We start from the raw sequence: 115,343 nt of genomic DNA on the forward strand, positions 1-115,343 counted from the left end.
TATGGGTAGAAGGAGATATGCGATGAGCTGGGTTACTTATAAACCAACATTTGAATTTGATAACTATAACCATTTTATTCGGGCAAATACGGCGTGGATTGGGCATTTAGACTTTGCATATGATTTAGTAAGGTTTGAAAAGCCGGAAGTATTAGTCGAGTTAGGTACACATTTAGGAGCTTCTTTTTTCAGTTTTTGTCAAGGGGTAAAGGATGGGGGATTGGCTACAAAATGTTTTGCTGTAGATACTTGGACGGGAGATGAGCATACAGGTCCATATGGAGAAGGCGTTTATCAAATCGTAGAGAAAGTCGTAAATACGAGTTATCCCAATATAGGTAATTTAATTCGTTCTACTTTCGATGAGGCCGTTGATCAATTTCAAGATGGAACGATAAACTTGTTGCATATTGATGGCTATCATACGTATGAAGCAGTTTCTCATGATTATAAAACATGGTTACCGAAACTTGCGAATAACGGTATTGTGTTATTTCATGATATTGAGGTGAAAGATCGAAACTTCGGCGTGTATAAGTTTTGGGATGAAGTCACAGCAAAGCACCCTCATTTTCAGTTCCAGCATTCATATGGACTCGGCGTATTATTTCCGAAAGGTTGTAGCGATAAGTTTGTGGAAATACTTAAAAATAAAGAAGAAATACAAAATATGTATAAATAAAAGTGGAGCATGCATCATTTGAATGATGCATGCTTTTTTGTGTGGGGAATAATGATATTCCTTTAAACGGTGAGGATAATAGTAAAAAGTTTGATGGTGGCAAATATTAAAAAAGTTACTCTTTGATTGTTAAATATAAAAAATGTAACATTTTTTATATTTTCCATTGCGAAAAGTAGCATCTACTTTTACAATAGAAAAGGTGTCCAATATATTATACTGGAAAAATAAATCGAAATAATATGAAAATTTTGTTTTGTCTTCGCTAATTGTATATTACATACATGTAAGACGACACACGTCATGTTATCGACTTGTAAGGAGAGAAAAAAATGAAAAGTGTAAGATTACCATCGATGCTAGAAATCATAGTTCTTTTATTACTATTTCTTGCTGTTGTCTTTTCCTTCCAAACGATTTTTGATCTCCCAATTCAATTAGCGCTATTTATTTCATGGTTTTTAGTAATTGCGCTTGGATTAAGATTAGGATTTCGTTATCAAGAATTGCAAGATGCAATTACGAAAGGGATTTCTAACGGATTAGAAGCAATACTGATTTTAGTTGCAGTAGGTGCTTTAATTGGAACATGGATTGCTGGTGGCGTTGTACCAACATTAATCTATTATGGATTAGAATTTATTCACCCTAGCATATTCCTATTAGCAACATTAATTATTTGTTCGATCACTTCTATCGCGACAGGAACATCATGGGGAACAGTTGGAACAGCAGGTATTGCTATGATGGCGATTGGTGAAGGGCTTGGTTTACCACTTCCACTTGTTGCTGGTGCAGTTCTTTCAGGAGCTTATTTCGGCGACAAATTATCACCACTTTCTGATAGTACTGTTCTGGCAGCTTCTATGGCGAAAGTAGATGTTATTGCTCACGTTCGAGCTATGCTCGTATTAGATGTTCCGGCTTACATTATTACTAGTATTATGTTTACTGTAGCTGGTTGGATGTATGGCGGAGATAACGTAGATTTAAATCGAGTAGAGTTTTTAAAAGAAGCTTTATTAAAGCAATTTGATATTAAAATATGGATGCTTGTTCCAGCGGTCATTGTTATTGTTCTATTAGCACTAAAGAGACCGTCTATGCCAACAATTGCAATGGGAGCTTTAATTGGTGCAATTTGGGCAACTCTTTTCCAAGGAATGAACTTTGGAGATGCCATTGGAACAGCGTATAATGGATTCTCAATTCAATCTGGTGTTGAATTTGTGGACAAGTTATTAAACCGTGGTGGAATTAACGGTATGCTTGGATCAGTAGCCGTTATTATTTTCGGTTTAGGATTTGGTGGACTACTTGAAAAACTAGGTGTTTTAAAAGTAATCGTATCAAAATTTGAGAAGAAATTAAATTCTGCAGGTAATGTAACATTGTCTACATTAATCGTGGCATTCTTAGCGAATATATTTGGTTGTGCAATGTACGTATCATTAATTTTAACACCGAAAATTATGGAAGAAAGCTATGATAAATTAAAAATAGACCGACGTGTATTAGCACGTAACTCAGAAGTAGGTGGAACGTTAACTTCAGGTATGGTTCCATGGTCTGATAATGGTATTTTTATGGCTGGTATTTTAGGTGTAGCAACGTTCTCATACGTTCCGTTTATGTGGTTAAGCTTCGTATCGTTAATTTTAGCAGTTATTTACGGATATACAGGCAAATTTATTTGGTATGTTGATGATGCTGAAAAAGGAAAAGAAGCATCATAAATAAAAAATCACCTTCTACGTGTTGTAGAAGGTGATTTTTTATTTTGTAATAGGAGTTGAAGAAGTTATCTCAACCTCATATTTAGCAATTTTTTGTCGTATCTTTTTCTGCTAATTGACGAACAAGTTCATATCCAATTCCTTTATTTGCACCTGTTATGAAAGCATATTTTTTCGTATTGAATTCCTCCAGTAGTGTTATAGTAGGTTACAAAGGAAAGGGTACAGCCTAAACTTAAGTTTAGGCCAAGAGGAATTTTTAAAAATAAGTATAGAATATCTACATATATGAGTGAGAATTCTTATCATTTAAGAGAAAGTCTGTTATTATAAGAAATGTAGGTATTTTATTTTCAAGGGGATGAAAAAATGGAGTACAGAATTGAAAGAGATACAATAGGAGAAATTAAAGTTCCAGCTGATAAATTATGGGCAGCACAAACACAACGTAGTAAAGAAAACTTTCCGATTGGCACAGAGCAAATGCCGCTTGAAATTGTAAAAGCATTTGCCATTTTAAAGAAGAGTGCAGCACTTACTAATAAAAAATTAGGAAAGTTATCAGAAGAAAAAGCAGAAGCAATTGTGACAGCAGCTGACGAAGTGATTGTAGGGAAATGGAATGAACATTTTCCACTTGTCGTATGGCAAACAGGTAGTGGTACTCAGTCAAACATGAATGTGAATGAAGTAATTGCAAACCGAGGGAATCAAATTTTGAAAGAGAAGGGATCTGACGTACATATTCATCCGAATGATGATGTGAACATGTCTCAAAGTTCAAATGATACTTTCCCAACTGCGCTTCATGTAGCATGTGTACTCGCAGTAGAAAATCACGTGTTACCAGCAATTACGAAATTAAAAGAAACGTTAGCAGAAAAAGTAACTGCATTTGAACATATTATAAAAATTGGTCGTACACATTTACAAGATGCGACACCGTTAACATTAGGACAAGAAATTAGTGGATGGCACCGTATGCTTGAAAAAACAGAGCGTATGATTGCAGAGAGCAATACATATATGAAAGAGCTTGCGATTGGTGGTACTGCAGTTGGAACAGGTATAAACGCCCATCCTAAATTTGGTGAGATGGTATCTGAGGAAATTAGCCAATTTACAGGTAAGCAATTTATTTCTGCACCAAATAAATTCCATGCATTAACGAGTCATGATGAAGTTGTATATACGCATGGGGCATTAAAAGCATTAGCAGCGGATTTAATGAAGATCGCTAACGATGTGCGCTGGCTGGCAAGTGGTCCACGTAGTGGGCTAGGAGAAATTATTATTCCAGCAAATGAGCCAGGAAGCTCTATTATGCCAGGAAAAGTAAATCCAACGCAAAGTGAAGCGTTAACGATGGTTGTAGCACAAGTGATGGGAAATGACGCAACAATCGGATTTGCAGCGAGCCAAGGCAATTTTGAGTTAAATGTATTTAAACCTGTTATTGCATATAACTTCTTACAATCTGCTCACTTATTAGCAGATGCAATTGTTTCATTTAATGATAATTGTGCAGTTGGTATTGAAGCAGATGAAGAAGTCATTAAAGAGAATGTGAATCGTTCATTAATGCTTGTTACAGCATTAAACCCGCATATCGGATATGAAAATGCAGCGAAAATTGCGAAGCATGCTCATAAAGAAGGGCTAACTTTAAAAGAAGCAGCGCTGCAATCTGGACTACTAACAGAAGAACAATTTGATGAAATTGTCGATCCGAAAAAAATGATTGCTCCGAAAGAGTAATAAAAACGCCAAGATTCTTCGTTTAGAATCTTGGTTTTTTTTATTACTGTAAGTGCCAAAATATATTATTTGTTAGCAGACATATTCAATATTTTCATATGTGGGCAGTTTTCTTTTAAAAGTGCAATGAATTTTTCTTCTTCTTGTGGTACGAAAGTTGTCACAGAGTCGAATAAATTATAATGGATTTCTAATTGCTGTCTAGTCCATTTCTTTGAATGAAGTTTTTTACCAGAGTATTTAATGTGGCGAATATCTTCAAAGGGAATTTCAGTACGTAGTATGAAACCATGTTTTACGAAAAGAGATGATTCCGTTACGTTGTAGTGAGAGAAATAGAATGAAGAAAGATTCACGATATTTAGCAGCATCATGAGGGTGAAAAAAATAGAATTTTCATTTTGGAAGAATAGCGAAATGAAAAAAATCATGATAAATAATGTAATAAAAATGACGTGAAATGGATTTTTTTTCGCTTTAAATTTCAAGTTAGTCACCTCGGTATACGTGTACTTTAACTAAATTAAATCATAACATCGTAATAAAACGTGTGAATATGCATAATTGCATATTCACACGTTTTATTATTCATGTAAAATTTCTTGATGGGATAAATTCAAAAGAAGTTTTGTAATAGTGGAGTGGCATGAAGTGACTTACAAGAATAGAAAGATAGCGTTAGTCATAATTAGTTGTATGACGGTTATGGGTAGTTGTGCAAAGAAATTTGTTGAGGATGGAAATCGAAAACATATATTTGTAGAGGTAAGTAAGGTTTTAGTAGAGACTGTAAATAGAATATATAAAAAGTAAAAGGTGTTTTCTTATATGGAAACACCTTTTTTGTAGTTAAAATTGAATGTATTTTCTCCAAATGACCATATTCACTAATCGCATATGTATTTTTAGCGATTTGCTTAATAGTAAACCAAGAGTCTTGTAGAATATTCATCTTCTATTTCACATCCTATAAAATGAATTTACATAAACATATTCGCTTTTCATTGGTTAAAACCTTTTAGTAGACGTTTTTATAAAAGTTTATAAAATAGGTAAACGAAATATTGAAAAGTTTGTTTTGATTATGTTAAGATGATGAAGTGATAATAAACGTTATTGATATTTGTCTATTTTAAAACAAACATTTTAAAGGAGTGTTTAGTATGAGTGATATTTCAGAGAAGTTTTGGGATGCCTCAGTTGAGGAGTTGAAGAAAGGGTATGTATTTGAAGCGGAAGCAGAGGAATATATTTGTTTAGCGTGTGGAGAAGCGTTTATTAAGGGTGTTATTTATCAAGATAATCAAGTTTTGTATGAAGCAGAGAAGTTTGTACAATTGCATGTGCAAAACGAACATACGTCGATGTTTGATTATTTATTAAATCTAGATAAGAAGTATACAGGTTTAACTGATTTGCAAAAGAAGATGGTTCAGTTTTTCCATATGGGGCTGAATGATAAAGAGATTGTGAAAGAGATGGATGGCGGAAGTACTTCAACCATCCGCAATCATCGGTTTACCCTTCGAGAGAAAATGAAGCAAGCGAAAGTGTTTTTGGCGTTAATGGAACTGTCAGAAGAAAAATCAAAAGTACAAACAAAATTTGTACCCATTCATAGAACAGCAACGATGGTAGATGATCGTTACAATATTACAGAAGAAGAAAATGATGAGGTGTTAAAAACGCATTTTACAGAGGGATTAGATGGACCGCTTTCTAAATTTCCAAAAAAGCAAAAGCGTAAATTAATTATATTACGTCATTTAGTGACGAAGTTTGATAGTAATAAAAAGTACACTGAAAAAGAAGTAAATGCTATTATAGAAAGCGTATATCCGGATTTTGTAACTTTGAGAAGATATTTAATCGAATACGGGTTTTTAGATAGAACAGCTGATGGAAGCCAATATTGGGTGAAGTTATAATAACATAGGAAAGAATATGAATAGAAGCACACCATTACAACAAATATACAAAAAGATGGAAGTTGAAAAACAGATTTTTAATAAAAGGAGAAATGAAATTTGAAACCACCTACAAATAACAATAAAGAAGGTGCGGAGTCACATAAGTTAGAAAGTGAGAGTAAACCGATTTGGAAATCGATGTCCATGTTTTTAGTACCGTTACTATTAAGTAATGTACTACAATCAGTTGGACAATTATTCGGTATGGTAGTAGTAGGAAGATGGCTTGGAGTGAATGATTTAGCGGCCATATCGGCATTCTTCCCATTATTTTTCTTACTTGTTTCATTCGTAATTGGTATTGGTTCAGGGAGTTCCATTTTAATTGGTCAGGCGTTTGGGGCAAAAAACGAAGATCGTTTAAAAGCGATTGTTGGTACGACGCTAACATTTACCTTTATTATTGGAGTTGTGTTAGCGATAGTAGGTAGTATTTTTGCAATGGATATTATGCGCCTTATGGGGACGCCAGAAAATATTATTGAAATAAGTGTACATTATGCACGTATTTTATTTATATCGATGCCAATCTTATTTTTATATTTCGCATACACAACGTTTATGAGAGGTACAGGAGATTCTAAAACGCCATTTTACTTTTTAATTGTAAGTACAGCGCTAAATATGATCTTATTACCAATCCTTATTTTTGGATGGTTAGGTGCTCCAAAATTAGATGTGTATGGAGCAGCCTATGCTTCTGTTATATCTACAGTTATTACGTTTATTGTCATGTTAGTGTATTTAAAGAAGAAAAATCACCCGCTACAATTAGATAGTACGGTAAGGAAATATCTTCGAATGGATTGGGGTTTATTAAAGTTATTACTACGACTCGGTATTCCAGCAAGTGTTAATATGATATTAGTTTCATTATCAGAAATTGCGGTAATCGCGTTTGTAAATCGTTACGGTTCGGATGCAACAGCAGCTTATGGCGTTGTGAACCAAGTTGCAAGTTATGTACAAATGCCAGCCGTTAGTCTTGGTATTACAGTCTCCATTTTTGCTGCACAATCAATTGGTGCGAATCAATTTGATCGATTGCAGAAAGTTGTGAAGGCCGGAATTATTATGAACTACGTCATCGGTGGTGTGCTAATATCACTCATTTACTTGTTCTCAAGAGACATTCTAGCACTATTTTTAACGAGTCAAACTACAATTGAAATTGCTCATAGCCTAGTTATGATCACATTATGGAGTTATTTAATTTTCGGTCATGCGCAAATTATTAGTGCGACAATGCGAGCAAGCGGTACAGTATTATGGCCAACTGTTATTGGCGTCGTATCAATTTGGCTTGTTGAAGTACCTGTAGCGTATTACCTTTCTTACCATACAAGTCTTGGCATAGAAGGGATATGGATTGGATACCCAGCAGCATTTATTGTCAGCTTAATACTACAATATGCATATTATAAGCTTTCATGGCAGAAGAAACGAATTACACGATTAGTGAGCTAAACACTAAAAATGTCCCTAAGTTATTATACTTAGGGACATTTTTTATAAGTGCAGATTTACAAATAGCTTTTTAAAGTAATATCAAAATGTTGTCTAATGAGTTTATTATCACTCATATAAAATTCCCACGCTTTTTCTGGTTCACCGATAATTTCAAAAGATTCTTCTGTAATATATAAGGCGCAATTATCTTCTAGTGCAATGCCTTCTATATTACCTTGATGATTTTGTAAAAAGGAATGGAAGGCGTTCATTCTATTTAATTGATTATAATGTGGACAAAACCTTTTGTTCACAATGCCCCAGCCGTTACTCTCTATATAACCAGAACCTTCATAATTTGAGCGGATACTAGATGTGAACCAACACATAGCACCAGCGCTACACCCTGCAATGAGCGTTCCTTGCTGCAGAGCCAATAGTAATTTTTCATCGAGCTTATGTTCTTTCCATTCTGTAATCATTTGAATATAGTTCCCGCCACCGAGATAAATTAAATCAGCAGACTGAATCATTTCGTCTATTTCATATTTAGAAGGTGTATCGGCTATAATACGTAAAATTTGTACGTCACAGTGTAATTGTTTTTCGAATGTGTCTAAAAATAATTTTATATAGCTTTCATCATCATGACTAGCTGTAGGAATGAATAATACTTTCGGATACTGTTTATTTGTTAATTCTATAAGTCGCTCATTAATAGGCGAGTGATTTGAATCTTGTAAATCACCGCCACCAATGACAGCTAATTTCATAGTAAAGCACCACCTAATCATTTTCGTTATATAAAAATTCGATAGAAGAGAGTTACATTCCTTCTCTTACGTAATGAATAAGTAGAAAATGGGGTTTAAATATATTGGAATAATAAAGGTGATAGTGGCTATATAGGAAAATGAATTAGAAACAGTTTATCCCGCAATAACGGGCAGTAAGAACCGCATCTCAAAATTCAGCGGAAGCAAAGAAGTTAGGCGGGGGATGAACAAAACCCCTACTGATTAAAGTTTCACCTTATTGTTATATAATGCTTCTTACTATTGTTTCAAAATATGGAAACAATATGTTTAAATAGATATAACGAAGCATGAATTCATATTGAATGAGTGCCTATCCTTTAAAAAAGAACTGAAAATAATAGAGATTTTACAAATGAGTTTTTACTTTTAATAGGAAGTTGTATTACAATATGGTAAAATTATTTCAATATATTTATTTAATATAAAAATACAAAGAGGGAGCGTGAAAAAAGTGGATTTTCGATTTGAATTTACAACGAAGGTGAAAGAATACTTGGATGATGAGAAGGATGAAAAAATAATAAAAGATGGACATAGAGATATCATTTTTCAATATTTATATCCACTAGAGAGTGAAATTGGTATTTATAAAAATCCTAACTTTACTTTTTTTGCATCAGGAAGACGCTCGCATATCGTATTAGAAAACATTGAATTTAAAACAGAGGTAAATGTAAAAAGTAACATCATTGAAATTACAAAAATAGTGGATAATGTCGTTATCCCGTTAGATACTATCGTAGCGAAAGATCGGGAATTGTTTGCACTTGGGCGTAATGAGAAGTTTAGTGTACAAATATTAGAGCAGTATCTGTTTGAAACATTTGGAGAAAAGTTAGGTTTACAGTAAATGGAATTTGGGAGTGGATTTTAGTGTATAGCATTCATAATTGACCTTTTATTTCATTTATACTACAATTCGTAGTGTGAAAGGAGCTATACGATGTTTACTCAAAACTATAAGCTAAATGAACAAGGGCTAAATCATTTCTTTGGACCGCTTGAAGCAAAGATTATGGAGATTGTTTGGTCTAGTGAGGGTATTACGATTAAAGAAGTACAGCAGAAATTAAGTGAAGAATCACCTGTAAATTTTAATACTGTAATGACAGTTATGAACAGGTTAGTAGAGAAATTACACTTAGAAAAGCAGACTATGAAAAGAAGTGGAATATATCGTGCTGTACAAACAAAAGATGAATTCTTATCCAATCAAACGAAGAAAATGACACAGGAATTGATGGGGGAATTTGGTGATTTAGTTGTAAATCATATGCTAGATGAATTAGAGCAAGTTGATCCGACTTTAATAAAAAAGTTAGAAGATAAATTGAGTCAGTTAAAAAAAGAGGATTAATGAAATGAAATGGCAAATGCGTAAAATCGTATTGTTAGCAGTCATTGTTAGTTCCCTCTTTTTTAGTATGTTAGTGTATTACGTTACATATCCATTTCTGTTTCAAAATAAGGCGTTCTTTCTTTCGAATTTTTGCTTGTTTCAGTTAGAAAAACATATGAAAGAATTATCATTCATTCGTATTATAATCGCTGGATTTCTACTACTTACTGTGTTTATTGTTTGCAAAAGAATGTGGCGACAATTTTTTGATACTAAAAGATTACAAAAAGTACTTATTCCCTTCGTTCGAAAAGGAAAACAAATATATATATTGCCGACTGCGGAAGTTGCGGCATTTACAATTGGGTTATTTCGTCCGAAAGTTGTCGTGTCAGAAGGGATGCTTCAAACATTTTCAGCTGAAGAAATGGATGCGATTATTTTTCATGAAGAATATCATCAAAACAATCGAGACCCATTAAAATTATTTTGTTTTACGTTATTAGCAGAAGGAATGATATACATCCCGATATTAAAAGGGCTATTGCAGCGCTATCATGTGTATCAAGAGTTAGCTGCAGATAAGTATGCAATGCGGAAAATGAAATCTAAATTCGAGTTAGGAAGCGCATTATTAAAATTAATTAAAATAAAGACAATGGAAAATCGATGTGTTACAGCTTCATTTGCAAAAACAGCAATAAATTTACGAATTGAGCAAGTGTTACATGAAAAAGTTGTTAAGCTCAATATGCCGTTACATACGAATTCGGTATATGTAACAGTAGGTTTATTTTGTATGTCGGTTGTACTGATTGTCGGAGAGTGCATATAGCCTCTTTTTTTTAAGTATTAACACTACTTTATGTAGTGTGTTTAGGAGGAAGAAAAGTGAAGAAACTAATTGTGATTATACTAGCCGGAGCACTAATTTGGGCCGGAGTGAACTTTTATAATACAAAGAAAGAAGAAAAGGAAAGAAAAGAAAAACAAGCGGAGTTACAAAAAACAGAAGTATTACCACAAGTAGGATTTAAAGCACCAAACATAACGTTAAAAGGACTAGACGGGAAGTTGTATTCGTTACATGATGCAAAGGGAAAACCGTATCTTATTAATTTTTGGGCATCATGGTGTGGTCCATGTGAAATGGAGGCACCTGACTTAGTTCGTATGTATGATAAATATAAAAAGGATGTTGAAATCTTTGCGGTAAATGCAACAATCGGAGATCCAGTGCAAGAAGCGAGCGCTTTTGCGGATCGTCACGGATTTAAGTTTCCTGTTTTACTAGATATGGACGGAGTAGCTGGATTAGACTATAAAGTATTTTCTTTACCAACGACGTTTTTTGTTAATAAAGATGGCATTATCGTAGAGCAAGTACGAGGCGTATTACCTCCAGATCAATTAGAAGAGAAATTTAAGAAATTAATTGAGAGTTAAAGAGGGGATTTTGTATTAATGGAGTGGATCGTGAGGTTACAACCCGTATCTCTTATAATTGGAAGTCTATTTGGATTTATGTTGATGAAACGAAAGATGAAGAACGAAAGTGTACCATATGAAAAAATGATGGATGCAGTAACAAATGCTTTTCTTATCATCGTATTTTTATGGAAATTTGCACCGGCAATTTTAAATCCAGTATGGGCTATTAGGTCGCCACTGCAAGCATTATTAGCTATAGGAAGTATGAAACATATTATAGTAGGATGCATAATTGCAAGTGTATACATTGTTTGGAAAAGTAAAAAGGGGCAATTTTCACTTCGCATTTTACTTGATACATTGCCTATTGGACTATGTATGAGTATTGTTTTCTATTTTCTATTCCACCACAAAATAGGAGTACAAACGACACTGCCTTGGGGTGTGAAAGTATATGAATCTAAATTTTTATATCACCCCGTTTTTGTATACGAGATCATCCTTGCCCTGTGTCTATTGGGCTTATTATGGATGAAAAATGAAAGGCTCGGAAATGGAAAGAACATAAGTGTTTTTCTAATAGTTGAGGGTGTTGCTCATATTATTCTTTCGCTTATTAGTGAACAGAATTCGATTTTATTTGGTTTATCGATGCAGCAAATACTCAGTTTTTGTGTTCTGAGTTTAGGGATTTTGTTCGTGCCGAAAAAATAAAAATAGCCATGTACGGAGGAATCCGCACGTGGCTATTTTTATTACATCTATTAAAAAATCGGTGGAGTAACAGAAAATAAAACAATCGCATTTTTCTCAAATTGATTTACCCATTTATGTTTTAAATAAGCGGGTATTTTTACACTATCACCCGTTTCTAATATGTATTCTTCTTCATTTAAATGTAATGTGATTTTCCCTTCTAATACAAATACTAATTCTTCACCCTTATGTTCTAGTACATTTTCTGATGAAGCTGTATTCGGCGGGACAGTCATAATCGCTGTTGCTAAATTTCCTGTGAAATCAGGTGATAGCATTTCATATGATAAATTATCGATAATCATTTTTTTACGTTTATGAGAGCGTACAATTAAATCGTCTGTATTTGTATCTTCAAGTAAAAAGCTAAATGTTGGAACATCAAGCGCTTTAGCGAGAACTTTTAATGTTTGGATAGAAGGGTTAGCAGATCCGCGTTCAATTTGACTTAACATAGATGGTGTAATATCGGCCATCTTTGCTAGTTCTTTACTCGTTAAACCTTTTTCCTTTCTTTGTTTTTCAATTTTTTTACCAATATCTATATTTTCCATAATGAAAATCTCCTTGCTAATTATTAAATTATATTTAAATAAATTAAATTAAAATTAACTAAAGTGAATAATTTATGTTAAACTATATTAAAATTAATTTAATTATAATTTATTAAATTGTAAGCTACAAGGTGATAAGGAGGAAGAGGAATGAAGGAAATAGAGAAATTAAAAGAGGAATATCCACTCTTAAATAAATTAATCGCAACAGAAGAAGTGTTTTGGGTGAATCCGAATATGGAAAAGTATGAAACGGCAATAAAAGATTCGCCACTGAATGAAGAGAATGTAAAAGATGCGGAAGAGAGGTTAAAGCGTTTTGCACCATATATTGCGAAAGTTTTTCCTGAAACGAAAGAGACTAACGGCATAATTGAATCACCTTTAGTGAAAATCCCTTCAATGAAACAAGCTTTAGAGAAAAATTATGAGCAACCTATTTTAGGAGAATTATTATTAAAATGTGATAGTCATCTTCCGATATCAGGGTCAATTAAAGCTAGGGGCGGCATTTATGAAGTGTTGAAGCATGCTGAACAATTAGCGTTGCAGTATGGTATGTTAACAGAAGAAGATGATTATTCCATTTTAGATAGTGATACATGTAGAGAGTTTTTTGCCACGTATTCTATCGCAGTCGGTTCAACAGGAAATTTAGGGCTAAGCATTGGGATTATGAGTGCGAAACTAGGTTTTAACGTAACGGTTCATATGTCAGCAGATGCGAAACAATGGAAAAAAGATTTATTAAGAAGTAAAGGTGTAAATGTTATTGAATATGAAGCTGATTACAGTAAAGCTGTAGAAGAAGGAAGAAGGCAAGCAGATGCAGATCCTAGCTGTTATTTTGTAGATGATGAAAACTCACATGATTTATTTTTAGGATACGCAGTAGCAGCCTCGCGTTTACAAAAACAATTAGAAGAGTTAGAGATTGTAGTGGATGAAGAACATCCTTTATTCGTTTATCTACCATGCGGAGTAGGGGGCGGACCTGGCGGAGTCGCATTTGGTTTAAAGTTATTGTATAAAGACAACGTACACTGTTTCTTTGCCGAGCCTACGCATTCTCCATGCATGTTACTCGGTTTAATGACAGGACTTCATGATAAAATTGCCGTTCAAGATATCGGGATTGATAATGTAACAGACGCGGACGGACTAGCGGTAGGAAGACCGTCTGGATTTGTCGGTAAAACGATAGAACCATTTTTGAGTGGAAATTACACAGTAAGTGATGAAGAGTTATATAGATTATTAAAAGAACTAGCTGATACGGAAAATATTTATTTAGAGCCTTCTGCATTAGCTGGTATGATAGGACCAGTGAAAGTATGTACAGAAGATGAGTATTTACAAAAACAACAGTTAACAGAGAAGATGAAGAAAGGTACTCATATTGTGTGGGGAACGGGAGGTAGTATGGTTCCAGAAGATGTGATGAATGGGTATTATAAGAAAGGTTTAGAATTAATACTGTAAGGAAAATGAGGCTAGTTATAGTCTCATTTTTTCATGTACATAAAAATCTTTGTTATTTTCACATATGTTCTTTATAGTATAGATATAAAGGATTACTAAGATCGAATAAATATAACAAAAAAGCTTTATTTTACATAATAAGAGGATGTGTATACGATGTCATTACAGACTAAATATATAGCGGGTATTTCGCTTGGGGTTATGGGGGTAGGTTTTGCGGCTTCTATTCCTTTTCAAGGGTCGGTAGCTGGTGAGATTATTCAAGGTGGATTTGAAGCTGGGTTAGTTGGTGGACTTGCGGATTGGTTCGCAGTTACAGCTTTATTCCGTCATCCGATGGGAATTCCAATTCCGCATACAGCTTTGTTACCGAAAAACCGTAAACGAGTAACGAAAGGGCTCATCAATACGTTAGAAAATGAGTGGCTAACGAAAGAAAGTATTACGAATAAAGTAAAAGAAATGCAACTAGCACAAATGGTGCTGCAAATTGCAGAGAGAGAAATGCAGTCTAATGCTGTGAAAAAAGGGATTGTAACGATTGCTGAGAAGGCGATTGTTTCAATAGATACGGAAAAATTAGCGGTTATTATTGAAAAAGAATTAAAAACGTATTTGCATACAATGAATACAAGTAACATCTTACAAGTGCTTGTTGATCAATTAGTTGTGCAAGAATATGATGAGAAGACACTGGATTATATTTTAGTAAAAGTAAAAGATTGGACAGCGCAAGATGAAGCACGCTATCAGCTCGGAAGTTTAGGGATGAAGGCGATGGAAAATATAAAAGTAGATGGATTTTTACAGTTTACATTGAAGTCGTTTATGAATATTGTAGATGAAGATAAAATTGGCGGCATTTTGCAGAAATTCATTATTAGCAATATTAACAGCTTACAAGATGCGGATAATAGCACGAGACAGCTTATATTAGCAAAAATTCGTCAAGAAATTATAAATGTAAAAGAAAATGAAGCGTTACTACAAGAATTAGAAAATTGGAAAGAAAAATGGATTTCAAATTGGAATGCTACTGACAAAATTAAAGAGATGTTGGAACAAGCGCAGCAAAAAGCAGTTGCCTTTGTAAACAATGAAGAATTTGCGGATAAGTATGTTATTCCATTTTTGCAAAAACAAATGAATAAAATAAAAGATGACGAAGTGACTGTTCAAAAAATAGAAGATTGGTTACAAAAACAAGTTGTGAAGCTTGTTGAGAATAACCATTCGAAAATCGGAAAGCTAGTGCAAGAAAATCTTGATAAGTTAGATGATAAAACGTTAATTGAAATGATTGAAAATAACGTCGGTAAAGATTTACAATGGATCCGAGTAAACGGAGCTGTTTGCGGATTTATGATTGGCTTAGTGTTAGAGGGAATTAAAGCGATTATATGAGAAAAACCTTCCACAATTGTGGAAGGTTTCTTATTTTTCAATAACACTCATATTTAAATTGTAAGCTTTCTCAATGCTTAATTTGTACGTTCCATTTCCAGTTTTAATCGAATTTTTATACCAATGTTCTTGTTCGTTTAATTCTGGATTTTCTTCTGAAGTATTCTCTTCTTTTTTCGTTAAATCTTCAACTTGTTCCCAAGGTGTGTTTCCTTGGGATTCTTTTTTGTTTGTTATGGCGATTAAAGATACATCGCTTTCTTTCGTTAAATGAACAGATACATTTGAACTTTCCTGTACAAACCAATTATTTTGTAATTGACCTGGATAAAGGGATAGTTCGTTATTTGAAGCACGAACTTCTACATTTTTATTTTGTGGAAGAACGAGTGTCGGTTTGACCTGTGGTGCGGAATTCCATAACGTATGTTGAACTGGTAATGATTTTAAAGTGATATACATCGTTTCCCCGGCTGTTTCAACGGAAAGAAAATCTTCTTGTTTTAAATTAAGTTTTTCATTAGCTTTCGTCGTCATTTCATATGTTCCAAGAAGATGAATTTGATTTGTATCATTTCCCTCTATTGTTAGAGGGTACTGTCCTGCATCCACTACAATTTTTTTGATAGATTCAGGTATATTAAGTTGTCCACTTGGAATATTACTCGTTTGGCGAGTGGTATGAATAGAATGACGAACTTCATCTAGCAATCCAGTTGATAATAAACAGTAAAAAGCAATGCCAACACTTCCTAAAACACCGATAAAGAAAATACTAAAAATATCATATTTAATAAATGATTGTTCCTTCTTAGAAAATAGAAGGTAAAGTAAAATTTCCACGCCAAGTATAATAAGTAAAACAGGCCACCATGCTGTTAAGGAATCTAATACCTCAGTACCTTTTATAACTGAAAATAGTAAGAAGCAACCTAATGCAATAATAGAAAGCCCCATTGAAAATGTTCCAACGCGCCATGTTCTCATTCTTTCGTACCACCTTTATTTTCTTTATTTCCAAGTAACAATTTAAAGCCGCCACCAATTAAGAGGAGTGCAACGATAGATGTTTGGAAATAGCGATAATACAGCTCGCTAAGATGAATGTTAAATATAGTTGCGAAGTAATCATTCAAAATAGGAAGGACTGTTTGATCTAATAAATAATAACCCCCGAGTGTAATTAACCCGATACCGATCCATCTTTGATGATTAATAAAATAATCAATGATAGGTTCGTCATGTACACGTTCTTTTCCATACTTTGCAGTTTGCTGTAAAGCGTCAAAGAAGCTATAGAACCAAATGATTGGTACTAAAAATAAAAACGCTGAAAGTCTTAATAAGTCAAGTAAATAGATGGAAAGTAAAAAGGCTGCCATAAGCTGGAGGCCTCGTCGCTGTAAGCCTAAATACATATGTCCCGCTCCAGGAAACATCGCTAAAATAGAAGCGAATGTTTTACTTTTCTTTCCTTGTTCACGGTGCTCTTCAAAATCTTCAAAAATAGTGCGGTCAACTAATTGCTCACCACGTTCTTTTTTCTGGAGTTGCTGAACAACATCGAAGAAATTATAAATCCATAAAACAGGTAACGTCACGAGAAAGATAAGGAAACTTTCTTGAGATGTTAAAAGGGCAACGAAAATGATCATACTTCCGATTCCTGTACAAGCTACTAAAAATGTAAGTCCACGTTGCATAAGCCCTAATTGAAAATGACCAAGTCCAGGGATGATGGAAAGAAGAATGATATAAAATCGTTCGCTCTCTTTAGAGGACTCTGTTAATTCTCCGGTTGCTTGTTTTTTCGATTGGTTAATAATCGTGATAACTAAATCTAGTAAGTTGACCACCCATAACACGGCTAGTAAAAATAGAGAAAGAAAAGCAATATCACGCGCTCCCAATGCTATTGTACAAAATGCTGCAAAGATAAATAGAAATACAGCCCCTCCGCTATATACAATAAACCGTCCAAATTTCTTTAAATATAAATGTCCAAGCCCAGGAATTAGCCCTAATACAAGTGCTAAAAAGGGGTTTTTATTCATGCTTTGAACCTCCGTTCTTTTTTGATGTGTCTACCGATTTGTTTACAATTTGTTGTGAGATAGAAGACTCGTTATGTTTTGAAGATTTCTCGAAATTTGATGTCGCTGTGAAAATATATTGGAATAAACCACTTACCATAAAAATAATTGTAGCTGCGGTTGCAATTATGTAGTGAATAATCGTTCGCTTTAATGAGTTTGTTTTTATATTTTCATTAGGTTGTAGCGTTTTAAAATTAATTTGCGTCATAACTTCGTTCGTAAATGAATCATCATTTATCATTGGAAGGTTTTCCTGTTGTTCATCAATACTTTCCATATAAAGCGCTAAACAATGATCACATTCATAAAGATGTTCTTCCATAGATTCACGTTCATTACTTTCTATAACATCTAATGTATAATTGCGCCAATCTTCTTTTGAATAATGCATCATAGAAACTCTTCCTCCTTCCAATGTTTTTTAATCCATTTTCTTGCCCGATACAGTTTCATTTCGACTGTTTTCACTTCGATATTTTCCTGCAAAGCAATTTCGTAATAACTTTTTTCTTCTAAGTAATGTGCGAGAACGACATCACGGTAATTATGGGGAAGTTCTCTCAGTTTTTGAGCAATTAGTAATTTTTTTTCTTTCGTCAATAATAAATCCTCAATATTTTGAGAGGATTTTATATTTTCCTCAGTTTCTTTACATAAGGAGAGTTCTTCGTTTTCTCTAGCTTTTTTTCTCTTATAATCAATAGCGTGATTGGTGGCAATACGCGCCATCCACGTTTTTAATCCGCGAAATTGATAATTTGGGAGAGAGGCGTGAATTTTTACGAATACTTCTTGTGTAACATCTTTCGTATCTTCTTCATGTCTTAAAATAGAAAAGATAACTTGGAAAATATAGTGACGATATGTTTGCACAAGGATACGAAAAGCATGTTCGCTTCCTTGCTGTGCTTTTTCAATTAATTGTTTTTCCTCAATGGGTCTCTCCCTCCTTTTTGACGCATTCTATTATATAGACGTAAAGAATGATAAGTCACCCTACACATTTTGTAAAAAAAGAATAATATATTTTTTGCAGGTGAGCTAGATGAAAAAAGGTGTGAAAAAATGGTAAAGAGAAGTATATAATGAGCAAGTAGGAAATGTTACAGGGAGAAAGGATGTGAGTGTTAGTAGGGAAAGGTCCATACTAACAAACATGAAAATTAAAATATTAATAGCAGATGATAATTCTTTTATTAGAGAAGGCATGAAAATTATTTTAAATACATATGAAGAGTTCGAAGTAGTAGATACAGTAAATGATGGGAAAGAAGCAGTGGAATATTGCAAAAAGAACGACGTTGATATCGCCCTTTTAGATGTTCGCATGCCAAATATGAACGGGGTAGAGGCGACAAAATTCATTTGCGAAGAGACGAAAACGAAGCCGCTAATTTTAACGACGTTCGATGATGATGAATATATTTTGGACGCAGTGAAGAACGGGGCAAAAGGTTATTTATTAAAAAATAATGATCCAGAGCGTATTCGTGATGCGATAAAAGGAGTATATAACGGCCAAACAGTTATGCAAGATGTAGTTCTAGATAAAATTAAGTCTAATTTAATGGAAAGTAAAGAGGAAGAATGTAAAATAGATAAAAGTCTTTTTACTGAAAGAGAGCTGAGTATTATCGCATTAATTGCAAAAGGCTTTTCGAATAAAGAAATCTCGAAGCAACTTTTCATATCAGAAGGAACGATTGCAAATTATATTACGTCAGTTTTAGGGAAAACTGGACTGGAACATCGCACACAAATTGCTATTTATTACTTAACAGGGAAAGTTGATTAAAGGTATGGAATTTTGGTTAATTGTAAGTAAATTAATTGTATTTATATATATTGTGTTTAGTTACATTTATTTAAATGTTGCAAACTTACCATGGATTATACTGACTTTGCTTTTATATCTTTCTGTAAACGTGCTAATCTCTATATGTAAAAAAGATACGTACAAAAACATATTAACTTCTGTGTCGATTGGCTTAGTTATGTTATTTACATGGAAGATTCATCCGTTTTTCATTTTGTTTTTACCATTGAACTTATATGAAATTATATTTCGTTATATAGAGAAGAAATGGCAACTCTTTATCATTATGATGATTCCTATTATATTTACAAATGAAAGCATTCGAATGACATATGGATTAATTGTTGCATTTTCTTTCCTCGTATTAACGATGGCAGAACGGTATATATCGCGCGTATTAAAGCTTGAATCACAAAATGATAAGATGCGAAAAAATATGCAGCGGCTGACGAAAAGCTTAAATGAAAATAAAGAGTACATAAGGCAATCAGAGTACACATTTAAGTTAGAAGAGAGAAATCGACTTTCTCAAGAAATTCATGATAAAATTGGCCATTCGATGACAGGTGCACTTATTCAAATGGAAGCAGCAAAGAGATTAATGGCGATAGATAAAGAAAAATCTGCTGAGTTATTACAAAATGCAATTCATATTTCGAAAGATGGAATTGAAAGCATTCGGATTACATTAAAAAATATGAAGCCACCAACTGAGCAAATTGGTATTCATCGTATGAAATTATTCATAGAGGAATTTGCCGGTAAGCATGATGTGAATATTCCTTTCGTTTATAAAGGGAACTTAGATATGATTTCTCCTATACAGTGGAAGATTATCGGTGAAAATGTCACGGAAGCATTAACAAATGCGATGAAATATGCTGATGCGACAGTCATTGCAATCGATATTCATGTACTTAACAAGATGGTAAAGGTACAAGTGAAGGATAATGGAAAAGGTGCAATGCTTGTTAAAAAAGGTCTCGGTATTATGGGGATGGAGGAACGAACGGCGTCTGTAAACGGTAAAATTATAGTAGATGGAACAAGTGGTTTTTCAGTAACAATGTTACTGCCGATATGAGAATGAATCATCTCATATGAAAAAAGTGAATAATCTCATGTGAAAAGAATGAACTTCTGCACTGAGCAGGTTCATTCTTTTTGTTTATACTAAAAGCAGAGAAACCGAAATAGGGGTGAAACGATGAATACTTTAGAAATTAAAAATTTAACGAAAAAATTTGGTGATTTCATCGCAGTTGATAATATGTCTTTATCTATTAAAGAAGGAGAAATATTTGGCTTTTTAGGATCGAATGGTGCTGGTAAAAGTACAACGATAAATATGGTTGCTGGCTTGCTAAGAAGTAATGAAGGTGAAATTAGCATACTAGGAAAAAATATAAAGAAACATAATCGATTTGCGAAGATGAATATCGGTATCGTTCCGCAAGATATTGCGATTTATGAAGAGCTAACTGCCTATGAAAATGTGAAATTCTTTGCTGGATTGTATGGGTTAAGGGGTGCTGAGTTAAAAGCGAGAGTGGAGGAAGCGCTTCAATTTGTAGGGCTTAGCGATAAATATAAAAGTTATCCGAAAAATTTTTCAGGCGGGATGAAACGAAGGCTGAATATTGCTTGTGCGATTGCTCATAGACCGAAGTTAATTATTATGGATGAGCCGACAGTTGGAATTGATCCACAGTCAAGAAACTATATTCTCCAGTCTGTTCGGAAATTAAATGAAATGGGAAGCACGATTATTTACACGAGTCACTACATGGAAGAAGTAGAAGAGATTTGTACGAAAATCGCAATTGTTGATCACGGTAAAGTAATTGCAGAGGGCACGAAAGAACAGTTAAAAGCGATTATTACGGATACGAAAGACATTTGGATTGAAGTGAAGTCAGTAGAAAATTTAGATGTAGAACAGTTAAAAGAAATAAATGGAGTGAAAGCTGTTCAAATTGATGAGAATGTAATTAAAGTAAACTCGGATGCAGGGTTAAACAATTTAAATAAAATTATTCAGAACTTCATTAATCATGACATTGAAATTCGTTCGTTAGAGGAGCAGGCTCCAAACTTAGAAACAGTATTCCTTACGTTGACTGGAAGAAACTTACGAGATAAATAAAAGGTAAATGAAGAAAAGGTAAAGGGAGGTTCATCCATTGAACATCTTCAATATTGCAATTATGCATATGAAAAGAGATTTCAGGGACGTAAGAACTTTAGTTTTTATGTTAGCATTTCCAATTGTGCTTATGCTTGTATTAGGAACAGCATTAACAAACGCATTTAATAGTGATAGTCATTCAATTAAAGATATACAGGTGCTATATAAAGATGGAGCAAGTAGTACGTTTTCTCAAGCATTTGAAGCATTTGCGAAAGAAGTTGATAAATCAGGTATTCATTTTAAAAAAGCTTCTGGCAGTATAGATGGGAAAGAAGAAGTGAAGCAAAATAAATATGCTGCTTATGTAGAATTAAATAAAGATGGCGCAAAATTGTACGGAAGTGACAAAAGTAGTATTGAGGGAAGTATTGTGGAAGGCATGCTTACAACGTTTGTTGATAAGTACAATGTAGCAGCCGAAGTTGCAAAAGTAGATCCTAGTAAGGTGAGCGCAGTTATTTCAAACGGAAATCATAATGATTATATAAAAGAAACATCTTTACAAGCAGCGAAAAAGCCAGGTTCTATGGATTACTATGCAGTTGTAATGACGACGATGATTGCACTATATGCAGCGATGGGAGCCAGTTCTTTAATTCGAGGAGAACGAATACGTAAAACAGGAGATCGTCTCATTGCTGCGCCTATAAGTAAGGCTGAAATATTCATTGGAAAAGTAATTGGGAGCCTAGTAGCAAATGCTCTGTGCATATTGCTTGTCATGTTATTTAGTAAATTTGTTTTTCAAGCGAATTGGGGCGACCATCTTGGAATTATATTTATTATTTTATTAACACAGGTTTTTCTAGCAATTAGCTTCGGTTTAGGGATCGGATATATTACGAAAACAGCTGAAGCATCGAGAGCAATTATTATGGTAGTCGTGCAATTAGCTTCTATTTTTGGTGGTGCATATTTCGTAGTAGAAGAAAATTTCGTTACGAATTTATCACCATTAACGTGGGCAAATACAGCTGTTATGAAAATTATCTACGCGAATGATGTTGGGGCAGCACTGCCGGTAATAGGTTTAAACCTTGGAATTTCGGCACTCTTTTTATTAATTGCAATTATTGCATTACGTAGACGGGAGGGGCTATAGTATGAAAGATATTTTATGGCTCATACAAAAAACGTTATCTGTACTTTTGAAAAATAAAAAAAGTTTATTTATTATTATTAGCTTGCCAATAATAGGAACGCTCATCGCCTTTTCGGAATACGGAAATGTAGGGCAAGGAACGTTAAATATCGGGGTTATAAATAAAGAAAATCAACCTATAGCAAATGATACAGTGAAATTTTTAGAAGGATTAAAGCATGTAAATGTAAGTAAGATTAAAGATTCTGAAGTAGAAGATAAACTCACTTCAAAAAAACTTGATGGTGTTATTACATTAGATTCTGGTTTTTCCGAAAGTGTTCGAGAAGGGAAACCTGATCATATTGAAATCTCATCGATTAAAGGTGATCAAGTAACAGGATTTATAAGGTCCTATTTATATAATTATATTGATAATATAGCAGCGATTAGTAAAGTTGCAGGAACAGATCAAAGTGCATTTGATACTATGTACGCAGGGTATCAAAAAAGTGCATTTAAAATGAAAACTGAAACATTAGAAGATACTTCGAAAAATAAAGATATGACAACCCAAACGATAGGTTACCTTATTATGTTTATGTTGTTTTCAGCAGCGAACTTATCGGGTCATATTTTAAAAGAAAAAGAGAATAGAACATATTTTAGACTCTTATCAACACCGATAGACGGAAAGAAGTTCATATTATCTAATGTTGGGGTAAATATGATGATACTAACAGTACAAATTCTAATTACAACTTTATTCCTAACGAATGTTTTTCATACGAATATCAATATGCCTTTCATAGTGATGTTGGGCGTACTCATGTTATTTGCTTTAATAGCAATTGGAATATCATTAGTCCTTGTCGCTTTTTCGAAAAACTCAGCGTCAGCAAATGCAATGCAAAATATGATTATTGTACCGACATGTTTACTGGCTGGATGCTATTTCCCGTATGACATTATGCCAAAAGCGGTACAAAAAGTAGCTAATTTCCTTCCGCAGCGCTGGTTATTAGACACGATAGCAAAACTACAGCAAGGAATTCCATTCGCTGAGTTGTATTTAAATATTTTCATTTTATTCGCTTTTGCAATTGCATTCTTCTTAATTGCGATTTATAAATTTGGAAGAAATAATGATGCGAGGAACTTTGTTTAACAAAAAAAGGTGTGGCGTAGTGCTACACCTTTTTTGTTTTGTAATTTAGAGTATCTTTTGTAATATAGGAATGCTTTTGTAGAGCACTTCGTTATGTGAAGCATGCACAACGCATTTATTTCCCTCTAGGAGAAAAACGCTATGTAAAATAGCGTTCCCGTCACCATGTTTTGTAAGCATATCACCGACGACTTTGCCGTCTGTCCATTTCAGACTAGAATATGAAGGAACGACTTGTAAATATTGAATGGTTTCCTCTCCATCTCCAGCAATGAGTGTAGTTTCAATATTTCTTTTTTGTATCATAAATCTATTTTTATTTAAATTATCGAGGAAAGGGTTTTTCGTTTTCATTTTACTATAAGGAATAAATGTAATTGAAGATCCAGATTTTATAAATAAATAATTCCCGTAATCTTTACACGGAATAACATCTTGTAATCCTGGAAAGTAAAGATGTATCGCCTCAACTGTATTCATTTTATATAAGGTGCTTAAGTAGTGAATGTATTGTTCCATATAAAAATGAACGATATTTATTTTAGAAGAGGCATGGACAGGGAGACTACCTCCAGTCCAATAACTATAATTTGCCGGAGATCCAGCGCTTGGTGTACAGAGTATGATAAGTTGATTTACATCATTTTTATATTCTTCACTTTGAACGTAAGAACGTCCAAGAAGTCCTCCCATACTATGACAGATTAGATTTAGTTTATCGCGCCCTGTAATTTTTTTAGCATAAGCAATCGTTTGTAATAAATATTTTTGTGTAGAAAAAATAATCCGCTGACGCCAGTCATAAAAACAAATAAATAGGTTTTTATTTCGTTCATAGCCCATACTTTCTAACATCAAAATAAATGGCTCATAAACAAATGCAGATAGTCCGAAGCTCCAATCACCAGTACCCGGAATAATAATATTATTCATTGAACCGAAAAGTCCAGGGACAAAAACAATAGGTGTTTTTCCTTTTCTCATATTCTTCGCTCCTTTACCTGTTTAACATCGATGAAAATGAAGAAATACATTCCGTATGAAAATATATTTAAATGAAACACTACAGAGTAGAATGTAATTTGAGCGGAAGGAAATTAAAATGATTAAAAAAATATTGCGAGTTACTTCTATTATTGTTGCTATTGTTGTTTTTATTTTAATTTGCATGCATATCGATGTTACCTTAGGTAGAAAAATGGAAGCCGGGAAAAACATGCCGACAGAGTATGCACCTCATTATAGTGACTTTCAATTATATGTAGAAGGGAAGTCATTTTATAAACAGTTATTTACTGATATAAGAGAGGCGAAGAGATCTATTTATACGTACTTTTTTATTTTGTCAGATGATAAAAGTAGCCATACTTTTTTAAACTTATTAAAAGAAAGGGCAAAAGAAGGAGTAAATGTCTATTTATCGGTTGATCGCATTAATGATTTATCATTTGAAAGAAAGAAGATAAATGAATTGCGGGAAAGTGGTGTACATTTTACATATAGTAGAAAACCTGAATTACCATTCGGGTTTTATTCACTTCACCATCGTAATCATCGCCGTATTACGACGATTGATGGAGTGATTGGTTATACGGGTGGTTTTAATATAGGGGATGAGTACTTAGGAAAAGATAAGCGATTTGGATATTGGCGTGACTATCATGTGCGACTTAAAGGAGAGGGCGCAAAAGATTTAGAAGAACAATTCGCTTTAGATTGGAAACGAGATACGAAAGAAAAGATAAAAAGAAGTACGAATAAAGCGAGTAAAGGGAATACATTACATACGATGGCTAGTTACAATGGACATCACGTCGCTGAAAAATATATAGAATTAATAAAAGAAGCAAAGCATTCAATTGTCATTACAACACCTTACTTTATAGCCAAAAATAAAGAAGTAATGAATGCTTTAATGGAAGCACAAAAACGTGGAGTTACTGTAAAAATACTTTGGTCATATAAACCAGATATTCCTCTTATTAAAGAGGCGGCGTATCCGTATATTCGCCAAGCTGTTAATAATGGAATTAAAGTATATGGTTATAAAAAAGGGATGTTTCATGGCAAATTAATGCTTATTGATAATGAACTAACTGTTATTGGTACGACAAATTTTACTTCGCGAAGTTTCAATATAAATGATGAAATGAATTTGTATATTTATGGTGGTTCAATTGTAGGACAAGTTAATGAGGCGTTAACGGAGGATTTTCATAATTCAAAAGAAATGACGAAAGAATTTTTTGAGAAGTTATCGTTTTGGGAGCGTTGTAAGGAAAAGTTGGGGGGATTGGCTGATTTTTATTTCTAAAGTTTAAAGAAAGGGAGTCTTTTATAGACACCCCTTTTTTATGATTAATAATTATTTTTCATGCACGAGCAATGAGGCATCATCATTAATCAACGTCCCCACATGTTCACCTAAGCAAATTCTTTTCATTACTCCAGGCTCATCAAAGTTAAAGACGTGTGCTGGTAAATTATAATCACGGGCAAGCAATAAAGCGGCTTGATCCATTACTTGTATGTTTTGCCTAACAATATCGTTATAGTTTAGTTTTTTGTACATTTTTGCTGCTTTATTATGTTTTGGATCACTAGTAAAGACGCCATCTACTCCTTGTTTTGCGACTAATATAGCATCACTATTCATTTCAATAGCCCTTTGAACACTTGGGTAATCTGTCGTAACGAACGGTTGCCCGTTACCACCTCCAAAAATAACGATATACCCGTTATCTAAATGGTGGATTGCACGTAGGCGAATGTATGGTTCAGCTACAGCATTAAACGGGATGGAAGTCATAACGCGCACTTCTGTATTTGTTTTACTTGTTAAAACACCGCGTAGCATTAAGCTGTTAATGATTGTACCTAACGTACCGATATTGTCAGCTTCTACACGATCGATTCCCCATTCTTCCGCTAGATGACCTCTAAAAATGTTCCCGCCTCCAATGACGATAGATACCTCAATATCTAAATCAACGATGGATAAAATTTCGTTTGCGATATGTTCTAATCGTTTGGAGTTAAAGCTATTTCCGGTTTGATCGGCAAGTGCACCGCCGCTTAATTTAATTAAGACACGTTTATATGGCCTCATAACAATTCCCCCTATATAGATCGCAATAAAAAAGGAACAAAGGCGAATGCCTTTGTTCCTTTTTAAGAAAATGAAAAAGAAAAGAAGAAGATAGAACGAATTTTTGCACATAATTTTTCATATCATCCACTCCTTTTCATTTTGATTTGTTGTAAGTATATATCTTTTTGATTATACGAAACAATCTGATTACTTATCAAGTATATTTTATAGTTTTTTAACAAAATGGTGTCAATGAAAAAAAGAAGAAAAATATTTGAATTTTTTGTGACGAACTTGTAGGTTTTTGTATGATTTTGTAGGTTCGCTTATAAGATGTGTGAGTAGTGTTTATAAATTCAAATTGAAAGCGTTCGCATGAAGGGGATGAACATAAATGAAAAAATTCGGATTGGCAACACAAATTTTTGTCGCGCTTGTTTTAGGGATTGTAGTAGGGGCAGTCTTTTATGGCAATAAAACGGCGATTTCTTATATTACACCAATTGGGGATATATTTATTCACTTAATTAAGATGATTGTAGTACCAATTGTTATTTCAGCATTAATTGTTGCAGTAGCTGGTGTAGGCGATATGAAGAAGCTTGGGAAACTAGGCGGGAAGACAATTCTTTATTTCGAAATCATTACGACAATCGCTATTTTAATGGGGTTACTTGCGGCGAATATATTCCAGCCGGGTACTGGCGTTGATATGAATAACTTACAGCAAAGTGATATTTCTTCTTATAAACAAACAGCAGATGCTACAAAGAAGCAAGGATTCGCTGAGACGATTGTTCATATCGTACCGAAAAATGTATTTGAATCGATTGCACAAGGTGACTTATTACCGATTATTTTCTTCTCAGTATTATTCGGCTTAGGAGTCGCAGCAATTGGGGAAAAAGGAAAGCCTGTTTTTAACTTTTTTGAAGGTGTACTCGAAGCGATGTTTTGGGTTACAAATCAAGTTATGAAATTTGCACCATTTGGTGTATTCGCATTAATTGCTGTTACGGTTGCAAAATTTGGTGTAGCAACACTACTTCCTTTAGGAAAACTAGTGCTAGCTGTATACGTAACTGTTATACTATTCGTTGTGATTGTATTAGGTATAAATGCAAGAATGGTTGGCGTAAACATTTTTACGTTAATGAAAATTTTAAAAGAAGAACTTATTCTTTCATTTACGACAGCAAGTTCAGAAGCTGTTTTACCTAATATAATGAGAAAAATGGAAGAGTTCGGTTGTCCAAAGGCAGTTGCCTCTTTCGTAATTCCGACAGGTTATACATTTAACTTGACTGGATCGGCTATTTATCAAGCGTTAGCGGCATTATTTGTTGCACAAATGTACGGTGTGCACATGTCACTGACAGAGCAAATAACGTTATTATTCGTTCTCATGTTAACATCCAAAGGTATGGCGGGAGTTCCAGGTGCATCGTTCGTTGTTGTATTAGCAACGTTAGGTTCAATGGGGTTACCACTAGAAGGTATCGCGTTAATTGCGGGGATTGACCGCATTTTAGATATGATTCGCTCATCTGTCAATGTATTAGGGAATGCATTAGCGGCCATTGTTATGTCGAAGTGGGAAGGCGAATTCGATAATGAGAAAGCAAAACAATATGTAGAAACAGTCAAAGAAACAAAAGCAGCATAAGAAATCGTTAAGGAGTGAATAAGTATGGCAACATTAACTGAAGTTAAAAATGGTGTTCGAATTGAAAAAGATTTTTTAGGTGAAAAAGAAGTACCAAACTATGCATACTACGGTGTACAAACAATGCGTGCAGTTGAAAACTTCCCAATTACAGGATACAAAATTCATGAAGGTTTAATTAGAGCATTCGCAGTTGTAAAAAAAGCTGCAGCGCTTGCGAATACAGATGTAGGAAGATTGGAATTGAACAAGGGCGGCGCAATCGCAGAAGCTGCTCAAGAAATTCTTGACGGGAAATGGCATGATCATTTCATCGTAGACCCAATCCAAGGCGGAGCAGGTACTTCAATGAACATGAATGCAAATGAAGTCATTGCCAATCGTGCTCTTGAATTATTAGGAATGGAAAAGGGAGACTATCATTATATTAGTCCAAATAGTCATGTAAACATGGCGCAATCTACAAACGATGCATTCCCAACGGCGATTCATATCGCTACATTAAACGCATTAGAAGGTTTATTACAAACGATGGGCTATATGCACGATGTATTTGAATTAAAAGCAGAACAGTTCGATCATGTGATTAAAATGGGTCGTACACATTTACAAGACGCTGTGCCAATTCGTCTTGGGCAAGAATTTAAAGCGTATTCTCGTGTGCTTGAACGTGATATGAAACGAATTCAGCAATCACGTCAACACTTATATGAAGTGAACATGGGAGCAACTGCAGTTGGTACAGGCTTAAATGCAGATCCAGAATATATTCAAGCTGTTGTAAAACATTTAGCTGCAATTAGTGAACTACCACTTGTTGGTGCGGAAGACTTAGTAGATGCAACGCAAAATACGGATGCATATACAGAAGTATCAGCAGCACTGAAAGTATGTATGATGAATATGTCTAAAATTGCGAATGACCTTCGCTTAATGGCATCAGGTCCACGTGTTGGTTTAGCAGAAATTATGTTACCGGCTCGTCAACCAGGTTCATCTATTATGCCAGGGAAAGTAAACCCTGTTATGCCAGAGGTAATTAATCAAATTGCGTTCCAAGTAATTGGTAATGACCATACAATTTGTCTTGCTTCAGAAGCAGGTCAATTAGAATTGAACGTTATGGAACCAGTACTAGTTTTCAACTTACTTCAATCAATTAGCATTATGAATAACGGTTTCCGTGCCTTTACAGATAATTGCTTAAAAGGAATTGAAGCGAATGAAGATCGCTTAAAAGAGTATGTTGAGAAGAGTGTAGGAATTATTACAGCCGTGAACCCTCATATCGGTTATGAAGCAGCAGCTCGCGTTGCGAAAGAAGCAATCGCGACAGGGCAATCCGTTCGAGAACTTTGTGTGAAAAATGGTGTACTGTCACAAGAAGACTTAGAATTAATTCTAGATCCATTCGAAATGACGCACCCAGGGATTGCAGGAGCAACTCTTTTAAAGAAAAATTAACAGAAGAGGGGGGACAAGCCCCTCTTTTTTGTTTACAATATAGAAATGCTATATATGAATAGAGGTAGGGATGTTATGAGTAAGTTTACAGTAGCTTCTAATGGTTCATTAGAAACGACATTAAGAGGAGTAGAAGTATTATCAACACCACTTTTAAATAAAGGGGTTGCTTTCACGCAAGAAGAAAGAGAAGAATTAGGTTTAAAAGGGTTATTACCGCCAGCAGTTTTAACATTGGAAGAACAAGCACGCCGAGCATACGAACAATTTTGTTCTCAGCCGGATGATTTATTAAAGAATGTATACTTAACAGCGTTACATGATCGAAATGAAGTATTATTTTATCGTATTTTAACAGATCATTTACGCGAAATGTTACCAATCGTATATACACCAACTGTTGGTGTAGCGATTCAAAGATATAGTCATGAATATCGTAAACCACGTGGTGTGTATTTATCAATTAACGATCCGTCAGGTATTGAAGAAGCGTTCGCCAATATTGGTGCAACAGCAGAAAATATTGATTTAGTCGTTGTAACTGATGGGGAAGGTATACTTGGAATTGGTGACTGGGGCGTTGGTGGTATTAACATCGCCATCGGAAAATTAGCTGTTTATACGGCCGCGGTTGGAATCGATCCTAGTCGTGTATTACCGGTAATTTTAGATGTAGGTACAAATCGTGAGGAACTATTAAACAATCCATTTTATATTGGAAATCGTCACCCTCGTATAACAGGTGAAGCTTACGATGAGTTTATTGATACATTTGTACAAGCGGTAAATAAACAATTCCCGAAAGCACTTTTACATTGGGAAGACTTTAGCTCTCGAAATGCACGAAAAATTTTAGATAAATATCGTCATGATATTTGTACGTTTAATGATGATATTCAAGGTACAGGTGCAGTTTCACTTGCTGCTGTGCTATCGGCAGTGAAAGCTTCGGGTGTACCACTAAGTGAACACCGCGTTGTTGTATTTGGTGCTGGTACGGCTGGAATCGGTATCGCAGATCAAGTTAGAGATGCAATGGTCCGCGTAGGTGTATCAGAAGAAGAATCGTATAAGCGTTTCTGGTGTATTGATCGTAACGGATTAGTTACAGATAATATGAAAGATCTTCTTGATTTCCAAATGCCGTATGCAAGAAAAGAAGCGGAAGTAAGTGAGTGGAAGCAAAATGGTGTAATCGGACTTGCTGAAGTTGTGAAACATGTAAAACCGACAATTTTAATCGGTACATCAACTGTTGCAGGCGCATTTAAAGAAGAGATTGTTAAAGAAATGGCTTCTCACGTAGAAAGACCAATCATTTTACCGATGTCGAATCCGACGCCACTTGCTGAAGCGAAGCCAGCCGATTTAATCAAGTGGACAGAAGGAAGAGCGTTAGTTGCAACAGGAAGTCCATTTGAACCAGTTACATACAACGGTGTAACGTATGTGATTGGACAATCAAATAATGCACTTATTTTCCCGGGACTTGGTCTTGGAACAATTGTCGTACGTGCAAGCGTTATGACGGACGGAATGTTCGCAGCAGCTGCTGAAGCAGTTGCAAGTATGGTGGATACAAGTCAGCCAGGAGCACCTATTTTGCCAGAAGTTGAAGAGTTACGTAATATCTCGGAAATGGTAGCAATTGAAGTAGCGAAAGTTGCTGTTGCAGAAGGTGTAGCTAGAGAGAACTTAAGTGATAACGATATCAAGATTGCAGTGAAAGAAGCAATCTGGGAGCCTGAGTATCGCCAAATAAAAGCGGTAGAAAAGGTTAGAATATAAAAATAAAGCCCGTTTATAAATATAAGCGGGCTTTCACTTTTATTACTGAAAAAAGAATATAGGAAGTGGCACCTTTGAATTGGAATCAATTATGGAAGAAAGACATATCCCTTTTAATTATATTAATGGTTGTTGTTCCGATTGCTGGAGAGCTTAATTTTCATCCTTTTAATGATACGTTTCGCGTTAGCTTTGGGACGCCGTTGTTCTTCTTTTTATTACTATTTTTAAGAAGAATACCAGCAGGAGTTGCAGGTATTGTTGTTGGTATATGTGTAGTCTTATTCCGCGTATGTCTTGACTGGGTCATGCAAGGTTCATTTCATATGACAGAATCATTTTATTTGCGTTATCCTGTGTTCTTCTATTATTTTATTTATGGCAGCCTTTTTTCACTTTGCAGGGTAAATAAGTTCCATCAGAAACCAATTATTATTGGATGTCTTGGAATTTCAATTGAAATTGTTGCAAGTATGTCGGAACTTGCGTTTTATCACATGTTAGTACTAGGTACAACAATAACAATTTCTGAAGTAAATAAACTCATCATTATTGCTATTTTTCGTAGCTTTTTTGCACTTGGCTTTTTAAATATGATGAATTTATATGAAACGAAATTAAAAGAATCACAAGTGCGAAAAGAAAATGAAAAAATGTTAATGCACTTATCCAATTTATATGTAGAATCTGTTCATTTGAAAAAAACGTTACAAAATGCAGAATTAATTACACAAGAAGCGTATCAATTATATCGGAATTTACAAGTAAGCGATCATTCGAATGGTAAAACAGCATTGAAAATAGCAGGAGAAGTGCATGAAATAAAAAAAGATAATCAAAGGATTTTTGCAGGATTATCTAAACTGTTATTAGATAAAAATGTGGCTGAGTACGTAGAAGGTCATGAGCTTACAGAAATGATTGTAAGAATAAATGAAAAGTATGCTGAAATGCTAGGGAAAGATATACGTTTCTCTAAACATATAGAAGGCGAGCATGCTGCATATCACGTGTATACAGTGCTATCAATTTTTAATAATTTAGTTGCGAATGCAGTTGAAGCAATTGAAGATAGAGGACTCATTCGTATTAAGTTATATAAACGAGAGCAACATGTAATCTTTGAAGTAATTGACGATGGCCCTGGTATTGCGCAAAAGTATAAGAAATTAGTATTTAAGCCCGGTTTTACTTCAAAGTATGATCAAACAGGAACACCGTCCACAGGTATTGGACTTTCTTACATATATGAAATGGTAACAGAGCTCGGCGGAGAAGTAAGGTTAGAAGACAATGAAAATGGGAACGGGTGTAAGTTTATCGTTTGTTTACCGGAGTGCAGTTTAAAGCGGGAAGGGGAATAGGTTTGTTTTATTATATTGTAGATGATGATGAAGTTTTCCGTTCGATGCTTTCGCAAATTATTGAGGATGGCGATCTTGGGGAAGTAATTGGAGAATCGGAAGATGGGGCTTTTGTTGAAGCAGAACAGCTAAATTATAAAAAAGTGGATATTTTATTTATTGATTTACTCATGCCGATGAGAGACGGTATTGAAACAGTTCGTCATATAGCGTCTTCATTTACTGGGAAAATTATTATGATTTCTCAAGTTGAATCGAAACAGCTCATTGGTGAGGCATATACACTTGGTGTAGAATATTATATTACCAAACCACTCAACAAAATAGAAGTAGTATCTGTTGTACGAAAAGTGATAGAGCGTATTCGTTTGGAGCGATCTATATATGACATTCAAAAATCATTAAATAATGTATTTCAGTGGGAAAAGCCGCAAATGCGTAGTGAAACAGTGCAAGAAGGGAAAAAGATATCAGATTCAGGACGCTTCTTACTAGCAGAACTCGGTATTGCGGGAGAGAACGGAAGTAAAGATTTACTTAGTATGCTGGAATATTTATATGGACAAGAAAAGGCGCAAACATTTGAATTTGGATTTCCTGCGTTAAAAGATATTTTCCACCAAATTACACTGAAAAAATTAGGGGAAATAGCTTCAGATGCAGATATAGAGAAGGAGAAAAAAGCATCTGAACAACGTGTAAGAAGAGCGATTTATCAATCATTGAATCATTTAGCTTCCCTTGGATTAACAGACTTTTCAAATCCGAAATTTGAAAGTTATGCTCCGAAGTTTTTTGATTTCACTGTAGTTAGAAAACGGATGACAGAAATGACAAAGGATGGGGTAGCGACTTCTGGACATATACGAATTAATACGAAAAAATTTATTCAAGTGTTGTACTTTGAGGCGAAACGACTGATGGAGATAGAGTGAAAAGGTGCTTATAAATAAGCATCTTTTTTTGTTAAATCAACATTTTATATTTTCTCGTGAAGCATGTAAAATGTTAAGTAAGAGAAAATGGTTTTACATTAAGGAAGTGTTAAAACAATGAGTTTTACATTAAATAAATCGATTATTAAAGAAGTATGTGGAGAAACCTCATATAAAAGAGGCGAAGCTTATTATAAATCAAATAAAGTAATCGTTAATTACTATGATGAAACGAAAGAAATTTGTGAGGCGACGGTAAAAGGGAACGAGGATTTTCGTGTTACGGTAGAAAAAGCTAAAAAAGGTGATGTTGTTGCGAGATGTAGTTGTCCTTCATTAGCGTCTTTTCAAACGTACTGTCAACATGTTGCAGCCGTACTAATACAAATAAATTATAACCAACAAACGGGTGGAATGGGCTCTGTTAGTAACAGAAATGATCAATTAACAAACGGGATGTTTCAGTTATTTGCAGACAAACCACTGAGGCCAAAAAGTAAACAACATCGGTTTGATACACGTGAAATATTAGATGTTGCGTTTATATGTTCACCAGTAGCGAAGAAAAGCGGTGGGGCTCTTCTTGGAATTCAGTTAAAACTTGCGAAAACATATTTTATAAATCATATTAGAGAATTTCTTTCTAAAGTGGAGAAGAGAGAGGCTTTTCATTGTTCCAATGAATTTACATATACGCCAGATGTACACAGTTTTAAACAAGAAACAGACGCGATTATACAACAACTTATTAAAATATATCATAACGAAAAAATGTATGAAGATGCACTAGAAGTACATGCGAAACAAGATGAAAGTATGATATTTATACCGCCAGCTTCATGGAATGATATGCTCTCTGCACTTTCTAGAGCCGAGTATGTACAGTTGAAACAAAATGAGCAACTGTTCCAGGGATTACACATTTCAAAAGGGTTATTGCCATTACATTTTGAGTTTACGAAAGGGAATAATGGCGGGTTTACCCTTCATATAGACGGTCTAAATCGTGTTCGAGTTATGGAGATGTATAACAACGCTCTTTACGATGGGAAATTATATCATTTACCTATGGAAGATTGTATGCGACTTATTGAATTGCAAAAGATGATGAGTCGCTCAAATAGCAATCAGTTTTATATTCCTGAAAATAAGATGGAGCATTTCGTAGCGAAAGTTGTGCCTGGATTAATGAAACTTGGAACAGTGCGCATTGATGAAGTCATATCCGATCGTGTTGAAACGCCGTCGTTAAAAGCAAAGCTATATTTAGATCGAGTGAAAAATCGTTTGCTAGCAGGTCTTGAATTTCATTATGGAAACGTTGTGATTAATCCGCTAGAAGAAGACGGGCAACCTTCTGTTTTTAATCGTGATGAGAAAAAGGAAAAAGAGATTTTAGACATTATGAGTGAAAGTGCCTTTGCGAAAACAGAAGGCGGTTACTTTATGCATAATGAAGAAGCTGAGTATAACTTTTTATATCACATTGTTCCAACGTTAAAAGGTTTAGTTGATATTTACGCGACAACAGCAATCAAATTACGCATTCATAAAGGGGATACAGCGCCACTTATTAGAGTGAGAAGGAAAGAAAGAATTGATTGGTTGTCATTTCGTTTTGATATAAAAGGAATACCGGAAGCTGAAATTAAAGGTGTATTAGCGGCTCTTGAAGAAAAACGGAAATATTATCGGCTTGCGAATGGTTCTTTATTATCACTAGAGAGCAAAGAGTTTAATGAAATTAATCAGTTTGTAAAAGAATCAGGTATTCGAAAAGAATTTTTACATGGGGAAGAAGTGAATGTTCCGCTTATTCGGAGTGTAAAATGGATGAATGGACTACATGAAGGTAATGTTTTAAGTTTAGATGAGTCTGTTCAAGATTTAGTTGAAAGCATTCAAAATCCGAAAAAGTTAAAGTTTACAGTACCGCCAACTTTACATGCTGTAATGAGAGAGTATCAAGTATACGGGTTCGAATGGATGAAAACACTCGCCTATTACCGTTTTGGCGGTATTTTAGCAGACGATATGGGACTTGGAAAAACGCTGCAAAGTATTGCTTATATAGATTCTGTTTTGCCTGAAATTCGGGAGAAGAAGCTGCCTATATTAGTCGTTTCACCGTCCTCGCTCGTTTATAATTGGTTTAGTGAATTGAAAAAATTCGCCCCACATATTAGAGCGGTTATTGCAGATGGAAATCAAACAGAACGACGAAAAATCTTAAAAGACGTAGCGGAATTTGATGTCGTCATTACGTCATATCCATTACTGAGAAGAGATGTAAGGTCATATGCGAGGCCATTTCATACACTATTTCTTGATGAAGCACAGGCGTTTAAAAATCCTACAACACAAACTGCAAGAGCAGTGAAAACAATTCAAGCTGAATATCGTTTTGGACTAACGGGAACGCCTGTCGAAAATTCATTAGAAGAGCTATGGTCTATCTTTCATGTCGTATTTCCAGAATTATTACCAGGAAGAAAAGAATTCGGTGATTTAAGGCGTGAAGATATTGCGAAGCGCGTAAAACCGTTCGTATTAAGACGATTAAAAGAAGATGTATTACAAGAGCTTCCAGATAAAATAGAGCACTTACAGTCATCGGAGTTATTACCGGATCAAAAGAGACTATATGCTGCTTACTTAGCGAAATTAAGGGAAGAAACATTAAAGCATTTAGACAAAGATACGTTACGTAAAAATAAAATTAGAATTTTAGCTGGCTTAACGAGATTAAGACAAATATGTAATCATCCTGCTTTATTCGTTGATGATTACAAAGGGAGTTCAGCTAAATTCGAGCAACTGTTAGACATACTAGAGGAATGTAGAAGCACTGGTAAGAGAATTTTAATCTTTTCTCAATTTACGAAGATGCTGTCCATTATTGGTCGTGAATTAAATCGTCAAGCAATTCCATACTTTTATTTAGACGGGAATACACCTTCGCAAGAACGTGTAGAACTATGTAATCGGTTTAACGAAGGAGAAGGAGACCTATTCCTCATTTCTTTAAAAGCTGGTGGTACAGGTCTTAACTTAACAGGCGCTGATACGGTTATATTATACGATTTATGGTGGAATCCAGCTGTTGAACAACAAGCAGCAGATCGGGCATATCGAATGGGGCAAAAAAATACAGTACAAGTTATTAAATTAGTAGCACACGGAACCATTGAGGAAAAAATGCATGAACTACAAGAGAGTAAGAAACATTTAATCGCTGAAGTGATTGAGCCAGGAGAAGAGAAATTATCATCAATCACGGAGGAAGAAATTCGAGATATTTTAATGATCTAATAAAAAAAGCTATGCCTTCAAATGTATGAGGGTATAGCTTTTTTGTTGTAATAATTATATTTTGTTTTGTACAAAGTAAAGAAATCAAATGTTATTTCAATTATTTCTTTGTACCTTTACTTTTGTATGGCTTTGCAGCTTTCTTTTTCTTTGCGCTTGATTGCCAACGGTTCCATCCTTTACTTCCTGTACCTTGTCCTACACCTTTTTTCGGTTTTGCTTTCGTTTTACTCATATAATCACTCCGTTATATAAAAATCTTATTTGATAATAGTCAATGATTTAGAAAATACTCTTTATAAATGACTATGTTTGTTTTAAGTAAAAACAAACTGCTTGAATGCTATAGTATATCATGAATTTGCAAGTAAACTGAAAGGAATTACAAAGAAAATGAAAATAATACGAAATACTGCGGATTCTATATTTCGGACGATTACATTAATTGTTGTATATATGTTAGTTTCTGTTAGTGAGACGTTTTTTGGAATACCCAGACAAAAGAAGTAAAGAAGGTATATTGGAAACAATCAATAAAGCCGTAAAATAAAGAATTGAAAAACATTTTAAAACTTTTTGTTGACTTTCTTTATTTTTTGTATAGAATAATCATTAATAAAATGTTTCAGAGATGTGACAACAAAACGACTATGAAAGGACGAGTAGTAGTAGGACGTAGTCTAAGCGAGTCAGGGGTGGTGTGAGCCTGATACGAAGCCTATTATGAAGAACCTCCTGGAGTTGCTAACCGAAATCCCTTTACAGGAAAGTAGACTTAGCCGGGAACTTCGCCGTTACAAGAAGAACAGTATCGAGATATTTCATCTCCGTATTGTATAAGTGAGCAACCTCTGTTGCTAATTTGGGTGGTACCGCGGAACCAAAGCCTTTCGTCCCAGTTTTTTGGGAAAGAAGGGCTTTTTTTGTTGGCTTCTTTTCACAACATCCAAACATTTTAGGAGGAAACCACCATGTATCAATCATTAATGACAGTAAGAGAGACTCAAATCGCAATTAAGGAAGTTAAAACATTTTTCGAGGATCAATTAGCAAAACGACTTGAACTATTCCGTGTATCTGCACCATTATTCGTAACGAAAAAATCAGGACTAAACGATCATCTAAACGGTGTAGAACGTCCAATTGAATTTGATATGTTACACTCAGGAGAAGAATTAGAAATTGTGCACTCACTAGCAAAGTGGAAACGATTTGCACTGCATGAATATGGATATGAAGCTGGTGAAGGTTTATATACAAACATGAACGCGATCCGTCGTGATGAAGAGCTTGATGCAACACATTCTATTTACGTTGACCAATGGGATTGGGAAAAAATCGTTCAAAAAGAATGGCGTACTGTAGATTACTTACAAAAAACAGTACTAACAATTTATGGAATATTCAAAGATTTAGAAGATCACTTATTTGAAAAATATCCGTTCCTTGGGAAGTATTTACCAGAAGAAATTGTGTTCGTTACTTCTCAAGAACTAGAAGATAAATATCCAGAATTAACACCGAAAGATCGTGAACATGCAATTGCAAAAGAACACGGTGCAGTCTTCATTATCGGAATTGGTGATGCACTTCGTTCAGGTGAAAAGCATGATGGACGAGCAGCTGATTATGATGATTGGAAATTAAACGGTGACATCTTATTCTGGCACCCAGTACTACAATCTTCATTCGAATTATCATCAATGGGAATTCGTGTTGACAGTAAATCACTTGATGAGCAGTTAACGAAAACAGGTGAAGACTTCAAACGTGAGTACGATTTCCATAAAGGTATTTTAGAAGACGTACTACCATTAACAATTGGCGGTGGTATCGGACAATCAAGAATGTGCATGTACTTCTTACGTAAAGCACATATCGGTGAAGTTCAATCTTCTGTATGGCCTGATGATTTACGTGAAGCTTGTAAAAAGGAAAACATTCATCTGTTTTAATAGAAATGGGAGAGGATAGCTCAAAGAGTTATCCTCTCTTTTTTATGGTGTAAAAGAATGGTTTACAGTGGATTTTACTAATGGTTTCTTTCTTTTATATCTCTTTTTATGTAATAATTTGTTAAAGGAGGGGACGTTATGAGCTTAGGAGAGCAGTTGAAAAAGCTAAGAGAGTCAAAGGAATTTTCACAAGAGGATGTTGCTAAAAAGATTGGTGTAACGAGGCAAGCGGTATATAAATGGGAAAATGATAAAAGTTATCCTGATATTAATAATTTAATTTTACTGAGCGAAATGTATAATGTTACGCTCGATGAGTTAATAAAAGGGAATCAAAACATTAAAGAAAAAATACATATTGATGAAGAAGATGAGGATTTTGAGGAAGAGAATGAATTTGGTTTTTATATTGGATTTGGTTTGTTAATTATGAGTGCTTTCGTTGATTATGAAAAAATACAGGTGGTTGTATTAGGAGTTGCGCTATTCATGATGGTTTTTTACTCTGATGTTAAGAAAGTTATTTTGAATGAGTTCAGATCGTTTTTTAAAAGAAAAGATATATATGATAAGAAGTGAGAAGAATCAGTTATATTTCCTAGGAAAGAGTAAAAGAAGCAATTGAATTGCTTCATAATGATTTTAGGATATTGATAGTATGTTAAAAAGTTCAAACAAGCATAACCCCGTTCTCAAGCTAGGACGGGGTTCAAAATCTAAGTTTTTATGAAGCGATAATTTCTTTCAAATATTTTTACTTTAGTAAAGACTTCTTATAAAACATTACTTATTTATTACCGAGTTCTTCCGCTAAACCGATTAAAATTCCTTCCACTCCACGAATGTAGCAGAGACGATACGAGTTCTCGTACTGAACTACTTCGCCAACGAGCTCTGCACCATGCTTAGTGAGTCTCGATACCATTTCGTCAATATCTTGAACGGTGAACATGACGCGTAGATAACCGAGAGCGTTTACAGGAGCATTTCGGTTATCTGCTATAGTAGGAGGGTTGAGAAATCGCGAAAGTTCAATTCGACTGTGGCCATCTGGAGTGACCATCATAGCAATCTCTACGCACTGAGAGCCGAGTCCAGTTACGCGACCAGCCCATTCACCTTCGACAGTGGCTCGTCCTTCGAGGTTCAAGCCAATCTCCTCGAAGAAAGAGATTGCGTTATCAAGAGATTCTACAACGATGCTGACATTGTCCATTCGTAGTAATTTGTTTTTTGCCATAGTCTTATCTCCTTATGTATAAAAGTTTATTATTTAATCATCTTCATAATTATACTACTAAGTAGTTACAAATTCCTTTCAGTCAAAAACACCTTGTCACAGTATAGGAAAATGTGACAAGGTGTTTTTTTATATGTCATATAGCATCTTGTTAACGAACAGCTTTTATTTAATTAGGAAGGAAGTAGATTAATATGATTTTTTTATAAGTGTTACTGAGCATATCAAATTAGCTCATCTGCACTAAAGGCTGAATTTTCGCCATAAATGATTGGTGAAGTGCTTCAACACCTGTTACTAAATGAAGGCGGTCAATAACGACAGACACTTTAATTTCTGATGTACTTACCATTTTAATATGAATATCTTCTTCTTTTAAAGTAGTGAACATATTCGCAGCAACACCTGGATTAGAGACCATACCAGATCCTACAATTGATACTTTTGCTAAATGATTTTCATATTCTACTGATTCATAGTGAAGTGCCTCTTGATTTTGTTCCAATACTTCTAATGTTTCTCTTAAATCATTAGAATGGATGGAGAAGGAGAGATGAACAGTTCCTTCATTTGTAATACTTTGAATGATAATATCTACATTAATATGTGCCGCTGCTAATGTAGAGAAAACAGTTGAAAGTGAGCCTTGTTCCAATCCTTTCAATGTGATGCGTGTAATATTATCTTCAAATGCAATACCTTTAACGATTGATTGTTGTTCCATGTTACATTCTCCTTTTACAATTGTTCCGTTTTCTTGTTCCATACTTGAGCGAACTTCTAACATGACATTATGATTTTTAGCAAACTCAACAGCACGTGGGTGTAATACACCAGCACCGAGGTTTGCAAGTTCTAACATTTCGTCATAAGAAATTTCATCTAATTTATAAGCATCTTTTACAACTCGTGGGTCCGTCGTATATACGCCTGTCACATCTGTGTAAATATCACATTTTTTTGCGTTTAGTGCAGCAGCTAATGCGACAGCAGTTGTATCAGAACCGCCTCGTCCAAGCGTTGTAATTTCAAAATCTTCACTGACTCCTTGGAAACCAGCTACAATAACAATCGTGCCTTTAGTAAGATAAGATTGAATGCGATCTGTATTAATTTCAGTAATCCGTGCACTACTATGTACAGATTCTGTCGTAATACCAGCTTGCCATCCTGTTAATGAAATCGCGTTATACCCTTTTGCTTGTAGTGCCATCGTTAATAATGAAATAGTTACTTGCTCTCCTGTCGATAGAAGCATATCCATTTCACGTTTACTTGGATTTTCTGTAATTGCGTTAGCAAGTGCTACAAGTTCATCTGTACTTTTTCCCATTGCTGAAACGACAGAGACGATACTATGTCCTCGTTCATATTCTTCAATAATTAAATTTGCTACATGTTGAATACGCTCAACACTTCCGACAGAAGTGCCACCAAATTTTTGTACAATCGTTTCCATTGCGAATTCCTTCTTTCATCCATTTTTAAGAATAGATTAGGACATATATAAATCCCAATATTCCTGTAGTTACCAGAGAAAAACAAAAAACACCATCTCAAATAAGTGAGGATGGTGCTGTTACAGGAAAAGGGAAACAGAAAACGGAGCTAATAAAAAAACCGCCAAAAAAGGAATACCATGAAAATGATATCTCTTTTTTGTAGATAGCTCTTCATACATACGCGTCTGTACATATGACAGTTCTGTTTCTATTCGAAAACAGCCCCAATCGATACATACAGAGAAATATATCGATTTCGGCAATACTTCCTTTCATCTAATTTCATAGACCTCTCTGTGTCTCCATTAGAATACTCATAAGTATCGCAACCTCTATCTCACGTTTTAGGCGAGAGTGTTTGATTTATGAAGTTGTTGGTAACATTTGTTTTATAATAATTTAAATTTTTTGGGGAATCAAGTGTTTTGTATAAATTTTAAAAATTCTATTTTTTACGAGGAAGTTTGTGAAAAATGTAGCAAAATAAATTTATTACATGTACATTAAAATTATAGTTCATTGGAGGTGGAAGAATGAAAGGGAAAAAGCCTATTTATGTTTCAGCAGAAATGAACACAACGATGGAGAAATTATGGGAATATACGCAAGAACCACATATACATACAGAATGGGATGCTCGCTTTACTGAAATTTCATATTTAGAGAAAAAAGAAGGAGAACCACAGAAATTTCTATATAAAACAAAAATCGGATTTGGACTTGAAATAGCTGGGGAAGGGGAATCGATAGGTGAAATAAGAAAAGAAACAGGTGAACGGATTTCTTCTTTAAAATTTTGGACAGACAATCAATTATCACTTATTCAAATAGGGCGTGGTTATTGGAAGTATGCACCGTGTAAAGAACACATTCATTTTGAGACACAATATGATTATGATACGAGGTTTGGTCGTATAGGGAATGTAATAGATTTCTATATGTTTCGGCCATTATTAGGCTGGGCGACTGCTTGGAGTTTTGATGCTTTAAAATTATGGTTAGAAAAGGGACTTCATCCTAGATTGCTCATTAGAAGAACAGTGACGTATTGGCTCATATGTTTTTTATTTGCTTTCGTATGGATGTATCAAGGAATAGTACCGAAACTAGTGTTTACTCATTCAGAAGAAGTAAAAATGCTATCGGTGATGGTTGGTTCAACTGAACATAGTATTTTTGTACTTAAAATAATTGGATTACTAGAAATTATTTTTGGTGTCCTATGGCTGTTACCATTTCCAAAACGAAAAGTATTTGTCGTACATATTTTTATGTTAATAGCCTTAACGATAGCAGCAGGATTTACGAATATCGCAAGCTTTACAGAGCCGTTTAATCCAATTACGTTAAATCTACTTCTAATTGGATTATCGATTGTCGGTTATATAAATAGTACGAATTTGCCAAGTGCAAAAAATTGCAAGAGGAAGAGAAAGGGATAATGTATGGCTAATATGTATGAAAGACTATTAGGGGATTCTTATAAAAACCTTCATCCGAAATTACAGAAACGTTATGAGATTACAGAAGAAAATAGCTTTATTGGAGAAGGGAAGATGGATGAAATTTACGGTGGTTCTTTTTTCGTAAAATTCATATTAAAAATTGCATCGAAGTTTCGAATGTTTTTCTCTGAGAGAGGTAAGGGAGTGCCATTTACAATACATAATACCGCTGAGCGTGATGAACATGGACATGAACTTGTGCGGTGGAATCGTACTTTTTATTTTCATAATAAGAAAAGATATTTTAATGTGGTAATGAAACTTGATGAAAATGAAATTGTAGATTATTTTGGTGAACCACATTTACTCGTCTCTACATTGAATTTTTATATTGATGAGTTAGGGGCAATGCATATTTCTTCAAAGAAACAATGGTTTTACATGTTTGGAAGGAAAGTCCCGTTACCTAGATTTTTATACGGGGAGGCCAACATTGTAGAAAGTTATGATGAAACACAACAATGCTTTCGAATTCATGTTCAAGTACGCAATCCGTTAATTGGTTCATTATTTTCATATAGGGGAACGTTTGTGGAGAGGAAATAAATAATATGAAAAATATAATAGTTGGACTTGTTTGTTATATTATTTTTCTAATATGTGAGCGGCCAAATATAAATCCAGTGGAAGCAATTATTTTATTAGCTATGTTGTTATTTATACCGATGTCATTTAGCATCATTGATAAGAAAATAAGAAATGGATCATATGTATTCTTTTATAAATTTTTATCGTTTTTATATCCAATCGCAGCAATTAGTGCAATGTTAGCTTTCGTAACAAGTCACTATTTCTTTGCGCTATTTTGGTTTGTATATACAGGAATTGTCGCGTTATTTGGTGTGAGTAGATTACTAGAAAGAGGATGGAAACCGTTAGAAGAAACGGCAATCGATAGTGCGTTTATTTATTTGTTTTTAGGTGGCTTCTGGTTTTTCGCCTCAGTAGCAAAGCTTTCCATTATGCACTTTAGTTCTGACATTGTTTTACTCACAGCTGCACACTTTCATTATTCGGCGTTTCTATTGCCGTTATCGGCTGGTTTAATTGGGAGAAAAAGAGAAAAGAGAAGTAAAGTATATGATGTTATTATGTTTGTCATCGTTATTTCACCTCTGACAGTCGCAGTAGGAATTACGTATTCAAGGGTATTTGAATTTTTTGCAGTGTTCCTATATTTATGCGCTATTTATGGTTATGGAATTTATGTTTGGCGTACGAAATTTAATGCTATCAACGCAAAGATTCTTCTGATCATATCGTCTAGTACACTTATGGTAACAATTATGTTTTCACTTATATACTCGTATGGGAATTTGAAACATGTAATGACGATTACAATTGCTCAAATGGTTTGGATTCACGGTGTTGTGAATGGAATTGGAGTAGTGTTACCGGCATTTGTCGGCTGGATGATTGAAAATAGTGTTCCGAACTATAAATATTACGGGAAACCAATGAGCAGATTAAGAGGAAAGGCGACAGTTGGTGAAGCGTTTTTACATAACAGAAATGTAATAGATAGTAAGGAATACAACGGTTTAGTTGATAAAATGAATGATTTTCATAGTGAGGCATTTGACGTGACGAAGATACCTTTAAGCATTATTCGGTTTTATGAAAATACAAAAGAGTATGAGTTACAATCGCATATTAAATGGACTCGTTCGTTCCGCCTGTTAGCATTTTGTTATGAGAAAATGAGTAAGCGTGTAGGACAAATACATTTAGGAATGGGCGGCAAGTGGGAAACAATGCACGGCTCTATCATAGGGGTAATGGATGAGAAGGATGGAAGGGAGAATGTAAGAGCTTGGTTAAGAAAAAATGAAGCAGGAGCATCTATTTTTGTAGCTCTTTACTCAAAACATACGTATAAGAATGAGACATATATGAATATCGCATTACCTCTACCATATTCGAATATGACGGGGATTTTAAAATTACGTAATGATAATAATAATTTAATTATTACTAGTAAGCTGAGAAGAAATGGTAAGGGAGATGAGGGGATTTATTTACATACTCGTTTCTTTACAGTACGGTTACCGTTAGCAGAGACGTTTATTATTAAAGAGGGCACCAATCAAATGTTAGAAGCTAACCATAAAATGTGGATATTTGGAGTTAAGTTTTTAGAAATTGATTATGAGATTAAGAAAATAGAGGAGAAGTAAGAAAAGCTTGGAGAGATTCCAAGCTTTTTTACGTATGGGTAATTGTCATAGCGACTTGTTTATCTAAGTCTTTGTCCCAAACACGTTGAATTTCAAACGTACCTTTTTCAAAAAATAATGGAAATCTTTCTTTAAACCAATCTTGCATAGGAAGATTTAGTGCTGTATCGATTGGTACCCATAATAAATTGCCTTCAGGAGGATTCGAAAGGAGTTCACCTTCAAATGAATTTGTCCAATAGTTAAATACCATATATCGAACATTTTCTTTCGGATTTACGTATTCATCTAATCCTTTAAAAGTTAAATTTGAAACAAGTAATCCAGTTTCTTCTTTTACTTCCCGTTTAGCAGCTTGAACGATACTTTCTGGAAAATCTACTTTTCCGCCGGGAGCGATGTAACCAGGGAAGCCAAGGTGATTGGGGCGCTGTATTAACAATACTTTGTTATTCCGCTGAATCATACACATTGTATACATACGGTGCTCTATATCTTTCCAATTGTTGCTCATATGAATCTCTCCTCTTAATAAAATCTTATAGTTTTTAACTATAGTTATGTATGACAAAAAATACAATAATAATACAATATTATACAATTTTCAATTGACTATTACTAATTTTCAGAACTATAATGAGTCTGTTACATAAATACATCGTACTTGAGAGGGGAATATATTCTATGAAAAATAGAATAATCGCAGCAGGAGTAATTGCAGCTAGTATATTATCTTATTCATCTAGTAGTTTCGCGCAAACGAAAAAATTTCCAGATGTCCCAGCTAAACATTGGGCAGAAGACTCTATTTACTATTTAGTAGAGAAAGGTGCAGTTACAGGTAACGAAAAAGGAATGTTTGAGCCAGAAAAAGAAATCACTCGTGCAGAAGCAGCTACAATGATGGCTAAAGTCTTAAACTTACCAATCGATAAAAATGCTAAACCATCTTTCGGTGATTCTCAAAACCAATGGTATACCCCATTCATCGCAGCTGTAGAAAAAGCTGGCGTTGTAAAAGGGAAAGGAGCGGGCGTATTCGATCCAACTGGGAAAATTGACCGAGTTTCAATGGCCTCTCTTATTGTAGAAGCTTACAAATTAGATTCTAAAGTAAATGGTACTCCAGCAACTAAATTCAGTGATCTAGAAAAAAGTTGGGGTAAAGCAAAAGCTAACATTCTAGTTGAATTAGGGATTTCTATTGGAACTGGTGAAAAATGGGAGCCTGAAAAAATTCTAACTAAAGCAGAGGCAGCTCAATTTATTAAAAAGGCAGATTCTCTTAAAATAGGTAACCCTTTAGTAGAACAGGTAATTATTATTGATCCGGGCCATGGAGGAACAGACCCTGGGAAGGCAACGCAAGGATTACATGAAAGTGATATTGTATTAGATACATCTAAAAGATTACAAAGTTTAATAGAGAAACAAACTCCATTCCGCGTGATGTTAACACGTGAAACAGATATTCGCCTTGATGAAAAACAAGGAGAAGACCTTAAAAAGCGTGTGGATTTCGCAAAGGAACATAATGGAGATATTTTTGTAAGTATCCATGCAAATGCTTCTCAAAAACATGATGGATATGGAACAGAAACTTTTTATTATAAAGGATCTGAAAAGAAAGAATTAACCGAACGTGAAAAAGATAGTTATATGTTAGCTAATAAAATACAAAAGAGATTAGTTAAAGCTCTAGATACAAGAGATCGTGGTGTAAAATCAGAAGATTTTTATGTACTAAGAGAAAATGAAATGCCAGCAGTACTAACGGAGCTAGCATTTTTAGATAATAGTACGGATTATGAGAAGTTAGCTTCAGAATCTGGAAGACAAATAGCTGCTGAGGCAATTTATGAGGGGATTTTAGATTATTATGAGTGGAAAGGCTTTGATGTTTCTAAATCCCGTTTAACAAAATAATAATGTTGATTACTAAGCCCATCGCCTTTATATAGATGGGCTTTTTATGTGATTTTATGTAATTTTGTATCGAAATAAAAAGATATATCGTATTATGTTAATTATAAATAAAATAATGGTAGATTAGTTGATTTTTATCACGTATACTTTTACTGTTGACTATTTAAGAGTTTGTTAGTTTAATAGGGAAAATTACACGATAAAGGGAGGCAAGTTAACACGGGAACAAGCATATAAAAAACGTGTTAAAAAATTTATGAAAAAAGTTATTTCTAATGTGTTAGCAGTGACAGTCGTGCTTCAAGTAGTGATGGCTCCAGCAACTTCGTTTGCATCTACAAAAGAATTTCCAGACGTTCCAAAAAATCATTGGGCACTTGAAGCAATTACTGATTTAACGTCAAAAGGGATTATTGCAGGTTACGATAATGGTAAATTCGGCTTCGGAGATGTTGTAACTCGTGAGCAAGTAGCAGCATTAATGTATCGCGCATTAAAACCAGAAGCAAAAAGTGATTATAAAAATCCATACTCTGATATTAGTGCAGGAACGACAATGTTCCCAAAGGAAATTTTAGCATTAACAGATATGGGGATTTTCGTAGGTGATGATAAAGGAACGTTTAGACCGAAAGAATCATTAACTCGTGCTGAAATGTCTGTTATTTTGCAAAGAGCATTTAAATTAGAAGTAAAAGCACCACATACATTCAATGATATAGATGCATCATATTGGTGGGCAAAAGAAGCAATTAGTGCATTGCAATCTAATGGTGTATCAATAGGGAATGGACTTGGAGGATTTGATCCATCAGGTGTATTAACACGTGAAAGCTATGCACAATTGTTATATAGAGCGATGCAAATTAAAAAGGATGTTCCTGCTGAACAGCCTTCATATATTAATCTAGATGTGACATTACCATCTAACGTAACAGCGCAAGAGATTGATAATTATATTCAAAGATTCCATCCAGATAGCCCGTTAGTTGGAATTGGACAAGACTTTATTAAAGCGCAAAATGAGTATGGTGTGAATGCACTATACTTAGCTGCACATGCAATCTTAGAATCTGGTTACGGTAAATCAGAAATTGCATATCGTAAACATAATTTATTTGGTTTAAGAGCATATGATCGTGATCCATTTGCATATGCAAAATATTTACCGTCATACGGACTAAGTATTTCATATAACGCTGATTATGTAAAAAAGAACTACTTAGAAGAGGGTGCAAGATATTTCAAAGGTTACACATTGCCAGCAATGAATGTTATGTATTCAACAGATACAGCATGGGCTGGAAAAATCGCTAATATCATGGAACGCATTAAGCCTTTTAATAAAGCAGATTACCAAAATGCAAAACGACTACCGAAAAACCCTAATACATTAAATGTAGAAGTATTAAGTGAAGCGATTCCTTATACAGATTATGCAAAAGATGCAAAAGCTACTGTCCAATCGGTAGGATCTTACTATCAAGTTCCATTCCCGTTTAACAATCCAATTAAGAGTGTACCAAATGTGACACAAAATGAAGTTGGAAAATTAGAAAATGGTACAAAAGTAAATGTATATCGTGAAGATCCAAATGGCTGGGTAGAATTTTCATTTGAAAATGCGCAAGAAAAATATTGGACATTGAAGAAGAACTTAAAATTATAAATAAAAAAGGTGTTTTCATTTATGAAAACACCTTTTTTATTTATATTTAACATGTAATATTTTTAGATTCAGTATGAGTTTCTTTTTTATGTTTTTACCAATAATTAAACCGTTTCATATATAATTAAAAGTGTTGAAGATTGAATTTTCTGTTTTTGTTTTATTGTTAACTTAATTTGAAAAGAGGAGAGGTATATGCAAGAAGAAATACCAACAGAGAAAAGTTTAAGTTATATCGGTAAATTGTTATTGCCGGTTAAAGCGTCACCACATTTTAAATTTTTATGGATCGGGCAATTGCTTTCGACTTTAGGTAGTTCGATAACGATGGTTATTTTGCCAGTCGTTGTATATTCATTGACTGGATCAACAGTTGTAATGGGAATGACTATGGCAATGTACATGCTTCCTAATATTCTTGCGTTACCGTTTGCTGGATTAGTCGTAGATCGAATGGATCGGGTGAAAGTAATGTTATTTACAGATATCATTCGCTGTATATTAATGCTATTACTTGCAACACTTATATTTATGGATGTATTAACAGTTCCATTTCTATATGTCCTCATAGCATTATATGGGCTTATGGAAGGCATATTTCAGCCAGCGTATGCGTCCGTAAGAGCGAAAGTATTTGTACCGGACATTCGAAATGCAGCCAATGCATTAACTCAAATGAGTAATCAAGGTATACGACTAATTGGACCGGCTCTTGGAGGATTGATCGTTTCAGTTGCTTCTGCCGGAATAGGATTTGGACTGGATGCAGTAACGTATTTGCTATCATTTTTATGTTTATTATTTTTAAGAGAAATAAAGTTTAAAAAAGTAAAAACGATTGAAAAAAGAAAGATCGATTACAAACAAGAGTTTATGGAAGGTGTTTTCGTTTTAAAAAGTCATCCGTGGCTATGGATTACAATTTTAGTCTTTTCTTTCATCAATATTTGTTATGCAGGAATTATCGTCGTATTAATTCCATGGTTATTTAATGTTCATCATCATTTTGAAGCATATGTGTATGGATTAGGAATGGCATCCTCTGGTGTTGGAGCTGTAGTTGCTGCGCTAATATTCGGCGGGAGAGAACGGTGGTATAAGCGGGGAATACTTGCCTATGGTGGTGTTTTAATAAGTGGTTGTGCGCTTTTAATAATGCCGTTCATTACTTGGGCACCTGTTTTAATTGTATTAATGGCAATTGAAGGGTTCGGTATGATGATATTTGGACTCATTTGGGAAACGAGTTTACAAGAGCTCGTGCCAGAAGAAGCATTTGGAAGAGTGGCAAGCCTTGATATGTTAGGTTCATTTGCTTTATTGCCACTAGGTTATGTAGTTGTAGGATGGTTAGCTACTGTCATAGGTGGCGAGATAACGATTATAACATTAGCTATTTTAGTACTTGTAACAATTGGAGTAGCATTATGTGTGCCGAGTATTCGAAGATTTGATTGATGATATAAGGGAAGGTGGGAACGACTTATATGCTTATAAAAAATTTGAACGATATAGTCGCAAAGGAATGGGACAACCAATATACTTTGCAGGAAAAGATCTTTGAAGCAAAAAATTTCACAGTCTATATTGCTATCCATAGAGAAAATAAGTTAGCATATAATCAACTAGTATTAATAAAACATTTTTGTAACGAAAAGCCTTCCGTGCATATTTGGCATAAGAAAATTAGCACCGATGCAACAAAACTGGACATCACAAAAGAAGTGACAGAAGCCATTCAAACTGGTTTTGTAAATGAAGAGTAAGCCCTAATTAAATTAGGGCTTACTCTTCATTAAATACAAATGTTTGTTTCAGTTTTTTACTTTCATTTACTGGATGGCCGTTGTAAGAAAAGTTCTTTTCTTCCCAAGTAATCACAACTTTAAAATTATGGCTATTAAAGTCTAATGGGAATACCATGTAGTCAAAGCTTGTATGACTTTTAGAAATATTTTCATTAGATGTAGTAGGTTTAAAGGTAGCTTTAGAGGTAGGATTGTTATCAAGTATTTTCACGGATACGTTTGATACATCATGACCGATGTTTTTTACGAGTAAACTATATGTATCAAATACACCTTGTTTTGGCTGGATTGCTTGCTTGTTTACGTTATGAGATTTATCAATTTCGATATACCATTGTTTAGACTTTGATGCAATTGGTAGTGATTGAAATGTGTATGCACTAGCTTGTATTGGTAGTACTAAACAGATTAGTGAAAAGAGAGAAAATATTTTTCGTTTCATTTTTAGAGAGCTCCCATTCTGTAACGGATTTATTTTTTATTATCTTCTCTTTATGTTAAGTTATACCATATAATGTAAGGGATTCGTTTTATGAATATTGGGTTAGGAGTTATTATATTATTTGCTATGCTTGTACTTAGTTTTATTACATCTTTTTCTAAACAAGAAAGCCGATCCGCCTTTAGGCATGGAATGAAATGAAAGGGAAGTTGGATCCGGAATACTACTAAAAACCGTAAGGATCGTGGTACTTTAAGTATCCGAAGTTTAGATAGTGTCTTCAGATTTTTTATTTTAATTTTTCAGAAATAAATGATAATAGAAGAATGTTTTAAGGTGTTGGTTGAAGGGATATGTAACGAGTTTGATATGGCAATGGTATGTGATACTAACAGCGTTCATTTGTTTTTAATTAAACGGACGGTCATCCCCTTAACCCTACAAATAAAATGATTAATATCAAAATGTTTAAGAGAAGAATTCTCTCATCATAAGGTTAAATAGTAATAGTATGTTTAAGGGATTAAAGAAGGAAGCTGTGTAAAGGTCATACTACACAGCTTTTTTGTACATCTAATTTTAGAATAATCAATTAAGTGTATTTAATTGTTACGTATACGTAGTTCTGTCTCACTATCAAAAAAATGTGCTTTTGTTAAACTAAAGGCTACTGAAAGTTTATCGCCAGCTTTCAGTTCTGATCGAGCATTAATTCGTGCGACAAAACTTTGATTTTCAAGTTTTCCATGTATCATAGTCTCAGCACCTAATAGTTCAGCAACTTCAACATTAATTTCGACAGTTGAATCGGGAGAAGATTGAAGGACAATTGGTTCATCGTGAATGTCTTCTGGACGAATACCGAGTATAAGTGTTTTTTTATTGTATCCCTTTTTCTGCAATTTTTTTAATTGCCCTTCTGGTACTTTAAAACGAATGTTTTCTATATGAAAATAGTTATCTTTTAATGTTCCAGTAAAAAAATTCATAGCTGGAGAACCAATGAATCCGCCAACAAAAACATTTTCAGGAGTATCATAAACTTCTTTTGGTGTACCAACTTGTTGTATGATACCATCTTTCATCACAACAAGGCGTGATGCCATTGTCATTGCTTCCGTTTGGTCATGTGTTACATATATAGTAGTTGTGTTTAAGCGGCGATGAAGCTTAGAAATTTCTGAACGCATACTTACACGTAATTTAGCATCTAAATTGGATAGAGGCTCGTCCATTAAGAATACTTTTGCATCACGAACGATAGCTCTTCCTAATGCCACACGCTGGCGCTGTCCACCCGATAATGCTTTTGGTTTTCGCTTTAAATAATCTTCAAGACCTAATATTTTTGCTGCCTCAGTTACACGACGATTAATTTCATCTTTTGGTAGTTTTCGTAATTTTAAACCAAACGCCATATTATCGTAAACAGACATATGTGGGTATAGTGCGTAATTTTGAAATACCATTGCAATGTCACGATCTTTTGGAGCGACGTCATTCATAAGTTTACCATCAATATAAAATGAGCCGTCAGAAATGTCTTCTAAACCTGCAATCATCCGTAGAGTAGTTGATTTTCCACAACCAGAAGGGCCAACAAATACAATAAACTCTTTATCTTGAATATGTAAATTGAAGTCAGAAACAGCAGTTGTTTTATTATCGTATAATTTGAAAATATGATTTAATACGAGTTCGGCCATTATACATCACCCCTATTTTTATAATTAACTGAATTATAAGTTTTATTTAATGTAAGGTGAATTGGTAAGTTGCACAAAAAAAGTTAATTTTTTTATGCAAAATTACGAGATGTTCAAAGAAAGAAAAGCCAAATAAACAGCCACAGCACCTTCAAATGTTTTTATATTCAATCCTGTTTTTTCAATAAATTTGTCAATTCGATACTGTAAAGTATTTCGGTGTAAATATAATTGTTTAGCCGCAAGTGATACATTTAAATTACATTGGAAGAATACTTTAATACTCTCTATTAGTTCTTTGTCATTGGAAATATTTTCCAATAAACAATTTGTATATTTTTCTCTTTTTTCTTTTGGTAATAAGGTCATTAATTGATAAGGGAGAAGTTGTTCAATGTATGTAATTTTCTTTGATAAATAGGGAGAAAGATAAGAAAATAAATTTCGTTCCCATTGATACAAGTGAGAAACTTGATTGGTTTGGGTGTAGTGTCTGCCGACAAAAAAGGATAAGGATATAAAAAAATCTGTTTCTAGCGTATCAAGGGCTGTTTGCAATCTATATTCAGATATATTTTCTGTTAAGATGAGGACTCCAGTTTGTGAAGTTTCCCATATTGTAGGAGTATCAAAACCAAATATTGAATGTAAAGCATTATGAAATTCTTCTCGTTCCGTTATAGGATGCGTTGTGAAGAAATGTAAAAAGCGTACAGATGTTATTTGAATATCTTTACTCTGATATAACGCTTCGTACCAATACTTTTCTATTTTTGTTTCGTAGCATGTGTCAGTATGGATGGGAGTTAAGAGGGATGAAAGCAATTGACACTCCCGTTTATGTAAGCGAGATTTACGAATTCCTACTCTATTCCCGTCAATCAAAAACCAACTGTAATCTTCAGAAAGTATGGCTTCATTAATTTTTATATCTTTAGCGTAATATTTTTTTAATTGTTGAATCATATCAACACTCCTTATCTTTATATTATTTATTAATAACAAATTATATAGGGATAATGGATTAATACAGTTCGTGATGAAAATTTAAAAAATTCAGAAAATATATTGCGGAGGAAAAAGTGATAGTGTTATACTTCATAACAACTGGTAATGACAACATCATGTCGTGATCAAATTGGTATATGTATAAATAATATATCAATGATAGTTTATTCCTTCAACTGGTAATGACATAAGTCTACTAAAATTGATAGGGAAGGGAGAGAAGAGCATTGTTTTTATAAATGAATAAAATTCGTTTGTAAACGCTTTATTTACAAGGTGCTCAAAATCTTTTGTAAAGTTGATTATATTAGTTTAATTTGTCGTCAGTGAATTACAAGAAACATAAGTAAAGATTATGTTATATAGATGATTGTTTCTAGAGGAGGAAAAGGGATGAAAAAGTGGTTTATTTTCTTTTTGTCAACATTGCTATTGGCAATAGTAGGATGTTCTAACAGTGGCGAAAAAGTTAACACGTCATCTAAAGATGAAAAAATAGAATTACGGTATGCACTTTGGGATAAGAAACAACTACCAGCAGTGGAAAAAGTGGTTCAACAGTTTAATGAAAAACATCCGAATATTAAGGTGAAAATAGAATTAACAGCGTATGGGCAGTATTTTCAGAAGCTTGAAACGGCAGCAACAGGAAATGCATTGCCGGATGTATTTTGGATGAATGGACCAAATGTTGTGAAATACGCTTCGGGGAAAGTATTGATGCCTTTGGATGATAAAGCGAAAAAGGATAAGTATAAATTGGAAAATTATCCGAAATCTTTAGTTGATTTATATACAGTAGATAATAAAACTTACGGTATTCCAAAAGATTTTGATACAACGGCACTTTGGTATAATAAAAAATTATTTGATGAAGCTGGAGTAGCATATCCAGATGATTCATGGGATTGGGAGAAAATGAAAGAAGCTGCAAAAAAATTGACGAAAAAGGAAAAAGATGTTTGGGGATTTGCAGCAGCAATGGGAAATCAAGGTGGCTATTATGATCTCATTTACCAAAATAAAGGGTATGTTCTTTCTAAAGATAAAAAAACAGTAGGATTTAATAAACCACAAGCAATTGAAGCGTTTAATTATAACATTAGTTTTATTAAAGAAGGATTATCACCAACATTTGCTCAAATGACAGAGACAACAGCATCTGATTTGTTTTTATCAGGTAAAGTAGCGATGATTTTTGATGGGCCTTGGATGGTACCAGAATATAAGAAAAATCCTGATTTAAATATTGCTGTTATGCCAAAAGGGAAAGAAAGAGCTGTTATGATTCATGGTCTAGCAAATGTCATCTCAGCGAAAACAAAATATCCGGATGCAGCTTGGGAATTTGTGAAATATTTAGGTTCTAAAGAGGCAGCAGATGTGTTTGCAGAAACTGGAACAGTTATTCCTGCTTTTAATGGAACACAAGAAGCATGGGTTAAATCCGTTCCAAACTTGAATTTACAAGCGTATATCACTGGTCTTGAATATTCTTACCCATTACCGAGTGTGAAAAATACAGGAGCTTTATGGGAGCAAGAAACGAAAGTATTAAAAAGGGTATGGGGAGGAGAATTGAATGTTGAAGATGCAACAAAGGAATTAACAGAGAAGGCAAATGAAGTTCTTTCTAAAAAATAAGGAGAGGGATCCTCTCCTTACTTTAAATCAAAAATTATGGGAGGAGTGAAGAGATGGAGGATCTATCAATAAAGGTAGTGGAGCAAAAAAACACACATATACAAAAAAATATAAAAAGAAAAAGAAATTAGATTATATATGGGCATATGTCATGATTGCCCCAACTATGCTAGGGTTATTCATTTTTTATATGTGGCCAATTTTGCAAAATATTTATTTTAGTTTTACAGCGTGGGATGCGTTTGGTAGCTATGAATGGATTGGATTAGAAAACTATAAAAAGATGTTTACTGATCAAGATTTAGGAAAGGCTTTTCAAAATACATTTATTTATATCGTGCTTACTGTTCCAATCAGTATATTTTTATCCATCATATTAGCGGTGCTATTAAATCAAAACATTAAAGGGAAATCCCTGTATAGAACATTATATTTTTTACCTGTTATTACAATGCCTGCTGCAATCGCGATGGTATGGAAATGGATCTATAATTCTGACTATGGGTTACTCAATTACATGTTATCATGCTTTGGAATTGATGGTCCTAATTGGCTTACCAACCCTAACATTGCATTATATTCAATTATTATAGTTGCGATTTGGGGTGGGATAGGATATAACATGGTTATTTTTCTATCTGGTCTCCAAAACATCCCTAAAACATACTATGAAGCAGCAATTATGGATGGAGCCCGGCCAATTACAATTTTCTTTAAGATTACATTGCCACTTTTATCGCCAGTTATTTTCTTTGTAACGATTATGTCTTTAATTGGGGCATTTCAAGTATTCGATCTCATCTTTATGATGATTGGTAGAACAAGTAATGTAATTGAAAATACACAATCTATTGTTTATTTATTTTATCAAAATGCCTTTATTTTGAATGAAAAAGGATATTCGGCAGCCATAGCAGTTATATTATTAATTATTATATTAATCATTACAGCGATTCAAATGATATTACAGAAAAAGTGGGTGCATTATGATGAATAAAAGAGTAGGTGCAGTCAATAAAAATAAAATTATGATTCATACAATACTTATCATAGGTGCCTTATTAACCATTGGTCCTTTTATTTGGATGATATTAACGTCTCTAAAGACTTATGCAGAATCTGTTCAAGTTTCACCAGTTATTATCCCATCTCAATTTATGTGGAGTAACTATACGGAAATATTCAACTTATTACCATTTTTAAAATTTATGATGAATACTGTAATTGTTACAATAGCTAGAACGATTGGGCAGTTGTTTTTATGCTCATTAGCAGCTTATGCTTTTGCTAGAATACAATTTCCAGGTAGAAATGTACTGTTTTTACTAACTCTTTCCGTCCTAATGGTTCCAGCTCAAGTGTTTTTGCTTCCACAATATTTAATTATGGTAAAACTGGATTGGTTGAATACATTACAAGCGGTAATTGTACCTGGGTTATTTAGTGCATTTGGTACCTTTTTATTGCGTCAGTTTTTTATGGGCGTTCCAAAGGAACTAGAAGAAGCGGCGAGATTAGATGGTTGCAATCACTTCCAAATTTATTGGTATGTTATGCTGCCTCTTGCGAAACCAGGTTTAATTGCACTTGGTATATTTACAACACTCTGGTCTTGGAATGAATTGATGTGGCCGATGATTGTAAATAATTCACCAGATATGATGACATTATCAGTTGGTTTATCTTCACTACAAGGGCAATATGCAACAAACTATCCTGTACTAATGGCGGGATCATTTTTAGCGATTTTACCAATGTTGTTATTGTTTATTTTTTTACAAAAACAATTTATTGAAGGAATTACAATTACAGGTGGAAAATAAGAATAATAGAATAGGAGAGGATATGTATGATTACGGCGGCATTAATTGGGGCAGGAAGTCGTGGAATGTACGCTTATGCTTCTTACGCGTTAGAACATCCAACAGAGATAACTTTTGTTGCGGTTGCAGAATTGGATAATGCAAAAAGACAGAAATTCTCTGAAATGCATAACGTTTCGGAAGATATGCAATTTGAAACATGGGAAGAGTTATTAGCGAAAGAAAAGCTTTGTGATGTATTGCTTATTTGTTCGCCCGACCGGTTTCATTATAAACCTGTAATGCAAGCGATTGAGAAGGGATACAAAATTTTATTAGAAAAACCAATGTCACCAAGTCCTAAAGAGACATTGGAAATTGCAGAGGCTGCCACGAGATATAACGTGTTATTAACAGTATGTCACGTGTTAAGGTATGCACCATTCTATAGGACTTTAAAAGAAATTGTTGATCAAAAGAAGATAGGGGATATCGTTTCAATTCAATGGAATGAAAATGTCGGTCATTGGCATCAAGCACATAGTTTTGTAAGAGGGAATTGGCGTAATAAGTCTGAATCAAGTTCAATGATTTTGCAAAAATGTTGTCATGATATGGATGTGCTACAATGGCTTGTGGGTGCAGAGTGTGAAAAGATTTCATCTTTTGGAAGTTTGACTCATTTTAAATCCGAACATGCACCTAAGGGTTCGACGTTACGTTGTACAGATGGTTGTGAAGTTGAGGGAAACTGCCAATATTCTGCTTTAAAATGGTATTTACATGAGAGAGATGAATGGCCAGCGAATGTAGTTTCTATTGATACAAGCATTGAAAATAGACTGGAGGCACTAAAAAAGGGACCTTATGGGCGTTGTGTGTACCATTGTGACAATGATGTTGTGGATCATCAAGTAGTAAATTTGCTGTTTGATAATGATGTAACAGTTGCTTTTACAATGTCTGCATTTACAAAAGAGTGTTGCCGTACGTTTAAAATTATGGGAACACATGGTGAAATTCATGGTCATGATGTATTAAATGAATTGAAGGTCAAATATTTTTCAGGTGAAGTTGAAACGATTTACCCAAAAAAAATAGAAGGTGGACATATGGGAGCAGATAATGCAATTATGACTGATTTTATCGAAAAGGTAAAAAGCAATAAAACAGAAAGTTTAACGTCTGCAATGATTTCGGCAAATAGTCATTTGATTGCATTTGCTGCTGAAAGATCAAGAATAACGGGTGAAACAGTAAATCTTAAGCAATATGTGACAGAGTTACAACAATCGATGAATCTAGCAAAGTAAGAAAAGTGCATATAAAGAAACAAATTAAATATACGATTCAAGTAAATTTTAACAGATAGAATAAGCTTATCTTTCTCTGTGAGAAAGTAATGGTAATTCCTATTTTCATTCGATATAATAGCCATAAACTGGTCATAACAACTTTATAGATGAGGGAGTAAAACATGATTGCAAAAGATAATCGAACACCATTATACTACCAACTAATGGATATTATTGTGGAGCAAATTGAAACTGGGAATTTACAAGAACATGATAAGCTTCCATCAGAACGTGAACTATGCGAGATTCATGATGTAAGTAGAACAACAGTAAGGCAGACGATGCAAGAATTAGAAAAAGAAGGATATATTTATAAAAAACATGGTAAAGGGAGTTTTGTCTCACCTCGTGTATTTAATCAAAGTCTTGTCCGTTTTTATAGTTTCACAGAAGAAATGAAAAAATTTGGAAAGGTTCCATCATCAACAGTCGTATCATTTTCCATAATTCATTGCGATAAAAAAATATCGAAAATTATGAATCTTAACAATGGAGAAGAGGTATATCAAATTACGAGATTAAGGTTAGCTGATAAAGAACCCATGCTATTTGAAACATCTTATATTCCTGTAAAGTTCTTTCCATATTTAACGAAGAAAGAATTAGAAGAAACACCAATGTACGAGATTTTCCGTACAAAATACCAAGTTCATATCACACGTGCGGTGGAAAGTTTCAAAGCGATTGCAGCAGAAAAAGAGCATGCAACATGGCTACAAGTTGAAAAGAATGAACCATCTTTATCTCTAGAACGTATTGCATATGCGAAAGAAAATATAATTGAATACACACAGACCATTGCAAGAGGAGATAAATTTACTTACACAGTTGAATTACAATAAGTATAGTTATACTTATTGTAATTCAACTGGTAATGATGACGTGATAAGATGTGGACTAATATTAAGGGGGTTCTGAAATGTTATTACATGCAAATGATGAAATAAGAGAAACATATGGAGCGTGTTTTACAGCGAAAGAAATTGCACAACAGCCAGATCTTTGGGAGCAAGTATATTTGAATTTTCAAAGCAAACATCATGAAATTATAGACTTCTTTTCACGTATTTCAAGAGATCATGAACAAGTGAGGGTTATTTTCACTGGTGCAGGGACATCTGCTTTTGTTGGAGACACAATTGTTCCATATGTAAAAAGGATTACGGATTTAAAGAAAATGCATATTGAAAGCATTCCAACAACAAATATAGTCTCAAGTCCTTATTACTATCTTCAGCCAGACATCCCAACAATTTTAGTGTCTTTTGCTCGCTCAGGCAATAGTCCAGAAAGTGTAGCGGCAGCGCAATTAGGAGAACAAATTATTCATTCAGTTTATCATATTATTTTAACATGTAATGAAGAAGGAAATTTAGCGAAGCAATTTCAGCATAAAGAGAACGCTTTTGTTATGTATATGCCACAGGAGGCAAACGATCAAGGGTTTGCAATGACAGGAAGTTTTACCTCTATGATGTTAACTGCACTTATGTTATGTAACTATAATCAGACCCATCTTTTAGAACCTAGCATTATGGATATTGTAAGATTAGGAAAAGATGTAATCAAAAAACAAGAACAGGAAATTCAACGAATTGCAGAAAAAGAATTTCGTAAAATTGTATTTTTAGGATCAGGCGTATTCGAGGGACTTTCTCGAGAGGCTGCTTTAAAATTTTTAGAGTTAACTGCTGGTCGTATCCCAGTTACGTTTGACACAACACTTGGGTTTAGGCATGGACCGAAATCAATTTTAGATAAGGATACAGTTGTTGTATTATTTTTATCTAATGATGAGTATACGAAAAAATATGATCTTGATTTATTAAAAGAGCTTTTTCAAGAGAAAGAAAGAAGCGAGATTATTGTTATAGCACATCAAGATAATCAGGAAGCAAGGCGAAATTCAAATACGTTTTTATGCAATGACGGACGCAATCTGAAAGATGACATGTATATTACGTTTATTTATATATTATACGGACAAATTTTAGCGTTATATAAATCTATTGCATTAGGGATTACTCCAGATAACCCTTGTCCAAGTGGAAGTGTAAATCGTATCGTTCGAGGGGTAACAGTACATCCTTATAAAGGAAAGGAATAGCAATTTATGAACTACTATGTCAAAGCATCTATGTATCTACTAGAAGATGGTGTTCGTGAGGGTGGATATTTACATATTGTAAATGGCTACTTTCTAAAACATGTTGAAGAAATAGTAGACGGAGCGTTAGTAATGGATTTTGAAGGAAGTATTATTTCTCCAGGATTTGTGGATACACATATTCACGGTGTAGCGGGACATGATGTAATGGATAGCACACATGAATCGTTAAACAATATTTCTATTATGTTATTGGAAAATGGTGTTACGAGTTTTTTACCTACAACATTAACTGATTCTTCGGAAAATATAATGAAAGCTTTAAAAAATATAGCTCATGCAAAAAAAAGAGGAGTGGATGGGGCCAATATTATTGGAGCTTTTCTGGAGGGACCTTGTTTTACGGAGGTCTATAAAGGTGCACAAAACTCTAAATATTTTATTGATCCAACCATTGAAATGTTAGAGGAGTGGATTGTTGCATCAGAAGGGACAATTAAAAAAATTGCCATGGCACCAGAGAGGAAAGGTGCTATTGCGTGTATACATCATGCTGTGAAAAAGAATATTCATGTAGCAATTGGGCATACGAATGCAAACTATGAGATATGCCAGAATGCGATTCAAGCAGGAGCGACGATTTTTGTGCATACGTTTAATGGAATGAAAGGATTACATCACCGTGAACCTGGCGTTGTTGGAGCGGTACTCTCAACTGAGCATGTGTATGGTGAAATCATTGTAGATGGACATCATGTACATCCAAGCGTAGTGAATATTTTATATAAATGTAAAGGATACGACAAAACTTGTTTAGTTAGTGACTGTATGCGAGCGGGCTTATTAGGGGATGGCACATATAATTTAGGAGAATTTGTTGTCCAAGTGCAAGACGGCATTGCCCGAACAGAGGCGGGTTCTTTAGCAGGAAGTACACTTCGATTTATTGATGGTGTGAAGAATATAGAGAAATGGACAAATGCATCGTTATGGGAATGTGTTCATATGGGATCGTTAATTCCTGCTAAAAGTATTGGAGTTGATAATGAAATTGGAAGTATAGCACCAGGGAAAAGAGCTGATTTTCTTATATTAACAGAGGATTTAGATCTTATAGGAACAGTTGTAGGGGGAGAAATGAAATATAAAAAGAATAAAGAGAGGATTTGAGAGTATGCTTGTTTCAACTCAATTTATACTGAGAAATGCACAAGAACAGGGTTATGCGGTTCCGGCTTTTAATATTCATAATTTAGAAACTTTAAAAGCAGTAATTGAATCCGCAGTAGAGCTTAGGTCACCTGTTATTATAGCTGCTACACCAGGCACAATAAAATATATGGGAAAAGAATATCTTTTGCATATGATTGAAGCAGCGAGAAAGCAATATGAAATACCAATTAGCCTACATTTAGATCATCATGAGGATATAAGTGATATTAAAAATTGTATTGATTCAGGAGTTCGCTCTGTTATGATTGATGCATCGCATCATCCATTTGAAGAGAATATTCAGATTGTTCGGGAAGTTTCGTTGTATGCAAAACAATATGGAGTAACAGTAGAGGCTGAATTAGGGCAATTATCAGGAATAGAAGAAGATATAAAAGTAGAAAACTCAATTTATACAGATCCTTACCAAGCGAAAGAATTTGTAGAACGCACGAATATTGACTCATTGGCAGTTGCAATTGGAACGGCACATGGACTATATAAAGGGGAACCAAAATTAGATTTACAAAGATTAATAAATATCAGAAAGCAAGTCAATATTCCTCTTGTACTACATGGGGCATCTGGATTATCAGACAGTTTAGTGCAAGAAACGATTCGTTTAGGAATTTGTAAAGTAAATATTGCAACAGAGCTAAAAATTGCATTCGGAACAGCATTACGCCATTATCTACATTCTCATCCAGAAGAAAATGATCCGCGTAAATATTTTTCAGATGCAATTATGGCGATGAAACGGGTTGTTGCAGATAAAATAAAGATGTGCAAAAGTTTAAATCGTGTGTAAGGAGATATTCTTATGATTGCGACAATTACATTGAATCCATCTGTTGATATGCGATATGAATTAGGAGAATTAAAACTAAACAAAATACATCGTACGAAAGACTATGAAAAAACTGCGGGTGGAAAAGGCATTAATGTATCGAGAGTACTTCGTTTGCTTGGAGAAGAAGTAACAGGAGCTGGGTTACTTGGTGGTAGTAATGGTGAGTTCATAAGAAAAAGATTGAAAGATTTATCAATTATTGATGAGTTTGTTTCCGTTAAAGAAGAAACTCGCAATTGTATAGCGTTAATCACAAAAAAATCTGCGTCAGCTACTGAAGTATTAGAAGCAGGACCAGCTATTTCAGAGGATGAAATAGCTCTTTTTATAAAAAAATATGAAAGGATAGTAAAAGATTTTGAGTTTATTGTTGCATCGGGAAGTTTACCTAAGGGTATTCCAAATTCATTTTATCAACAGTTGGCACAAAAGGCGGCTGAAAACGGTAAAAAATTCATATTAGATACAAGTGGAGAACCATTATTGCATGGCATACAAGGAAAACCATTTTTAATTAAACCAAACAGGCAAGAAATTTGTCAGTTGCTTCAAAAAAAACGTGTGTCACAGGAAGAAATGATTGCGGAAGCAACTAAAATCTGCGAGGGGGGCGTGCAGTATGTTTTGTTATCACTTGGAAGAGAAGGAGCGATACTTATTACGAAAGATGAAAGCATAAGGGCAATTATTTCAGAAATAAAAACAATCAATGCCGTTGGCTCAGGTGACGCAATGGTTGCAGGAATAACGTTAGCACTCGCAAAGGGGTATGGGATAAAGGATGCACTTCGTTTTTCGGTGGCGTGTGGAATGGCTAACGCAGCTGAGGAAATAACAGGTTACATACAGCTTAAAAATGTAGAGAATTTCTATAATGAAATTACAATTGTCTAAAAGTAGGAAGGGGAGAAATATGGGGAAGTACGTTGCTTGTTTTGATATTGGAGGAACTTTTATAAAATATGCAATGATTGATGAACAAGGAATGGTACATGAACAAGGGAAAATAACAACACCAGTACAAAATCAAAAGAAAGAAATTTTGTATCGCATTTGTGAAGTAATATATGAGTTTGAAAAGAGCTATAAAATTCATTCTGTAGGTGTATCATCGTGTGGGATTATTGATAATATCAAGGGGGAAGTTCTGTATTCTGCCAATATTTCGGGATATAGCGGTACAAAAATAGCAGATTACATTTATAGTGAGACAGGGTATGTGGCGAGTATTGAAAATGATGTTCGTTCAGCTTGTCTCGGTGAAATGTGGAAAGGAGTAGGGCAGGGGAAAGAACATATTGTTTTAATCACACTTGGAACCGGAATTGGTAGTGGAATCATTATAAATGGCAAAATGCTTCAGGGAGTGAAAGGATTAGCAGGAGAGCTTGGTCATATGATAATTGTTCATAATGGAGAAAAATGTAGTTGTGGCGGAGAGGGATGTTATGAGAGATATGCATCGACTTCGGCATTGATTCGTCAGTATAAAGAAGCATCAAAAATTCAAGGGCTAGAGATAGGTACAATCACAGGTGAAGAAATTATAGAACGTATGTACAGAGGAGAACGATTGGCAAAGGATGTATATGAACAGTTTCTACAGTATGTTGTTGCTGGTTTAGTAAATATTACTTATATATTTAACCCCGAATTAATTATTATTGGGGGAGGTATTACAGAGCAAGGTGAACCATTTTTGAAACAAATTCAAGAAAGGTTCCATGACAAAATAATGGATATCTATCAAAATAAGGTGGAAATCGCTTTAGCATCATTACATAATGATGCTGGTGTATATGGAGCTTGTTATGTAGCGTTGAATCAATGTGAGGAAAAGTCAATGAAGATATAATTTTAGAAGATATTTATCGAGAATAATTAACACGTAGAGCTTTTTATTTTCAAACAACCATTATCTTGTTTATATATCAGCTGATGGTTGTTTTTGTTTGAAATATTAATAGGAATATACATTTGTTGATGATGTGCTATAAAGTATGTACGGATGTGATTTATCATTTTGGTTCTCGATTTGAAGTATAAGTCAAAGGGAATAGAATTATGAAGAAATTACCAAAAGTATGGTAAGATAACATTGTCATACAACAAGGGGGATTTGTTTTATGGAAAATGGAGTTCTTGCTAAAGTAGATGTAACGAAAAGAATTGAATCGAAATCTAAGTACAATAAGAAACTTGAAAAATATCAAAGGCGCTTATTAGCGTTGCAGCAAATTGTAAAAGAAGAAAAAATTGCAGTTATGCTCGTTATGGAAGGCTGGGATGCGGCTGGAAAAGGTGGGGCGATTAAACGAGTGACGGAACACCTTGATCCGCGTGGGTTTCAAGTAAATCCAATTGGAGCACCAGCACCTCATGAAAAACGATACCATTACTTGCAACGTTTCTGGCGTAAACTTCCTCAGTACGGGCAAATTACTATTTTTGATCGCTCATGGTACGGCCGTGTGTTAGTTGAGCGGGTTGAAGGTTTTGCTACAAAGGAAGAGTGGACGAGAGCGTATGACGAGATCAACGATTTTGAAAAACTATTAACAGATGATCATTATATAATCGGGAAGTTCTTCTATCATATTAGTAAAGATGAACAGTTAAAAAGGTTTAAAGATAGAGAGAACAACCCTTTGAAAAGATGGAAAATTACAGATGAAGATTGGCGTAACCGTGAAAAATGGGACGAGTATGTTGAAGCAATGGAAGAAATGTTTGAAAAAACAAATAAGCCAAATGCGAAGTGGCAAATTATTGCGAGTAACGATAAATTATACGCTAGATTGAAAACGTTGAAAGTAATTATTTCGTTAATTGAGGATTACCTGTTAGAACATAATATAGAATTACCTTCGTATTATTATGAGATGAAAGAAGGTAAGACAGAAGATTTTAAAATGAATTAAGATGTAGTTGTAAAATAGTACAAAGTTTGTTTATGAAATATAAAGTAGAAATACCCTGTAATTTTGAACAATAAAATTACAGGGTGTTTTTTATTTAGAAACATTTTACAAATAACAGAATAAAGTATATAATCAATAATCATATTAACATTGTTAATATGATTATTGATTATATACTATGTGGGGGTCTTATTTTGAAAGGAAGAGATGTTGTTTTAGGTTTATTAATGGGAAAAGAATTGTCTGGTTATGATATTAAAATTGTGTTTGAAGATGTATTTACTCATTTCTTTGATGGAAGTTTTGGGATGATCTATCCAACGTTACGTCAGTTGGAAAAAGAGGGGAAAATAAAAAAAGAAGTTGTTATGCAAGAAGGGAAACCGAATAAGAAAATGTACTTTATTACAGATGCAGGGCGTGAAGAGTTTTATCAATACATGCAAACGGATGTAGAGAAAGATGTTTTACGTTCAGATTTTTTAATGAGGATGTATTTCGGTAATTACAGCGATGGTCAGGCGATAAAAAAATGGATTAAGGACGAAATTGAAAGGAAAGAAGCATACATTGCGGATCTACGTCTGAAATATGAAAAGTGGAGAGAAGGTATTACTTTTGTTGAGGAAATTTCACTTGATGTAGGAATCGCATCGTATAGTGCTCAAGTAGAGACTTTGAAAAGAAAACTAGAGCAACTAGAAGCAAAAGAACACAATAAAATGGAAGAGTGAAAAAACGTTCATAATAAATAAAGGGGTAGAAGAACATGGAACAATCAAAGGGTATTAAGATTGTCTTTTTAATGTGCTTAGGTATATTTCTTTGTATGATTGATACAACAATCATGAATATAGCTTTACCAGCGATACAAACGAGTGTAAATACTTCATTAGAAAAGATGTCTTGGGTATTAAATGTTTATACAATGACAATAGCTGTACTCGCTATTCCGCTAGGACGGATAGCTGATATTTTTGGGAAAGCAAAGATGTATATTGTTGGTTTGATAATTTTTGGTGGTGGATCAGTACTTTGTGCTTTTGCTAATACGGGCGATTTTCTTATCTTTTCTCGCTTTATACAAAGTGTAGGTGCAGCGATTTTATTTCCAACTAGTATGGTAATTGGCGTATCAGCTATGCCATTAGCAAAGAGGCATGTTGCACTTGCGATTTTGGGAGTAACACAGGGACTATCAGCTGCGATGGGTCCAGTAATAGGTGGAATTATTACACAAAATTTCGGTTGGAGATGGGTGTTCTTCGTAAATGTTCCAATTTGTATTCTTGGAATCATTTTATGCTGCATTATGTTACAAATAAAAAATGAAGAACGTATTATCTCAAAAATAGATTGGGTAGGACTACTATTAAGTAGCTTAGCAATTTTTTCTTTTACTCTCATATTAGTAAAAGGAAATACATGGGGATGGCAAAGTAATATAGCCTTGTCTTGTTATGCAATTAGCACTATTTCTCTTATTCTATTTGTTCTAGTGGAACGAAAGGTTCATAATCCAATGGTGAATTTAAATTTATTTCAAGATCGAATGTTTGTTGGAGCATCTATCGTTGTTATATTAAGTAATGTATTTTTAATTGGAGTTACTGTATTGCTTCCGACGTTCTTGACGAAAATACAAGGTCGAACGGAAATTGAAGCAGCTTTTTTAGTGACACCTATTTCAGCAATGATATTTTTTGTCTCACCAGCTGCAGCAACTTTAATTAAAAAACTCGGAAAAGTAACTATTATTTTATCAGGCTTTCTTGTGATGGGCTTATCTTATTATTGGTTGAAAATGATTGATGTTAATTCAACAAATATAGAAATTATTATTCCATGTATGATATTGGGTGTTGGGTATGGTTTAGTAGTAGGTCCAATTACAGTTTTAAGTGCTTCTTCGTTTGAAGGGGAATTATTAACTGCTTCTCAAAGTGTCGTGTCAATGTTGCGGCAAGTAGGTATTGTTTTAGCGGTCGCAATATTTGTATCTAACTTAACTCACAACTTAACTGTAAATAAAGAGAATGTATATCGTTATGCAGAAGAAAAGGTGCGTAATATTCATGTAGGTAATGCTCAGCAAGCGGAGATATTACAAATGACAAAAGAAAAAATAGAGAATCAAAGTATAGAAACGAATGTAGAAAAGCATCAAAATGAAAAATTTGTAGGGTTACATAAAGAGAAAAAAGACGAATTAATTCACCAAAAAGTAGATGAAGTGTTAAATGCTGTTCCAGTAGAATATAGAGATATAAAAAGAGAAGAAGTTATGAATCAAGTGACAAATGAAGTTGAAAAACAAGAGGAAAGTATAAAGAAAGAAGTACTCGCATTTTCGAATGATGTAAACCATTATGCTAAGAGTCAGATGGCGATGAGTTTTACAGATTTATATAAAGCGAGTGTGCCAATTATTTTAATTTGTGCTTTAGTAAGTTTGTTATTTTCGGAAAGAAAGGTTTTGAGTAAAAAGAAAAGTGGAAGAGTAGTAGAGGAAGTGTAAAGAAAACAGGCTAATAGCAGCCTGTTTTTTGTTTTTTGATTACATATTGTGAATGGTAGAATTTTTAATATAGCATGAGAGAAGTCGAGTTTGGTTAGAAAGTTTTTTAGAATGAAAGAGAAGAATGGAAAATGGCATTGAATATGTAACGTTAAACATAGTACATTAACAAGAGGGTTTAATTTTAAAGGGAGGATGAAGAATTGTTACATAAGGCGGGGGCTTTAATAAGTAATCGTATGTATACAGAAGAGGGACAACGAAAATTATACAAAAGAACGTTAATAATCGTAAGTATTTCACAAATGTTCGGCGGAGCTGGGTTAGCTGCTGGGATTACAGTAGGTGCACTTCTTGCGCAGCAAATGCTTGGGACAGATGCATTTGCAGGTTTACCGGCTGCTATGTTTACGATGGGATCTGCGATAGCGGCTTTCTTTGTTGGGAAGTTATCGCAAAAGTATGGTCGCCGCGTAGGGCTTGCAGCGGGTTTTATAGTAGGTGGACTAGGGGCTATTGGAGTTGTATTGGCAGCTTTAATAAATAGTATTATTCTTTTACTAGTTTCTTTACTCATATATGGCGCGGGCACAGCTACAAATTTACAAGCGCGTTATGCTGGAACGGATTTAGCGAATAAGAAGCAAAGAGCAACTGCCATTAGTATTACGATGGTAATGACGACTTTTGGTGCAGTCGCAGGTCCAAATTTAATAGGTGTAATGGGAAGGTTTGCTCATTCAATTGGAATTCCTGAACTTGCTGGCCCATTCATATTATCAGCGGTGGCGTTTATACTGGCGGGTCTTGTCCTTTTTGTTATGCTACGTCCAGATCCGTTACTTATTGCTAATATGATAGAAACATATAAACAAGAGCATACATATAAAGGGCAACCAGTAACAGAAGAAGCGAAAGAAAATAAAAGAGGCATTACGGTTGGAGCTATCGTAATGATACTTACACAAATCGTGATGGTTGCAATTATGACAATGACGCCAGTTCATATGGGGCACCATGGTCATGCTTTAAGTGCAGTAGGTCTTGTAATTGGTTTTCATGTAGGTGCAATGTATCTTCCATCTCTCGTTACAGGAATATTAATTGATAAAATTGGCAGAACTACGATGAGTATAGCTGGTGGAGTAATCTTATTAGCAGCAGGTGTCATAGCTGCGATAGCGCCGAGTGATTCTTTAATACTAATAATCGTTGCTTTGTCTTTACTTGGATTAGGGTGGAACCTCGGTTTAATCAGTGGTACTGCTCAAATTGTTGATGCAACTATACCTTCCACACGTGCAAAAACACAAGGGAAGATAGATGTGTTTATTGCGTTAGCTGGAGCTTCTGGTGGAGCGATGTCAGGAATGGTAGTAGCGAATTCAAGTTATGCGGCATTGTCATTAGCTGGAGGAGTGTTAGCTTTCATGCTGATTTCTGTTGTGATATGGTCTCGAAAAGGAGAAAGAAATTAAAGAAGAGGTTCTAGTTATTGACTAGAATCTCTTTTTCATGCACTTAACTTAAATCCCACTCCACAATAAGACCTAAATGTGTAAGACCACCACCAAATCCGTACAGTAAAAGTGTGTCTCCGTTATTTAATTTCCCTTCTTTTCTAGCTAAATCTAGAGCGAGTGGAATAGAGACAGAAGATGTATTCCCCATATATTCCACGCTCGTTAATGTTTTTTGTATTGGAATTTGAGATTTTTCACAAATAGATTCAATCATGCGTAAGTTAGCGCTATGAGGAATGAGCCAGTCTATATCATCTTTTTGCATATTTGCAGTATGTAATAGTTCTTTTATACCTGCTGGCACCGTACGTGTTGCCCATTTATATACTTCTCTTCCATTTTGAACGATTTTTTCATTTGTTTGCAGTGGGGTGTCATTCATAGTAGTAGATAAGTTTGTTCTATATAGATGAATACCGCCGTGCCCATTTGTGCCCATATGATACGCGATAAAGCTTGGTTTGTTTTCATCTCTTTCTAATAAAATAGCTCCAGCACCATCGCCAAATAAAATGCAGGTCGTTCTATCGGTGTAATCAGTAACTTTTGATAATGTCTCTGTCGCTACGACAAGTACTTTTTTATGTGATCCAGAAGTAATCAAGCTATTACTGACGTGCAAGCCATATGTGAAACCAGCGCAAGTGGCATTTAAATCAAATGCCATTGTATGAGGTATGTTGAAGTATTGTTGTATTTGGCAAGCAACACTAGGGAAAACGTAATCAGCAGTAGTAGTAGCGACAATGATACAGTCGACATCTTCTAAGTTTTTCTTATATGTTGTACATAAATTTTCAACTGCTTTAATGGCTAAGTTTGAGGCGTATTCATCTTCGCTAGCGATTCTTCTTTCCTTCATTCCTGTTCTTTGTACAATCCATTCATCATTCGTATCGATCATTTTTTCTAAATCATGATTTGATAATATTTGTTCTGGAACATGAGTACCAATTGCAGTAATACGGGATTTAGAATTCATAGGAACAGCTCCTAACTTTATTTTATAACCTGATACTAATATCAGGTTATAAAAATGTCAATATAGATTTTTAGTGTATTGAACGACTTAGCTTACTATGGAGGAATTTAGCGAGTGTTGTAAAAATAATATACGAGAAGTTTCTAAAATTGATAATGAAGGGAGTTGGGCTCCTTGAAAAGAATTTTACGTATGTTGCCTTTTGTCATTATTTGTAGCTTTATTTTTATTATTTTTCCAGAGAAATCTTATGCTTGTGATTGTATTAACGTATCAGCAGAAGAGGCTTTTCAAAAAAACGATGTAGTGTTTGAGGGACAAGTAATTGAGGTTGGAAGGAAAGAAGGAGGTGGAATTGAAGTATTATTTGAAGTGAAGAAAATTTGGAAAGGGACAAATTCTTCGCAAATTATTGTATATACAAATGGTGGTGATTGTGTGTTTCATTTTGTGGAAGGAGGAGAGTACTTAATATATTCTTCTCAAAGAGGATCTGAAAAACAATTACACACAAATAGTTGTAGTGGAACGAAGAGATTAGATGAGGCAGGGGCGGACAAAGTGGCTTTACGTCAAATTGCAAAAGAGTCTGTTCCAACGAAGAAAGTGGATTTAAAAGGGGAGATGGTGAGCGGTTTCAGTTGGTGGCAAGTTGCTATCATTTCCATTTGTCTATTATTAATCATTGTTTTTGTTGTGAGAAGAACTCGCAAAAAATGACGATTAAAGTAAATATATAAAGATTTTCTTTCTGTTTCTATAGGTGGTTTAATCTTGTGAAAGCGAATTACTTATGCTACACTTTATGTAACTTAAAATGAACGGAGGGGCTTCCTTTGATCTTAATCAGATTACGTCTCAATACTTTGTGCCAATAATTGAATAGCGCTCAAAGGCTCTGTCTGTGTGCAGAGTGAACGGGATTGGTCTGCCTATTTTAAAGGAACCCTTTATTAAGCTTATATGTGAAAAAGAGGGAGGGACGAATACGCCCTCTTTTTGTTTTGCCTTTATAAATAGAATGGGATTGTATAGGTGAACACTTATTGTGGATACGCATACGATCTTGGGACTTTTTAACTATGAGATAGGATGAAAGCACAACTTTCTTCTATTTCTTTGGTGAACCCTTATCCGTTTACGAAAACACAGGCAGCGACCTGTGTTTTTTATTTTACGTAATCGAAATGGAGGAATAAATATATGGAAGAATTATTACAAAGAGCAGTTTTAGTTGGAGTAAATTTAGGTAATGAGGATGATTTTGCATATTCGATGGAAGAGCTAACGAATCTTGCAGAAGCTTGTGATGTAGAGGTAATTGGACAAGTGACGCAAAATTTACAACGTGTAAATCCATCCCATTATATTGGAAAAGGAAAGATTGAAGAAGTAGCAGCCTATGTAAATGAAGTAGGTGCGAATATGGTCATCTTTAATGACGAATTATCGCCTTCTCAAATTCGAAATTTAGAAGCAGATTTAGATTGTAAAGTAATTGACCGTACCATATTAATTTTAGACATTTTTGCGCAACGTGCGAAAACGAAAGAAGCGCAGTTGCAAGTAGAAGTGGCCCACCTTCAGTATATGATGCCTCGTTTAATTGGTCTTCGTGAGTCGTTAGGAAGACAGAGCGGCGGTGTTGGTACGAAAAATAAAGGTGTCGGTGAGAAGAAATTAGAGTTGGATCGTCGTAAAATTGAAGAACAAATTTCAGTTTTAAATAAAGATTTAGAAGCTCTTGTTGCGCAGCGTCAAACGCAGCGAAAGCAACGTAAGAAAAATGAAATTCCTGTTGTAGCATTAGTAGGTTATACGAACGCAGGAAAATCAACAACGATGAATGCGATGCTTGAAATTTATAATGGGACAGAAGAAAAACAAGTATTTGAAAAAGATATGTTATTCGCGACGTTAGAAACATCGGTGCGAAATATTGATTTACCAGATAATAAATCATTCTTATTAACAGATACAGTTGGATTTGTAAGTAAATTACCGCATCATCTTGTGAAAGCATTCCGGTCAACATTAGAAGAGGTAGCGGAAGCAGACTTACTTATTCACGTTGTAGATTATGCAAATCCAAATTATGAACAGTTAATTGATATTACAAATGAAACGTTAAAGAAAATTGGAGTAGAAAATATTCCAACAATCTATGCTTATAACAAATCAGATATGGTAGATGTTGAAATTCCGAAAGTACAAGAAGACCGTGTTTATTTATCGGCGAAGAAACATGTTGGAATAAAAGAGCTTGTCGAAATGATTCGCTCACACATTTATAAAGAGTATACGAAGTGTGAAATGTTAATTCCGTATGATCAAGGACAGGTAGTTTCTTATTTCAATACTCATGCGCACGTTCTATCTACGAGTTATGAAAACGAAGGTACGAAACTAGAAGTGGAATGTAAGACGAGCGATTACGAAAAATATAAGCGTTTTGCAATTTAAGAAAGAAGGCGATCCTAATATGTTTTAGGATCGCCTTTTTCTTATTCCGTAATAGAGGCCCACTTATAAGAATAAATTCCTGCAAATGGACGAACAACAACACCTTTTACTGTTGGACGTTCTAAATATACAAGTCCTGATTGGAAGATTGGAGCGATAGCTGCATCATCTTCAAGTAAGATTTTCTCTGCATCTTGGAACGCTTTCCAACGTGCTGGTAAGTCAGTTACTAAAGTAGAGCTCGTTTTTTCAATTAATTCGTCGTATTGTTTGTTTGAGTAACTCATCTTATTAAACGGTCCGTCTGTGACGAACATATTTAAAAATGTTGTAGGATCAGGATAATCTGGTCCCCATGTAGAAAGTGAAATTTCAAAATCACCATTTCCTTCACGATCTAAAAATGCTTTTACTGGAAGTGGTTGTAATGTGATTTTTAATCCAGGTAAGTTTTTCTCCAGTTCACCTTTTAAAAACTCACTAATTTTTTTATCGTTAGATTCATCAGTTGTTATGATTGAAAGAGAAGCGTTTTGTAAATTTGTTTCTTTTTTCGCAGTTTCCCATAGTGTTTTAGCTTCTTTCACATTTGTTTCTACTTTTACATTACTTGTACTGCGAAAATCTTTATTGTCAGGTCCTTTTACGAATCCTTTTGGAACGAATGCATTCGCAGGTATAGAACCATTGTTTAAAATCGTTGTTGCGATTCCTTGTTTATCAAAAGCAAGCGAAATAGCTTTACGAGCATTTTTGTTTGCTAATAAAGGGTTCTTTTGACTAAATCGGAAAAATGTCACAGAAGGACGTTCCATTTTCTTTAAGCTCGGATCTTTTTGATATTTATCAACAAACTCTGAATTGATCGTAATACGGTCTACTTGTTTACTTTCAAATAAATTAACAGCTGTTGAAGTATCTTTTACGATATTTACATTAATTTCATTTAATTTCACATTTTTATTATCCCAGTAGTTCCGGTTTTTTGTCATTTTGTAACTTGTATCATGTTTCCATTCACTTAATTGGAAAGGTCCGTTATAAACTACATTTGCAGCTTCAAGTCCGTAATTTTTCCCTTGTGCTTCTACAACCTTTTTGTTTTGAGGATAAAATGTTGCAAATCCCATTAAACCTAAAAAGTATGGGACAGGGTGTTCTAGCTGTACTTCTAATGTTTTATCGTCAATTGCTTTTACACCAAATGAGTCAATTGGCAATTCTTTTTTATTTATTTTTTCTGCGTTTTTAATATCGAACATAATATGTGCGTATTCAGAAGCAGTTTCTGGATTTACGGCACGTTTCCATGCATATTCAAAATCATGAGCAGTTACTGGATCGCCATTTGACCATTTTGAATCGTGTAATGTAAATGTATATGTTTTTCCGTCTTCGCTCAGTTTGTATGATTCAGCTGCTGCAGGAACAGGTTTATTATCAGGCCCAGGCATATATAATCCTTCCATTACGTTGTTTAATGCAGCGTAAGAAAATCCATCGGTTGCGATAGATGAATCAAGTGTAGAAATTTCCCCAGCTTCTACAATGTTTAATACTTGTTTTGAAGATTCTTTTTTCTTTTCTCCAGTAGTTGTTGCCTCTTGTTTTTGACCACATGCTGTTAAAAACATAGATAATGTGATTGAGAGTGCAACGATTCCCTTTGTTTTTTTCTTCATAGTTGTCATCCTTTCCTTCATCTCTGCCTTAGTATAAGAGAAAATATAGAAAATTTCTATAAATAAATCCGATAAAACGTATAGAAAAAATATATTATGTAAGAAGTGATATTTCTGGAAAAAGAAATGAAACCAGTATAGAATAGAAATGTTTCAAAAGTCAGAATTTATTACACCTACTGTAATAAATATATATATTTTACAGAAAGGAGAGATTCACATATGCAGGCAGTTTCGCAAAAAAACAGAGTAGAAACACCGACAATATATCGAATATTATTTGCGATTAGTTTCGGTCATTTTTTAAATGATTCGATGCAAGCAGTTGTGCCCGCGTTGTTTCCTATTTTGGAAAAAACGATGAATTTATCCTATATGCAAGTAGGGTGGATTGCGTTTGCGTTAAATATGACATCATCGATTATGCAACCGGTTTTTGGTATGTATTCGGATAAGAAACCGTCACCATTTTTATTACCGCTCGGAATGTTTTCGAGTATGCTTGGGATGATTGGACTCGCGTTTGCACCGAACTTTATTATTGTTATTATTTCTGTTTTATTTATCGGATTGGGTTCCGCAGTCTTTCATCCAGAAGGGGCTCGAGTTGCTTATATGGCAGCTGGTGCAAAGCGAGGTTTAGCGCAAGCAATTTATCAAGTGGGAGGAAATACAGGGAATTCTCTAGCTCCTATTTTTACAGCATTAATTTTCGTTCCACTCGGTCAAATTGGTTCTTTAGGTTTTACTGCCTTTGCGGCGGTAGGAATTGTATTATTAATTTTCGTATCAAATTGGTATAGGAATGAATTAGCAACTGGTGCTGTGAGAAGAAAAAAGAGGGCTGCGCTTGAGGCGGAAAATGCGATTGTCAGTACACATATTAAATTTGTTATTTTACTTCTTGTGTTTCTTACTTTTGTACGATCTTGGTACGGTGCTGGTATCGGGAATTTTTATCAATTTTACTTAATTGAGCATTACGGTTTATCTATAAAAAATGCCCAGTATTTCGTATTCGCATTTATGATTGCCGGTGTGCTAGGAACTTTCTTCGGTGGACCGTTAGCAGATCGATTTGGAAAGAAAACAATTATTGTATTTTCAATGCTAGGTTCAGCGCCACTTGCACTTTTATTACCTCACGTTTCGCTCGTGTGGGTCGTACCGCTATTTTTATGTATCGGTTTTATTAGTTCAAGTAGTTTTAGTGTAATTGTTGTTTATGCACAAGAGCTTGTTCCTGGAAAAGTAGGAATGGTATCTGGATTAATTGTAGGGCTTGCGTTTGGACTCGGCGCTTTAGGATCTGTAGTCCTTGGGAAATTGGCTGATATATATAGTCTACAATTCATTATGTTACTATGTAGTTGTCTACCATTAATTGGACTCACTTCTTGGTTATTACCAAGTGATAAGAAAACGATAGAATAGGGGATGCGCTATGAAATTATGTGAAAACGTAACAGAATTAATAGGAGATACACCTGTCGTCCAATTATCTAAATTTATTCCAGAAGACGCAGCGGAGGTGTATGTAAAACTAGAAATGTTTAATCCGTCGCGCAGTGTGAAAGACCGCGCTGCTTATAATTTACTGCACGTTGCAAAAGAAAATGGTCTCATCAAACCAGGAGATACAATTATTGAACCGACAAGTGGAAATACAGGAATAGGCTTAGCAATGAATGCAGCCGCAAAAGGATATAAAGCGATTTTAATTATGCCAGATAATATGTCAAAAGAGCGTATAAATTTATTGAAAGCATACGGAGCAGAAGTAGTTTTAACACCAGCAGAACAAAGAATGCCAGGAGCAATTGCGAAGGCGTTAGAATTGCAAAAGCAAATTCCAAATAGTTTTATTCCGCAGCAATTTGAAAATCCAGCAAACCCGAATATTCACCGTTATACGACTGCACTTGAAATTTATGAACAAATGGATGGAGAGCTTGATGCTTTTGTAGCAACTGCTGGAACGGGTGGAACTATTACAGGGACTGGAGAAACGTTAAAAGAGAAACTACCAAACTTATATATCGCAGTAGTAGAACCGAAAGGATCTCCCGTACTATCGGGAGGTGTTCCAGGTCCTCATAAACTAGTAGGAACAAGTCCGGGATTTATCCCGAAAAACTTAAATACAGAAGTGTATAACGAAATTATTCAAATTGCAGACGAAGAGGCTTTAACGACAATGAGAAACTTAGCTAGACAAGAGGGATTGTTAGTTGGGCCGTCTTCAGGCGCTTCTGTTTACGCAGCGATTATGATCGCAAAACGCTTAGGCGCTGGTAAAAAAGTTTTATGTATTGCACCTGATACAGGGGAGCGGTATTTGAGTATGGGATTATTTGAATGAAAATGATAAAAACACCTTACTCGTGAAATTGTTACGAGTAAGGTGTTTGTTTTAGGTTGTAAAGAGGGGGAGAATAAAAATGAAACTATTAAAACCAACACATGAATATAGTGGAGAAATTATGGAATATAAACATGCGTTTTTACAATCAGGAGAACAACCACATGGCAGTAGTTCTTTACAAAATTTTGATTCTCTCGATGAATGGTTTGAAAAAGTGAATATACAAGAACTTGAGGAAAACTTAAAAGCTAATCGAGTACCATCTAGTCAATTTTTAAGTTTTGAAAAAGGGGAACTTATAGGTTTTGTGAATATTAGACATCGATTAAACGAAGAATTATTGCGGGAAAGTGGTCATATTGGATATAGTGTACATCCAAATAAACGTCGTCAAGGTTACGCGACAAAACAATTGAAACTCGCATTATATGAAGCGCAAAAGTTAGGGTTGCAGAAAGTGTTAATAACTTGCGATAAAGCTAATATTGCTTCGGCTAAAACGATTCAAAAGGTTGGCGGTGTGCTAGAAAATGAAGTAGTTTCTTCTCATACTGGGGAAATTGTTCAGCGTTATTGGGTAGAAATATGATTTAGTGGAACATTGAAAAGGGAGTGCAATGCATAATATCGAAATAGATAAATGAAAAGTTAAATGTGTACTGCAATTATAGGGGGAAATGAAGTGGAATTAAAAGAGAAAGCAATAGAAATGTCGGAGGTTTATAGGCAAAATCCGAAAGTGGAGGCTATTATTTTAGCTGGTTCAGTAGCTAGAAAGCTAGAAGATGAACATTCAGATATAGAACTACATATTTTATGGTCAATGCCACCAAAGGATGAGGATCGTAAAGGGCCTATTAACTATATTGGTGGAACAATTTTGTCATACCATCCTTACGAGGAAGAAGAATGGTCAGAAACATATTTGACGAAAGAAGGAATTAAATTAGAGATTAGTAACTTTTTAACAGAAACAGTAGAGAAAGTTATTGAGGATGTGGTGGTTCAATATGATATAAGTTATGAAAAACAATGTATCGTATCATCCATTCATGATGGTGCTAGTTTGTATGGAGAAGAGAAAGTACATGAATTAAAAGATAGGGTGTTGGCATATCCAGAAGACCTAGCGAAACGGATGATTTCAGAAAATCTTTGGTTAAGCAATCGCTGGCATAATCGAGAGGCTCTTTTAAAGCGAAAAGATTGGCTTATGCTATATGATGTTATTTGTGAAGCGCAAAGAAATATATTTGGGGTCTTATTTGGTTTGAATAAAATGTATGTACATCACCCAGCGTTTAAATGGATGCCATATAATGTGGAACGAATGATTATTAAGCCTGAAAACTTATATGAGCGTATGACGAATACGTTAATAGGGAAACCGGAGTATAGTATACAGGAGTTAGGAGTGTTAATCGAGGAGCTATTACAGTTAGTAGAACACCATGCTCCGGAATTACATATTGCTGAACAGCAAAAGCGTATTCAATATGCGAAATAAAAAACAAAGAGATGTAACCCTTGTTACATCTCTTTGTTTTTTATTTTACTAATTTCCCCAGTATAGGTAAGCGTTGAATTCTATCACCGAGAATATGTGAAGCAAGTCCACTAGTTAATACGAATAAAAGGTAAACAAGTCCTCCTACAGCGCCGCATATAACAACAATGAGAAGTGATTCGATATAAGATTGTCCAGGAATTAACCATGTTAAAATTGATTTTAATGCCATCACAACAGCAGACATTGCTGCGGAGTAAATTGTAATAAGAAATACTGTTTTTGCTGTCTCACCAATTTTAAATTTCGCAAACTTAACGATGCAGTACAACATAATACTATTGGAAACGAGGTATCCAAGAATGGTTCCAAGTACAGCACCGTGTCCGCCAAATAAATGTAAGAGCGGTGTATTTACTACAACTTTAACGAGAATCCCGGCTGAGAATGCAATCATTGTTTTTCTTTGATAATCGATTCCTTGTAAAATAGCTGCTGAAACTGTGAAAATCGCACTTAATATAGCAGACGGTGCGAATGAAATTAAATATTGTGATCCACCAAGTGCGATTTCAGGATTTACATAAACCATGCGGAATGCATCGTAAGCGATGCTAGCAAGACCAAATGCAGCCGGGATCGTGAAGAATAACAAGACTTGAAATATCTTTGAAATTTGTTCTTGTAATTCTTCTAATTTCCCGCTTGTATAAGATTTCGTTATAGCCGGAATGATCGTTAAGGAGAATCCAGTTGCAAGTGAAGCTGGAATCATAATTAACTTTTGGGCATAGTTCGTTATATAAGCGAAAACTGCATTTGCTGTTTCTAACGGCTCTCCCATCGCTCTAAGGACATCAGCTACAGTATATTGATCTACTAACGTGTAAAGTGGAATTGCGATGCCGACAAATACAATTGGGATTGCATAGCGAAGTAATTCTATATAAATATTTTTTAATGGGATATTCGATGCTCTTGATTTTAATTCACCTTCGGGAGGTTTTAACCCATTATATTTTTTCCAGTACATCATTAAAATAGAGACACTTGCAAGTGCTCCGATAACAGCTCCAAACGTAGCAACTGCAACCGAAGAAGCTACTGAACCCCCTAATAATTTTGAGACGATGAAGCTACCAACTAAAATGAAAACAACACGTGCAATTTGTTCCACGACTTGAGAAACAGCACTTGGTTTCATATGTTGAAATCCTTGGAAATAACCACGTGTAACACTCATAGCTGGTACGATAATAAGTGCAAAACTTAATGCTCGCATCGTAAGTGTTACGTCAGCGATAAATTGTGGATCTGGCGTTTTCGAGCGAATAATAAATTGTGATATGTACGGTGCTCCAATAAATAAAATTAAAAATCCTAAAAAGCCCATAAACAACATTAATTTTACACTAGAGTTGTATAATTTTTTGCTTGTACTATAATCACCAAGCGCATTATGCTTTGCAACGAATTTGGAAACGGCAATAGGAATACCCGCTGTTGAAAAGCTTAATAAAATACCGTACCAAGAGTATGCATATCCATATAAAGCAACCCCTTGCGTTCCAACTAGTAATTGAAAAGGGAAGAAGTATATAAAACCTAATATACGTGAAATCATTGTGGCCCCGCTTAATAAAGCAGTTCCTTTTAAAACTTTTGACGTAGACAAAATTCTTTCCTCCTACTCTTGCTGTCTTGCATTCATCGTATACTACTATAAACCTGCTAGGGAAGTTAATACAGTATAAACCATAAATGTTCTAATACTATTCATTTAAAAGTCATATTTTGAATTTTTAAATAGAATGTAATACATAAAAATTCAAAATATAAGTTGACACTATTTTTAATGTATGATAAAAATGATAGTAATCAATTCGGAAAATAATATTTGGGCAATGAAAGGGTATAGTAGTGAATATCTCCCTATTTCAGAGAGCTGATGGTTGGTGTGAATCAGTATATAGATTATTCATGAAGTTCGTCCTGGAGCATCTTTCATAAATCTCACATTATGAGGAAATGAAAGACGGTAGTTTATACCGTTATCAAATAAAGTGGTGAAGATTGTTTCACAACTAGGGTGGTACCGCGATATTTATCGTCCCTACGTATTTACGTAGGGACGTTTTTTATTTAGGTCTTACTTTGTTGTGGCTTCATAACTAGGGTGGTACCGCGATATTTTATCGTCCCTACGTATTTGCGTAGGGGCGTTTTTTATTTAGGTCCTAACTTTGTTGTATCTTCATAACTAGGGTGGTACCGCGATATTTTTGTCGTCCCTACGTATTTACGTAGGGGCGTTTTTTATTAGTAGAGAGGAAGTGAACGTATTAGAAAAGAGTGTGGATAGAACAATATAAATACCGAATTGTAAAACAGAAAAAGATAAAGAGAGGAGATTAACAAATGAATTCACAGCAATGGACATCGAAATTAGGTTTCGTATTAGCTGCAGCAGGTTCAGCAATTGGTCTAGGGGCAATTTGGAAGTTCCCGTATATGGCCGGAATTGGAGGGGGCGGCGCGTTCTTCCTTATTTTCATCGGTTTCACATTATTAATTGGTTTACCGCTATTATTAGCTGAATTTGTTATCGGAAGAAGTACACAAAAAGAGGCCGTTGATGCGTATAGAGAAATCGCACCAAAAACACTATGGCCATGGTTAGGGAAATTAGGGATTGTAACATGTTTCATATTACTTTCTTTCTACAGTGTTGTAGGAGGCTGGATTTTATTATACTTATGGAATGCAATTACAGGTAGACTATGGGAAGGAAATGGGGCATACGAAGCTACGTTTGGTGAAATCATTTCCAATCCGTATTTAGCAGTTGGCTCACAGCTATTATTCATCCTTATTACTATTTTCATCGTAAGTAAAGGTGTACAAAATGGTGTTGAAAAAGTAAATAAATATTTCATGCCAGCACTATTCGTTTTATTCTTTGTATTAATCGTTCGTGCACTTACGTTAGATGGTGCGGGAGAAGGAGTTCGTTTCTTCTTACAACCTGATTTCGCAAACGTAACATCAGAAGTCATTTTATATGCAATGGGGCAATCGTTCTTCTCACTATCAGTCGGAGTAGCAGTAATGGTAACGTATAGCTCATACTTGCCGAAAGAAGAAAGCTTACCGCGTTCAGCATTTTCTATCGTAGCTTTAACGCTTGTGATTACATTACTTGCAGGACTTGCAATTTTCCCAGTAGTGTTCGCATTTGGAATGGAACCATCTCAAGGACCAGGGTTATTATTTATCGTACTGCCAGCTATTTTCAGTAAAATGGCATTTGGAAAATTATTCTTCATTGTTTTCTTATTACTATTCTTCTTTGCTACTATTACATCAGCGATTTCGATGTTAGAAATTAGCGTGGCATCTTTAACTGCAAAAGGTAAAGGGAAACGTGAAAAAATGGCTTTAATCGTAGGTTTATTAATCTTCGTTGTAGGAGTACCGTCAGCATTGTCATTTGGTATATTAAGCGATCTGAAGATTTTCGGAAAGACAGTCTTTGATTTAGCGGATTATGCAGTTAGTAACGTACTCATGCCACTGGGTGTTTTATTAGTTTCTATCTTTGTTCCTTTAAAAATGAAGAAAGATGTATTAATGAGAGAGCTTGGTGTAAGTAAAAATAAAGGCTATAAATTGTTTGTATTATGGTTATTCTTACTTCGCTTCATCGCACCAATTGCAATTATTATCGTATTCTTAAATGTACTTGGCATTATTTAAAAAAGGTAGCGTATCGCTCTGGATACGCTACCTTTTTATTTTGCTCTTTTTTGCAATTCATTTACTGTTACGAACTGATAGCCCTTTTTAGTTAAAGAGTCTAAAATACCTTCTATGGTCTGTAAATTTTCATTAGACTCATCATACATAGAGTGCAGTAAAATGATAGAACCTGGTTTTACATTTTTATTAATATATTCAATTTTATCAGTTGCAGATTTATAAAAAGTATCAGGTTCAAGGTCCCAGGTGATTGTTTCGATATTGTTTTTCTTTAAATAATAGGGCAGGCCAATTAGTTTTTTCCCGTTAGGTGGTCTAAAATCAATTGCGCCTGTAAATCCTGTTTGGCGGATTAATGAATTTGTTTTTTCGATTTCTTCTTTAATAAAAGAAGGTGTTTTAAAAACCATTCTGTTATGAGAATATGTATGGTTTCCAATTTGGTGTCCAGATTGTACGATAGCTTCTCCTAACGATAGGTTTTTCTCTAATTCATTTCCGATTAAAAAGAAAGTAGCTTTTGCATTGTATGTATCTAGTAGCGGTAATATTTGTTTTACATTGTTAGTAGGGCCATCATCAAAAGTTAAAGCAATCACTTTTTCATTTGTTTCTACTCGATTTGTTAAATCTCCAAACAATTGAAAGCTTCTTGCATTCATCAATTTGTATGTTCCAAATAATGCTACAGTAATACTGAATAATGTAACGATTGTAATGATTATTTTCTTTTTCATAAAGCAACCTCACTATACTTTTCGATTGGACTAAAAAGTATTATATCAAACTAAGTAGTTTCATGCTTTAAAAAGGATGTGGATGCAAGAGGAAGGAATTTATCATATAATGTAATGAAAAAGGTATATTAGGAGGTGTTTACATGGCGATTACAATTCAATTGCCGGACACTGCAGCGTCTCATGCAAAGCCAAGTATGGAAATGGCGATACTTTGCGTGAGGTAGACAAGTAATATACAATCGCCTAAATGAGCTCGTATCATTTTTTATATTTGGCTTTGCACCTTATTGAAATGAACCATAAAAAATAAGGGGCGAGCAGAAATGAAATACGTTAAAGCAGCGACGGTTTTACCAGAAAGTTTAATTACTGAAATTCAAAAGTATATACAAGGTGAAACAATTTACATTCCAAAACAAGAAACGAAACATTATAAATGGGGCACACGATCTGGAGGAAGAAAACAATTAGATGAAAGAAATAAAGCGATTAAAGAAGCGTTTAAAAGCGGAATTGCTATTCATCAACTTGCAGAAGAGTATTTTCTTTCCGGAGAAACGATTAAAAAAATTGTGTATTCTAAATAAGAGAAAAAGAGTCTGATGCAAATGTTATTTTGCATCAGACTCTTTTTGTTTTATATGTATTGGATATATGGACTGTGACAGGGCATACTAATAGAAAAAATGTGCCGTTTTTTTATTAAAAGTTATACCGAGCACTTGAAAAGTAGAAAGGTGAGCTTCTATGAATCATATTGGACAAATAACGATAGAGCTTTTAGTTGGCTTTTTTGTGCTGTTAATTGCTACGAAAATATTAGGGAAAACACAAATATCACAGCTAACCCCCTTTGATTTTATTTCTGCTATCGTCCTTGGTGAGCTTGTTGGAAATTCAATATATGACCCTAAAATTAAAGTGTGGTCTATTTTATACTCAGTATTTGTATGGGTAATTTTAATTTATTCAATAGAAGTGATAACGCAAAAAATAAGAGGAACAAGAAGTTTTTTTGAAGGGTATCCTTCCATTATTATTCGTAACGGAAAGATTGACCGAGAACAATTAAATTCAAATCATTTGGATATTAATCAATTACAACAAATGCTTAGACAACAAAAAGATATTTTTTCGATTCGAGAAGTTGAATATATGATATTGGAACCTAACGGAAACATAAGTGTTCTGAAAAAGAGCGAATATGAATCTCCTACTATAAATGATTTAAGTTTAAAACATAAGCCTGTATACTTACCAATTTCATTAATTAGTGACGGAAAAGTAGTGAAAGATAATTTGAGAGAAGCTGGTTTTGATGAAGGATGGCTGTATAAGCAAATAAAACAAAAGGGGATTACTAAGTTTGAAGACGTATTATATGCGGAATGGAAAACAGATGATGGCTTCTTTTGTCAGGAAATGCAGCGGTAGAGTACAAGCTATGTATGTAATGTTTGTTTCCAAGTTATCTTTTACATATCAAAAAACGTAATCATTGTATACAATAAAACTAGATCAACAATTTGTATGGAGTGATAAAGATGGAAGCATTTATTAGAAGTGATCAATACAATTTTATAAAATCACAAGCTTATAATTTAGCAAACGGGCATGCAACTGCAAATGATAGAGGTGTTATTCAAGCGTTAAAATCACTTGCGATTGAAAAGATAATACATGTATTTGAGAATTTAACAGATGAACAGAAAGAGTTAATCGATACGGTATTAACAGTTCAAAATAGAGAAGATGCAGAAGCATTCTTAATGAAAATAAATCCGTATGTCATTCCTTTTCAGGAAGTGACAGCACAAACATTAAAAAAATTATTTCCTAAAGCGAAAAAATTAAAACTTCCCGATATGGAAGAAATAGATATGAAAGAAATATCTTATTTAAGTTGGGTTGATAAGGGGTCAAGCAGGAAATTTATTATAGCGAAAAATGATAAAAATAAGTTTGTTGGTCTGCAAGGAACGTTCCAAAGTTTAAATAAAAAAAGCATTTGTTCATTATGTCATGGACATGAAGAAGTTGGGATGTTTTTAGTTGAAATTAAAGGTGATATACCAGGAACTTTCGTTAAAAAGGGAAACTATATTTGCAAAGATGGTGTAGCTTGTAATCAGAATATGAAGTCACTTGATAAATTACATGATTTTATTGAGCGATTAAAGAAATAAAATGGAAGACCTCTAGTGCTTAAACTGGAGGTCTTTTATTTTGGAAGAAGTAATAACAGGTTTCTTTTGTAGCTGTAGATTTATAAAAAAAGTCAGGTCATTTATAATGAAATTTGATGAAAATATCTAATTGGACACGGTTGTTTATATGCAAGGAGGTAAACATGAATTATATTTCACCGAAAGAAGAGGTATTAAAAGTGAAACGGTGGCCTAAAAATACGATAGCAGCAGGTCGTGGTCATACCGTTGCTCTTAAATCGGATGGCACAGTTGTGGCAGTGGGGCGAAATAAAGAAGGAGAATGCAATGTAAGCAGTTGGTGTGATATTGAAGCCGTCGCAGCGGGCAATGTTCATATGGCGACGAACACAGGTAATGCTCATACAATCGCTCTTAAAAGTAATAATACTGTGGAAGCGGTGGGATGGAATAAGCATGGTCAATGTGATGTGAACGACTGGCATAATATTGTAGCGGTAGCGGCTGGGTGGCGTCGTACCATTGGCCTTAAACTGGATGGAACGGTAATGGCAGTAGGGCGAAATAAAGAAGGAGAATGTAATGTAAGCAGCTGGCGAAATATTGTGGCTACGGCGGCGGGTGACTGGCATACAGTCGGTCTTAAAGTGGGCGGCACAGTGATGGGGGTGGGGAATAATCGATATGGACAATGCGATGTGAGCAGCTGGCGAGATATTGTAGCGGTAGCGGCTGGGTATCTTCATACTGTTGGCCTTAAAGTGGACGGCACAGTGATTGCAGTGGGGAATGATAAACATAACCAATGCGACGTAAGTGGCTGGCGAGGTATTGTAGCGATAGCAGCTGGTACGAATCATACAATCGGCCTGAAATCAGACGGTACCGTTGTGGTGGTGGGGTGGAATGAGTATGGTCAATGTAATATAAGTGATTGGCGCGATATTGTAGCGATAGCGGCTGGTTGTGCACATACAGTCGGCCTGAAATCAGACGGCACGGTGGTAGCAGTAGGTGAAAATACATACGGTCAATGTGACGTAAGTAGCTGGCGTAACATCCGGTTGCCTGGAAAATAGTCAATTTACAATAAATCATTAGTAATATTATTCTATTTAGGAGTAATTATGGAATAGGATATGTAGAAAATAATTAAACTTAAATCTGCTGAATAAGAATCCCTTTTGAAAAGGGATTCTTATTGTTTTTCGTAAAATGATTGTCTAAATGGAATTTTTGAACAAACTTTATTGCAAAGTTGACAGTAGAAGAGATAAATAAAGTAAAGGGGAGAAAAAGGAATGTTTAAAAGGTTTTTACTTTCTTTACTGGATGTTTTACTTATATGTATCGTTCTCTACATAACATATACAAATTCTTTTAGTTTTGGAAAGATGTTAGTAATTTCAATTGCAATTGGAATTATTGGTGGTTTTATTATAAGAATATGTAAGGATTTATTTACTTTTATCCAGTGGACAATTGAACAAAAGAAGTCTTGACTATGCTTAATTGTTACTAGGAGGGGATGGAATGAATCAGAAAAAGAGTAGGGTGAAAAACGAGATAGTACTTTGGGCATTAACAGCTGTTGTTTTTATCATTGTATGGTACTTTTATCAAAAATAAAAACGCATCGTACTAAAAAGCACGATGCGTTTTTATTATTTTTTTTGCCAATTTTCTTTTATAAAGTCTTCACGGCCAGATTCTTTTTGCTCAGTAGCATATTTTTCTGGGTTCTTTTTATAGAAATGTTGGTGGTATTCCTCGGCTTCATAAAAAGGTGCAGCCGGGCGAATTTCAGTTACGATTGGCTCTTTAAACATACCGCTTTCTGCAAGAGCTTGTTTTGATTTTTCAGCAAGCTCTTTTTGCGTTTCGGTATGATAAAAAATAGCGGTGCGATAAGATGGACCACGGTCAAAAAATTGTCCGCCATCATCAGTTGGATCGATTTGTGGCCAATATAAATCCAGTAATTTTTCATATGGGAAAATAGAAGGATCAAATGTAATTTGTACAACTTCTAAATGACCAGATGTACCCGCTTTTACTTGTTCATATGTTGGGTTTTCTACATGACCACCTGCATAGCCGGAAAGTACTTTATGAATGCCAGGAAGTTCATCAAATGGCTTTACCATGCACCAAAAGCAACCGCCTGCAAAGGTTGCGAGTTCGTATGTTTTTTCGGACATTGCTGTAATCCTCCTAAATATATATGTTTTATATAGTATTATACAATTTGTTTTATTGCGCAATAAAAAAGATTTGAAAATATATGTTTTTTATAAACAAGATCCTCCGCTCACATCAATTAATTGTCCAGTAACCCAGCGGCTGTCTGGAGAAGCAAGAAATGCGGCAGTATCGGCAATGTCTTCTACTTCACCTAAGCGATTGAAAGCGGAAATAGTAGTAGCGTACTGCTTCATCATTGGATCGCTCAAGAGTTCTGCATTCATATCTGTTTTAATAAACCCTGGAAGTATTGCATTCACCGTTATTCCTCGTGCTCCAAGCTGTTTTGCTAGTGTAAAAGTCATTGTATTAATAGCGCCTTTCGTCATACTATATGCAACAAAATCAGGTAAAGAAATGCGGGTCGCAGCGGATGAAATATTAATAATTCGGCTATTGTCACGTAAACGTGGAAGTGCTTGTTGAATGATAAAGAATGGTGCTTTTGCATTTACTGAAACCATTCTATCAAAAAATTGTTCAGTCGTTTCTTCAATAAAAGCACCAGGACCAATGCCAGCATTGTTTATTAAAATATCAAATTGTGTTTCACCAGTGCGCTTTTGTAATTCAGTATCTAAAGCGTTATAAAGGTTTTCTACACCGTGTAAGGATTCTAAATTTGCGCCGATAGAAAAAGCTTGACCACCCTCTGATCGAATTTCATGAACAGTTTCTTCAGCGTCATCTTTTCGATTACCGTAATGAACAGCAACCAATGCACCGTCATTTGCTAAACGTTTAGCGATCGCTCGTCCAATTCCTCGGCTTGCTCCTGTAACTAACGCTACTTTCCCTTTTAACATAGTCTCCTCATCTCCTCGTAAACTTTATAAGTTTTTCTTTATGTAGTAATGCAAACATACTTAAGTAATATATGAGTGTATGTAAGTAATGTATTCCAATTTTGATTTTTTTGAAAAAACATGTTGACAATGAAAAGAACAACGTCCTATAATACGTGTAACAAATGAAAGTTAATTAAGAATTTTCTAACTTTATATGTTGTATATGCAAAGAAGAGGAAAGTAGATGGTTATGATCGTTTCAGAGAGCTGCTCCTAGGCTGTGAGAGTGGTAACAATCGAATCATTGAAGATCACCTCGGAGCATCGCTTGCGAAAGGGAAACTGAGTAGAGAGCGACGGCATCGTCTCCGGTAAAAGGACGGGGGTCTAATTGGACCTACAGAGCTTATATTTCGCGAGAAGTATAAGGAAGCTGAGTGGTAACGCGAAACTCTCGCCTCAGCAATCAAAGCTACTAAATTGTAGTAGTTGATTGCTGAGGCGAGAGTTTTTATTTTTAAAAATAAGAGAATGCGTAGAAGAGGAGAGTAAATGATAAAAATTGTTTCAGAGAGCTACCCAGATGCTGTGAGGGTGGCAACAATTTCATCATTGAAGATCACCTCGGAGCACTACTTTTGAAAACTAGTAAAAAGTAGCGGAGTTGTTTCCGATAGAAAAACAAAAGTCTAATTGGACTTGCAGAGCTTATATTTCGTGAGAAGTGTAAGGAAGCTGAGTGGTACCACGATTCCCTCGTCTCAGCAATGGATCGCTACAAGTATGTATGTAATCGATTGTTGAGACGAGTATATTTTTAAGGTTTATATACTGAATATTCTGTTAAAAAACACTCATCTCAGCAATCGATATAGAAATAGATTGCAAAAATAGAGAGAAAAAAAGAGGAGCGATGTGAGATGGGAAATCAGTACATTTATATGAATGGGGAATTTGTAGAAAAAGAAAAGGCAGTTGTTTCAGTATATGATCACGGTTTTTTATACGGAGACGGTGTATTTGAAGGGATTCGTAGTTACGGTGGAAATGTATTTTGTTTAAAAGAACATGTAAAACGATTATATGAATCGGCAAAATCTATTTTACTTACAATCCCGCTGACGGTTGACGAAATGGAAGAAGCGGTTTTACAGACACTTCAAAAAAATGAGTATGCAGATGCTTATATTCGGTTAATTGTTTCAAGAGGAAAAGGGGACTTAGGGCTCGATCCGAGAAGTTGTGTGAAACCGAGCGTTATTATCATTGCAGAACAATTAAAGTTATTCCCACAGGAATTTTACGATAATGGATTAAGCGTTGTATCTGTTGCATCAAGACGTAATACACCAGATGCATTAGACCCACGCATTAAGTCGATGAACTACTTAAATAACGTACTTGTAAAAATTGAAGCGGCACAAGCAGGAGTGCTAGAGGCTCTTATGTTAAATCAACAAGGATATGTTTGTGAAGGATCTGGAGATAATGTTTTCGTTGTGAAAGATGGAAAAGTATTAACCCCGCCATCCTATTTAGGAGCATTAGAAGGTATTACAAGAAATAGTGTTATCGAGCTATGTGAACGACTGAATATTCCGTGTGAGGAAAGACCATTCACTCGCCATGACGTATATGTAGCAGATGAAGTGTTTTTAACAGGAACGGCAGCGGAGTTAATTCCAGTTGTAAAAGTTGATTCAAGAGAAATTGGAGATGGGAAACCAGGAAGTGTAACGAAACAATTGACCGAAGAATTTAAAAAATTAACGAGAGAAAGAGGAGTACGTGTCCCCGGGCTGACGGAAAGCTTAGCATAAATAAAGAGAGGAGTTAATTGAAATGAAGCAGCAGTATACAGCGTATGAGAAGTTACAGTATGAAGAAATGACAGGCGCTGGGCACGTGATTCAATGTTTGAAGAAATTGGGTGTAACGACTGTTTTCGGTTATCCGGGTGGAGCGATTTTGCCAGTATACGATGCGTTATACGGAAGTGGTTTGAAGCACGTTTTAACTCGTCATGAACAAGCTGCCATTCATGCGGCAGAAGGATATGCGAGAGCTTCTGGAAAGGTCGGGGTAGTCTTTGCTACCTCTGGCCCAGGGGCGACGAATTTAGTTACGGGTTTAGCGGATGCTTATATGGATTCGATTCCTTTAGTTGTCATTACAGGGCAAGTTGCAAAGTCTTTAATTGGTAAAGATGGATTTCAAGAAGCGGATGTTGTTGGAATCACAGTACCTGTTACGAAGCATAATTACCAAATTCGTGATGTGAATCATTTATCACGCATCGTACAAGAAGCTTTTTACATCGCCGAAAGCGGGCGGCCGGGGCCGGTATTAATTGATATTCCAAAAGATATTCAAAATGAAAATGTAACAAGTTTTTACAATGAAGTGATTGAGATTCCAGGGTACAAACTAGAGCCTATGCCAGACAGTATGAAACTGAAAGAGGTAGCTAAAGAAATTTCAAAAGCGAAACGCCCACTTCTTTATATTGGAGGAGGTGTCATTCATTCAGGTGGATCTGATGAACTTATCAAATTTGCGAGAGAAAATCGTATTCCAGTCGTGTCAACTTTAATGGGACTAGGTGCATATCCGCCGGGAGATTCATTATTTTTAGGAATGCTCGGTATGCATGGAACGTACGCTGCAAATATGGCAGTAACAGAATGTGACTTATTACTTGCTTTAGGTGTTCGCTTTGATGATCGTGTAACAGGAAAATTAGAACTCTTTTCTCCCTATTCAAAAAAGGTACATATTGATATAGATCCTTCGGAGTTTCATAAAAATGTAACTGTGGAATATCCAGTTGTTGGGGATGTGAAAAAAGCGTTACACATGTTGTTACATATGCCGATTTGTACACAGACGGATGAATGGCTTACGAAAACCGAGGAATGGAAAGCAGAATACCCTCTTTCCTATAATCAAAAAGAAAGTGATTTAAAACCGCAGCATGTTATTAGCTTAGTAAGTGAATTAACGAATGGTGAAGCGATTGTTACGACAGAAGTAGGACAGCATCAAATGTGGGCTGCGCATTTTTATAAAGCGAAAAATCCACGAACTTTTCTAACATCTGGCGGACTAGGAACGATGGGGTTTGGTTTCCCGGCGGCAATTGGTGCTCAGCTTGCGAAAGAAGAAGAACTCGTCATTTGTATTGCAGGCGATGCTTCTTTTCAAATGAATATTCAAGAACTACAAACAATTGCTGAAAATAACATCCCTGTAAAAGTATTTATTATAAACAATAAATTTTTAGGGATGGTAAGGCAATGGCAAGAAATGTTTTATGAAAATCGTTTATCAGAATCAAAAATTAGATCGCCAGATTTTGTGAAAGTGGCAGAAGCTTATGGAGTGAAGGGGTTAAGGGCTACAAATTCAATAGAGGCGAAACAAGTGATGTTAGAAGCAATTGCTCATGAAGGTCCTGTCGTAGTTGATTTTTGTGTAGAAGAAGGTGAAAACGTATTTCCGATGGTTCCGCCAAATAAAGGGAATAACGAAATGATTATGAAGAGGTGGGAAGAATGAGTCATACTTTTTCACTCGTTATTCATAACGAGCCAAGCGTCTTATTACGTATAAGTGGGATTTTTGCTCGGCGTGGCTATTATATTTCTTCTTTACATTTAAACGAAAGAGATACTAGTGGCGTTTCTGAAATGAAACTCACAGCAGTTTGTACTGAAAATGAAGCGACATTACTCGTTAGTCAGTTGAAAAAATTAATTGATGTACTGCAAGTAAATAAATTATAAGGAGTGTATCGAATATGAAAACGTATTATGAGAAAGATGCAAATGTAGAGTTATTACAAGGGAAAACAGTTGCGGTAATTGGTTATGGATCTCAAGGTCATGCGCAGGCACAAAATTTACGTGATTCTGGTGTGGAAGTTGTAGTTGGTGTTCGACCAGGTAAGTCTTTTGAAGTAGCAAAAGCAGATGGATTTGAAGTAATGTCTGTTTCAGAAGCAGTTCGAACCGCGCAAGTTGTACAAATGTTACTGCCAGATGAACAGCAAGCACATGTGTATAAAGCAGGGGTAGAAGAGAATCTCCGTGAAGGGCAAATGTTACTTTTCTCACATGGATTTAATATTCACTTCGGACAAATTAATCCGCCAAGTTACGTAGATGTAGCGATGGTCGCGCCAAAAAGTCCAGGACATCTCGTTCGCCGTGTATTTCAAGAAGGAAATGGTGTTCCGGCGTTAGTCGCAGTACATCAAGATGCAACGGGCACCGCATTACATGTAGCACTTGCGTATGCAAAAGGTGTAGGGTGTACACGTGCAGGTGTAATTGAAACGACATTCCAAGAAGAAACAGAGACGGATTTGTTTGGTGAGCAAGCGGTACTTTGCGGAGGTGTAACTGCACTTGTGAAAGCTGGTTTTGAAACGTTAACAGAAGGCGGATATCGCCCTGAAATTGCATACTTCGAATGTTTACATGAATTAAAGTTAATTGTTGATTTAATGTACGAAGGTGGTTTAACGAACATGCGCCATTCTATTTCCGATACGGCAGAGTTCGGAGATTATGTAACAGGATCGAGAATTGTTACAGATGAAACGAAGAAAGAAATGAAACGAGTACTTACAGAAATTCAGCAAGGTGAATTCGCGAAGAAATGGATTTTAGAAAACCAAGCTGGGCGTCCAACGTATAATGCGATGAAAAAAGCAGAGCAAAATCATCAGTTAGAAAAAGTAGGGGCTGAGCTTCGTGAAATGATGAGCTGGATTGATGCACCGAAAGAATTAGTAAAGAAATAGAGTAATAGATTGCAAGTGAAAAATACGTAAGAGGGGATTTGACAAGATGAGAAGTGACATGATTAAAAAAGGTTTTGATAAAGCGCCGCATCGTAGTTTATTAAAAGCAACTGGTTTGAAAGATGAAGATTTTGATAAACCGTTTATAGCAATCTGTAATTCTTTTATTGAAATTATTCCAGGTCATAAGCACTTAAATGAGTTTGGGAAACTTGTTAAAGAAGCAGTGCGTGCAGCAGGTATGGTTCCATTTGAATTTAATACAATTGGAGTAGATGACGGTATTGCGATGGGGCATATCGGTATGCGTTATTCGCTTCCGAGTCGTGAAATTATTGCAGATTCAGTAGAAACGGTTGTAAATGCCCATTGGTTTGATGGTATGATTTGTATTCCAAACTGTGACAAAATCACACCTGGTATGATGATGGCGGCACTTCGTATTAACATTCCAACTGTTTTTGTTTCAGGTGGTCCGATGGCGGCCGGAAAAACATCTAAAGGAGAAGTTGTCGATTTAAGTTCTGTGTTCGAAGGAGTAGGAGCATATCAATCTGGGAAAATTTCAGAAGAAGAATTAAAGGATATTGAAGATCATGGCTGTCCATCTTGTGGTTCTTGTTCTGGTATGTTTACAGCGAATTCTATGAATTGTTTATGTGAAGTATTAGGTTTAGCTCTTCCTGGTAACGGTAGTATTTTAGCTATTGATCCAAGACGCGAAGAATTAATTAAACAAGCAGCAGAGAAATTAAAGATTTTAATTGAAAGAGATATTAAACCGAGAGACATCGTAACAGAAGAAGCAATTGATGATGCGTTCGCGCTTGATATGGCGATGGGCGGTTCAACAAATACAGTGTTACATACATTAGCACTCGCACATGAGGCAGGACTAGATTATGATATGAGCCGTATTGATGCCGTTTCAAGGCGTGTACCACATTTATGTAAAGTAAGCCCTGCTTCCAATTGGCATATGGAAGATATTGATCGTGCAGGCGGGATTAGTGCAATTTTGAAAGAGATGAGCCGAAAAGAAGGAGTACTTCATTTAGATCGTATTACTGCTACGGGGCAAACATTAAGAGAAAATATTGCTCATGCAGAGATTAAAGATAAGGAAGTTATTCATTCTCTTGAAAACCCTCATAGTGAAGAAGGGGGATTACGTATATTAAAAGGAAACCTCGCGAAAGATGGAGCAGTTATTAAAAGCGGAGCAACTGAAGTAAAACGATTTGAAGGACCATGCGTTATTTTTAATTCACAAGATGAGGCTCTTGCGGGTATTATGCTTGGGAAAGTGAAGAAAGGAGATGTAGTTGTTATTCGTTATGAAGGACCAAGAGGCGGTCCTGGTATGCCGGAAATGTTAGCACCAACGTCAGCAATTGCTGGCATGGGATTAGGTGCAGATGTTGCGCTATTAACGGATGGTCGTTTCTCTGGTGCTTCACGTGGTATTTCGGTAGGGCATATTTCACCAGAAGCAGCTGCGGGCGGGACGATTGCACTTCTTGAACAAGGGGATATCGTTTGTATTGATGTTGAGGAAAGGTTGTTAGAAGTAAGAGTGAGTGACGAAGAATTAGATAAGCGTAAAAAAGAATGGAAACGACCAGAACCGAAAGTGAAAACGGGCTGGCTTGGGCGTTATGCACAAATGGTAACATCGGCGAATACAGGTGCAGTCTTAAAAGTCCCGAATTTTGATTGAGCTAATTAAAAAGAGATAAGGATGATATGAAATGGTGCAAAAGGTAAAGGAGAGAGTGAAAATTGAAGATATCTTAATGGCTCATAATTGCATGAAAGATATCGTTATTAAAACACCGTTACAACGTGATACAGTTTTATCTGAGAAATATGATTGTGACGTTTATGTAAAACGAGAAGATTTACAATTGATTCGCTCTTTCAAAATTCGTGGTGCGTACAATTTAATTCAAAGCTTACCGAAAGAACAATTACAAAACGGTGTTGTTTGCGCAAGCGCTGGTAATCACGCACAAGGGGTAGCTTATACGTGTAATTTATTGAAGATTCCGTCAAAAATCTTTATGCCAACAACGACGCCGAAACAAAAAGTATCGCAAGTACAATTTTTCGGTGGTGATTTCGCAGAGATTGTATTAGTTGGTGATACATTCGATAGCTCTTTTCAAGAAGCACAGCGTTATTGTGAAGAAAATAGAATGACGTTTGTTCATCCATTTGATGATCCGTATGTGGTTGCTGGTCAAGGAACAGTGGCAGTTGAAATTATGCATGATATGGAGAAACCAGTGGATTATATCTTTACAGCAATTGGCGGCGGTGGATTAGCATCAGGTGTTGGTACATATGTGAAAGGTGTTAGTCCTGCTACAAAGGTTATTGGGGTAGAGCCAATGGGAGCAGCATCTATGAAAGAGGCTTTTCTTCAAAACGATAATGTCGCATTGGAGAAAATAGATAGTTTTGTTGATGGAGCAGCAGTTAAAAAGGTAGGAAAGTTAACATTTGAAACGTGTAAAGATGTAATTGATGACATCGTTTTAGTACCAGAAGGAAAGGTTTGTACGACGATTTTAGAACTGTATAAGAAAAATGCGATTGTAGCAGAGCCTGCTGGTGCACTTTCTATTGCAGCACTTGATCTATACAAGGATGAAATTAAAGGTAAAACAGTTGTATGCACATTAAGTGGTGGAAATAACGATATTGATAGAATGCAGGAGATGAAAGAACGTTCTCTCATTTACGAAGGATTAAAACATTATTTCATCATTGAATTCCCGCAGCGTTCAGGTGCGCTAAGAGAATTTCTTGATAAAGGATTAGGACCAGAAGATGATATTACGCGCTTTGAGTATATTAAGAAACATAATAAGGAAAATGGTCCAGCGTTAGTCGGAGTAGAGTTAAAACATAAAGAAGATTACGCGCAGTTAATTACCCGTTTTAAAGAAAATAACATTCAATTTATGGAGCTTAATAAAAATCCTGTTTTGTTTGATTTACTTATTTAATAGAAGGAAAGAGTTAGCATCCAAATAAAAAAGATAGATACAAGCAATGGAAATGCTGCTTGTTCTATCTTTTTTATAGTTAAACTATATACTTCCCATATTCAAGAAGGATAAAGCTAGTTAACCAAAAGAGTATCGCAATGCGAATAATTACATACATAGTAAATTCAAAGGTAGTAAGTTTTCGCTCGCGTTTTATTTTTTTAGAAGTCTAACAGAGAAAAATAAACATAAAAGTAGAACGGCTATAGATATTTTATAAATGTTTTCTAACAAACTTACATTTTCTAATAAATCTTTCAGCATGTTCATCACCTATTCTGCAAAGTATGTTACAGAGAAATAGATCTTGCGTTGTCTAGTTTCGTTTGTTTTTTATGTTCCCTGTATCATCAATGTCTACATCAGTTGAAATTGTTTGTAAGTATTGTAGAGCTTTTCTCTTTTCTTCCTCATTTACAGGGGAAACTTGATTGTTACGGATGATATAAGGATTGAATGACATTTGGACATCCTTTCCTTTAAAAGTTAAAGTTAATACGCCAGTTTCGGCACTTTTTCCGTTCACATAACTTGGGAATAAAAAGTTACCTAATGAATAAGCGATAGGAACTTTATTATAATACTCAAATCCTTGTAACCAATGCGGGTGACTCCCGACAATCGCGTCAGCCCCTGCTTCAACCATTTTAGGTACATATTGTTTTTGGTATTCTACAGGACGATTTGATTTCTCAACGCCCCAATGCATATAGACGATTAAATAGTCTGCGTCTTTCTTTTGTTCTTTAATTGTTTTTGTTACGAGATTTAAATCATACCCATTCGCAACACCAGGTTTATTGTCACCAGCTACCCAATTCGTATCAGGCATAAATCGAACGAAGGAAAGAAATTTGAATTTTTTTCCTTTTACAGTCATTTCTCGTGCTGTATATGCATCTTTTGCATTTTTTCCGGCTCCGATATAAGGGAACTTTAATTTTTCTACATGAGAGATTGTATCTAATAATCCATCTTGCCCATAATCAAGTGTATGGTTATTCCCGATATTTACGATGTCATAACCGGTGTTTTTTATAGCTTGAAGCGTGGATGGATCACTTTTAATCCAAAACAGTTGTCCTGGAGCTTTCTTTTCTCTCGTTGTAAATGCTGACTCTAAATTAACGAAAGAAATATCAGCTTTTGTTATTTCTTCTTTTACATGTTGGAATGGATAATCAGCCCCGTTTTTTTCGATTACCGGACGTAATTGCCAATCGAACATTGTATCACCAGAAAAGGTGAGGGTAATTTCCGGGTTTTCTATTTTCTTCTCGCTCGTTGAAGCAGTTTTGCTAGATTTGTTTTGGAAATCGGGTTTGTCTTTCGCTTTTGAAGTAAAAGAGTGGTTAATTAATACAACAATTGGCGTAATGCAAAAGGCTATTAACAAAAATCGTTTTAGTAAAGTTTTCATAAATACCTTCCCTTTTGAGTTTATCCCGCAATTCAATTAGCAATGAGTCTACAAAAAAGTAATTGGTTTATGTACAGATATAAAAAATGCGGTTTATGCAGTGGAAAACATTTGTTAATATTCTCAATATTAAGTTAACATATAGATAACCTGTAAATCAATGAATAAACCAAAATATAGAAATAAAGAATTTGAAGGGTGAAGAATGAGAAATGGTTATATTAGGAGCAGTTGTAAATGGAATTTGCATTATATGTGGTACTTTACTAGGTAAATTATTTAGTAGAATTCCAGAAAGTATGAAGGGAACAATTATGCATGCAATCGGTTTAGCGGTTACTGTACTTGGACTTCAAATGGCATTGAAAAGTGAAAATTTTCTTGTTGTCATACTAAGTTTAGTAATTGGTACCGTTATCGGGGAATGGTTACAATTAGAGGGAAAGTTAAAACAGTTAGGAGATTGGCTAGAAAATAAAGTTGGATCGAAAGGGAAAGGGAGTATATCAGAAGGTTTTGTAACAGCTACTTTAATATTTGCAATTGGTGCGATGGGTATACTTGGTGCACTCGACAGTGGGATTCGCGGAAATCACGATATTTTATTTACAAAGGCAATTATCGATGGATTTATTTCTATTATATTAACGACAACTCTAGGGATTGGCGTAGTATTTTCAGCGATTCCAGTAATTTTATATGAAGGTGGCATCGCAGTTTTTGCAACACAAATTAATAGTTTGGTCCCGAAAGAATTAATGAATCAATTTATAGTAGAAATGACAGCTACAGGTGGTATTATGATAGCCGCTATCGGATTGAACTTACTTAGTATTATTAAAATTAAAGTGGCAAATTTACTGCCAGGTATATTGATAGTTGGAATCATTGTTTCACTTATTTATGGTTACGGTTTAATAGTAAAGTAGTAGGGGATGAAGGTACATATGGAGGAATTTCAATTTACAAAACGTGTTCATAACATATTGAAGATTGCAGCAGAAGAGGGAGAAAGTAATATCATTCAACCAGTTCATTTATTTATTGGCATGTGTAAAGAAGGTACTGGCGTATGCAGCGAGTTGTATATGTATTTGTTTCGTAACGTGGGGACGGATTTTTTAGAAAAACTTTCATTACGAAAACAAGACGATTTAACGGATCAAGAGTATGAAAAAATAGGGCAATATAAGGTATCTTATAAGGTGCTAGAAATTTTACAAATAGCGAAGAAACGTATGGAACGTTTTCAGCAAGTATTAATGAACGAAGGACATGTTATATATGCACTCTTTCGCGCGGATACGTTTATTGAAAATCCACAAATACAAAAAGAGATATTACGTATTGTAGAAGAGCCAAGAGATTTAGCGGTTGATTTAAAATGTTTTGTTCCTGCTTATACTCATTTAACTTGTCATGTTAGAAAGGCTAACTCTTCTGATTTTGGGAAATTAGTAAGTTTTGTTAGTGAGGAATTTGGTGAACGTTGGTTACATTCGATAGAGTACGGATTTCGTACATATAAAGAAAATGTACCTATTTATATAGCAGAACAAAAAGAAGTGATAGTAGGTTTCGCTTGTTATGACGTAGTGAGAGGAAAGAAAGGATTGTTTGGTCCAATGGGCACGGCGAAACAAAATCGTGTGAAAAGTGTAGGGAAGCAATTGTTACATTGTAGTCTGCATAGTATGAAGCAAGATGGATATGAATATGCAATTATTGGACAAGCAGGTCCGGTTGAGTTTTATGAGAGATGTTGTAATGCGCGTTTAATACCAATCATGGATTATTAACCAACTTCATTTAGGTGGAGTTGGTTTTATTATGAAAATAATGTAGAGATGTAGTGATTCTTATTAGAAAATAGCGGGTTTTGTAGTAAATTTTACATATAAAGCAAATTACTAAACTTTTTACAAGAAAGGGTGTAGAATGGGTATCTAAAGAAAGAAGGTGTGAAAATGGCCAGCTGGAAACGAAATTTAATGATTTGTTGGCTAGGTTGTTTTACCACTGCAGCCGGTATGAGTTTAGTAATTCCTTTTTTATCTTTTTATATTGAGGAATTAGGTGTGACTGGCACTTCTAGTATTGCACAGTGGTCGGGACTTGCATTTGGTGTAACATTTTTAATGGGTGCGATCGTATCACCAATATGGGGAAAGCTTGGTGATATACATGGACGGAAATTGATGCTAATTCGTGCTAGCCTTGGTATGGCGATTATTATGACGCTTATGGGGTTTGTAACGGATGTATATCAATTAGTCGCACTAAGATTTTTAATGGGAGCAGTATCTGGTTTCCTTTCAACCGCGATGACATTTATTGCAGCAGAAACTCCGAAAGAACATTCAGGTTGGGCAATTTCTACAATTTCAACTGGTGGCGTGAGCGGTTCTTTACTTGGTCCATTACTTGGAGGATATTTGTCTGAGTTAATTGGAATGCGCCATGTTTTTCTTGTTACAGGAGCTTTTTTATTCCTTTCCTTTCTCATCGTTTTTTTCTTCTTACATGAAGAAAATCACTCTGCTCAAGCAAAAAAAGTACAAACGAAAAAAGTATGGACGATGGTTCCAGCTAAGCATTTAATTATTAGTTTGTTTGTAACAACATTTATTATTCAACTTGCTAATATGTCTGTTCAGCCAATTGTTACATTATACGTGAAAAATTTAGTTGGTCCTCAAACTGCGCATATTGAAACAATTGCGGGCGCTGTTATGTCAGCGACAGGATTAGCTGTTATTTTGGCAGCACCAAGACTCGGACGATTATCAGATCATATCGGTCCTCAAAAAACGTTAGTTGTAGCGTTGTTTGCTGCAGGAATTATTTTTATTCCACAAGCATTTGTAACCTCAGCTTGGCAACTATTAATTCTTCGATTTTTATTAGGTATCGCACAAGCAGGATTATTACCTTCCGTACAAACTCTACTAAAACAACATACACCAACCCATGTAACGGGGCGAATATTTGGGTATAATCAATCGTTTCAGTTTTTAGGAAATATGATTGGACCAATACTTGGTGGACAAATTGCAGCGCATGCTGGTTTCCAATATGTTTTCTTCTCTACATCATCACTATTGTTTATTGCGTGCATTTGGGTTTATTTTCATAATAAGAACGAAGAGGTATCAGAGAAACGACATTTGGAAGTTAGTTAACTAAGTGAAAGAAAAAAGGATGAAGCAATGAATGCTTCATCCTTTTTTCTTTAAAATTGGAGACAAAGATAACTTAATGTACCAAGCTCGTAACTGCGATGAATGACTTCACCGCTATTTTCACCACTTCCCATAGCGATAAATAAAGGTACAAAATGCTCTGCTCTTGGTACTGCTAATTGTGCATGAGGGGCATTTTTCTCCCAATTAAATAATGCATCTTTATCAGCAGCCTGCATATGTTTAATAATCCAATCATCAAATTCAATTGCCCATTGTTCGGGCGTAGTTTGATTCCATTTCAGTGCTCGTAAGTTATGAACGGTAACACCACTACCGATTACTAAAATATCTTCCTGTCCAAGTCCTTTTAATGCTTCTCCAATCTTAAATTGTTCTTTTGCAGAAAGGAATGGATTTACTGATATTTGGACGACAGGAATATTTGCTTCTGGATACATGCGATGCAAGAGTGTCCATGAGCCATGATCTAAACCTCTCGTCATATTATGATGGACTGGAATACCTTTGTTTTTAAACTTTGTTTCTAACATGGATGCAATGCTAGAAGAACCTTTTGCACGATATTTAATTTCGTATAACTCTGGAGGAAAACCTCCAAAATCATAAATTGTTTCATATTCGTTATCTGATGAGGAAATCGTTAATACTTCACTTTCCCAGTGAGCAGTGAAAATAACAATTGCTTTCGGTTTATACGTTTCTCCAAGTATTTTTAAAAAACTTGTATAATCTGTATCTTGAATAGCGAGCATTGGTGAACCATGTGCTAAAAATAGTGATGGCATCATAGTAGAAACCTCCTAAAAATATAATAATTACTTTATGTAAGTAACTATATAATTTTGTGTTGTTTTCGTCAACAGAAATAGTTTGAAAGCTAATCGGAAAAGGAAGGCATTTGTCATAATGAAAGCAATTGCATATAATACATAATAAGAATAATGAATAGATATTCATTTTTGAGATACATAATAGAGTTGGGGGCTGACGAAATGAACGTACAGGAAAGTTTCGTTACGGCAATGGATGGATCGGAAATTTATTTACGCAAGTGGTTACCAGAAGGTGAACCGAAAGGGATTATTCAAATTGCACATGGTATGACAGAACATGCAGGTGTTTATACAGACTTTATTGATGCGTTATTAGAAGCAGGGTATGGTGTTTATGCGCATGATCATAAAGGACATGGGAAAACGGTGAAAAGAGAAGAGGATTATGGTCATTTTGAACCAAATGTAGGTTGGAGTAAGGCTGTATCTGATGTTATATTTGTATCTGAAACGATAAGAAAAGAGCAGACATGCCCGTTATTTTTACTTGGACATAGTATGGGTTCTTTTTTATCAAGACGTGCTGTACAACTGAAAGGTGAATTATATGATGGATTCCTTATTTCAGGAACTGGTGGAAACCCAGGGCTTCTAGGAAGTATCGGTCATAAAGTAGCGACAATTGAGATGAAATTACGCGGGGCAAAAACGAAAAGTCCGATGCTAAACTTTTTATCTTTCGGAAACTTCAATTCACACTTTAAACCAAATCGTACAAAATTTGATTGGTTATCTTCAGATAACAGCCAAGTAGATAAATATATTGCGGATCCGTTATGTGGATTCATTTGTACGACTAGTTTTTATCGAGAATTATTTTCTGGTGTGTTAGAAGTAAATAAACTAGAAGAGTTTAAGAAAACACCGCAAAACCTTCCAATACATATTTTTTCAGGAGATCGTGATCCTGTTGGAGATATGGGGAAAGGTGTAAAAGAAGTATATGAAAATTATAAAAAATGCGGTGTGAAAGATGTAACACTGCGTTTATATGAAAATGGAAGACATGAAATGTTCCATGAAGTAAATAGAGATGAAGTATTTCAAGATTTGATTTCTTGGTTAGATGGACATATTGTATGAGAAGAAACCTCACTTTTTGAAGTGAGGTTTCTTTAAGGAGATGGAGGAATAGTTATGAGTGAATTTGTAAATAAAGAATATGTAGAAATAGATTTTCAAGATATTTTGATTAAAGAAGAGGAATTGAAGAATTGTACGTTCATAAAATGCCGTTTTAGAGGGATAGATGCATCAGAAATTTCTACTGAAAATTGTAATTTCATAGAATGTGATTTTACCGGTGCTCTTTTTAACGCTTCTATCCATCAAGGAACTACATTTGCAAATTGTAAGCTTGTTGGTGCGAATTTATTTGTATCGAAGTTTGAAGAATGTAAAATGACTGGCTCTGATTTTGAAGAAGCGAATTTAGATGGAATAACTATCATATCGGGTGATTGGTCATACACGAATTTAAGGTTTGCGAACTTAAGTAAACAAATGTTAAAGGGTATACGTTTAGTGGAAGCTGACCTATATGAATGTAATTTAGAAAAAGCAGATTTACGTGAAGCGGATTTAACTGGTGCACAGTTAGGTAAGGCGAAACTTAGCGGTGCAAATTTAAAAGGAGCGATAGTTGATAGAATTGATTTTACAAGTTTCGATTTGAAAAATGTAAAATTAGATATAGCGCAGGCAGTTGCAGTAGCAAGGTGTTATGGGGCTAAGGTGAACTAAATTGTTTATAAAACCATTCAAATTGTTGAACGGTTTTATAAATCATAATAGTAGTATAATAGTAAATGAGGTGTTAATACTATGGAAGATAAAACGTTAGGTATACTACTAGATGTTGTTGGGGAATTATTTTCAGATGAAATATCAATCGCCGTTTCGAATAAGGAAGAATATATTTACTATCGGCCAAGTAAACGTATTGATTTAAAGATTAGCGCCGGGGATCCTATTAAGGAAGGAACGATTGCTCATAAAGCAATGGTAACGAAGCAAAAAGCCTCCGAGTTTATTAACCGAGATGTTTTCGGTATTCCTTATCATGGAATGGCGGTACCATTTTCAAATAATGGCCAGATTGAAGGTTGTGTGACGGCAATTTATCCAGCTTTAACGGATGGAAAGTCAGTCGTTACTTTAAAAACAACAGACGGATGGGTTCCAGTTCCTTTTTCAAAGGTGATGTATTTAGAAGCTAAAGATAAAAAGACGTATGTGAATTCAGAAGAGTTAACAGGAACACATAAGTACTCTCTACAAGAATTTGAATACTTACTTCCGAAAGATTCGTTTATTAGATGCCACCGTTCCTTTATAGTAAATGTGAATCATATTAAAGCGATTTATCCTGATACCCACTCTACTTTTTTACTTTCAATGGATAACGGAGAAAGGGTACCAGTGAGTCAATCATATGCTAGTTATTTTCGTAAGCTTCTAGGATTCTAAATTATTCTGCTTTAGAGGTTAGATTCGCTGTTTTGTCTGAATTTTTGCCATTGTATACTGAAATCCCTATTTAGATACTGTTAAAGTGTAAAATAATTATGAATATTCATAGGGAGAGGGATTACATATGGAGAATAATTTGGATAGAATTAGGGATGAACGTCTGAAAGATCGCGTAGTTACACCTGAAGAAGCAGCTTCATGGATTGAAAGTGGAATGACTTTAGGCTTAAGTGGGTTTACACGTGCAGGTGATGTAAAAGCAGTCCCATTTGCGCTTGTAAACCGAGTTAAGAATGATACATCTTTTAAAGTAAATGTTTATACTGGTGCCTCTTTAGGTTCTGATGTAGATAAATTATTTGCGGAAGCAGGAATTTTAGGGAAAAGATTGCCTTTCCAAGCTGATGCGACTATGCGAAAAGGAATTAATAACGGAGATTTTTTATTTGTGGACCAGCACTTATCTCATACAGCAGAGTTACTTCGCGCTGACGTTATGGATGTAGATTTTGCTATTTTGGAAGCGGTTGCGATTACTGAAGATGGCATGATTATTCCGACAACTTCAATAGGAAATTCTTTAGCGTTTTCTTTAAATGCTAAGTCCATTATTATTGAAATGAATATGGCTCAATCCACGCAGTTAGAAGGACTGCATGATTTATATGAACCAGGTAAGCAAGGAGAAAGACTTCCAATTCCGATTGTGAAAACGGATGATCGAATTGGAACGATTGGCATTCCAATCGATGTTGAAAAGGTGAAAGGGATTGTGTTTACGAACCAATTAGACTCACCATCGACAATTGTTCCTCCGGATGAAGAAACTGTTATTATGGCACAGCATTTAATAGAGTTCCTTCGAAAAGAAGTCGAAGTAGGTCGATTAACAAATCGTTTAGCGCCGCTACAATCAGGAATTGGCTCAGTGGCTAATGCAGTTCTTCATGGAATGTTAGATTCGGAGTTTGAAGATTTAGAAGTGTATTCTGAAGTTTTACAAGATGCGGTCTTTGATCTTATGGATGCTGGAAAAGTCAATTTCGCTTCATGCTGCTCAATCACACTTTCTGAGGAGAAAATGCAAAAAGTATTTTCCAACTTTGAAAAATATCGTGACAAATTAATGATGCGCCCGCAAGAGATTTCTAATCATCCTGAAATCATTCGTCGCCTCGGATTAATCTCGATTAATACTGCTTTAGAATTAGATATATACGGAAATGTGAACTCTACTCACGTTTTAGGCACAAAAATGATGAACGGTATCGGTGGTTCTGGTGATTTTGCGAGAAATGCTCGCCTAGCTATCTTTGTTACGAAATCGATTGCGAAAGGTGGTAACATTTCAAGTATCGTTCCTTTTGTTTCACATGTGGACCATACGGAACACGATGTAGATGTTATCGTCACTGAACAAGGGTATGTTGATCTAAGAGGACTTGCCCCAAGAGAAAGAGTGGAATTAATTATAGAGAATTGCGCACATCCAATGTATCGTGATCAGCTAAGAGCTTATTACGAAGAAGCTAAAACGAGAGGTGGACAAACTCCTCATGTTTTAGAAAAAGCTTTTTCTTGGCATACGAATTATGCTAAAAATGGAACAATGCTTGAAGCGGTAGTAGAAACTGTATAGGTGTATCGTTAGAAATAGTAAAACGAAAGATTGAGTTTGAAAAAAATTTTAGAAGAAGAAAACGCCAACTTTCAAAGATGGCGTTTTTTTCTTTAAATACATTGTTACAGGCCGTACTGATTATAATAAAGATTTATGAAAATAAGAGGGTTTTTTAATTACTTTTCGAATCATTTTAATAGTTTACATATCGAAGGTGAGGAGAAAGAATCATGAAGATAAGAGAAGCGTTATTAAGTGAAGCAAATGAATTAAGTGAACTCGCACTACAATCAAAAGCGACGTGGGATTATAGTGAAGAATTCATAATTGCCTGTAAGGAAGATTTAACTATTACAGAAGAGTATATAAATAATAATTTTGTATATGTTTTTGAAAACGATAATACGAAGATTGGATTTTTCTCATTTTTACGTAATGATCAAGCTCTCGATTTCCTGTACATTCATCCTCGTTACAAAGGGAAAGGCTACGGGAAAATAATTTGGAAGTATGTAATAGAAAAAGCAAATGAACTAGGCTTAAAAAGTTTTACGATTGATAGTGATCCGAATGCAAAAGGATATTACTTGAAAATGGGCGCACAGTTAATCGGAGAGACACCATCAACGGTCTTTAAGGATCGTTTACTGCCTCTTTTGAAATATGATGTGTAAAACTATTAATAGTAGGGGAAGATTAGAGTGGATGATGTAAATGAAAAACAATATAGCATGTTGAAGAAAAAGATAACGAAAGAATTGAAATTATCTTTTGACTCTTAATCTTTAATAAGTTACTATAATGGTGGTAACTTATTAAAGGGAACTTCATAGAGTTGAAAGGGGAAATACTTTTGAAAACAACTTATGTAAACGCTACAATCGTAACGATGAATGAACAAAATGAAGTGATAGAAAATGGATATATCATTGTAGAAAATGATCAAATTATAGATGTGAAGAGCGGAGAATTCGCTAATGATTTTGAAGTAGATGAAGTAATTGACATGAAAGGAAAGTGGGTTTTACCAGGGCTTGTAAATACACATACACACGTTGTAATGAGTCTCTTAAGAGGTATTGGTGATGATATGTTATTACAGCCGTGGCTTGAGACGAGAATTTGGCCACTTGAAAGTCAGTTTACTCCAGAGCTTGCGGTCGCTAGTACGGAATTAGGATTACTTGAAATGGTGAAAAGTGGTACAACATCATTTTCTGATATGTTTAATCCAATTGGAGTAGATCAAGATGCAATTATGGAAACGGTATCAAGGAGCGGGATGCGAGCTGCTGTTTCAAGAACTTTATTTAGCTTCGGAACGAAAGATGATGAAAAAAAAGCCATTGAAGAAGCTGAAAAATATGTGAAGCGTTACTATAACGAAAGTGGTATGTTAACTACGATGGTTGCACCGCATAGTCCATATACATGCAGTACAGAACTGTTAGAAGAGTGCGCTCGTATTGCAGTAGAAAATCAAACGATGGTTCATATACATCTTTCGGAAACAGAGCGTGAAGTACGTGATATTGAAGCACAGTACGGAAAACGTCCAGTAGAATATGCAGCAAGTTGCGGATTGTTTAAACGCCCAACAGTTATTGCACACGGTGTAGTATTAAATGACAATGAGCGTGCATTTTTAGCAGAACATGATGTTCGAGTAGCACATAACCCGAATAGTAATTTAAAACTAGGTTCTGGTATAGCGAATGTAAAAGCGATGCTAGAAGCAGGAGTGAAAGTAGGTATTGCAACAGATAGTGTGGCATCAAACAACAATTTAGATATGTTTGAAGAAATGCGTATAGCGACTTTACTACAAAAAGGTATTCATCGAGATGCAACAGCGTTACCGGTTGAAACAGCTCTTACACTTGCAACTAAAGGAGCGGCTGAAGTAATCGGCATGAAACAAACAGGATCACTTGAGGTTGGAAAGTACGCTGATTTCATTACAATTGATCCGTCTAATAAGCCTCATTTACAACCAGCGGATGAAGTGTTATCACACCTTGTATATGCAGCTAGTGGAAAAGATATAAGCGATGTAATTATTAACGGAAAACGTGTCGTTTGGAATAGCGAATGTAAAACGTTAGATGAAGAGCGTATTATATTTGAAGCGAGTCGATATAAACGAGGTTTGCAAAGATAGGTATTTTTAGGCTGTGGAGAAAGACTTCTCCACAGCCTGTTTTTTGTCTGAACTTTTTTATTAATAAAACAGAAGAGAATGATTTAGATAAAATCACTAGTTTCAAAAATCCTTCACGTAATAATGATTATATGAAGGATTTAAATGTTTCTTATTTTTTTGTCTCGTTGACCCATTTAATAATGTCCTGGATAACGTACTCAGGAACATTAGCAGGAATTTCATATTCACTAGGAAGACTTAATGCCCCATCACCCTCCGTGAAGAAATGATTCAATTTTGGGTATTCATTGAACTGAACATTCTTGCGGTTTGAAAGCCCTTCCTGCCATTTTGTATATTCATTTTTTACTGTTACTTGATAATCGCGTGTTCCTTGCAGAATCAGTAAAGGCTCTTTTCGTGATTTTGCTTCTTCAACTGGACGCCACCTAGAAACATCATACATAAAATGGGGTGACCCAAAATTGTAGCCAGCTGGAGGGTGGTCAGGATTGAAAGTAGGATCCTGGATAAAAGCGACTTGTCTTTTTAGTTCATCCATTACTTCCTTTGGCGCCCCGAGGTATTGATTCTGATCAATGGCAATGTCAGTTAATGCCCGTGCAGGTGGTGCGAGTAGGATACTACCTCTAACAAGTGAGGAAGGTGCTTTGCTTAGTATACGCGGCATTGTGCCAGCTCCTAGACTATGTCCAAGAATGAAAATATTGTTTGGATCAATGCCTTCCTGCTGTGCTGCTGATTTTGCTGCATATATGGCATCATCTGTAGTATCACGGTCTAACGTAACAGGTTCTGCACTCATCTTTAATGCGTGTTCTAAGGTGCGTTTTTCATAGCGCAACACTGCAATTCCGTTGGATGAAAGGCCTACCGCAAGGTCTCGTAAAATTTTTGTTCCCATATATGTACTATCGCGATCGTGGATGCCAGCACCATGAACAAGAACAACTACGGGTACCTTCTCACCAGCTTTATGTTTCGGAACTGTTAATGTGGCTGGTAACGGATAGGTAGAATTTCCAATGACGATTTCACGTTCTTGATAGAAAGCAGGTTGATCATAGCTAGGATGCGGGATAATATAAGATTCCGGAGGCGTCCTTACCCCAACCTCATCTACTTTCCCCCCAGGTGTGAATTTAAGGAGTAACGGTATGGTAGTACCTTGGGTAGTTCCTGAAATTTCCACCGTCTGATGGACTAAGTTTCGTTCTTTTATCACGGGGGTTCCTATGATTTTTATCACGCTCCAACCACTTTGTGTCCACCAGTTTTGTAATGTGTTTGCTGTGAACTTGGATTGAAAAGCAGCAGACGTCAACTGAAGTGCCTCTACATAATTACCTTGCTGGAGATATTCAAAAAATAATGATGTACGCTCCGTTAAAGAGACTCGTTTTTTTTCTACAGGTGGTTCCTCACGTGTATCTGCGTGAATAGCTGTTGTAAGCGGAAAAGATGAAGTGCCTAAAGAAAAGAACAGGGTAAAGGAAAGTACTGATTTTTGTATTTTCTTTTTTTTATTCATGTTTTAACCTCCAATATGTGATGGTAAAAAACAGGTATGATAAATTAAGGTTTTGTTGTAAAAACGCCTAAACCATTGATATGTTCATCTAAAACCAACAGTTCTTGTTTTGTCGTAATCGCTTTGGCAGCTTCAACCCTCTCTTTCTTCCTTCACTTTATATTTTGACTATACGAAACAAAGTTCTCGTTTTTCTTACTTGATTCTTACAAAATCCTAAAGTGTATAAGATTTGTAAAATATCATTTTCTACTTAACCTGAATTCCAAAAAACAAAGTGGCATTGCTGAATGGAGATACGAAAATATCCTAACCAAACTGTAACCTATACGTCTATTAAGTTAGTTATGGGGGCATTTACATGAAACAGAGAAAAGTTAAAATAAAAAAGGAGGTATGCAATAAGAGTTTTTTATAAACACTTGAGCGAACAGCGCAGATTAAACATTCAATATTTAGCTATCCTTTTTAAAAGAGTAGCTTTTTTTGAACGAATAAATATTCAAAAGAATGTCGCATCTTTCTGTTCATATTTCTGCTATAATATATAACGCTTTATAATATTTTATATTTAAGGAGAACGATTCATGAAGCGAAAAAAGAGCCATTTAATGGTAATGGCACTTGTTACATCTTTATTATTAACAGCTTGTAATAATAAAGCGAATAAAAGTGACAGAGAGGCAAAAAAACAAGTATTAAATGTAACAGTATCAGAAGAAATTCCTTCACTTGATACAGCGAAAACGATGGATGGTACGTCAGCGCACGTTATGCAGAACATATTTGAAGGGTTGTATGTATTAGATGATCAAGATCAGCCGATTCCAGCAGTAGCAAAATCGTTTAAAAGAAGTGAAGATGGTAAAAAATATACATTTGATTTGCGTAAAGATGCAAAATGGTCAAATGGAGACAGTGTGACAGCAAATGATTTTCTGTTTGCATGGAAACGTGCAATTAATCCTGAAACAGCGTCTCAATATGCGTATATGCTTTTTTACGTGAAAAATGCAAAAGAGATAAATAAGGGAACAGTGCCTCTTGCTGAACTTGGGGTTAAAGTTATAAATGATTATAAATTGGAAGTGGAACTTGAACAGCCAATCCCGTATTTTTTACAGTTGTTAGCGCTACCTATTTACTTACCACAGCATGAATCATTTTTGAAAGAACAAGGAAAGAATTATGCATTGGAACCTAGTAATCTCATATATAATGGGCCATTTGTATTAGAGAAATGGAAGCATGAACAAGAGTTTCAATTAAAGAAAAATGCTACATATTGGGATGAAAAGAAAGTGAAATTAGACGAGATAAACTTTCAAATTGTAAAGGATACAATGACCGCTGTTAATTTATACGAAGCTGGTAATTTGGACCGGGTGCCTATTAATTCTCAATTTGTAGACAAGTATAAAGGGCATAAGGAGTTACATATGTCGAGCGAACCTGCAATTGCTATGCTACGTTTTAATGAAAAAAATAGTGCGTTAGCAAATAAGAAAGTGCGTCAGGCTATTTCATTCGCATTAAATAAAGAGGATTTCGTTGCTCATTTTATTAATAACGGAGCAAAACCTGCAACTGGGCTAGTACCAGTTGGGCATATCAATGAAGAAACGGGAAAAGATTTTAGGAAAGAAAACGGAAACCTTTCTTTATATGATGTACAAAGTGCGAAAAAGATTTGGGAAGAAGCGAAAAAAGAGCTTGGAGTAGAACAAGTAAACCTCGAGTTTTTAACGTTTGAACAAGATAACGCAAAACGTATGGCAGAATATATAAAAGGTGATTTAGAAAAGAATTTACAAGGATTAACGATACAAATTAAACAACAGCCATTTAAGCAAAAATTACAGTTAGAACAAACAGGTGATTACGATATAACTATGGCAAATTGGGGACCCGACTATAAAGACCCAATTAGTTATTTAGAACTATTTACGACGGGTAATCAAAATAATAAAATGAATTATTCTAACCGTCACTACGATGAATTAATAAAGAAAGCGAAAAGCGATCTAGTATTAGATCAGAAGAAAAGATGGGAAGCATTGCAAGAGGCCGAGCGTATTCTATTAGGGGATGCTGCGGTCGCACCGCTTTATCAAATGGGCTCAGCTTACGTACAAAATGATTATGTAAAAGGAATTGAAAAGCATCAATTTGGTGGTATTTATACTTATAAGAATGCTTATATTGCTAATGAATAAATACAAAAAACCTTACTTTTTAAAAGTAAGGTTTTTTACACATGAATTTTATTAAACCGATTTTAATAAAGAATAAAAATTCGTATCATATGGAATGTCATCTTGATACATATAATTTTTTAGAACGCCTTCTTTTTCAAATCCTAATTTTAATAGCACTTTATTGGAAGCTTCATTTTCAAGAAAGACAATTGCTCCGATCCGTTTTAAATGAAGTGTGTGGAAACCGTATGATATAACCTCAGAAACAGCTTCCGTCGCATATCCTTTTCCCCAGTGTTCAGGGAGAAAGGCATAACTTATATTGGCCCGTTTATGCTCAGAAGACCAATCGTGAAAACCAATTGTTCCAATGAGTTCTTTCTTGTTTTTTAATTCGATTCCCCATTTTATACCACTTCTTGCATTGTAACTCAACTTAAAGTTATGAATGATTTGTTTTACTTGATTAATATCCTGTAATGGTTTTTGCCCATAATAGCGCAGTACGTCAGTATTAGAAAAGCATTGTAGTATACCCGGTGCATCTTCTTCGGTAAGTTCTCTTAAAATGAGCCGATCGGTTTTCAATATAGGAAACATGCTTTCACTCCATTTCTTCTGAAACTAGAATGTGTTGTTATTATATAATGTAATCTGAAAAAAAAGATTATTCAAGAGGGAGGTATGGTTTCGATTTATGATAAAATTGATTGTGGAATATATTTCAAAAAGAGGTTTGTATATGGAGAAAAATTCAATTTTAATTGTAGATGATGATCAAGATATTGTTAGATTTATGAACGTGAATTTAATGCAAGAAGGTTTTAAAGTTTTTAGTGCTCATAACGGAGAAGAGGCTTTAGAAATAATAAATAAAAATAACATTCAACTTGCTATTTTGGATATTATGATGCCACAAATGGATGGGATAGAATTGTGCAGAAGGATTAGAGAGAAACATAGTTTACCAATTATGTTTTTAAGTGCAAAATCATCGGATGTAGATAAAGTAATTGGATTTAGTACTGGGGCAGATGATTATATAGTGAAGCCGTTTAGTACAATTGAATTTATAGCGAGAGTGAAAGCTCAATTAAGAAGGTATACATATTTCAATCAAAATGCTGTCCAAGTAATAAAAAAGAAAATAAACATTAGAGGTTTAGAAATAGATGAAGTGTCTAGAACAGTAATGTTATATGGAGAAACAATCAATCTTACAAAAACGGAATATGATATTTTGTATTTAATGGCAGCTGCAAAGAATCGTGTATTTACTATTGAAGAAATATATGAGAGCGTTTGGAAAGAAAGAGCCTATGAAAGCAATAATACAGTAATGGTTCATATCGCAAGGTTAAGAAATAAAATTGAAGAGGATCCAAAAGAACCGAAGTTTATTCAAAATGTTTGGGGAGTCGGATATAAAATTGAAGATTAAATCATTACAAGGCATTAGAGCTAAGTTTTTTACCGCATTCATATGTAGCATCTTGTTAGCAACTGTAAGTATAATAGTGTTTCAAATTTTAATTGGAAATATATATAGTCATGTTACTGCATTAGAGGAAAAATATTCATTTTTATATTTTATAGTTTTTTTAATTTTTACTACGACATACTTTGCATGTATGACAAAAACAATGATGAAACGATTGTCTGAAATTAATAAGAACGTGAAGGAAATAAGGAATGGTAATTTTGAAGTATATATACCTATTTCAAAAAATGACGAGATTGGTGAATTAGCAGCGAATGTTAATAGAATGGCTAAAAGTTTAAAAGAGTCTATTGAGAATGAAAAAAAATCACAGGAAATGAAAAATGAAATGATTAGTAATATTTCGCATGACTTACGAACACCTGTAACATCTTTAATCGGTTATGCGGACTTGTTAGGAAATAAGTTGCATTCAAATGGAGAAGAATGTGAACAGTATGTAAGCATATTAAAGCGAAAAAGTTATGAATTAAAAAATCAAGTAGATGATTTGTTAGAATACTGTCAAATAAATTATAGAGAGATTGAATTACATAAAAGTGTAGTAAATATGAAAGCGTTAATGGAACAAATTATGATTGATTTTGTGCCACAATTAGATGATGCTGATATGAGCCTTTGTATTAAGGGGGATAAAGAGTTACATGTGGAAATGGATGTAGCACTTATGGTGAGGTTATTCGAAAATGTAATTAGTAATAGTATTATGTACGGGAAAGACGGAAAGGAGATTGTAATTCAAGTTTCTAAAAGAGACATGAATGTTGAAATAGAAATTAAAAATTTTGGACAATGTATTCCAGATGAGAACCTTCCTTACGTTTTTGAGAAGTTTTATCGTGGTGAAAAATCACGTAGCTCCCATACAGGTGGAAAAGGAATGGGACTTGCAATTGCGAGAAGTATAGCAGAGCTTCATAAAGGGGATATCACTGTGCGCAGTAACGAGAAAGAAACTGTTTTCACTATCGCTTTACCGCAGCATAAAAAATTGTAAAAAAGTCGTAAGTATTTCTTTTATATGTCGTAATTTTTAATTCGTATCATGTAGAACAAAGATATGAGAGTAGGGATACGACATGTGGAAGAAATATGTATTAGTAATTTTAGTTGCTTTTGTACTTACAAGTTGGAGTATAGTTTATTTAGCTAAAGGTGTTATATCAGTCATTGGGTGGTGGAGTATACAAGCCTTTAGCATAGTATCACTCTTTATTTTAATAGGGGTAACGTTACTAATTGTGTGGAAAGGAATTTTCAGACAACGAATAGATGGAGCGCTACTCTTCATCGTTATTTTCTCTATCATTGGAGCTTGGCCTTTAGGATGGTTTGCGAACATTGGTAGACTTGCTTACCCGGCAGATGTACATTCTACGAGCCCTAAAGTAGTCGTGCGCTTTCCTTTGAATGAACGAGCATTAATTGGCTGGGGTGGTGATCGTTTAGAATCGAACTATCACGTTATCAAACCGAATGAACGATGGGCATATGATATTCTCATTCCACCTGCTGAAGTGAAAAGTAGTAAGTTAGAGGATTACGGAATATATGGAGCGAAAGTAATGGCACCAGCTTCTGGGACGGTTGTATCAATTAATAATAATGAACAAGA

General features: G+C 34.9%; 105 protein-coding genes, 2 pseudogenes, 1 riboswitch and 4 other annotated features (1 of these 112 running past the window's edge). Of the genes and pseudogenes, 80 read left to right on the forward strand and 27 right to left on the reverse strand.

Annotation, left to right across the window (positions count from 1 at the left end):
* The first annotated feature begins 22 nt into the window (after nucleotides 1-22).
* The 3 genes from ACTFRN_RS06365 to fumC all read left to right on the forward strand — a co-directional run bounded on the left by ACTFRN_RS06365 (nucleotide 23) and on the right by fumC (nucleotide 4,176).
* The gene (locus tag ACTFRN_RS06365) at nucleotides 23-682 is read left to right on the forward strand and encodes a class I SAM-dependent methyltransferase (protein ID WP_014893867.1); all 660 of its coding nucleotides are present in this window, start codon (nucleotides 23-25) and stop codon (nucleotides 680-682) included.
* Nucleotides 683-1,014: 332 nt separating this feature from the next.
* The gene (gene nhaC / locus ACTFRN_RS06370; protein WP_000843989.1) at nucleotides 1,015-2,418 is read left to right on the forward strand and encodes a Na+/H+ antiporter NhaC; all 1,404 of its coding nucleotides are present in this window, start codon (nucleotides 1,015-1,017) and stop codon (nucleotides 2,416-2,418) included.
* A 369-nt stretch (nucleotides 2,419-2,787) separates the two neighbouring features.
* On the forward strand, nucleotides 2,788-4,176 hold the full coding sequence (gene fumC / locus ACTFRN_RS06375) for a class II fumarate hydratase (protein WP_000456602.1): 1,389 nt from the start codon (nucleotides 2,788-2,790) through the stop codon (nucleotides 4,174-4,176).
* 65 nt (nucleotides 4,177-4,241) lie between these two features.
* Here the strand turns inward: fumC and ACTFRN_RS06380 are convergent, their stop codons facing one another.
* Complete coding sequence (locus ACTFRN_RS06380; RefSeq protein ID WP_000669080.1) at nucleotides 4,242-4,664, reverse strand: PH domain-containing protein; 423 nt, start codon at nucleotides 4,662-4,664, stop codon at nucleotides 4,242-4,244.
* 163 nt (nucleotides 4,665-4,827) lie between these two features.
* Between ACTFRN_RS06380 and ACTFRN_RS06385 the strand changes: the two genes are divergently transcribed.
* The 3 genes from ACTFRN_RS06385 (at nucleotide 4,828) to ACTFRN_RS06395 (ending at nucleotide 7,613) form a co-directional block, all read left to right on the forward strand.
* Complete coding sequence (locus ACTFRN_RS06385) at nucleotides 4,828-4,989, forward strand: hypothetical protein (RefSeq protein WP_033678361.1); 162 nt, start codon at nucleotides 4,828-4,830, stop codon at nucleotides 4,987-4,989.
* A gap of 350 nt (nucleotides 4,990-5,339) precedes the next feature.
* Nucleotides 5,340-6,104 carry a DUF2087 domain-containing protein gene (locus ACTFRN_RS06390; RefSeq protein ID WP_014893866.1) on the forward strand — a complete coding sequence of 255 codons (765 nt, stop codon included), beginning with the start codon at nucleotides 5,340-5,342 and terminating at the stop codon, nucleotides 6,102-6,104.
* Nucleotides 6,105-6,203: 99 nt separating this feature from the next.
* On the forward strand, nucleotides 6,204-7,613 hold the full coding sequence (locus ACTFRN_RS06395) for an MATE family efflux transporter (RefSeq protein WP_000804169.1): 1,410 nt from the start codon (nucleotides 6,204-6,206) through the stop codon (nucleotides 7,611-7,613).
* A gap of 56 nt (nucleotides 7,614-7,669) precedes the next feature.
* On the opposite strand, the gene ACTFRN_RS06400 is transcribed toward ACTFRN_RS06395, so the two are convergent.
* Nucleotides 7,670-8,368 (reverse strand): peptidase E, encoded by a 699-nt coding sequence (locus tag ACTFRN_RS06400; protein ID WP_000762134.1) that lies wholly within the window; start codon nucleotides 8,366-8,368, stop codon nucleotides 7,670-7,672.
* A gap of 496 nt (nucleotides 8,369-8,864) precedes the next feature.
* Here ACTFRN_RS06400 and ACTFRN_RS06405 point away from each other — a divergent pair, with 496 nt between their 5' ends.
* The 5 genes from ACTFRN_RS06405 to ACTFRN_RS06425 all read left to right on the forward strand — a co-directional run bounded on the left by ACTFRN_RS06405 (nucleotide 8,865) and on the right by ACTFRN_RS06425 (nucleotide 11,897).
* Nucleotides 8,865-9,263 (forward strand): DUF3942 family protein, encoded by a 399-nt coding sequence (locus ACTFRN_RS06405; protein ID WP_014893865.1) that lies wholly within the window; start codon nucleotides 8,865-8,867, stop codon nucleotides 9,261-9,263.
* A 93-nt stretch (nucleotides 9,264-9,356) separates the two neighbouring features.
* Complete coding sequence (locus tag ACTFRN_RS06410; protein ID WP_016717115.1) at nucleotides 9,357-9,770, forward strand: BlaI/MecI/CopY family transcriptional regulator; 414 nt, start codon at nucleotides 9,357-9,359, stop codon at nucleotides 9,768-9,770.
* A 4-nt stretch (nucleotides 9,771-9,774) separates the two neighbouring features.
* Nucleotides 9,775-10,587: a M56 family metallopeptidase gene (locus tag ACTFRN_RS06415; RefSeq protein WP_014893864.1), complete on the forward strand. Its 813-nt coding sequence runs from the start codon at nucleotides 9,775-9,777 to the stop codon at nucleotides 10,585-10,587.
* Between the two features lie 56 nt (nucleotides 10,588-10,643).
* The gene (locus ACTFRN_RS06420) at nucleotides 10,644-11,198 is read left to right on the forward strand and encodes a TlpA family protein disulfide reductase (protein ID WP_000734019.1); all 555 of its coding nucleotides are present in this window, start codon (nucleotides 10,644-10,646) and stop codon (nucleotides 11,196-11,198) included.
* A gap of 18 nt (nucleotides 11,199-11,216) precedes the next feature.
* On the forward strand, nucleotides 11,217-11,897 hold the full coding sequence (locus tag ACTFRN_RS06425; RefSeq protein WP_000454861.1) for a prolipoprotein diacylglyceryl transferase family protein: 681 nt from the start codon (nucleotides 11,217-11,219) through the stop codon (nucleotides 11,895-11,897).
* Between the two features lie 50 nt (nucleotides 11,898-11,947).
* Here the strand turns inward: ACTFRN_RS06425 and ACTFRN_RS06430 are convergent, their stop codons facing one another.
* Nucleotides 11,948-12,493, reverse strand: coding sequence for a helix-turn-helix domain-containing protein (locus tag ACTFRN_RS06430; protein ID WP_088106595.1), 546 nt, complete (start codon nucleotides 12,491-12,493; stop codon nucleotides 11,948-11,950).
* Between the two features lie 150 nt (nucleotides 12,494-12,643).
* Between ACTFRN_RS06430 and dsdA the strand changes: the two genes are divergently transcribed.
* Together dsdA and ACTFRN_RS06440 are read left to right on the forward strand one after the other, a co-directional pair.
* Nucleotides 12,644-13,975, forward strand: coding sequence for a D-serine ammonia-lyase (dsdA, locus tag ACTFRN_RS06435; protein WP_000658345.1), 1,332 nt, complete (start codon nucleotides 12,644-12,646; stop codon nucleotides 13,973-13,975).
* A 156-nt stretch (nucleotides 13,976-14,131) separates the two neighbouring features.
* Nucleotides 14,132-15,379: a DUF445 domain-containing protein gene (locus ACTFRN_RS06440; RefSeq protein WP_061183902.1), complete on the forward strand. Its 1,248-nt coding sequence runs from the start codon at nucleotides 14,132-14,134 to the stop codon at nucleotides 15,377-15,379.
* Nucleotides 15,380-15,409: 30 nt separating this feature from the next.
* Here ACTFRN_RS06440 and exsE read toward each other — a convergent pair whose 3' ends face one another.
* The 4 genes from exsE to ACTFRN_RS06460 are packed head-to-tail and all read right to left on the reverse strand — an operon-like array spanning nucleotide 15,410 to nucleotide 18,348.
* Entirely contained in the window at nucleotides 15,410-16,366 is a 957-nt protein-coding gene (gene exsE / locus ACTFRN_RS06445) for an exosporium protein ExsE (protein WP_001261397.1), read from the reverse strand.
* On the reverse strand, nucleotides 16,363-17,433 hold the full coding sequence (locus ACTFRN_RS06450; RefSeq protein WP_001039105.1) for a hypothetical protein: 1,071 nt from the start codon (nucleotides 17,431-17,433) through the stop codon (nucleotides 16,363-16,365). Before ACTFRN_RS06450 ends, exsE begins: the two co-directional genes overlap by 4 nt.
* Nucleotides 17,426-17,869 (reverse strand): hypothetical protein, encoded by a 444-nt coding sequence (locus tag ACTFRN_RS06455; RefSeq protein ID WP_000972364.1) that lies wholly within the window; start codon nucleotides 17,867-17,869, stop codon nucleotides 17,426-17,428. The genes ACTFRN_RS06450 and ACTFRN_RS06455 overlap by 8 nt, the downstream gene beginning before the upstream one ends.
* Nucleotides 17,866-18,348, reverse strand: a complete 483-nt coding sequence (locus tag ACTFRN_RS06460; protein ID WP_254231440.1) for an RNA polymerase sigma factor — start codon at nucleotides 18,346-18,348, stop codon at nucleotides 17,866-17,868. The genes ACTFRN_RS06455 and ACTFRN_RS06460 overlap by 4 nt, the downstream gene beginning before the upstream one ends.
* 283 nt (nucleotides 18,349-18,631) lie before the next feature.
* On the opposite strand from ACTFRN_RS06460, the gene ACTFRN_RS06465 reads away from it, so the two are divergent.
* From ACTFRN_RS06465 to ACTFRN_RS06485, 5 genes are all read left to right on the forward strand, one after another.
* Nucleotides 18,632-19,270, forward strand: a complete 639-nt coding sequence (locus ACTFRN_RS06465) for a response regulator transcription factor (protein ID WP_000694106.1) — start codon at nucleotides 18,632-18,634, stop codon at nucleotides 19,268-19,270.
* Between the two features lie 4 nt (nucleotides 19,271-19,274).
* Entirely contained in the window at nucleotides 19,275-20,375 is a 1,101-nt protein-coding gene (locus ACTFRN_RS06470) for a sensor histidine kinase (protein ID WP_049112623.1), read from the forward strand.
* Between the two features lie 123 nt (nucleotides 20,376-20,498).
* On the forward strand, nucleotides 20,499-21,437 hold the full coding sequence (locus tag ACTFRN_RS06475; protein WP_088106597.1) for an ABC transporter ATP-binding protein: 939 nt from the start codon (nucleotides 20,499-20,501) through the stop codon (nucleotides 21,435-21,437).
* Nucleotides 21,438-21,474: 37 nt separating this feature from the next.
* Complete coding sequence (locus tag ACTFRN_RS06480; RefSeq protein WP_088106598.1) at nucleotides 21,475-22,584, forward strand: ABC transporter permease; 1,110 nt, start codon at nucleotides 21,475-21,477, stop codon at nucleotides 22,582-22,584.
* 1 nt (nucleotide 22,585) lies between these two features.
* Complete coding sequence (locus ACTFRN_RS06485; protein WP_049112621.1) at nucleotides 22,586-23,731, forward strand: ABC transporter permease; 1,146 nt, start codon at nucleotides 22,586-22,588, stop codon at nucleotides 23,729-23,731.
* A 45-nt stretch (nucleotides 23,732-23,776) separates the two neighbouring features.
* On the opposite strand, the gene ACTFRN_RS06490 is transcribed toward ACTFRN_RS06485, so the two are convergent.
* Entirely contained in the window at nucleotides 23,777-24,715 is a 939-nt protein-coding gene (locus ACTFRN_RS06490) for an esterase/lipase family protein (RefSeq protein WP_001225403.1), read from the reverse strand.
* Nucleotides 24,716-24,833: 118 nt separating this feature from the next.
* Here ACTFRN_RS06490 and cls point away from each other — a divergent pair, with 118 nt between their 5' ends.
* On the forward strand, nucleotides 24,834-26,045 hold the full coding sequence (cls, locus tag ACTFRN_RS06495) for a cardiolipin synthase (RefSeq protein WP_140383357.1): 1,212 nt from the start codon (nucleotides 24,834-24,836) through the stop codon (nucleotides 26,043-26,045).
* Between the two features lie 51 nt (nucleotides 26,046-26,096).
* Here cls and pyrH read toward each other — a convergent pair whose 3' ends face one another.
* Entirely contained in the window at nucleotides 26,097-26,840 is a 744-nt protein-coding gene (gene pyrH / locus ACTFRN_RS06500) for a UMP kinase (protein WP_001248048.1), read from the reverse strand.
* 376 nt (nucleotides 26,841-27,216) lie between these two features.
* Between pyrH and ACTFRN_RS06505 the strand changes: the two genes are divergently transcribed.
* The 6 genes from ACTFRN_RS06505 (at nucleotide 27,217) to ACTFRN_RS06530 (ending at nucleotide 37,351) form a co-directional block, all read left to right on the forward strand.
* Nucleotides 27,217-28,488 carry a cation:dicarboxylate symporter family transporter gene (locus tag ACTFRN_RS06505; protein WP_088106600.1) on the forward strand — a complete coding sequence of 424 codons (1,272 nt, stop codon included), beginning with the start codon at nucleotides 27,217-27,219 and terminating at the stop codon, nucleotides 28,486-28,488.
* Between the two features lie 24 nt (nucleotides 28,489-28,512).
* On the forward strand, nucleotides 28,513-29,952 hold the full coding sequence (gene aspA / locus ACTFRN_RS06510; protein ID WP_000224208.1) for an aspartate ammonia-lyase: 1,440 nt from the start codon (nucleotides 28,513-28,515) through the stop codon (nucleotides 29,950-29,952).
* A gap of 75 nt (nucleotides 29,953-30,027) precedes the next feature.
* Complete coding sequence (malS, locus tag ACTFRN_RS06515) at nucleotides 30,028-31,740, forward strand: oxaloacetate-decarboxylating malate dehydrogenase (protein WP_014893860.1); 1,713 nt, start codon at nucleotides 30,028-30,030, stop codon at nucleotides 31,738-31,740.
* A 65-nt stretch (nucleotides 31,741-31,805) separates the two neighbouring features.
* Nucleotides 31,806-33,104, forward strand: coding sequence for a sensor histidine kinase (locus ACTFRN_RS06520; protein ID WP_074567984.1), 1,299 nt, complete (start codon nucleotides 31,806-31,808; stop codon nucleotides 33,102-33,104).
* A gap of 2 nt (nucleotides 33,105-33,106) precedes the next feature.
* Nucleotides 33,107-34,039, forward strand: coding sequence for a response regulator (locus ACTFRN_RS06525; RefSeq protein WP_000500327.1), 933 nt, complete (start codon nucleotides 33,107-33,109; stop codon nucleotides 34,037-34,039).
* Between the two features lie 117 nt (nucleotides 34,040-34,156).
* Nucleotides 34,157-37,351: a DEAD/DEAH box helicase gene (locus ACTFRN_RS06530; protein WP_014893859.1), complete on the forward strand. Its 3,195-nt coding sequence runs from the start codon at nucleotides 34,157-34,159 to the stop codon at nucleotides 37,349-37,351.
* Nucleotides 37,352-37,451: 100 nt separating this feature from the next.
* Here the strand turns inward: ACTFRN_RS06530 and ACTFRN_RS06535 are convergent, their stop codons facing one another.
* Nucleotides 37,452-37,586, reverse strand: coding sequence for a DUF3934 domain-containing protein (locus tag ACTFRN_RS06535; protein WP_000047591.1), 135 nt, complete (start codon nucleotides 37,584-37,586; stop codon nucleotides 37,452-37,454).
* Between the two features lie 406 nt (nucleotides 37,587-37,992).
* Nucleotides 37,993-38,252: a binding site (T-box leader), on the forward strand.
* 70 nt (nucleotides 38,253-38,322) lie between these two features.
* Here ACTFRN_RS06535 and asnA point away from each other — a divergent pair.
* The gene (asnA, locus tag ACTFRN_RS06540) at nucleotides 38,323-39,306 is read left to right on the forward strand and encodes an aspartate--ammonia ligase (RefSeq protein WP_000284908.1); all 984 of its coding nucleotides are present in this window, start codon (nucleotides 38,323-38,325) and stop codon (nucleotides 39,304-39,306) included.
* Between the two features lie 138 nt (nucleotides 39,307-39,444).
* The gene (locus tag ACTFRN_RS06545; protein ID WP_074567985.1) at nucleotides 39,445-39,885 is read left to right on the forward strand and encodes a helix-turn-helix domain-containing protein; all 441 of its coding nucleotides are present in this window, start codon (nucleotides 39,445-39,447) and stop codon (nucleotides 39,883-39,885) included.
* Between the two features lie 208 nt (nucleotides 39,886-40,093).
* Here ACTFRN_RS06545 and ACTFRN_RS06550 read toward each other — a convergent pair whose 3' ends face one another.
* On the reverse strand, nucleotides 40,094-40,546 hold the full coding sequence (locus ACTFRN_RS06550) for a VOC family protein (protein WP_001107263.1): 453 nt from the start codon (nucleotides 40,544-40,546) through the stop codon (nucleotides 40,094-40,096).
* A 229-nt stretch (nucleotides 40,547-40,775) separates the two neighbouring features.
* On the reverse strand, nucleotides 40,776-42,005 hold the full coding sequence (locus tag ACTFRN_RS06555) for an aspartate kinase (protein ID WP_049114143.1): 1,230 nt from the start codon (nucleotides 42,003-42,005) through the stop codon (nucleotides 40,776-40,778).
* A gap of 199 nt (nucleotides 42,006-42,204) precedes the next feature.
* Nucleotides 42,205-42,391, reverse strand: a riboswitch (Lysine riboswitch).
* 190 nt (nucleotides 42,392-42,581) lie between these two features.
* Here ACTFRN_RS06555 and ACTFRN_RS06560 point away from each other — a divergent pair.
* Genes ACTFRN_RS06560 through ACTFRN_RS06570 form a run of 3 tightly spaced genes read left to right on the forward strand, consistent with a single transcriptional unit; the run spans nucleotide 42,582 to nucleotide 45,730 of the window.
* The gene (locus ACTFRN_RS06560) at nucleotides 42,582-43,490 is read left to right on the forward strand and encodes a DoxX-like family protein (RefSeq protein ID WP_014893857.1); all 909 of its coding nucleotides are present in this window, start codon (nucleotides 42,582-42,584) and stop codon (nucleotides 43,488-43,490) included.
* Nucleotides 43,491-43,493: 3 nt separating this feature from the next.
* On the forward strand, nucleotides 43,494-44,099 hold the full coding sequence (locus ACTFRN_RS06565) for a DUF4166 domain-containing protein (protein WP_088106601.1): 606 nt from the start codon (nucleotides 43,494-43,496) through the stop codon (nucleotides 44,097-44,099).
* A gap of 5 nt (nucleotides 44,100-44,104) precedes the next feature.
* On the forward strand, nucleotides 44,105-45,730 hold the full coding sequence (locus ACTFRN_RS06570; protein ID WP_088106602.1) for a YndJ family protein: 1,626 nt from the start codon (nucleotides 44,105-44,107) through the stop codon (nucleotides 45,728-45,730).
* 28 nt (nucleotides 45,731-45,758) lie between these two features.
* Here ACTFRN_RS06570 and ACTFRN_RS06575 read toward each other — a convergent pair whose 3' ends face one another.
* On the reverse strand, nucleotides 45,759-46,244 hold the full coding sequence (locus tag ACTFRN_RS06575) for an 8-oxo-dGTP diphosphatase (RefSeq protein ID WP_074567987.1): 486 nt from the start codon (nucleotides 46,242-46,244) through the stop codon (nucleotides 45,759-45,761).
* Nucleotides 46,245-46,414: 170 nt separating this feature from the next.
* Here ACTFRN_RS06575 and ACTFRN_RS06580 point away from each other — a divergent pair, with 170 nt between their 5' ends.
* The 4 genes from ACTFRN_RS06580 to ACTFRN_RS06595 all read left to right on the forward strand — a co-directional run bounded on the left by ACTFRN_RS06580 (nucleotide 46,415) and on the right by ACTFRN_RS06595 (nucleotide 51,091).
* Nucleotides 46,415-47,656 carry an N-acetylmuramoyl-L-alanine amidase gene (locus tag ACTFRN_RS06580; protein WP_000797227.1) on the forward strand — a complete coding sequence of 414 codons (1,242 nt, stop codon included), beginning with the start codon at nucleotides 46,415-46,417 and terminating at the stop codon, nucleotides 47,654-47,656.
* A 256-nt stretch (nucleotides 47,657-47,912) separates the two neighbouring features.
* Complete coding sequence (locus tag ACTFRN_RS06585) at nucleotides 47,913-49,325, forward strand: S-layer homology domain-containing protein (RefSeq protein ID WP_088106603.1); 1,413 nt, start codon at nucleotides 47,913-47,915, stop codon at nucleotides 49,323-49,325.
* A 195-nt stretch (nucleotides 49,326-49,520) separates the two neighbouring features.
* Nucleotides 49,521-50,783, forward strand: a complete 1,263-nt coding sequence (locus ACTFRN_RS06590; protein WP_001154674.1) for an MFS transporter — start codon at nucleotides 49,521-49,523, stop codon at nucleotides 50,781-50,783.
* 29 nt (nucleotides 50,784-50,812) lie between these two features.
* Entirely contained in the window at nucleotides 50,813-51,091 is a 279-nt protein-coding gene (locus tag ACTFRN_RS06595) for a hypothetical protein (RefSeq protein WP_014893854.1), read from the forward strand.
* Between the two features lie 19 nt (nucleotides 51,092-51,110).
* On the opposite strand, the gene ACTFRN_RS06600 is transcribed toward ACTFRN_RS06595, so the two are convergent.
* From ACTFRN_RS06600 to ACTFRN_RS06610, 3 genes are all read right to left on the reverse strand, one after another.
* Entirely contained in the window at nucleotides 51,111-51,575 is a 465-nt protein-coding gene (locus ACTFRN_RS06600) for a hypothetical protein (protein WP_000823172.1), read from the reverse strand.
* Between the two features lie 602 nt (nucleotides 51,576-52,177).
* Nucleotides 52,178-53,281, reverse strand: coding sequence for an ABC transporter ATP-binding protein (locus ACTFRN_RS06605; protein WP_000829438.1), 1,104 nt, complete (start codon nucleotides 53,279-53,281; stop codon nucleotides 52,178-52,180).
* 102 nt (nucleotides 53,282-53,383) lie between these two features.
* Nucleotides 53,384-54,247, reverse strand: a complete 864-nt coding sequence (locus ACTFRN_RS06610) for a PucR family transcriptional regulator (protein WP_000615933.1) — start codon at nucleotides 54,245-54,247, stop codon at nucleotides 53,384-53,386.
* A gap of 435 nt (nucleotides 54,248-54,682) precedes the next feature.
* Here ACTFRN_RS06610 and ACTFRN_RS06615 point away from each other — a divergent pair, with 435 nt between their 5' ends.
* The 14 genes from ACTFRN_RS06615 to ACTFRN_RS06680 all read left to right on the forward strand — a co-directional run bounded on the left by ACTFRN_RS06615 (nucleotide 54,683) and on the right by ACTFRN_RS06680 (nucleotide 70,176).
* On the forward strand, nucleotides 54,683-55,933 hold the full coding sequence (locus ACTFRN_RS06615) for an ABC transporter substrate-binding protein (protein WP_000758667.1): 1,251 nt from the start codon (nucleotides 54,683-54,685) through the stop codon (nucleotides 55,931-55,933).
* 64 nt (nucleotides 55,934-55,997) lie between these two features.
* Nucleotides 55,998-56,930 carry a carbohydrate ABC transporter permease gene (locus ACTFRN_RS06620; protein WP_088106604.1) on the forward strand — a complete coding sequence of 311 codons (933 nt, stop codon included), beginning with the start codon at nucleotides 55,998-56,000 and terminating at the stop codon, nucleotides 56,928-56,930.
* Nucleotides 56,923-57,756 (forward strand): carbohydrate ABC transporter permease, encoded by an 834-nt coding sequence (locus tag ACTFRN_RS06625; protein ID WP_002163696.1) that lies wholly within the window; start codon nucleotides 56,923-56,925, stop codon nucleotides 57,754-57,756. Before ACTFRN_RS06620 ends, ACTFRN_RS06625 begins: the two co-directional genes overlap by 8 nt.
* Before the next feature lie 26 nt (nucleotides 57,757-57,782).
* Complete coding sequence (locus ACTFRN_RS06630) at nucleotides 57,783-59,048, forward strand: Gfo/Idh/MocA family protein (RefSeq protein ID WP_088106605.1); 1,266 nt, start codon at nucleotides 57,783-57,785, stop codon at nucleotides 59,046-59,048.
* A gap of 164 nt (nucleotides 59,049-59,212) precedes the next feature.
* Nucleotides 59,213-59,932: a GntR family transcriptional regulator gene (locus ACTFRN_RS06635; protein ID WP_000560690.1), complete on the forward strand. Its 720-nt coding sequence runs from the start codon at nucleotides 59,213-59,215 to the stop codon at nucleotides 59,930-59,932.
* 77 nt (nucleotides 59,933-60,009) lie between these two features.
* Complete coding sequence (locus tag ACTFRN_RS06640; protein WP_000924262.1) at nucleotides 60,010-61,197, forward strand: SIS domain-containing protein; 1,188 nt, start codon at nucleotides 60,010-60,012, stop codon at nucleotides 61,195-61,197.
* A 6-nt stretch (nucleotides 61,198-61,203) separates the two neighbouring features.
* On the forward strand, nucleotides 61,204-62,367 hold the full coding sequence (gene nagA / locus ACTFRN_RS06645) for an N-acetylglucosamine-6-phosphate deacetylase (RefSeq protein WP_001110427.1): 1,164 nt from the start codon (nucleotides 61,204-61,206) through the stop codon (nucleotides 62,365-62,367).
* 4 nt (nucleotides 62,368-62,371) lie between these two features.
* The gene (locus ACTFRN_RS06650) at nucleotides 62,372-63,217 is read left to right on the forward strand and encodes a tagatose-bisphosphate aldolase subunit GatY (RefSeq protein ID WP_000961490.1); all 846 of its coding nucleotides are present in this window, start codon (nucleotides 62,372-62,374) and stop codon (nucleotides 63,215-63,217) included.
* A 12-nt stretch (nucleotides 63,218-63,229) separates the two neighbouring features.
* Nucleotides 63,230-64,153, forward strand: coding sequence for a 1-phosphofructokinase (gene pfkB, locus ACTFRN_RS06655; RefSeq protein ID WP_000562120.1), 924 nt, complete (start codon nucleotides 63,230-63,232; stop codon nucleotides 64,151-64,153).
* A 19-nt stretch (nucleotides 64,154-64,172) separates the two neighbouring features.
* A complete protein-coding gene (locus ACTFRN_RS06660; protein ID WP_014893853.1) occupies nucleotides 64,173-65,114 on the forward strand; it encodes an ROK family protein in 942 nt (313 codons plus the stop codon).
* Between the two features lie 271 nt (nucleotides 65,115-65,385).
* The gene (locus tag ACTFRN_RS06665; protein WP_000427391.1) at nucleotides 65,386-66,180 is read left to right on the forward strand and encodes a polyphosphate kinase 2 family protein; all 795 of its coding nucleotides are present in this window, start codon (nucleotides 65,386-65,388) and stop codon (nucleotides 66,178-66,180) included.
* 194 nt (nucleotides 66,181-66,374) lie between these two features.
* Nucleotides 66,375-66,914: a PadR family transcriptional regulator gene (locus ACTFRN_RS06670; RefSeq protein WP_000678338.1), complete on the forward strand. Its 540-nt coding sequence runs from the start codon at nucleotides 66,375-66,377 to the stop codon at nucleotides 66,912-66,914.
* Nucleotides 66,915-66,949: 35 nt separating this feature from the next.
* Nucleotides 66,950-68,698, forward strand: coding sequence for an MFS transporter (locus ACTFRN_RS06675; RefSeq protein WP_088106606.1), 1,749 nt, complete (start codon nucleotides 66,950-66,952; stop codon nucleotides 68,696-68,698).
* A 239-nt stretch (nucleotides 68,699-68,937) separates the two neighbouring features.
* Complete coding sequence (locus ACTFRN_RS06680; RefSeq protein WP_208735883.1) at nucleotides 68,938-70,176, forward strand: MFS transporter; 1,239 nt, start codon at nucleotides 68,938-68,940, stop codon at nucleotides 70,174-70,176.
* A 43-nt stretch (nucleotides 70,177-70,219) separates the two neighbouring features.
* On the opposite strand, the gene ACTFRN_RS06685 is transcribed toward ACTFRN_RS06680, so the two are convergent.
* Nucleotides 70,220-71,203 carry a ketoacyl-ACP synthase III gene (locus tag ACTFRN_RS06685; protein WP_074568338.1) on the reverse strand — a complete coding sequence of 328 codons (984 nt, stop codon included), beginning with the start codon at nucleotides 71,201-71,203 and terminating at the stop codon, nucleotides 70,220-70,222.
* A gap of 174 nt (nucleotides 71,204-71,377) precedes the next feature.
* On the opposite strand from ACTFRN_RS06685, the gene ACTFRN_RS06690 reads away from it, so the two are divergent.
* Nucleotides 71,378-71,923, forward strand: a complete 546-nt coding sequence (locus tag ACTFRN_RS06690) for a hypothetical protein (protein WP_000821911.1) — start codon at nucleotides 71,378-71,380, stop codon at nucleotides 71,921-71,923.
* A gap of 483 nt (nucleotides 71,924-72,406) precedes the next feature.
* Complete coding sequence (gene hflX, locus ACTFRN_RS06695; RefSeq protein ID WP_000391886.1) at nucleotides 72,407-73,666, forward strand: GTPase HflX; 1,260 nt, start codon at nucleotides 72,407-72,409, stop codon at nucleotides 73,664-73,666.
* A gap of 41 nt (nucleotides 73,667-73,707) precedes the next feature.
* Here hflX and ACTFRN_RS06700 read toward each other — a convergent pair whose 3' ends face one another.
* Complete coding sequence (locus ACTFRN_RS06700) at nucleotides 73,708-75,348, reverse strand: peptide ABC transporter substrate-binding protein (protein WP_000730646.1); 1,641 nt, start codon at nucleotides 75,346-75,348, stop codon at nucleotides 73,708-73,710.
* 222 nt (nucleotides 75,349-75,570) lie between these two features.
* Here ACTFRN_RS06700 and ACTFRN_RS06705 point away from each other — a divergent pair, with 222 nt between their 5' ends.
* From ACTFRN_RS06705 to ACTFRN_RS06720, 4 genes are all read left to right on the forward strand, one after another.
* Nucleotides 75,571-76,782, forward strand: a complete 1,212-nt coding sequence (locus ACTFRN_RS06705; RefSeq protein WP_001149406.1) for an MFS transporter — start codon at nucleotides 75,571-75,573, stop codon at nucleotides 76,780-76,782.
* Nucleotides 76,783-76,792: 10 nt separating this feature from the next.
* Nucleotides 76,793-77,710 carry a cysteine synthase A gene (gene cysK, locus ACTFRN_RS06710; RefSeq protein WP_074568340.1) on the forward strand — a complete coding sequence of 306 codons (918 nt, stop codon included), beginning with the start codon at nucleotides 76,793-76,795 and terminating at the stop codon, nucleotides 77,708-77,710.
* 79 nt (nucleotides 77,711-77,789) lie between these two features.
* Complete coding sequence (locus ACTFRN_RS06715) at nucleotides 77,790-78,302, forward strand: GNAT family N-acetyltransferase (RefSeq protein ID WP_088106607.1); 513 nt, start codon at nucleotides 77,790-77,792, stop codon at nucleotides 78,300-78,302.
* Between the two features lie 93 nt (nucleotides 78,303-78,395).
* Nucleotides 78,396-79,220 carry a DUF4037 domain-containing protein gene (locus ACTFRN_RS06720; protein WP_088106608.1) on the forward strand — a complete coding sequence of 275 codons (825 nt, stop codon included), beginning with the start codon at nucleotides 78,396-78,398 and terminating at the stop codon, nucleotides 79,218-79,220.
* 40 nt (nucleotides 79,221-79,260) lie between these two features.
* On the opposite strand, the gene ACTFRN_RS06725 is transcribed toward ACTFRN_RS06720, so the two are convergent.
* On the reverse strand, nucleotides 79,261-80,895 hold the full coding sequence (locus tag ACTFRN_RS06725) for a putative polysaccharide biosynthesis protein (protein ID WP_000107870.1): 1,635 nt from the start codon (nucleotides 80,893-80,895) through the stop codon (nucleotides 79,261-79,263).
* Between the two features lie 220 nt (nucleotides 80,896-81,115).
* Nucleotides 81,116-81,338, forward strand: a binding site (T-box leader).
* A 300-nt stretch (nucleotides 81,339-81,638) separates the two neighbouring features.
* Here ACTFRN_RS06725 and ACTFRN_RS06730 point away from each other — a divergent pair.
* Nucleotides 81,639-82,976, forward strand: a complete 1,338-nt coding sequence (locus tag ACTFRN_RS06730; RefSeq protein ID WP_001088180.1) for a sodium-dependent transporter — start codon at nucleotides 81,639-81,641, stop codon at nucleotides 82,974-82,976.
* A gap of 35 nt (nucleotides 82,977-83,011) precedes the next feature.
* Here ACTFRN_RS06730 and ACTFRN_RS06735 read toward each other — a convergent pair whose 3' ends face one another.
* Nucleotides 83,012-83,716 carry a polysaccharide deacetylase family protein gene (locus tag ACTFRN_RS06735; RefSeq protein WP_000726883.1) on the reverse strand — a complete coding sequence of 235 codons (705 nt, stop codon included), beginning with the start codon at nucleotides 83,714-83,716 and terminating at the stop codon, nucleotides 83,012-83,014.
* A 326-nt stretch (nucleotides 83,717-84,042) separates the two neighbouring features.
* On the opposite strand from ACTFRN_RS06735, the gene ACTFRN_RS06740 reads away from it, so the two are divergent.
* From ACTFRN_RS06740 to ACTFRN_RS06760, 5 genes are all read left to right on the forward strand, one after another.
* On the forward strand, nucleotides 84,043-84,306 hold the full coding sequence (locus tag ACTFRN_RS06740; protein WP_000878308.1) for a CD3324 family protein: 264 nt from the start codon (nucleotides 84,043-84,045) through the stop codon (nucleotides 84,304-84,306).
* Nucleotides 84,307-84,466: 160 nt separating this feature from the next.
* Nucleotides 84,467-85,153 carry a DUF421 domain-containing protein gene (locus ACTFRN_RS06745; protein WP_088106609.1) on the forward strand — a complete coding sequence of 229 codons (687 nt, stop codon included), beginning with the start codon at nucleotides 84,467-84,469 and terminating at the stop codon, nucleotides 85,151-85,153.
* A 110-nt stretch (nucleotides 85,154-85,263) separates the two neighbouring features.
* A complete protein-coding gene (locus tag ACTFRN_RS06750; protein WP_000387088.1) occupies nucleotides 85,264-85,905 on the forward strand; it encodes a FusB/FusC family EF-G-binding protein in 642 nt (213 codons plus the stop codon).
* Between the two features lie 164 nt (nucleotides 85,906-86,069).
* On the forward strand, nucleotides 86,070-86,966 hold the full coding sequence (locus tag ACTFRN_RS06755; protein ID WP_088106610.1) for an RCC1 domain-containing protein: 897 nt from the start codon (nucleotides 86,070-86,072) through the stop codon (nucleotides 86,964-86,966).
* Between the two features lie 222 nt (nucleotides 86,967-87,188).
* A complete protein-coding gene (locus ACTFRN_RS06760) occupies nucleotides 87,189-87,389 on the forward strand; it encodes a hypothetical protein (RefSeq protein WP_000476275.1) in 201 nt (66 codons plus the stop codon).
* A gap of 162 nt (nucleotides 87,390-87,551) precedes the next feature.
* Here the strand turns inward: ACTFRN_RS06760 and msrA are convergent, their stop codons facing one another.
* Nucleotides 87,552-88,088: a peptide-methionine (S)-S-oxide reductase MsrA gene (msrA, locus tag ACTFRN_RS06765; protein WP_001291871.1), complete on the reverse strand. Its 537-nt coding sequence runs from the start codon at nucleotides 88,086-88,088 to the stop codon at nucleotides 87,552-87,554.
* A gap of 90 nt (nucleotides 88,089-88,178) precedes the next feature.
* The gene (locus ACTFRN_RS06770; RefSeq protein ID WP_000911811.1) at nucleotides 88,179-88,937 is read right to left on the reverse strand and encodes an SDR family oxidoreductase; all 759 of its coding nucleotides are present in this window, start codon (nucleotides 88,935-88,937) and stop codon (nucleotides 88,179-88,181) included.
* 201 nt (nucleotides 88,938-89,138) lie between these two features.
* Nucleotides 89,139-89,384: a binding site (T-box leader), on the forward strand.
* Nucleotides 89,385-89,446: 62 nt separating this feature from the next.
* Nucleotides 89,447-89,686, forward strand: a binding site (T-box leader).
* 153 nt (nucleotides 89,687-89,839) lie between these two features.
* On the opposite strand from ACTFRN_RS06770, the gene ilvE reads away from it, so the two are divergent.
* From ilvE to ilvA, 6 genes are read left to right on the forward strand one after another with little or no spacing between them, the layout of a single operon-like run.
* Nucleotides 89,840-90,739, forward strand: a complete 900-nt coding sequence (gene ilvE, locus ACTFRN_RS06775; protein WP_000528130.1) for a branched-chain-amino-acid transaminase — start codon at nucleotides 89,840-89,842, stop codon at nucleotides 90,737-90,739.
* 22 nt (nucleotides 90,740-90,761) lie between these two features.
* The gene (gene ilvB / locus ACTFRN_RS06780; protein ID WP_074568343.1) at nucleotides 90,762-92,477 is read left to right on the forward strand and encodes an acetolactate synthase large subunit; all 1,716 of its coding nucleotides are present in this window, start codon (nucleotides 90,762-90,764) and stop codon (nucleotides 92,475-92,477) included.
* Nucleotides 92,474-92,704, forward strand: coding sequence for an ACT domain-containing protein (locus tag ACTFRN_RS06785; protein ID WP_000019916.1), 231 nt, complete (start codon nucleotides 92,474-92,476; stop codon nucleotides 92,702-92,704). The genes ilvB and ACTFRN_RS06785 overlap by 4 nt, the downstream gene beginning before the upstream one ends.
* 14 nt (nucleotides 92,705-92,718) lie before the next feature.
* The gene (ilvC, locus tag ACTFRN_RS06790) at nucleotides 92,719-93,726 is read left to right on the forward strand and encodes a ketol-acid reductoisomerase (RefSeq protein WP_000861133.1); all 1,008 of its coding nucleotides are present in this window, start codon (nucleotides 92,719-92,721) and stop codon (nucleotides 93,724-93,726) included.
* Between the two features lie 46 nt (nucleotides 93,727-93,772).
* Nucleotides 93,773-95,446, forward strand: coding sequence for a dihydroxy-acid dehydratase (gene ilvD, locus ACTFRN_RS06795; RefSeq protein WP_001255810.1), 1,674 nt, complete (start codon nucleotides 93,773-93,775; stop codon nucleotides 95,444-95,446).
* A 31-nt stretch (nucleotides 95,447-95,477) separates the two neighbouring features.
* The gene (gene ilvA, locus ACTFRN_RS06800) at nucleotides 95,478-96,740 is read left to right on the forward strand and encodes a threonine ammonia-lyase IlvA (RefSeq protein WP_000250335.1); all 1,263 of its coding nucleotides are present in this window, start codon (nucleotides 95,478-95,480) and stop codon (nucleotides 96,738-96,740) included.
* Between the two features lie 79 nt (nucleotides 96,741-96,819).
* Here ilvA and ACTFRN_RS06805 read toward each other — a convergent pair.
* Together ACTFRN_RS06805 and ACTFRN_RS06810 are read right to left on the reverse strand one after the other, a co-directional pair.
* A pseudogene (locus ACTFRN_RS06805) lies at nucleotides 96,820-97,046 on the reverse strand (hypothetical protein).
* 52 nt (nucleotides 97,047-97,098) lie between these two features.
* Nucleotides 97,099-98,202, reverse strand: coding sequence for a CapA family protein (locus ACTFRN_RS06810; protein ID WP_000854506.1), 1,104 nt, complete (start codon nucleotides 98,200-98,202; stop codon nucleotides 97,099-97,101).
* Between the two features lie 212 nt (nucleotides 98,203-98,414).
* Between ACTFRN_RS06810 and ACTFRN_RS06815 the strand changes: the two genes are divergently transcribed.
* From ACTFRN_RS06815 to ACTFRN_RS06825, 3 genes are all read left to right on the forward strand, one after another.
* On the forward strand, nucleotides 98,415-99,131 hold the full coding sequence (locus ACTFRN_RS06815) for a DUF554 domain-containing protein (protein WP_000236008.1): 717 nt from the start codon (nucleotides 98,415-98,417) through the stop codon (nucleotides 99,129-99,131).
* An 18-nt stretch (nucleotides 99,132-99,149) separates the two neighbouring features.
* Nucleotides 99,150-100,001, forward strand: a complete 852-nt coding sequence (locus tag ACTFRN_RS06820) for a GNAT family N-acetyltransferase (RefSeq protein WP_000390879.1) — start codon at nucleotides 99,150-99,152, stop codon at nucleotides 99,999-100,001.
* Between the two features lie 168 nt (nucleotides 100,002-100,169).
* Nucleotides 100,170-101,384, forward strand: a complete 1,215-nt coding sequence (locus ACTFRN_RS06825; protein WP_000179308.1) for a multidrug efflux MFS transporter — start codon at nucleotides 100,170-100,172, stop codon at nucleotides 101,382-101,384.
* 50 nt (nucleotides 101,385-101,434) lie between these two features.
* Here ACTFRN_RS06825 and ACTFRN_RS06830 read toward each other — a convergent pair whose 3' ends face one another.
* Complete coding sequence (locus ACTFRN_RS06830) at nucleotides 101,435-102,196, reverse strand: DODA-type extradiol aromatic ring-opening family dioxygenase (protein ID WP_000982923.1); 762 nt, start codon at nucleotides 102,194-102,196, stop codon at nucleotides 101,435-101,437.
* 204 nt (nucleotides 102,197-102,400) lie between these two features.
* Here ACTFRN_RS06830 and ACTFRN_RS06835 point away from each other — a divergent pair, with 204 nt between their 5' ends.
* The 7 genes and pseudogenes from ACTFRN_RS06835 (at nucleotide 102,401) to ACTFRN_RS06865 (ending at nucleotide 108,495) form a co-directional block, all read left to right on the forward strand.
* The gene (locus ACTFRN_RS06835) at nucleotides 102,401-103,324 is read left to right on the forward strand and encodes an alpha/beta hydrolase (RefSeq protein WP_001102609.1); all 924 of its coding nucleotides are present in this window, start codon (nucleotides 102,401-102,403) and stop codon (nucleotides 103,322-103,324) included.
* Nucleotides 103,325-103,378: 54 nt separating this feature from the next.
* Nucleotides 103,379-103,984, forward strand: coding sequence for a pentapeptide repeat-containing protein (locus ACTFRN_RS06840; RefSeq protein ID WP_014893850.1), 606 nt, complete (start codon nucleotides 103,379-103,381; stop codon nucleotides 103,982-103,984).
* An 81-nt stretch (nucleotides 103,985-104,065) separates the two neighbouring features.
* The gene (locus ACTFRN_RS06845) at nucleotides 104,066-104,710 is read left to right on the forward strand and encodes a LytTR family DNA-binding domain-containing protein (protein ID WP_000389695.1); all 645 of its coding nucleotides are present in this window, start codon (nucleotides 104,066-104,068) and stop codon (nucleotides 104,708-104,710) included.
* Between the two features lie 127 nt (nucleotides 104,711-104,837).
* Nucleotides 104,838-106,352 (forward strand): acetyl-CoA hydrolase/transferase family protein, encoded by a 1,515-nt coding sequence (locus ACTFRN_RS06850; protein WP_000429779.1) that lies wholly within the window; start codon nucleotides 104,838-104,840, stop codon nucleotides 106,350-106,352.
* Between the two features lie 212 nt (nucleotides 106,353-106,564).
* The gene (locus tag ACTFRN_RS06855; protein WP_000701905.1) at nucleotides 106,565-107,008 is read left to right on the forward strand and encodes a GNAT family N-acetyltransferase; all 444 of its coding nucleotides are present in this window, start codon (nucleotides 106,565-106,567) and stop codon (nucleotides 107,006-107,008) included.
* 33 nt (nucleotides 107,009-107,041) lie between these two features.
* Nucleotides 107,042-107,116: pseudogene (locus ACTFRN_RS06860) on the forward strand (YunG family protein); the annotation flags it as partial.
* 53 nt (nucleotides 107,117-107,169) lie between these two features.
* Entirely contained in the window at nucleotides 107,170-108,495 is a 1,326-nt protein-coding gene (locus ACTFRN_RS06865) for a bifunctional S-methyl-5'-thioadenosine deaminase/S-adenosylhomocysteine deaminase (RefSeq protein WP_139302968.1), read from the forward strand.
* 151 nt (nucleotides 108,496-108,646) lie between these two features.
* Here the strand turns inward: ACTFRN_RS06865 and ACTFRN_RS06870 are convergent, their stop codons facing one another.
* Nucleotides 108,647-110,029 (reverse strand): alpha/beta hydrolase family protein, encoded by a 1,383-nt coding sequence (locus tag ACTFRN_RS06870; protein ID WP_140383359.1) that lies wholly within the window; start codon nucleotides 110,027-110,029, stop codon nucleotides 108,647-108,649.
* Between the two features lie 587 nt (nucleotides 110,030-110,616).
* Here ACTFRN_RS06870 and ACTFRN_RS06875 point away from each other — a divergent pair.
* Nucleotides 110,617-112,245 carry a peptide ABC transporter substrate-binding protein gene (locus ACTFRN_RS06875; RefSeq protein WP_000823509.1) on the forward strand — a complete coding sequence of 543 codons (1,629 nt, stop codon included), beginning with the start codon at nucleotides 110,617-110,619 and terminating at the stop codon, nucleotides 112,243-112,245.
* 51 nt (nucleotides 112,246-112,296) lie between these two features.
* On the opposite strand, the gene ACTFRN_RS06880 is transcribed toward ACTFRN_RS06875, so the two are convergent.
* The gene (locus ACTFRN_RS06880; protein ID WP_088106611.1) at nucleotides 112,297-112,827 is read right to left on the reverse strand and encodes a GNAT family N-acetyltransferase; all 531 of its coding nucleotides are present in this window, start codon (nucleotides 112,825-112,827) and stop codon (nucleotides 112,297-112,299) included.
* Nucleotides 112,828-112,969: 142 nt separating this feature from the next.
* Between ACTFRN_RS06880 and ACTFRN_RS06885 the strand changes: the two genes are divergently transcribed.
* The 3 genes from ACTFRN_RS06885 to ACTFRN_RS06895 form a co-directional block, all read left to right on the forward strand.
* Complete coding sequence (locus ACTFRN_RS06885; protein ID WP_000414533.1) at nucleotides 112,970-113,668, forward strand: response regulator transcription factor; 699 nt, start codon at nucleotides 112,970-112,972, stop codon at nucleotides 113,666-113,668.
* Complete coding sequence (locus ACTFRN_RS06890; RefSeq protein ID WP_000695285.1) at nucleotides 113,658-114,725, forward strand: sensor histidine kinase; 1,068 nt, start codon at nucleotides 113,658-113,660, stop codon at nucleotides 114,723-114,725. The genes ACTFRN_RS06885 and ACTFRN_RS06890 overlap by 11 nt, the downstream gene beginning before the upstream one ends.
* 82 nt (nucleotides 114,726-114,807) lie before the next feature.
* Nucleotides 114,808-115,343, forward strand: the 5' portion of a protein-coding gene (locus tag ACTFRN_RS06895; protein ID WP_000265708.1) for a M23 family metallopeptidase. It continues 325 nt past the right edge of the window; the window shows 536 of its 861 coding nt (coding positions 1-536); its start codon is at nucleotides 114,808-114,810; its stop codon lies beyond the right edge, outside the window.

This window comes from Bacillus cereus group sp. MYBK245-2 (assembly GCF_051916145.1).
Taxonomy (GTDB): Bacteria; Bacillota; Bacilli; order Bacillales; family Bacillaceae_G; genus Bacillus_A; species Bacillus_A pacificus.

Excerpts from the sequence above, each read along its gene's own strand:
- ACTFRN_RS06365 (WP_014893867.1), top strand. The coding sequence starts at position 23 with ATGAGCTGGGTTACTTATAAACCAACATTTGAATTTGATAACTATAAC.
- nhaC (WP_000843989.1), top strand. The coding sequence starts at position 1,015 with ATGAAAAGTGTAAGATTACCATCGATGCTAGAAATCATAGTTCTTTTA.
- fumC (WP_000456602.1), top strand. The coding sequence starts at position 2,788 with ATGGAGTACAGAATTGAAAGAGATACAATAGGAGAAATTAAAGTTCCA.
- ACTFRN_RS06390 (WP_014893866.1), top strand. The coding sequence starts at position 5,340 with ATGAGTGATATTTCAGAGAAGTTTTGGGATGCCTCAGTTGAGGAGTTG.
- ACTFRN_RS06400 (WP_000762134.1), bottom strand. The coding sequence starts at position 8,368 with ATGAAATTAGCTGTCATTGGTGGCGGTGATTTACAAGATTCAAATCAC.
- ACTFRN_RS06410 (WP_016717115.1), top strand. The coding sequence starts at position 9,357 with ATGTTTACTCAAAACTATAAGCTAAATGAACAAGGGCTAAATCATTTC.
- ACTFRN_RS06415 (WP_014893864.1), top strand. The coding sequence starts at position 9,775 with ATGAAATGGCAAATGCGTAAAATCGTATTGTTAGCAGTCATTGTTAGT.
- ACTFRN_RS06425 (WP_000454861.1), top strand. The coding sequence starts at position 11,217 with ATGGAGTGGATCGTGAGGTTACAACCCGTATCTCTTATAATTGGAAGT.
- ACTFRN_RS06430 (WP_088106595.1), bottom strand. The coding sequence starts at position 12,493 with ATGGAAAATATAGATATTGGTAAAAAAATTGAAAAACAAAGAAAGGAA.
- dsdA (WP_000658345.1), top strand. The coding sequence starts at position 12,644 with ATGAAGGAAATAGAGAAATTAAAAGAGGAATATCCACTCTTAAATAAA.
- ACTFRN_RS06440 (WP_061183902.1), top strand. The coding sequence starts at position 14,132 with ATGTCATTACAGACTAAATATATAGCGGGTATTTCGCTTGGGGTTATG.
- exsE (WP_001261397.1), bottom strand. The coding sequence starts at position 16,366 with ATGAGAACATGGCGCGTTGGAACATTTTCAATGGGGCTTTCTATTATT.
- ACTFRN_RS06450 (WP_001039105.1), bottom strand. The coding sequence starts at position 17,433 with ATGAATAAAAACCCCTTTTTAGCACTTGTATTAGGGCTAATTCCTGGG.
- ACTFRN_RS06455 (WP_000972364.1), bottom strand. The coding sequence starts at position 17,869 with ATGATGCATTATTCAAAAGAAGATTGGCGCAATTATACATTAGATGTT.
- ACTFRN_RS06465 (WP_000694106.1), top strand. The coding sequence starts at position 18,632 with ATGAAAATTAAAATATTAATAGCAGATGATAATTCTTTTATTAGAGAA.
- ACTFRN_RS06470 (WP_049112623.1), top strand. The coding sequence starts at position 19,275 with ATGGAATTTTGGTTAATTGTAAGTAAATTAATTGTATTTATATATATT.
- ACTFRN_RS06475 (WP_088106597.1), top strand. The coding sequence starts at position 20,499 with ATGAATACTTTAGAAATTAAAAATTTAACGAAAAAATTTGGTGATTTC.
- ACTFRN_RS06485 (WP_049112621.1), top strand. The coding sequence starts at position 22,586 with ATGAAAGATATTTTATGGCTCATACAAAAAACGTTATCTGTACTTTTG.
- ACTFRN_RS06490 (WP_001225403.1), bottom strand. The coding sequence starts at position 24,715 with ATGAGAAAAGGAAAAACACCTATTGTTTTTGTCCCTGGACTTTTCGGT.
- cls (WP_140383357.1), top strand. The coding sequence starts at position 24,834 with ATGATTAAAAAAATATTGCGAGTTACTTCTATTATTGTTGCTATTGTT.
- pyrH (WP_001248048.1), bottom strand. The coding sequence starts at position 26,840 with ATGAGGCCATATAAACGTGTCTTAATTAAATTAAGCGGCGGTGCACTT.
- ACTFRN_RS06505 (WP_088106600.1), top strand. The coding sequence starts at position 27,217 with ATGAAAAAATTCGGATTGGCAACACAAATTTTTGTCGCGCTTGTTTTA.
- aspA (WP_000224208.1), top strand. The coding sequence starts at position 28,513 with ATGGCAACATTAACTGAAGTTAAAAATGGTGTTCGAATTGAAAAAGAT.
- malS (WP_014893860.1), top strand. The coding sequence starts at position 30,028 with ATGAGTAAGTTTACAGTAGCTTCTAATGGTTCATTAGAAACGACATTA.
- ACTFRN_RS06530 (WP_014893859.1), top strand. The coding sequence starts at position 34,157 with ATGAGTTTTACATTAAATAAATCGATTATTAAAGAAGTATGTGGAGAA.
- ACTFRN_RS06535 (WP_000047591.1), bottom strand. The coding sequence starts at position 37,586 with ATGAGTAAAACGAAAGCAAAACCGAAAAAAGGTGTAGGACAAGGTACA.
- asnA (WP_000284908.1), top strand. The coding sequence starts at position 38,323 with ATGTATCAATCATTAATGACAGTAAGAGAGACTCAAATCGCAATTAAG.
- ACTFRN_RS06545 (WP_074567985.1), top strand. The coding sequence starts at position 39,445 with ATGAGCTTAGGAGAGCAGTTGAAAAAGCTAAGAGAGTCAAAGGAATTT.
- ACTFRN_RS06550 (WP_001107263.1), bottom strand. The coding sequence starts at position 40,546 with ATGGCAAAAAACAAATTACTACGAATGGACAATGTCAGCATCGTTGTA.
- ACTFRN_RS06555 (WP_049114143.1), bottom strand. The coding sequence starts at position 42,005 with ATGGAAACGATTGTACAAAAATTTGGTGGCACTTCTGTCGGAAGTGTT.
- ACTFRN_RS06560 (WP_014893857.1), top strand. The coding sequence starts at position 42,582 with ATGAAAGGGAAAAAGCCTATTTATGTTTCAGCAGAAATGAACACAACG.
- ACTFRN_RS06565 (WP_088106601.1), top strand. The coding sequence starts at position 43,494 with ATGGCTAATATGTATGAAAGACTATTAGGGGATTCTTATAAAAACCTT.
- ACTFRN_RS06570 (WP_088106602.1), top strand. The coding sequence starts at position 44,105 with ATGAAAAATATAATAGTTGGACTTGTTTGTTATATTATTTTTCTAATA.
- ACTFRN_RS06575 (WP_074567987.1), bottom strand. The coding sequence starts at position 46,244 with ATGAGCAACAATTGGAAAGATATAGAGCACCGTATGTATACAATGTGT.
- ACTFRN_RS06580 (WP_000797227.1), top strand. The coding sequence starts at position 46,415 with ATGAAAAATAGAATAATCGCAGCAGGAGTAATTGCAGCTAGTATATTA.
- ACTFRN_RS06585 (WP_088106603.1), top strand. The coding sequence starts at position 47,913 with ATGAAAAAAGTTATTTCTAATGTGTTAGCAGTGACAGTCGTGCTTCAA.
- ACTFRN_RS06590 (WP_001154674.1), top strand. The coding sequence starts at position 49,521 with ATGCAAGAAGAAATACCAACAGAGAAAAGTTTAAGTTATATCGGTAAA.
- ACTFRN_RS06595 (WP_014893854.1), top strand. The coding sequence starts at position 50,813 with ATGCTTATAAAAAATTTGAACGATATAGTCGCAAAGGAATGGGACAAC.
- ACTFRN_RS06600 (WP_000823172.1), bottom strand. The coding sequence starts at position 51,575 with ATGAAACGAAAAATATTTTCTCTCTTTTCACTAATCTGTTTAGTACTA.
- ACTFRN_RS06605 (WP_000829438.1), bottom strand. The coding sequence starts at position 53,281 with ATGGCCGAACTCGTATTAAATCATATTTTCAAATTATACGATAATAAA.
- ACTFRN_RS06610 (WP_000615933.1), bottom strand. The coding sequence starts at position 54,247 with ATGATTCAACAATTAAAAAAATATTACGCTAAAGATATAAAAATTAAT.
- ACTFRN_RS06615 (WP_000758667.1), top strand. The coding sequence starts at position 54,683 with ATGAAAAAGTGGTTTATTTTCTTTTTGTCAACATTGCTATTGGCAATA.
- ACTFRN_RS06625 (WP_002163696.1), top strand. The coding sequence starts at position 56,923 with ATGAATAAAAGAGTAGGTGCAGTCAATAAAAATAAAATTATGATTCAT.
- ACTFRN_RS06630 (WP_088106605.1), top strand. The coding sequence starts at position 57,783 with ATGATTACGGCGGCATTAATTGGGGCAGGAAGTCGTGGAATGTACGCT.
- ACTFRN_RS06635 (WP_000560690.1), top strand. The coding sequence starts at position 59,213 with ATGATTGCAAAAGATAATCGAACACCATTATACTACCAACTAATGGAT.
- ACTFRN_RS06640 (WP_000924262.1), top strand. The coding sequence starts at position 60,010 with ATGTTATTACATGCAAATGATGAAATAAGAGAAACATATGGAGCGTGT.
- nagA (WP_001110427.1), top strand. The coding sequence starts at position 61,204 with ATGAACTACTATGTCAAAGCATCTATGTATCTACTAGAAGATGGTGTT.
- ACTFRN_RS06650 (WP_000961490.1), top strand. The coding sequence starts at position 62,372 with ATGCTTGTTTCAACTCAATTTATACTGAGAAATGCACAAGAACAGGGT.
- pfkB (WP_000562120.1), top strand. The coding sequence starts at position 63,230 with ATGATTGCGACAATTACATTGAATCCATCTGTTGATATGCGATATGAA.
- ACTFRN_RS06660 (WP_014893853.1), top strand. The coding sequence starts at position 64,173 with ATGGGGAAGTACGTTGCTTGTTTTGATATTGGAGGAACTTTTATAAAA.
- ACTFRN_RS06665 (WP_000427391.1), top strand. The coding sequence starts at position 65,386 with ATGGAAAATGGAGTTCTTGCTAAAGTAGATGTAACGAAAAGAATTGAA.
- ACTFRN_RS06675 (WP_088106606.1), top strand. The coding sequence starts at position 66,950 with ATGGAACAATCAAAGGGTATTAAGATTGTCTTTTTAATGTGCTTAGGT.
- ACTFRN_RS06680 (WP_208735883.1), top strand. The coding sequence starts at position 68,938 with ATGTATACAGAAGAGGGACAACGAAAATTATACAAAAGAACGTTAATA.
- ACTFRN_RS06685 (WP_074568338.1), bottom strand. The coding sequence starts at position 71,203 with ATGAATTCTAAATCCCGTATTACTGCAATTGGTACTCATGTTCCAGAA.
- hflX (WP_000391886.1), top strand. The coding sequence starts at position 72,407 with ATGGAAGAATTATTACAAAGAGCAGTTTTAGTTGGAGTAAATTTAGGT.
- ACTFRN_RS06700 (WP_000730646.1), bottom strand. The coding sequence starts at position 75,348 with ATGAAGAAAAAAACAAAGGGAATCGTTGCACTCTCAATCACATTATCT.
- ACTFRN_RS06705 (WP_001149406.1), top strand. The coding sequence starts at position 75,571 with ATGCAGGCAGTTTCGCAAAAAAACAGAGTAGAAACACCGACAATATAT.
- cysK (WP_074568340.1), top strand. The coding sequence starts at position 76,793 with ATGAAATTATGTGAAAACGTAACAGAATTAATAGGAGATACACCTGTC.
- ACTFRN_RS06715 (WP_088106607.1), top strand. The coding sequence starts at position 77,790 with ATGAAACTATTAAAACCAACACATGAATATAGTGGAGAAATTATGGAA.
- ACTFRN_RS06730 (WP_001088180.1), top strand. The coding sequence starts at position 81,639 with ATGAATTCACAGCAATGGACATCGAAATTAGGTTTCGTATTAGCTGCA.
- ACTFRN_RS06735 (WP_000726883.1), bottom strand. The coding sequence starts at position 83,716 with ATGAAAAAGAAAATAATCATTACAATCGTTACATTATTCAGTATTACT.
- ACTFRN_RS06740 (WP_000878308.1), top strand. The coding sequence starts at position 84,043 with ATGAAATACGTTAAAGCAGCGACGGTTTTACCAGAAAGTTTAATTACT.
- ACTFRN_RS06745 (WP_088106609.1), top strand. The coding sequence starts at position 84,467 with ATGAATCATATTGGACAAATAACGATAGAGCTTTTAGTTGGCTTTTTT.
- ACTFRN_RS06750 (WP_000387088.1), top strand. The coding sequence starts at position 85,264 with ATGGAAGCATTTATTAGAAGTGATCAATACAATTTTATAAAATCACAA.
- ACTFRN_RS06755 (WP_088106610.1), top strand. The coding sequence starts at position 86,070 with ATGAATTATATTTCACCGAAAGAAGAGGTATTAAAAGTGAAACGGTGG.
- ACTFRN_RS06760 (WP_000476275.1), top strand. The coding sequence starts at position 87,189 with ATGTTTAAAAGGTTTTTACTTTCTTTACTGGATGTTTTACTTATATGT.
- msrA (WP_001291871.1), bottom strand. The coding sequence starts at position 88,088 with ATGTCCGAAAAAACATACGAACTCGCAACCTTTGCAGGCGGTTGCTTT.
- ACTFRN_RS06770 (WP_000911811.1), bottom strand. The coding sequence starts at position 88,937 with ATGTTAAAAGGGAAAGTAGCGTTAGTTACAGGAGCAAGCCGAGGAATT.
- ilvE (WP_000528130.1), top strand. The coding sequence starts at position 89,840 with ATGGGAAATCAGTACATTTATATGAATGGGGAATTTGTAGAAAAAGAA.
- ilvB (WP_074568343.1), top strand. The coding sequence starts at position 90,762 with ATGAAGCAGCAGTATACAGCGTATGAGAAGTTACAGTATGAAGAAATG.
- ACTFRN_RS06785 (WP_000019916.1), top strand. The coding sequence starts at position 92,474 with ATGAGTCATACTTTTTCACTCGTTATTCATAACGAGCCAAGCGTCTTA.
- ilvC (WP_000861133.1), top strand. The coding sequence starts at position 92,719 with ATGAAAACGTATTATGAGAAAGATGCAAATGTAGAGTTATTACAAGGG.
- ilvD (WP_001255810.1), top strand. The coding sequence starts at position 93,773 with ATGAGAAGTGACATGATTAAAAAAGGTTTTGATAAAGCGCCGCATCGT.
- ilvA (WP_000250335.1), top strand. The coding sequence starts at position 95,478 with ATGGTGCAAAAGGTAAAGGAGAGAGTGAAAATTGAAGATATCTTAATG.
- ACTFRN_RS06810 (WP_000854506.1), bottom strand. The coding sequence starts at position 98,202 with ATGAAAACTTTACTAAAACGATTTTTGTTAATAGCCTTTTGCATTACG.
- ACTFRN_RS06815 (WP_000236008.1), top strand. The coding sequence starts at position 98,415 with ATGGTTATATTAGGAGCAGTTGTAAATGGAATTTGCATTATATGTGGT.
- ACTFRN_RS06820 (WP_000390879.1), top strand. The coding sequence starts at position 99,150 with ATGGAGGAATTTCAATTTACAAAACGTGTTCATAACATATTGAAGATT.
- ACTFRN_RS06825 (WP_000179308.1), top strand. The coding sequence starts at position 100,170 with ATGGCCAGCTGGAAACGAAATTTAATGATTTGTTGGCTAGGTTGTTTT.
- ACTFRN_RS06830 (WP_000982923.1), bottom strand. The coding sequence starts at position 102,196 with ATGATGCCATCACTATTTTTAGCACATGGTTCACCAATGCTCGCTATT.
- ACTFRN_RS06835 (WP_001102609.1), top strand. The coding sequence starts at position 102,401 with ATGAACGTACAGGAAAGTTTCGTTACGGCAATGGATGGATCGGAAATT.
- ACTFRN_RS06840 (WP_014893850.1), top strand. The coding sequence starts at position 103,379 with ATGAGTGAATTTGTAAATAAAGAATATGTAGAAATAGATTTTCAAGAT.
- ACTFRN_RS06845 (WP_000389695.1), top strand. The coding sequence starts at position 104,066 with ATGGAAGATAAAACGTTAGGTATACTACTAGATGTTGTTGGGGAATTA.
- ACTFRN_RS06850 (WP_000429779.1), top strand. The coding sequence starts at position 104,838 with ATGGAGAATAATTTGGATAGAATTAGGGATGAACGTCTGAAAGATCGC.
- ACTFRN_RS06855 (WP_000701905.1), top strand. The coding sequence starts at position 106,565 with ATGAAGATAAGAGAAGCGTTATTAAGTGAAGCAAATGAATTAAGTGAA.
- ACTFRN_RS06870 (WP_140383359.1), bottom strand. The coding sequence starts at position 110,029 with ATGAATAAAAAAAAGAAAATACAAAAATCAGTACTTTCCTTTACCCTG.
- ACTFRN_RS06875 (WP_000823509.1), top strand. The coding sequence starts at position 110,617 with ATGAAGCGAAAAAAGAGCCATTTAATGGTAATGGCACTTGTTACATCT.
- ACTFRN_RS06880 (WP_088106611.1), bottom strand. The coding sequence starts at position 112,827 with ATGTTTCCTATATTGAAAACCGATCGGCTCATTTTAAGAGAACTTACC.
- ACTFRN_RS06885 (WP_000414533.1), top strand. The coding sequence starts at position 112,970 with ATGGAGAAAAATTCAATTTTAATTGTAGATGATGATCAAGATATTGTT.